Here is a 114,688-nt window from a genome sequence, read left to right on the forward strand (position 1 = left end):
ACCACGATCAATATCGTGATGAAGCTGACCCATGCCAATGGCCAGCCCGTAGCCAAGATTTCGGACTCGCCCGGCAAGACGCTGTGCAACGACGAGACCTATCTGGCCTATCTGCGCCAGGTCTTCAACATCCCTGAACCTGCTGCCAAAGCCGCCTGATTCCCTGGAGAAAACCATGCTGAAAGTCACCCTCGCCCAGCTCAACTACATGGTGGGCGACATCAGCGGCAATATCCGCCGCATGAGAGAAGCCGCAACCAGGGCCGCGGCCGAACAGGCCGACCTGGTGGTGTTTTCCGAGCTGTCGCTGTGCGGCTACTACCCCGGCGACCTGCTGGACGAGCCCAGCTTTCTGCAAAGACTGGATGCAGGTCTGCAGGAGTTGCTGCAGGCCACGTGCCAGTTCCCCGATCTGCACTGGGTCGTGGGCGCGCCGACTCGCCACGATGGCCCCGGCAAACCGCTGCACAACAGCCTGCTGGTGCTCAAGAACGGACAGATCCGCCTGCAGTACGACAAGCAACTGCTGCCCACCTACAACATCTTTGACGAGCGCCGCCACTTCGAGCCCGGGGCCGACACGGCCAAGGTGCTGCGCGTGGGCAACTGCCAGGTGGGCTTTCTGGTCTGCGAGGACGGCTGGAACGACCAGGGCGCCGACTACGCCACCAACCCGTTCGTGCGCATGGGCGATGCGGCCCCCGACCTGGTCATCAGCATCAACGCCAGCCCCAGCCACCTGGGCAAGCGCGAGCAGCGTCACGAGATCTTCACCCAGGCGGCGGCACGCCACAAGCTGGCCATCCTCTACATCAACCAGATCGGCGGCCAGGACCAGATCGTGTTCGACGGCGCATCGTTTGCCGTCGAGCCCGAGGCTGGACTGGTTTTTGAAGCCAGGCGCTTCGAGGAAGATGTCTGCACGCTGGAGCTGAATGCGCAGGGCCGGTTTCAGGCCTGCGACGGCACTGCCTTGCCTGCCGTGCCGACGCAAGGCCTGGCCACCATGGAGTTCTACCGTCAGCAGATCGTGCTGGGCCTGCGCGACTATGCTCGCCGCTGCGGCTTCAAGCAGGTGGTGGTGGGCAGCTCGGGCGGCATCGATTCGGCCTTGACGCTGGCTCTGGCCGTCGATGCCCTGGGAGCGGACAACGTGGTCGGCATCACCATGCCGTCGAGCTACTCCTCTGCGGGCTCGGTCGACGACTCCGTGCTGCTGTGCCGCAATCTGGGCATCAGACTCTACGAGCATCCCATCAAGGAGCTGGTCACCACCTATGCACGCCAGTTCGAGGCCAGCTTTGGCGAGCCGCTCAAGGGCCTGGCGCTGGAGAATCTGCAGGCCCGCGCACGCGGCACCACGCTGATGGAGTTTTCCAATGCCTTCGGCCATCTGCTGCTGACCACGGGCAACAAGTCCGAAGTCTCGGTGGGCTACTGCACCCTGTATGGCGACACCAACGGCGGTCTGGGCCTGCTCGGAGATCTGTACAAGACCGAGGTCTTCGAGCTGTCGCGCCATATCAATACGCATGCGGGCCGCGAGCTGATCCCGCAGACCATCATCGACAAGCCGCCCTCGGCCGAGCTGGCTCCCGGCCAGAAGGACGAGGACAGCCTGCCGCCCTATGCCGTGCTCGACGAGATTCTCAAATGGCATATCGAGGGCCAGCACCTGTCCAGCAAGGAATATGCGCAGGCCGCGGCCTTTGTGGACAGGCTGCGCACAGAAGCCGGCGGCCCCGAGACCATTGCCCGCGTGCAAAAGCTGGTGTTCCGCAGCGAATACAAGCGCCGCCAGGCTCCGCCCATGCTCAGAGTACGCCCACGGGCCTTTGGCACGGGCCGGCAGATGCCGATTGCGGCACACTACGAGTAGCAATGCCCGGCACCTGCTTGAGACTAGCTGGCAAAGCCTTGCAGCACCTTAGGTGCGGCCGAGCACCTGGCAGCCTGTCTCGAATGCCGACTTTGGCCGTACCGGGCCTGGTTAAACATTAAAAAGTGAGCTAATTTCGCTTACCCAGTAAACGTTTAGCGCGTTTTTATCCATATTTGCCCTTGTGGGCGCCGATTTCTGTACGGGTTTCGCTCTCATGCCTCAAGCCAGTCCCAACACCTCCAGCAAGCGTGTCATCGCCGCCGCACCCGAGACCCTGCCCACCTCCGTGCCCCTGCATACTGCCGTGCTGATCGGCCGCTTTCAGCCACTGCACAACGGCCATATGGCCTTGCTGCATGCCTCACTGGAGCGAGCTCGCCAGGTCGTGGTGGTACTGGGCAGCGCCTGGCAGGCCCCCAATCCCAAAAACCCGTTCAGCTGGCAGGAGCGCGCGCAGATGTTGCGCAATGCGTTATCGAAAGAGGATGCCGAGCGCGTGCGCTGCGTGCCCGTGCGCGACTATTACAACGAGCCGCTGTGGGTGCATGCCGTACGCGAAGCCGTGCAAGCCCATGTGCCCGAGGGCGCGAGCGTGGCCCTGGTCGGGCATTTCAAGGACTCCAGCAGCAGCTATCTGGCCCGCTTTCCGGGCTGGGAGCTGATCAGCCTGCCGCGCCTGGGCCAGTTCGACGCCACTCCGCTTCGCGAAATCTTCTTCGGTGAAGGCGGCGCCTCGCCCGAAACCATGGATGCCGCCCTGGCCAGGCTTTCCTCCCAGATGCCCGAGAGCACGCTGGACTTTCTGCGCCGCTGGGCCCAGACACCGCTGTATCTGCGCCTGCAAAAGGAATGGCATATGCTGCAGGACTACAAGCGGGCCTGGGCCAAGGCGCCTTATGCACCGGTGTTCGTCACCGTGGATGCGCTGCTGCGCTGCCGTGCCAAGGGCCAGGACCAGGTGTTGCTGATCCAGCGCGGCCATGCGCCGGGCCAGGGCCTCTGGGCGCTGCCCGGCGGCTTTCTCGAGCAGCGCGACAGCCTCTGGCAATCCTGCATGCGCGAGCTGCGTGAAGAAACCTGCTCCTCCATCAGCGAGGCCGATTTGCTGGCGGCCCTGCAGGCCGTGCAGGTCTTCGATCACCCGGACCGCAGCCTGCGCGGGCGTACCATTACCCATGTGCACTATCTGGATCTGGGCGTGCAGCCCAGCCTGCCTCCGGTACAGGGTGCGGACGACGCCGCCCTGGCCCGCTGGGTGCCGATTGCCGATCTGCCCCGCATGGAGGCCGAGTTCTTCGAGGACCATTTCCAGATCTTGTGCCAGTTCCTGCCCGTGACTCTGGCTCAGAGCGAGCCCGAGCGCCAGGTCGCCTGATACAACAAAACCATAGCTGCGAGCGCTTTACCATCAAGCTCTTGAGCCACTTTTTCCTAATATTTAATGAGCCAGCTCCATATCCGCCCCGCCACCGAGCAAGACATCGACCTGATCCTGCACTTCGTACGCGAACTCGCCATCTATGAAAAGGCCGAGCACGAAGTCAAGGCCACGCCCGACCATGTGCGTCGCACGCTGTTCTGCGCCAACCCGGCTGTCTTCGGCCTGATCTGCGAGATTGACGGCCAGGCCGTGGGCTTTGCCGTGTATTTCTTCAACTATTCCACCTGGCAGGGCCAGCATGGCCTGTATCTGGAAGATCTGTACATCACGCCTGACGCCCGCGGCCACGGCGCCGGCAAGGCCCTGCTCCAGCATCTGGCCCGGATCGCCATGGAAAAGGACTGCGGCCGCTTTGAATGGAGTTGCCTGGACTGGAACACGCCCTCCATCAAGTTCTATGACAGCCTGGGCGCCCTGCCACAGACCGAGTGGATCCGCTATCGCATGACGGGCTCGGCCCTGCAGGCCATGGCCACGGGTGACAAACAGGCTTGAGCCCCAGGCCGGATCATCCAGAGTGATGTGTGCAGCCCTTCGAAGTGATGCGCGCCCCTTTGCAGATTGAGTGTACGCAACATCAACAATGCGGCGCGTTCGCGCTTGCGCCAAAATGAATGGTTTTGCAAAACAATAACAAAGGCGGCAATCAGTGCTGACCTTTCACACTATCTCTGGAATCCAGAATGCCAAGCTATCAAGAACTCATCGCTCAGAAAAATGCGCTGGACAAGCGCATCGAAGAAGCGCGCAGCACCGAAGCCAAGGAAGCCCTGGCCACCGTCAAGCAACTGATCGCCACCTTCGGCTTTACCTCTCAGCAGGTTTTCCCCTGGAAGCCTGAAGAAAAGAAAAAGGTCGAGGCCAGGTACTACGACCCCGAAAGTGGTGCGACCTGGACCGGCCGCGGCAAGCCCCCAAAGTGGATCGAAGGCAAGGATCGCGGCCAGTACGAGATCAAGACCACGCCCAGCGTGGACTTCAGCGCGCCGCGCGACGAAAAAAACCCGTTCCCGGTTCAATAAGCAGCCCGGCCGTTCAGCCGCCAGCAGCCTGCTCCGCCGGCTGCGGTGCCTTGAGCATGCGCACCAGGGCCGCCACGTTCAGGCACTGGATGAGCAAATCGCCGTCATTGGCCCGGATCAAGCGGTCAACCAGCTGATCCGCCGCACCCGCCATTGCAGGGGCCAGTCGCAGCTGCCCGCTCTCGAATCGCGCCACCCCTTCGAGATCGCTGACCAGCACACCCAGCTTGAGCCCCCTGTGCTCCAGCACGATCACCTGGCTTTGCGCCGTCCTGGTCACGGGCTTGCCAAAAAGCAGCTCCCCCAGATCGAATACCCAGACATAGCCAGCCACAACCCCTTGGCTGCGCCGCGCCAGCGTGCCCACGCAATGCGGCAAGCGACCGGCTGAAACGGGGGCGATGGCCGAGGCACTCTGAGCCTCGAGCACGCAGGCAGCATCCACGGCGAGCACGCTGCACCCCACAAAAAAGGTCGCCATCTCCATGCCCGCGGCACTGCCCTGGCTGGCCGCCGCCAGGCTTTGCACCCTGGTGTTGCGGCGAGAGACGGCCGCCAGCGCATCGTCCTGCACGGCACCAAACGCCTGCACGGACAAGGCCAGCACCTCTTCGCTATAGCCGTCGCTGCGCTTGAACTCCCGGTAACCGCTGCCCGCCGTGATCGCCACCACGCAATACTGGCCCTGATACACCATGGCGCGGGCCATGCTCTGTCCAGATGCCAGGGCCAGCATCTGCGGCGGCAGATCCAGCTGCATGCCCGGCTGCAGCTGCACATCCGAGGAAGACATGACCAGGCCCGAGCGGTTCAGATAGGCCACCCGCCTGCCGCCTGCCGCCTGAACACCGGTCACGCCCTCAAGCATGGCCTTGAATTCACGCTGTGCATGGAACACCAGGCCGATTCCGCCCAGCACCACGCCATCGGCATTGCGTATGGCCGCGTGATAGACATAGGTCGGGCCGTCCTCCTCGTGCTGAACACAAGGGCGCCATGGCGAGACGTGATAGGCCTGGGTCCCGCCCAGCGCCAGAACCTGGTGCAGGCTGTCCGTCTCTATATAGGTGCCCAGCAGCCCACGGATCTCGGCATCGGGGCGGCCTCGCTGACTGACGGCCACGACCCTGCCGCGAACGTCATAGACCATGATTTGCTGGTAGACCGTATACAGGTCGTGAATGGCGGTGAGCAGCGCACAGGCCTCGCTCACCTGATCCGGGGCCGTCTCGCCCAAGGCCAGGTCCTCGAGCAATTCGGACAGCTGCGGCGTCAAGGCCCACCAGCGGCAGTCGTTGGCACGCTCATAGAGATTGCGATCGAGCAGATCCACCAGCAGACTGGTCAACAGGCTGTTGTCTCTCAGTGCGGTGTTGAGCACCGTGCCGTAGAGCGCATCGATGGACTGGGAGAAGACCTCGTTGGTCCGCGCCCCCGTCTCGCCAATCTGCTCCAGCACGGCCTGCAGCCGCGTGTTGTCCATCTGCTTGCCTGCTGTCATGACGCGGCCGTTCCAGACCACACGACGTATGGTGTCCGCTGCGCTGCGTATGGCATGCAGGGGTGGGCAGAAGCGATGTGCATGTGCCAGCAGGCCCTGGGCCACCGCGGCATCCAGCCCATCCAGACCTGCTTGCGATTGAAGACCGAAGGCCAGCTCCAGCGGCGTCATGATCTGCGCCCGCCAGCCCTGGGGGCCCATATAGCCTTGATAGCCTGCCGAGGCCGCCGATTGCACCAGATAGGTGCGTCCTCCATGTACATACAGCGAATCCGCACCATCACGGTGAGGCCGCACGTTCGCACCCACACCAATCCAGTGCGGATCGCTGCTGGCCAGCACCAGTCCCCGATCATCGAGCAACAGGGCGATGCTGGTCTGAGCTTCGGGCGCGCCGCTACCGTCTGTCCGGTCTCGGCCGCTCCAGATGCCTTGCATCTCGCCATCAAAGTCAAAACACAGGCACAGCACGCCAATAGGCTGGCGGTTGCCGGCGTGCAGCATGCGATGCGCATAGATCAACGCGCTGCCGTGCCCTGGCAGCAGGTCGGTGGCACCGAAACTCTGCACAAAGCCCGGGCTTTGCAGAGCGCGGGCAATCAATGTATCCCGGCATGGCTGATCTGCGGCCTGACTCCTCTCACGCGCACTCGCTCGCACCCGGCCTTCGGCATCCAGCAGCAGAATGTCCGCGTAGACCGTGTACTTGCTTCGGTAGGCACGCAGACGCTGGGTGATGGCCGCCTCGTCGCCATCCGCTGCGGCCATGAACTGGCACAGCATGGCGTCGGTCGCCAGAAACCCCACGTCGGCCGTGCGCTCGTAGAGATTGCGCACCAGGGTATCGATCAGATGCTGTGCCTGACTGGCCAGCCCCGCTGTCACCCCCGTCACCGCCTGCATCACCATGGACTGCACCAGCTCCTGCTCCAGCCGCTCGAAGCCGCCACGCGTGGCGGCCATCATGGGCAACAAGGCCTGCGCTTCCTGAGGGCAATTCATCTTGGCTGAGGACTCTATGAGCCGCCACATCAGATTCAGCTCCCTGAGCGAACTCTCGCAGCGCCCGACCTGGCGCATATGAGGAATGAAGACGTCTGTCTGCAGCAGATCCTGGGCGCGCTGCGCCGGGGCAGTCATGGTTTCTAGAGGCATGTTCTGCCAGAGCAAAAGCCAGGCCTATTTGTAAAAACACGTTACACATGACTAAGAACAAACCCTGTTTCCTCGCAGATTTGTCCTGCGAACGGCTGGGGAGAGGTCTTGAAAGCGCGAGAAATTGCCTTATTATTAGCACTCAATGGGGTTGAGTGCTAACAGCTTGACCCTAGATATTCCGAATGTCGGCCAGGATGGCTGGCAAGTCTTGTTTCAACTTTGTTGATGTATTTAGGAGTTGGTATGAACCTGCGTCCCCTGCACGATCGCGTGATCGTCAAGCGCCTCGAAAACGAAACCAAGACAGCCTCGGGCATCGTGCTCCCTGATGCTGCCACCGAGAAGCCTGACCAGGGCGAAGTGCTGGCTGTGGGTCCCGGCAAGCGCAATGACAAGGGCGAGCTGATCGCTCTGAACGTGAAGGTCGGCGACCGCGTTCTGTTCGGCAAGTACTCTGGCCAGACCGTGAAGATCCACGGCGACGAGCTGCTGGTCATGAAGGAAGACGACCTGTTCGCAGTCGTCGAGAAGTAATCCTTCCCGAACACCTCCCCCTATTCATGGCTTTCGGCGACTGATTGACAAGCGCTGGCAGCCCAATTGAACCCCATTCTTTAGGAGCCAAAAATGGCAGCAAAAGACGTAGTTTTCGGCGGTGAAGCACGTGCACGCATGGTTGAAGGCGTGAACATCCTGGCTAACGCAGTCAAGGTTACCCTGGGCCCCAAGGGCCGCAACGTGGTGCTGGAGCGCTCCTTCGGCGCCCCCACCGTGACCAAGGACGGCGTGTCCGTGGCCAAGGAAATCGAACTCAAGGACAAGCTGCAGAACATGGGCGCCCAGCTCGTGAAGGAAGTGGCCTCCAAGACCAACGACATCGCTGGTGACGGCACGACCACCGCTACCGTGCTGGCCCAAGCCATCGTGCGCGAAGGCTCCAAGTACGTGGCCGCCGGCCTGAACCCCATGGACCTGAAGCGCGGCATCGACAAGGCTGTCGCCGCCCTGGTGGAAGAGCTGAAGAAGCAATCCAAGGCCACCACCACTTCCAAGGAAATCGCTCAAGTGGGCACGATCTCCGCCAACTCCGACTCCGACGTGGGCGAAATCATCGCTCAAGCCATGGACAAGGTCGGCAAGGAAGGCGTGATCACCGTTGAAGAAGGCAAGAGCCTGGCCAACGAACTGGATGTCGTCGAAGGCATGCAATTCGACCGCGGCTACCTGTCGCCCTACTTCATCAACAACCCCGAAAAGCAAGCCGCGATTCTGGACAACCCCTTCGTGCTGCTGTTCGACAAGAAGATCAGCAACATCCGCGACCTGCTGCCCACGCTGGAAGCTGTGGCCAAGGCCGGCCGTCCCCTGCTGATCATTGCCGAAGACGTCGAAGGCGAAGCCCTGGCGACTCTGGTGGTGAACACCATCCGCGGCATCCTGAAGGTTGTGGCTGTGAAGGCTCCCGGCTTCGGTGACCGTCGCAAGGCCATGCTGGAAGACATCGCCATCCTGACTGGCGGCAAGGTCATCGCTGAAGAAGTGGGCCTGTCGCTGGATAAGGTGACTCTGGAAGATCTGGGCCAGGCTGCTCGCGTCGAAATCGGCAAGGAAAACACCACCATCATCGACGGTGCTGGCGCTGCTGACGAAATCGAAGCCCGCGTGAAGCAAATCCGCATCCAGATCGAAGAAGCCACTTCCGACTACGACCGTGAAAAGCTGCAAGAGCGCGTGGCCAAGCTGGCCGGCGGTGTTGCCGTGATCAAGGTTGGCGCTGCCACCGAAGTCGAAATGAAGGAAAAGAAGGCCCGCGTGGAAGACGCCCTGCACGCTACCCGCGCTGCTGTGGAAGAAGGCATCGTGGCCGGCGGTGGCGTGGCCCTGCTGCGCGCCAAGCAAGCCGTTGGCGCCCTGGCTACCGGCAATGCCGAACAAGACGCCGGCATCAAGCTGGTTCTGAAGGCCATTGAAGCACCTCTGCGCGAAATCGTGGCCAACGCCGGTGGCGAGCCCTCGGTGGTCGTGAACGCCGTGCTGAACGGTTCCGGCAACTACGGCTTCAACGCTGCCAACGACACCTACGGCGACATGCTGGAAATGGGTATCCTGGATCCCACCAAGGTGACTCGCACTGCTCTGCAGAACGCCGCTTCCGTGGCTTCCCTGCTGCTGACCACCGAGTGCATGATCGCCGAAGCCCCCAAGGCTGACGCAGCTCCTGCCATGCCCGATATGGGCGGCATGGGCGGCATGGGCGGCATGGGCATGTAATTGCTCTGCTGCTGACCTGGTGGTTTGCTCCACCTGGTTTGCCCACAACAAAAAGGCCGCATTTGCGGCCTTTTTCTTTTGCGCCGAGCTTCACGAGCTGCTCCGAGCATAAAAAAGCCAGCCGATATCGGGCTGGCTTTTGTATCCAGAGATTCGCCTTAGAAACGATGACGCAGACCGATGGTGATACCGGTACGCTTTTTCGCACCATTGGAATCGAGCATCACGCCCGCACCGCCCTTGGTCTTGGTGTGATCCACCGCGAAATAGGCGTCCGTGCGCTTGGAGAAGGCATAGTCAGCCACGGCAACGATAAAGTCTGCCTTGCCATTGAAGGCGCCAGTCGCCGATCCCGATTGCTTGGCATGGTAGTAATGCAGACCTGCATTGAGCTGCGGCGTGACCTGATAGCCAAAGCCAACCTTGAACATCTCACGCTTGTTGGCAAAATTTCCGGGCGCATTACCCGCGATAAAGCCACCATTGGAAGAGCCTGTCCAATATGCATTGAGCAGGCCGGCGTCAAAAATGGCACCAGCCCCCGCAGCACCGAGACTATCCTTGACCTTGTTCTGGCCGTAACCAGCCATCAGATACAGAGGCCCGGTGCGATAGGAGCCGCCCAGTGTCCAGGCATCCACATCGGTGCCGGCCGGCAAGGTGGAGCGCTGGAAAGCACCACCCACAGAAATGCCATTGGCAGAATAGCGCAGATAGCCGCCTGCGGTTTTCAATGCCAGACCACCTGGCGTCATATCAATACTGCCACCCTTCTTGGCAAAGGTATTTCCTTCGTCAAAAGAATACTGCAGCCCCGCACGAACCGGCCCGAACTCGGCAACGTACTTCAGCATATTGTTTGCACGCGCGCCGAGAGACATGCCGATTTCAGGCTTGTAGGCATCCATATAAGGCGAATATGGGAACGATGCATAGGTAGAGGTCACCAGATCAAACAGCACGTTGTATTGGCGCCCCATGGTCACCTGACCAAAACTGGTGCTGCGCAAGCCCACCCAGGACTGCGCAAAGTAAGGTTGAGCGGTGCTGGGCGTGCCCGAATCCGTCCAGAAACGATTTTCCAGATTGGCAATAGCCGACAAGCCTCCACCCAGATCTTCCTTGATATTGATACCCCAGCGGCTCTCCGACATGCCGCCACCGATCATTTTGGTCAGACCACTTTTATTCGGACCCTCATTAGTCGTGTGACGAATCGCTGCATCCACAATGCCATACAGTTGCACGCTGCTTTGTGCATAAGCAATCGTCCCCAGCGAACCCAGCACAGCCAAAGCCAATGTTTTTTTCACAAATGAAGATGTCATTGTGTTGCCTCTCTCTTAATTCAATTCGCAAACAGTTGGTGGAAAATTCATTCTAGAAATGCTTTCCTCAACCGCGCGAGCATTGGCACAAGCGCAACACAGGCCTTTCCCTCTGGGGGCAAACCTCTCAGCAAACACCCTTTCAGGTTTAACCCCAGAAATAAAAAAGGCCTGTCTTTCGACAGGCCTTTTGGCTTTTAAGCAGTTACTGGCTTACGCCAGCAATTGATTAGAAAGCGTGGCGGATACCAACTTGCACACCAGCTTGGTTCATGCCAGTGCCATTAGCCTTCATGCCAACGGTGTCGCTCACACCCTTGGCAGCCAGAGCCATGGAGGAACCGTCTTGGTTCTTCAGGTAAGCAACAGTACCGTACAGAGCAGTGCGCTTGGACAGGTTGTGCACATAGCCCAGCGACAGTTGGTGAGCCTTGGCAGGACCTTGTTGGTCGTAGTAAGCGTACTGAGCCTTCACTTCGCCCACGCCACCCACGGGAGCGGACACGCCCAGCAGGTAGTTACGGAACTTGGCGCTGGAACCAGCATCGGGCTTGTACTTGATCTGCTGTGCCAGACCTGTCACCTTGGCCACGCCGAAGTTGTAAGAAGCGCCGATGGACATTTCATCACGGTCGCCAGCAGAACCCTTCAGGTTGCCGTATGCAGCAGTCACGCTCAGGGGACCGTTGTCGTAGCCAACGTTACCACCAGCGTAGCGGCCAGACTTAGTACCAGCAACAGCCTTCTCGTCGAAAGCGTAGCTCACATTAGCTGTGAAGCCGCTGAAGTTAGGCAGAGAGTAGGACACCATGTTGTTAGCACGGATGGTGTTTGTGTCGCCAGAAGCGGCGAAACCACCAACGGTAGACCAACGGCTGTAGCCCATGTTTTGGCCGATACCGGTAGCGCCGAACAGGTCATACTTCAGACCAGCACGGAAAGTGGGGGTGGTTTCACGACCCAGGCGAACTTCACCGAAGTTGCCCGACAGACGCACGGTGGATTCGCGCTTGAAGTCGAAGCCCGAAGCATTGCCAGTGTCGCCGAAGATTTCGCCTTCCAGCCAGAAGCCAGCCTTCAGACCGCCACCCAGGTCTTCAGTGCCGCGCAGGCCCAGACGGCTGGTAGCGTTACCGCTTGTACCAACACCGTACTTTGCATCCTTGCCGTCAGCGTTGTCCACATAGGAAACGCCAGTGTCAACGATACCAAACAGGGTCACGGAAGATTGAGCCATTGCGGCGCCGGAAGCGGCCAGCACTGCCAGGGCGATCAGAGATTTTTTCATTACGAGTTACTCCAAGGTTTAGAAGGGCGCCGGTTCTATGGGAGAGAGACTTGAGCCTCGAGCTCCACCGGTTTCCCGCGCCAACCTCCTGGTGGGGAAGTTGGGTCTATTGCACCAGACCACCGAGCCCAGCGCAAAGGAATTCACCCAAAACTGCTCGATTCGGCGCGTTTTCGTTGCACTACCGCAACAAACGCCAAGCCGCACTAGCGGGCACACCCTTAGGGGTTCCTGCCTAGGATTGCCCCAGCGCAAGTTGCGGATGAGCCACTCTGGTGTACCTTATGTGCATTGACGCCAGACAGGCGCCGCACTGAGTTCTTTTTAGCCATGGACAAGTTTCTGACCGCTGCCGATGCAGCTCTTCGCACTCTGTTTGCCGACCCGGTGGCCGCAGAGCGCTCGCCTGCCGCAGGGATCGCCGAAGCCGATCTGAGCGATGAACAACGCAAGCTCTCCGCAGCCTTGATGCGCGTCAATCATGTGGGCGAGGTCTGTGCGCAGGCCCTGTACAACGCCCAGGCCATGGTGACCAAGGACATGGAGTTGCGCGAGCATCTGCTGCATGCCGCTCGCGAGGAAATGGACCATCTGGCCTGGACCCGCGAACGCCTGCATGCCCTGGGTGACAGACCCTCGTTGCTGAACCCGCTGTGGTTTGCTGGCGCTTTTGCCATTGGCACGATTGCCGCCAAATTCAGCGATGCCGCCAGTCTGGGCTTTGTGGTCGAGACAGAAAACCAGGTCTCCGCCCACCTGGCAAGCCATCTGGGTCGCCTGCCCGAGGAGGACGAGGCTTCGCGTGCCGTGGTCGAGCGCATGAAGGATGACGAAGAGCGTCATGCCGCAGCAGCGATCGACGAAGGTGCAATGCAACTGCCTCCGATTGCCCAGGTGCTGATGCGTGTGGCGGCCAAAGTCATGACGATTACAGCGCATCGCATCTGATTAGCGCCTGTTCAACAAAAACGGGCCGTTGAGGCCCGTTTTTTCGATCGAACGTCCAGTTCAGGCTTCGACGATGTCGAAACCCGTCGTGATTTCGGCCGTCTTGCCCAGCATGATGGTGGCCGAGCAGTATTTGTCGTGGCTCATGGCGATGGCGCGTTCGACGGCTCCGGCAGGCAGGTTCTTGCCGCTGACCGTGAACTGCATGTGGATCTTGGTGAACACCTTGGGGTCGGTCTCGGCGCGCTCGGAAGTCAGCTGCACGCTGCAGCCCTTCACATCGTGACGGCCACGCTTGAGGATGAGCACCACGTCGTAGGCCGTGCAGCCACCGGCGCCGGCCAGCAGCATCTCCATGGGGCGAGGAGCCTGATTGCGACCGCCATTGGCCGGGTTCTTCTCGTCCGGTGCGCCGTCCATATTGACCACATGGCCGCTGCCGGTCTCTGCCACAAAGCCCATGCCCGAGCGCGTTCCGGTGGCCGCGCCTGTCCAACTAACCGTGCATTCCATTGTTTTTCCTCTCAAAACTGTTGCAATTTTGCATCAAATACATAAAAACCCGAATCTTTTGATGCACAGAAAACACAAGCCTCATACAATACAACCCAAGCGTTACCTGTGAGGTCAAACCCGCAGGCAGACTGCAGATTACTGGTTAACACCAATCTGTATCGCACCATTTGTCTCCTCCACCTCCTCTAATGGTGGATTCAGCCCCTAGCTCCTGAGCTAGGGGCTTTTTTTCGTGCCTGCTCATCCTGCTTCTCAGAGCAGCAGCATGCACCTCTTGAGCGAGTACTGCAGCGCAGCAAGCAAGCGCCTATCATGGTCGGCTTCCATGCACCCGGCAGGCTGATTACCCTGGCTCTGGTGCTCTGCTTTCGATTTGCACCATGACTCAAGCCCTGACCCCTGCCGATTATCTGACTCGCATCCTCAATGCACGCGTCTATGACGTGGCCGTGGAGTCGGATCTGGACATTGCCAAGAACCTCAGCCGCCGCCTGCACAACAAAGTGCTTCTGAAGCGCGAGGACCAGCAGCCCGTGTTCAGCTTCAAGTTGCGCGGCGCCTATAACAAGATGGCCAATCTGACGGCCGAGCAGCTGCAAAAGGGCGTGATCTGCGCCAGCGCGGGCAACCATGCCCAGGGCACGGCCATGAGCGCCAAGAAGCTGGGCTGCCGCGCCGTGATCGTGATGCCCACCACCACGCCCCAGGTGAAGATCGATGCCGTGATCGCCCTGGGCGGCGAGGCAGTGCTGGCCGGGGAAAGTTACTCGGACGCCTACAAACACGCCGTCAAGCTGCAGAAGTCCGAGGGCCTGACCTTTGTCCACCCCTTTGACGACCCCGATGTGATTGCCGGCCAGGGCACCATCGCCATGGAGCTGCTGCGCCAGCTGCAAAAGCTGGGCAGCCAGCGTCTGGATGCCATCTTCGTGCCCATCGGCGGCGGCGGCCTGATTGCCGGCATTGCCAACTACATCAAGGCCGTGCGCCCCGAGGTGAAGGTGATCGGCGTGCACACCAAGGACTCGAACGCCATGATGCAGTCCGTGCAGGCGGGCGAGCGCGTGGAACTGGCCGATGTGGGCCTGTTCGCCGACGGCACCGCCGTGAAGCTGGTGGGAGCGGAAACCTTCCGTGTCACCCAGGGCCTGGTGGATGACTATGTGACCGTGGACACCGATGCCGTCTGCGCCGCCATCAAGGACATCTTCACCGACACCCGCTCCATCGTCGAGCCCTCGGGCGCCCTGGGCGTGGCGGCCATCAAGCAGTATGTGGCCAAGCACAAGACCAAGGGCGAAACCTACGCCGCCATACTGAGCGGCGCCAATATGAACTTCGACCGCCTGCGCTTTGTGGCCGAGCGCGCCGAAGTCGGCGAGGAGCGCGAAGCCCTGTTCGCCGTCACCATCCCCGAAGAGCGCGGCAGCTTCAAGCACTTTTGCGAGGTGGTGGGCAAGCTGCCCGGCGGCCCGCGCAACGTGACCGAGTTCAACTACCGCATCAGCCACGACAGCAAGGCCCATGTGTTCGTGGGTCTGACCACGCCGACAAAGGGCGAGTCCGAGAAGATCTGCAAGAACTTCCAGAAGAACGGCTTTGAGGCGCTGGATCTGACCTTTGACGAGATGGCCAAGGAACATCTGCGCCATATGGTGGGCGGCCACTCGCCGCTGGCACAGGACGAGCGCCTGCTGCGCTTTGTCTTCCCCGAGCGCCCCGGCGCGCTGTTCAAGTTCCTGAGCCTGATGGCGCCGACCTGGAATATCTCCCTGTTCCACTACCGCAACCAGGGCGCCGACTACGGCCGCATCCTGGTGGGCATGCAGGTGCCTGCCAAGGACCACAAGAAGTTCGACAGCTTCCTCAAAAACCTCGGCTATCCCTGGGTAGAGGAAACCAGCAATCCTGCGTACCAGTTGTTCCTGAAGTAAAAAATAAAAAAGGAGCTGCAACCACCTTCCCTGCAATGCTTTCAGATAGAAAAGACTCTGAAACATAGGAATATCAAGCGAAACCAGCTCCTTTTTTATTCATAACGCCATGCAAGCCCTGCGCCACTATCTGCTGGCCGTCCAGTTCTTCAGCCGCATCCCCGTGGCCGGACGTCTGGCGGCCTGGGTGGGCTGGAGCCCCGAGATGCAGCGTGCCAGCGCCGCGCATCTGCCCGGCGTGGGCTGGCTGGTGGGCCTGTGGGCCGCGCTGCTGCTGGCAGCCCTGCTCTGGCTGCTGCCGGCAAGCCCCTGGTCGCCGCTGGCGGCGGCGCTCATCAGCACCGCCGGCACCTTGTGGCTGACCGGCGGTTTTCATGAGGACGGTCTGGCCGACGTCGCCGACGGGCTGGGCGGCCTGGTCCCGCCCGAGCGCGCACTGGAGATCATGAAGGACTCGCGCATAGGCGCCTATGGCGTGATGGCTCTGCTCATGGCACTGCTCACCAAGGTCGTGCTGATCGCCCTGCTGCTGTCCGTCATGCAGCCGTTCTGGGGACCGGCGCCGGTACTCATCCTCGTGTGCTGCATTCATGTGCTGTCGCGCTTTGCGCCGCTGGTGCTGATGCGCAGCCTGCCCCACGTCGGCCTGGCCGCGAGCAGCAAGACCCTGCATATCGCGGGCAGGCAACTGGGCTGGCAAGGCATGCTGACCGGCGGCCTCTGGTGTCTGCCGGCACTGGGTCTGTTGGGCTGGCTCGGCGTCTGGAGCTTTGTGCCCAGCCTGCTGGCGGCCATGCTGCTCACCACCTGGCTGCTGCAGCGCTGGCTGCGCAAGCGCCTGGGCGGCATGACGGGCGACTGTCTGGGCGCCTGCCAGCAGCTCAATGAGCTGGCGCTGCTGCTGGCCAGCTGCATCTATCTGCGCCAGCTGCTATAGAACGGCCATGAAGACACTATGGCTGGTGCGCCACGCACGTCCCTTGATCGATACCGAGCGCTGTTACGGCCGCCTCGATATCGCCGCCGATGCACAAGCCACCCGGCAAGCTGCTCAGACCCTGCAGCAATCTCTGCAGCACCTGCATGGCAAGCTGCAGATCCGGCACTCGCCGCTACAAAGATGCAGGCAGTTGGCATTGGATCTGCAGGTACTGGAGCCGGATTTTGTCTCCACCCCCGACGGCAGACTGCTGGAGATGGACTTCGGCCATTGGGAAGGCCTGCGCTGGAATGACATCGGCGAAGCTGCCATCGGTGCCTGGGCGCACGATCTGGCGCGGCACGCACCCGGCGAGGGCGAATCACTGGCACAGATGCTGCAGCGCGTCCACGAGGCGCTGCAAGACGCGCTCAGCAGCGACAGCGAACATATGGTGTGGATCTGCCATGCCGGTGTGGCACGCTGTGCGCAGTGGCTGCTGCAACATGGCCGCCGGCTGCCGCAAAGCCATGAATGGACCTTGCCGGCGCCCGCCTATGGACAGTGGCTGCAGCTCGAACTCAATTGAAGCTGGCCATGGGCGGCCTGGGTAATTGCAGCACCATGCTGGCCGGCCCGTTGGCAGGGCCCAGTCGCGCTTCGCGCGCCGCCAGTGATTGCAGAATCACGCCATCCTCCACGGCTTCACCTACCCGCACGGCCTTGCTGCCCTTGCCTTCCACGGCGATCACGGCGGCACCGCCACCTGTTTCGTGCCCTGCCAGCACCCCCAGCAGCGCATAGCGGCTGGCCACTGGCGCGGCCACGGCGGCAACAGGCGCGGCGACCGCCCCCAAAGCCTTTGCCATGGCCTGGACATTGGCCTGTACCGGCTGCGCAGGCGGGACGACATGTAACTGCTCACTGCCACTGCCGACGAACCGGAGTGTCCAGAACACCACCACCGCAGCGGCAATCGCCCACAGCAGCAGGGTCGTGAGTTTGACCGGCATGGAAAGGCCCTGACCGGTATTGAAAGATTGCAGTCGCATTCGACGATTATGATGGTGCAATACTGCATTTTTCCTACAGTTTCCAATGAGCACCAACTGCCGTCATCCGATGTCTGCTATTCGCCACGCCGCATCGCGCGGCTTTACCCTGATCGAATTGATGGTGGTGCTGGTCATCATTGGCGTCCTGGCAGCTCTTATCGTGCCCAATGTGCTGGACCGTGCCGACGATGCCCGCGTAACCGCAGCCAAGACCGATATCGCCAATATCAACCAGGCGCTCAAGCTCTACCGCCTCGACAACCAGCGCTATCCAACGGCCGAACAGGGCCTGCAGGCGCTGGTAGCCAAACCCACCACTGGCCCCGCTCCGCAGAACTGGAAGCCCTACCTGGAAAAGCTGCCCAATGACCCCTGGGGCAATCCTTATCAATACCTGAACCCCGGCGTGAAGGGCCCCATCGACATCATGTCCCTGGGCGCCGACGGCAAGGCTGGCGGCGAAGGCAAGGATGCGGATATTGGCTCCTGGCAATAGCAATGAGCCCCCACGCTCCCTCACAGCGTGTGGTCGCTGCCCCCCGAGGGGGCCCTGACCGGCTGGTGCCGGGGTTTGCCTTGGGGCGGCCCGGCGGCAACCCCGCATGCATCAAATGCCTGTAAAGCCGGCGCGCTCAGCCACAGGGACAGCCAGCAAGGGCCGCCCCGCAGCACAGGCTGTCGTCCCCCGGGGGGGAAGGCGCGCAGCGCTTCAGGGGGGATTCACACTCTTGGAGTTGCTGGTGGTGATTTCCATCATGGCGCTGGCGACGGCGGGTGTGAGCCTGGCCATACGCGACAGCGGAGAGCAGCAGCTCGAACGCGAGGCCCAGCGCCTGGCCACCTTGCTCGAATCGGCCCGCGCCCAGGCCCGTACCAATGGCGCCCTGGTTATCTGGCGCCCGATGCCGCAGGGCTTCCGGTTTGAAGGCCTGTCACCCAACGTCAAGATGCCCACTCAATGGCTGCAGACTCCTGTGCTGGTGCAGCCCAATACACCCGTGGTGCTGGGGCCGGAGCCGCTGATTCCAAGACAGAGCATTACCTTGTCGCTGCCCGGCAGCAACTCGGCGCCACTGCGGCTGGCCACCGACGGGCTGCGCCCGTTCAGCATTCAAAATCTGCAGGTGACGCCATGAAGCCCGCCCTGCTGCAGCGCGGCTTCACGCTGATCGAGGTTCTGGTCGCGGTCGGTATCGTCGGCGTCACCCTGCTGGCTGGACTTCAGGCCAGCAGCGCCCTGACGCGCAATGCCCAACGCCAGTCCGACGTCATCCTGGCCCAGCTCTGCGCGCAGAACGAACTGGTGCGACTGCGCCTGTTCAATCAGATGCCTGCCGTCGGCGACACCACCATCCAGTGCCAGCAGGCCGGCAGACAGATGCAGGTACAGCTCAGCGTGCGCCCTACGCCCAACCCTAGCTTCAGACGCGTGGATGCCCAGGTGTTTTCCGAGGCGGCTGCGGTGCTGCGCGTCTCCATCATCGTCGGTCGCTACTGAATCATGAGCAGCATGCGCAACAGAAACCAAGGTTTCACGCTGATCGAGCTGCTGGTCGCCCTGGCCGCCATGGCCCTGCTGGCCATCATGAGCTGGCGCGGCATCGACGGCATGCTGAGGGCGCAGGAAGTGACACGCGAGCAAGGTGAGCAACACGCCGTCATGCAGACCGTGCTGGCCCAGTGGAATGCCGACCTCAACGCGCTGATGCCGCTGCAGGGTCGCCAGGTGCTGGACTGGGATGGCCAGGTGCTGCGCCTGACGCGCAAGACCAGTGCAGCCGTCGACAACGGGGCGCTCATCGTGGCCTGGAGCCGTCGCAATGTCGATGGCCGCTTCCAATGGGTGCGCTGGCAATCGCTGCCCGCGCGCACGGTCAGCGAATGGAACGATGCCTGGAACCAGGCGGCCCAATGGGGCCGCAATCCTTCCAGCGACCAGATGCGCCGCGAGACCGTGCTGATCCCGCTTGATCTGTGGCGCGTCTACTACTACCGCAGCAACGCCTGGACCAATCCGCAGTCCAGCGATCAGGGCAGCGATGACGGCAGCAGCGTCGGCAGCGACGGCAACCCCGTGCTGCCCGTCGTGCCCGACGGCATACGCATAGAACTGACACTGCCCCCAGGCCGCGCGCTCAATGGAGTGATGACGGTGGACTGGGTCAACCCGCTGCGCTCGAACTCCAGATCATGAAATCCCCCCTGAGTCGCTTCGCGCCTTCCCTCCAGAGGGACAACGCCATCGCTACGGGGCGGCCCATGCTCGGAGTTTCCGGCTTGGGGTGCGCCAGTTTCCGACGCGCGCGCCAGCGCGGTGCAGCACTGCTGGCAGCCATGCTGACGGTGGTGCTGGTTGCCACCCTGGCCTCGGCCGCGCTCTGGCAGCAATGGCGCGATGTGGAAATCGAGACCGCCGAACGCAATCGCGTGCAGGCCAACTGGTTGCTGCTGGGCGCGCTGGACTGGTCGCGCGTGGTGCTGCAGGAGGACTCGCGCGCCAACCGCAGCAACCCGGTCGATCATCTGGGCGAGCCCTGGGCGGTGCCGCTGAAGGAGGCTCGCCTGTCCACATTTCTGGCAGCCAAGAACAATGTCAGCCAGGTCGATGACGGTCTTGCCGACATGCAGGACGCTTTTCTCTCGGGCGAGATCGTGGATCTGCAGTCGCGCCTGAATCTGCGCAATCTGCTCAGCGGGGCCGACTCGAGCGTGAAAGAGGAGAACCTCAAGCCTTTTCTGCGCCTGTTCGAGCGCCTGGGTCTGCCCGGCAGCTCCGTCATGCAGATCGCCACGGCCTTGCAGCAAGCCATGCGCGGCAAGAGCCAGACTGCGGCGCTGATGCCGCGCACCGTCGGGCAACTGGGCTGGCTGGGCGTCGATCCGCGCATCATCGCGCGCATCGAGCCCTATGTCTCGCTGTTGCCCGAGCGCACCATGGTCAATCTCAATACGGCCAGCGCCGAGGTCATCTGGGCCAGCACCGAGGACCTGGACTGGGCCCGCGCCAACCAGCTGGTGCAGTTGCGCGACGCCTCGCCTTTCAAGTCCCTGAATGCAGCGGCTGCGGCCATAGGGCTGACCGGCGTCTTCAACAGTGCCATGCACTCCGTGACCACCAGCTATTTCGAAGCCCGCGGTCGCCTGCGCCTCGGGGACAACGTCTTGAGCCAGCGTTCACTGATTCAGCGCAAGGACATGAACGTGACTACCCTGTGGCAGGAGCACGCCGACTGGGGTATGCCCGCAGTTGCCAGACCCTGACACCCTGATGTCACACTGCCCCCATAGAATGCTGCATCTTCCCTCATGAGCACATTGCTAATACAGCTGTCGGCGAAGCACGCCAACTCCGCCACGGAATATCTCTACGTCCTCAGCGACGATGGCCAAAGCATTCAGCGCAGCGGCCAGGCTGCGGCGTCCCTGCTGCCGGCCACGGGCCGCACGGCCCAGATCACCGCCGTCATCCCGGTCGCTCAGCTGTCCTGGCATGCCGTCACCCTGCCTCCAGGACTGAATGTGCAAAGCCGGCGCCAGCAGCGTCTGCGCGCCGTGCTTGAGGGTTTGCTGGAAGAAAAGCTGCTCGATGAGCCGTCCGTCATGCACCTGGCACTGGACGCTGGCTCGGCGGCGGGTCAGACCTGCTGGGTGGCTGCCTGCGACAAGGGCTGGCTGCAATCCCATTTGCAGGCCCTGGAACAGCATGGTCATGCCGCCAGCCGTCTGGTGCCCGAACAATGGCCAAGCAGCAAGGCCCAGCTGCTTCTGTCGGGCGACAGCACCCAGCCCCAGCTGAGTGCCACCGGACTGGATGCACAAGCCTGCCTCGTCGTCCTGCCCCAGCATGCCGATGCCGGCCTGTTGCAGCCACTGCTGGCTCGCCTGCCCGAGGATCTGCCGGTGCTGGCCGAACCCCATCTGGCACGCAGCGCGGAGACACTGCAGCGCCCGGTCAGCATCTTCACCGCCGCCCAGCGGCTGCTGCAAAGCCATGGCTACGCAGGCGACCTGGCCCAGTTCGATCTGGACCTGGGCGGCAGCACCCGCGCCAAGCGCCGCCTGCTCGATGCCTGGCATGGTTTTGCCAAGGCTCCGCAATGGCGTGCTGCGCGCTGGGCTGCAGGCATTGCCGTCGTCGCCCAGCTGGTCGGACTCAACGCCTGGGCCTTCAGGGAAAACCGTGCCATCGAACTGCGCCAGCAGCAGGCCAAGCAGGTACTTCAGACCACCTTCCCTCACGTGCCCGTCATCATCGATGCTCCGGTACAGATGCAACGCGAACTGGATCTGCTGCGCAGCAACTCCGGCGCACTGTCCGCCAGCGACCTTGAAGCCCTGCTGGCCGCTAGCGCCGGCATTCAGGGCGTGCAGACTGCCAAGAGCCTGCAATACCAGGACAAGCAGTTGCGTATCTCGGGTCTGGACCTGAGTCCCGAAGCAGTGGGCGACGCACAGCAAAGCCTGCAGGCCAATGGCTATATGCTGCAACGCGAAGGAGCAGATCTGGTGCTCAGTGCAAAGGCTAGGCCATGAAACAGAAAAACGCCTTGAAAACCGCATTGGCTCCGCTGCGCCAGCGCTGGAGCGTCCTGGCCCAGCGCGAACAGAATCTGTTGCTGATCGCCGCCAGCGTCGTGCTGCTGGCCCTGCTCTGGTGGGTGGCACTGGCACCGGCCCTGCACAGCCTGCGCACGGCCCCCGCACGCCATGCGGCAGCGGAGCGCGAGCTGCAGAACATGCTGCAGATGCAGGCCCAGGCCGAGCTGCTGCGCCAGCAGCCGCAGGGCAATAGCGCTGATGCGCGCACGCAGCTGGAGCAGTCGCTCAAGACCGAACTCGGCAGCAGCGCACAGTTGCAGTGGCTGGGCAACCGTGCCCAGGTCAGCCTGAGCAATGCCGCCGCTCCCGCCCTGGCCCGCTGGCTGGCACAGGTGCGTGACAACAGCCATGCCTCGGTGGCCGAGATGAAGCTCAACCGCAATCTCGGCGAAAGCGTCGACGGCGCTGCCGTTACACGCTGGAGCGGCAATCTGCTGCTCGATTTGCCCGACAACGCAGGTGCACAGAATTAGCCGCGACCATGAGCCTGAGCACCTCACGCACCACCAGCAAAGCCTCGCGCAGACCACGTGAGCCGGGCGATCCGCGTTCGCCGCGCCGCTGGGCAGTGGGCGGTGCCTTGCTGGGTGCTCTGCTGACGGTACTGGTCCAGGCTCCGGCGGCCTGGCTGGCCGCAGGCGTGCAATCGATCACAGCCGACCAGGTACAGCTGCAGGAGCCGCGCGGCACGCTCTGGCGCGGCTCGGCCAGGCTGGTGCTCACGGGCGGCAAGGACAGCCAGGACCAGAGCAGCCTGCCCACGCGCCTGAACTGGACACTGCGACCCGGCCTGAGCGGCGCCAGCATCAGCCTGCAAAGCGATTGCTGCACCAGTACCCCGATGCTGGCGCAGCTGCAGCCGGGCTGGAACGCCATGACGGTGCGCTTCAAGGACAGCGTGCTGCAACTGCCCGCTGAGCTGCTGGCCGGCCTGGGCACGCCCTGGAACACCGTGGCCCTGCAGGGCCAGTTGCGCCTGTCCACCGTCGGGCTGACGCTGCAATATCGCGCCGGCCGGGCTACCAGCCAGGGCCTGACGCGGCTGGAAGCGCTGGCCGTATCGTCCAGGCTGTCGTCGCTCAAGCCCCTGGGCAGCTACCGCCTCGATATACAGGGCGGAGACAATGCCCAGCTGAATCTGACCACGCTGGGCGGCGACCTGCAGCTCAGCGGCCAGGGCCAATGGGTGGGCTCGCGCCTGCATTTCAGTGGCGAAGCCTCTGCCAGCCCCGAGCGCGAAGCCGCTCTGTCGAATTTGCTCAATATCTTGGGGCGCCGCCAGGGTGCGCGCTCCATCATCACCTTTGGTTGACACATGACTCAGCATTCACGCACCGCCTGGCAAAACACACTGCATTCGATAGCTGTTGCCTCGCTTGCCGTCTGCATTTCAGCACCTATTCATGCTCAAACCCAGAGCGGACAAGCGAATGCCACTCCCAGTTTGCGACCTGGCGAGCCGGTCACGCTGAACTTCACCAATGCCGATATCGAGGCCGTGTCGCGCGCCATGGCAGCCATCACCAATCGCAATGTGGTGGTGGATCCGCGCGTCAAGGGCCAGATCACGCTGCTGACCGACAAGGCCGTCTCGCCTGCCACTGCCTATCAGCAATACCTGGCGGCACTGCGCATGCAGGGCTTCACGGTGACGGAGTCGGCAGGTCTGTTCAAGGTGATTCCCGAAGCCGATGCCAAGCTGCAGTCCAGCGAGGTCTCCGTCGGCCAGGGCGGACGCGGCAGTCAGGCTGGCGGCGGACAGATCGTCACGCAGATCTTCAAGCTCAACTACGAGAACGCCAACAATCTGGTGCCCGTGCTGCGGCCGCTGATCAGCCCCAACAACACCATCAACGTCAACCCCGGCAACAACTCGCTGATCATCACCGACTACGCGGACAATCTGCAGCGCATCTCGCGCATCATCGCCAGCACCGATGTATCCAACGCCACCGATGTGGAAGTCATCGCGCTGCGCCATGCCGTTGCCGCCGATATGGTGGCCCTGGTCAACCGTTTGATGGAAGGCGGCTCTGCCACCGCAGGCGGCGTGGTCCAGGCCGGAGCCGGCGCGGCAGCAGGCCAGGCGGACACCAGCTTTCGCACCTCCATACTGGCCGAGCCGCGCAGCAACTCGGTGCTGATCCGTGCGGCCAACCCGGCCAAGCTGTCGCAGATCCGCTCGCTGATCGCGCGTCTGGACCAGCCGGCCATGACGGGCAACGGTGACGACGGCAACATCCATGTGGTGTATCTCAAGAACGCCGACGCGGTGTCCCTGGCCGCCACGCTGCGTGCCGCCATCAACGCCCAGACCAGCGCCAGCACCGCCCTGGGTGGCCAGCCGGGCATGACGGCAGCCGCCGGCTCGACCACGAATGCAGCAAGCTCCCAGCCCGTGATCTCGCGCGGCACGGACGGCAGCGCCACCGTAGGCCTGGGCGGCGGCAACAGCGGCCCCAGCTCGCGCTTCGGCACGGCTCAGCAACCCTCCACGGGCGGCATGATCCAGGCCGACCCCACGACCAACTCGCTGATCATCACCGCCCCCGGCCCGCTGTACCGCCAGTTGCGCACCGTCATCGACAAGCTCGACGGCCGCCGCGCCCAGGTACTGATCGAAGCCCTGATTGTCGAAGTCTCCGCCGACAAAGCGGCCCAGCTCGGCGTGCAATGGAGCTCGGTGATCCGCAACAACGGCCGCGTGCTGGGCGTGCTCGGCAACGGCACTTCCATCAGCGGTATCTCGAACATCTTCGGCCTGTCAGGGGCCGTGGGCAATCTGGTCAACGGCACGCCTCTCACCGACAGCCAGGCCTCGGCGATCGGCGGCATGAAGGGCATGAACCTGGGCTTCACCCAGAACGTCAACGGCAACACCAGCCTGGGCGCTCTGGTCAACCTGATGCAGGGCGACGGCGACACCAACATTCTCTCCACGCCCAATCTGATGACGCTGGACAACGAGGAGGCCAGCATCATGGTGGGCGAGAACGTGCCCTTCCCCACAGGCTCCTATACCAACACCGCCGGCACCTCGGGCTCGGTCAATCCCTTCACCACCTATGAGCGCAAGGACGTGGGTACGCTGCTCAAGATTCGTCCGCAGATCAACGAGAACGGCACCATCAAGATGGCCGTCTACCAGGAGAACTCTGCGGTCAAGCAGGGGACGGCGAATGCACAGTCCGGTGCCACCACCACCAAGCGCTCCATCGAGTCGAATGTGCTGGTCGAGGACGGCGCCATCGTGGTGCTGGGCGGCCTGATTGCCGACGAATACAGCCAGAGCCAGGAGCGCGTGCCGCTGCTGGGCGACATTCCCTTGCTGGGCAATCTGTTTCGCAACACCAGCCGCGAGCGCAAGAAAACCAATCTGATGGTGTTTCTGCGCCCCACCGTGCTGCGTGACGCCAACTCCACCAGCCAGCTCTCGCAGGACCGCTATGAGTCCATTCGCGGCATGCAGCAAACCGTGCAGCCCGACCCCAATCTGCTGATGCGCAATGTCAATGCCGCGCCCTTGCTGCCCGCATCCAGCGGTGCTGCACCGGCGAGCGTGCCCAATGTGGCCATCGTTCCCGGGGCCAAGCCCGAGATCGTGGACTTCACGCGCCCGGGTCAGCCCACGGTGAACGGCCAGCCTGTGACCGTGACGCCTGTGACGCCCGCCACCCTGCCCCCGGGCACCCTGTAAGCGAAGGCCACGCATGCGCTACCCCCTGCCCTATGGCTTTGCCCGCAGCAGCCAGCTGCTGATCGAGGATGACGGCCAGGAGCCCGTGCTCTGGCATGGTCCGCAACCCGACTGGTCGGCCATCTCCGAAGTGCAGCGCAAGCACGCGGTGCAACGCTGGCAGTTGCTGGACAGCGGCGCGCTGGCCCATCGCATCAGCGCGGCCTATGCGCAAAGCGACTCCAGCGCCGCCATGGTGGTCAGCGAGGTCGAGTCCGACGCCGATCTGACGCGCATGATGCAGGACCTGCCAGCCGTGGAGGACTTGCTGGAAACCGCCGACGACGCCCCCATTATCCGCATGCTCAACGCCCTGCTCACGCAGGCTGCGCGCGACGGTGCTTCGGACATCCACATCGAGCCCTACGAACGCCATTCCAGCGTGCGCTTTCGCGTGGACGGCGATCTGCGCGAGGTGGTTCAGCCCAATCGCGCCCTGCACGCCGCTCTGATCAGCCGCCTGAAGATCATGGCCGATCTGGACATTGCCGAGAAACGTCTGCCCCAGGACGGGCGCATCAGCCTGCGCCTGGGCACGCGAGCCATTGACGTGCGCGTCTCCACCCTGCCCAGCGCCCACGGCGAGCGTGCCGTGCTGCGCCTGCTGGACAAGAGCGAGAGCAAGCTCAGCCTGGAAGCCGTGGGCATGGGCGGCGAGACGCTCAGGCGCTTTACCCATCTCACGGCGCAGCCGCACGGCATCGTGCTGGTCACCGGCCCCACGGGCTCGGGCAAGACCACCACGCTCTACGCCGCGCTGCAGCGCATGGATGCCAGCCACAGCAACATCATGACGGTGGAAGACCCCATCGAATATGAGCTGGCCGGCGTGGGCCAGACCCAGGTCAACGCCAAAATCGAGCTTACCTTTGCCAAGGCCTTGCGCGCCCTGCTGCGCCAGGACCCTGACGTGATCATGATCGGCGAAATCCGCGACTTCGAAACCGCGCAGATCGCCATCCAGGCTTCGCTCACCGGCCACCTGGTACTGGCCACGCTCCACACCAACGACGCACCCAGCGCCGTCACCCGCCTGATCGACATGGGGGTCGAGCCCTTTTTGCTGTCCTCATCGCTGCTGGGAGTGCTGGCACAGCGCCTGGTACGCAAGGTCGACCTGAGCGAGCCCAGTGGCTACCGTGGCCGCACCGGCATCTTCGAGCTGCTGGCCGTGGACGATGCGATTCGCGCCCAGATCCATCGCGGTGCCAGCGAGGCCGAGATCCGCGAGACTGCCATGGCTGCAGGCATGCAGCTCATGCGCGAGGATGGCGAACGCCTGGTTCGCGAAGGCATCACCACGCAAGCCGAGGTGATGCGCGTCACGCGCGACTGAGGACCCGAGACTCACTCGCGCCAGCGCAGCATGGCAGGCCCCGTGAGCAGCACGCGCACGAAATCGGCCTGCCGCCCCACACCGACCTTGAGCGCCGCCGATTTGAATTGCGAACGCGCGGTATGGATGGACAGGCCCTGTCTCTCGGCGAACTCCTGCAGGGTCCAGCCATTGATCAGCGCCTGGGCCAGTTGAGCCTCTGCCAGCGTGAGCCGATAGAGATTGCGCAGCAAATCCTGCAGCGAAGGAATGCGCAGCGCCGGATCGCTGATCAGCAGCATGGCAGCACTGCGCTCGCCATAAGGGCTGCTATGTATGGGCAAGGGCGACACCATGACCTGCAACTGCTGTCCGGCCAGCCCTGTGAAGCGGCTGGCCCGCCCGTGGTGCAACGCCTTGCCCAGCCCCGTGGCAACACAGTCCCGCATGGCTTTCTGCAGCCAGCGCTGGTCTGCGGCATTGGTGGCCTGCAGGCTCTCGTCGGCCGCGCGATACATCAGCTGGCTTTGCTCCATCAGGCGCAAGGCCCGGCTGCTGGCATGCATCACGGCCGCACGTTCGTCCAGAAGAACCACGCCTACCGGCAGATCCTCCAGTACGGCCAGCGATGCATTCAGCAATGCCTGGGTACGGTACAGGCGTCGGTGAATTGCAAATGCGCTCTGCAGGTGCGGCATGAGCTGCTGCACAAGGCCCAGCTCTTCGGCGCTGTAGGCACCCACGGCATGCGGCCTGACAACGGTGATGTTGAACGATCGGTCATGCTGATTGTCGACCACGGCCGCGCAGGAATAGAACAGGTCCTGAGGTCGCAGCCAGTCGCCATACCACTCGGTACCCGGCAGGTTCCGGTCGGGAAACAGTGTGGAGGAATTCACCACCGTGCCCGGTCTATGCAGACTCTGGTCCTGCAGCCAGACATTGCACTGACAGTAGTGCGTGGCAAAGCTTTCCAGTTCGGCGGCGGCAAAGCCCTGACTGGCGCCGAAAGTGCCAAAACCCCCGTCCAGATCCACCGTCCGCTGCGCAAAGTCGTTGGCCCAGATGACGCTGGCCGGTGAACGCAGGGCCGCGCCGAACAAGGCCAGAAAGCCCTGCCAGCGCGCCGGCTCCAGTGCCGACTCGTAGATGGCCGCAATCAATGCGGGCAACCGTTCCTGCAACATCAAAGGCAGATGCGCTACCGCCATAGAGCCTCCTTCCAAGGCTCGCCACAGCAAGCACCTCATGGAGCTTCGCTGGGGATTCATTTCATTTACTCACACTTTGAAATAGCTGCAAACCCTTCACCCAATTTGGTGATGTTTTCGCGACAACAAGTGCTTACAAACAACGGCAGCCACTCTATCAACCAAAGGCTGCCATGTCACAAGCACTCACCACAACTCCATTCATCCGCCGCTCGGTGTCCCTGGGCACCCTGGTCCTGATTGCCTCCATTGCCGGCTGCGGCGGCGGCAGCGACAGCGCTTCTCCTGCTCCGTCGCCCGCCCCGGCTCCGGCCACAAAATCGATCTCCACCACCGTGATCGACGGCGCCTTGCAAAACGTCAGGGTCTGCATGGACAGAAACGACAACGGCAGCTGCGACGCAGGGGAGCCCAGTGCCGTCACCAATGCCGCCGGTCAGGCCAGCCTGGAAGTGCCAGAGGCCGATGTGGGCAAATTCCCGATTCTGGCCCTGGTCACCAAGGACTCTGTCGATGCCGACACCGGCGCCGTTCCCGTGGCTTTCATATTGCGAGCACCCGCCGATCAGCCTGGCATCGTCAGCCCGCTGAGCACCCTGGTCCAGGCGCACAGCCAGGCCACGGGCAGCAGCACCGCCGATGCGGCAGCAGCCATCCAGAGCCAGCTGGGCCTGGGCACTTCGGTGCTGGCGGATTTCACCCAGGACGGCAGCAACGCCGGCAAGCTGGCCGCCACCATGGCGCGCCTGATCGTGGTGACCACCCAGACCCAGCTCACCAACACGGCAGGCGCCACAGGCGTCGACGGCGCGCCGCTGACTTCGGTACAGCTCAACGCCGCCGTCAACAGCGTGCTGCTGCAGCAGCTGCAAACCCTGGCCACGGCCGTGCTGGACAATCCCGCCCTCAGCGACACCAGCAGCTCCATGAAGGACAAGCAATCCGCCATGGAAACCTCCGCCCAGCAGGTGGCCAGCGCTTCGGGCGTCACGGCCGGCAATGTGGGCCTGATCGCAGCCATGCAGTCGCAAACCAGCAGCCCCGAGGCCGGCGGCCCCACGGCGAGCACGCAGCTGCGCTGGCTCAGCTTTACCGACACCAGCAACTACTACATCCGGGCCTTCGAAGCCACGGCCGAGCAGAACACTCCTGATGCGAACGGCAAACGCTATTTCACGGAGTTCCGCGAGCGCGTGGTCAGCGGCCAGGAGCAGCCCTGGACAAGGCCTCAGATCTATTGGACCGGCAGCGAATGGTTTGCCTGCCCCACGGACTTCGTGCAGCAGGTCACCAGCCTCGCGAGCGGAGAGAGCGAATCCCTGTACTGCAAGAGCCTGGTCAGCAGAGCCAAGCAGAGTGTGCGAAATATCGCAGGCCTGAAGATGCGTGACATCGTCACCGAGATCCGCTCCGCCCCGTGGCAGGACTCTGCCGACGGCAGCTTTGCCAACTGGGGCCCGAGGCCCGATCAGCTTCCGGCCGAAACGACCTTCCCCAGCGGCTCCACGCTCAGCTATCGCACCGTCACCGACCTGGGCGGCAGCGACTACTACCTGAGCAACAACGCCAACCGCGCCACCATTGCCCGTGCCGACGCACCGAACAACCCTGACACCAGCACCTGGCGCAGCGCCACGCTTGCGGAATTCATCGCGTGGAATGCCGGCGACTTTGCGCCCAATGTCTCGGCCGCCGATGTGCATGGCAACAACTCGCGCGTGCTGGTCAGCCGCCGCGACTATCTCAAGCCCGATGGCAGCGCCGCCTACAAGCGCTATATGGTGGGTTTCGAGAACGGCGGCGAGCAGCGCGCGCGCTTTTATGAATGCGAGGGCGATATGAGCACCTTGCCCAACAACCGGACCCTGTTCATCAACGGCGTGTCCACCTGCAAGACGATTCTGGTCAGCAATTACAGCATCGCCACCCAGGCAAATGCCAAGGTGCTGCGCTTCGCACAGGAGCCCACCCAGCTCAATGTCAGCAACTTCCAGAACTACCGCCTGTTCGTCGAGCGCGGCGGCATCACCTATGTCGGCTATCGGGACAAGCAGATGGTCAGCAATCAGCAGCGGCTCAATGGCACTGCAGCCGATGCGCTGCTTGCCGCCCTCGGCCTGAACTGACTCCCCGCCCTAGCGCAGCACAGCCCACCTCTCGGTGGGCTTTTTCATGCATGGCCTCAGCCAGCAGCGGTCATTGAGCTTTGCCAGAATCGTTGCCATGCTTGAAAACCTTCGCACTTCCGTCCAGCCCTATGGCGGCGATCTGTTTCTGCTGCTGATCGCCCTGGCTGTCATCAGCCTCGCCGTGCTGTTCAACCTCAAGGGCCGTCTTCCCGTGGACCAGTTGCGCCGCGTGATCCGCATGGCGGCGCTGGTGGCCTTGCTGGGCTCGGTATTCGCCATGCAGGCCGGCAGCAGCTATTACGCCATGGCCGCCGTGCTGCTGGCCTGGGGTGTGCTGGTCGGCATTGTGCTTGGACGTGAGATCGGCCGCAAACGCTGACCCAGAAAACGCTGCAAGCTATCAAAACCATATAGATCAATCGCCATGAAATCCCTGAACAACGTCAAGCTGTCCATGCTGGACCTGGTCGCCGTGCGCGAAGGCGGAACGGTGGCCGATGCTCTGCAGATTGCCGTGCGCACCGCGCAGCAGGCTGAAAAGCTGGGCTTCACCCGCTACTGGCTGGCCGAGCACCACAATATGCCGGGCATTGCGAGTTCGGCCACGGCCGTGCTGATCGGCCACATCGCAGGCGCCACGCAGAGGATTCGTGTGGGCTCGGGCGGCATCATGCTGCCCAACCATGCACCGCTGGTGGTGGCCGAGGCCTTCGGCACGCTGGCCGAGCTCTACCCGGGCCGCATCGACCTGGGCCTGGGCCGCGCGCCGGGCACCGACGGTGCGACCATGCGCGCCCTGCGCCGCGACCGCGTGGAGACCGAGGAGGACTTCCCGCGCGACGTACAGGAGCTACAGCGCCTGCTGGGTGATCACCAGGACGGCGCCCGCATCATCGCCATGCCGGGCGCGGGCACGCATGTCCCGATCTGGCTGCTGGGCTCCAGTCTGTTCTCGGCCCAGCTGGCTGCACACATGGGCCTGCCCTACGCCTTTGCCTCGCACTTTGCGCCGCGCATGCTGCACCAGGCCCTGGCCCTGTATCGCCAGATGTTCAAGCCCAGTGCCACGCTGGCCAAGCCTTACGCGATTGTCGGCGTGCCCGTGATTGCAGCCCCCAGCGATGAAGAGGCGCGGTTTCTGGCCAGCAGCACCTATCAGCGCGTGCTCGGCATTCTGACCGGCAACCGCACCCGCCTCATGCCCCCGATACCGGACTTCTGGGAGCAGCTGGATGGGCGCGCCCAGGCGGCGATTGCCGATTTCCTGGCAGTGGGCGTCATCGGCGGCCCCGATACCGTGCGCCAGGGGCTGCAAAAGCTGGCCGACGAGACCCAGGCCGATGAATTCATGATCGTCAGCGATGTCTATGACGCCGAGCTGCGCCTGCGCAGCCTGGAGATCACGGCTGGCGCCATGAACTCCGCCTGAGCGGTCCTGGCAGCTCCCTCCTCTCACGCTGCATGGAAGGAGGGAGTGCAGAGAGAACGACAAACCAGCGTCCCGGCATGAGAGCATGCCAAACTCCTGCGTCGTTCACCTCTCAGATTTCGCCCATGAGCCGTTCCGCCCGTCTGCTGCAATTGCTGGATACGCTGCGCCGCGCCCGTCAGCCGCAGACCGGGCCCGAGCTGGCCCAGGCGCTGGGCATCAGCCTGCGCACGCTGTATCGCGATATTGCCACCTTGCGCACCCAGGGCGCCGACATCCTGGGCGACCCCGGCATAGGCTTCGAGATGCGGCCCGGCTTTCTGCTGCCGCCGCTGATGTTCAACGCCGACGAGCTGGAGGCCCTGCTGCTGGGCGCTCGCTGGGCCAGCCTGCAGGCCGATCCGCAACTGGCACAGGCCGCCACCGCCGCCATGGACCGCATACGCACAGCACTGCCGCTGGAGCTGCGCATCGCCGTCGATACCAGCGGCCTGCTGGTTCCCAATATGCAGACAGATCCGCCGGCCGAGCCCTGGCAGGCCGCGCTGCGCCGCGCCATCCGCGCCGAACACAAGGTCGTGCTGCATTACCGGGACCAGCATGGCGTGCCGAGCCAGCGCCGGGTCTGGCCGTTTGCCATGGCCTACTTCGAGCGCAGCCGCGTGGTCTCGGCATGGTGCGAGTTGCGCCAGGCCTTTCGTCACTTTCGCGCCGACCGCGTGGACGCGCTGGAGGATTTGGGCGAACGCTATCCGCAGCGACGCCAGGCGCTGATACAGCGCTGGCTGGACGAAACCGGCTACACGCTGGATTGAACGGCGCTGCTGACAGAAACTGTCAGCCCTCGCTCCTACATTGGCTGCATGGCGTTTTTGCCATGTCACAACAGCCCGCCAAGGAGAGCCGCAATGTCCACACCTCAGCAACCCAAGCTGCGCTTTTTCAGCAACCCCAGATCACGCGCCCGCATGGTGCGCTGGATGCTGGAGGAATGCGGTGCCGACTATGAAACCGTTGAGCTGGAATTCGGACCCGAGATGAAGTCGCCCGAGTACCTGTCCATCAACCCCATGGGCAAGGTCCCGGCGCTGCAGCATGGCGATGCCGTGGTCACCGAGACCGGAGCCATCCTCGCCTATCTGGCCGAGCTTTTTCCCGAGAAACGACTGGCCCCGGCGATGGGCAGCCCGGAACGGGCCAGCTACTTTCGCTGGCTGTTCTTTGTCGCCGGGCCGGTGGAGGCCGTCACAACCGCCCGCAACGAAGGCTGGCTGCAATCGCAAACTCATCAGCAAGCCATAAGCGCGGGCTTTGGCCGCTTTGACGATGTGCTGAACACATTGCTGCATGCGGTGGCCGGCAAACGCTATGTCTGCGGCGACCACTTCACGGCCGCCGATCTGTATCTGGCCAGCTATATCGGCTGGAGCATGATGGACGGCAGCTTGCCCAGGCGGCCCGAATTCGAGGCCTATGCCACACCGCTGCTGCAGCGTGCAGCCTCGGTGCGCGCCGACGAGATCGACGGCGATATGCAAGCCGCCGCCATGGCGCCAGTCGTTTAAGGTTTTGGCCCGCAGCGCTTGCCAGTCAAGCGCAGGGCCATCAAAGCCTATAGCAAACCGCTGCAGACCACTCAGCGCGCCAAGTAACCGCCGTCGACCGGGTAATAAGCGCCCGTCACAAACGACGCGCGGTCACTGGCCAGCCAGGCCACCAGCTCGGCAATCTCCTCGGGCTGGCCCAGCCGTCCCATGGGGTGGGCCGCCACCAGAGCCGCATGCGTGGCCGGGTCCTGCTCCAGACCGCTGATCATGGGGGTCTGGACAAAGCCCGGCCCCACGGCATTGATTCGCACGCCCCGGGCCGAATATTCGAGCGCTGCCGCCTTGGTCAGGCCCAGCACGCCATGCTTGGCCGCCGTATAGGCCGCAGAGTTGGCAAAGCCCACGGCGCCGAGTATGGACGCCATATTGATGATGGAGCCGCCACCGCCTTGCAGCATGGCGGCAATCTGGTATTTGCAGGCATAGAAGACACCCGAGAGATTGACGCGCAGCACCTGCTCCCAGGCATCGAGTGGATAGTCGGCGGTTGGCGCGCTGGCTCCGCCGATGCCGGCGTTGTTGCAGGCCGCGTCCAGCCTGCCGAAGTGGCGCATGGTCAGGGCCACCAGCGCTTCATGATCTGCTGGGCTGCCGGCGTCGGCGCGCAGATACAGTGCCTCGGCACCCAGCTCTCGCACCAGGGCCGCGCTCTCCTGACCCTGCTCCTCGTTAAGGTCGGCCAGCACCACCCGCGCGCCTTCCCTGGCCCATGTCAGCGCCACACAACGGCCTATGCCGGATGCAGCCCCCGTCACCAATGCAACCTTGTCCTTGAGCATCGAAACCTCGCATTCTTGAATCGGCAGACCATTGTGCCGACCTCAGCCGCGGCAGTCCTGACCTGCGTCAAGCCGGGTTCGCTCTCTCAAACGCCGAAGTGCTGACATCATTAGTCGCTACTATCTGCACTAACCCCTCACCCGTCAGATCGATTCGCGCATGCCCGCCTTTACCTTTGAAGCCCTGGATGCCCAGGGCCAGACCCGCAAGGGCACCCTGGAAGCCGACAACGCCCGTGCCGCGCGCAGCCAGCTGCGCAGCCAGGCCCTGGTGCCGCTGCAGGTCGAGCCCGTCGCCGCAGGCAAGGGCCAGGGCCGCACCGGCGCTTCCGGATGGTTCACGCGCCCGGTCTTCAACTCCACCAGCCTCGCGGTATGGACCCGCCAGCTCTCGGGCCTGGTCAGCTCCGGCCTGCCCATAGAACGCGCACTGGCCGCGCTGTCCGAGGAAGCCGAGGACGAACGCCAGCATCAGCTGGTCGCAGCGCTGAGGGCCGAGGTCAATGCCGGCTCCAGCTTTGCCAGGGCGCTGGAACAGCATCCACGCGAGTTTTCCGATATCTTTTGCGCCGTGATCGGCGCCGGCGAATCCAGCGGCAGCCTGGGTCCGGTGCTGGAAAACCTGGCCGACGACCTGGAGGCGCGCCAGGCCTTGCAGTCCAAGCTCATCGGCGCCTCGCTGTATCCGGCCATCGTGACGCTGGTGGCCATCGTCATCGTGATCTTTCTGGTCAGCTATGTGGTGCCGCAGGTGGCCGGCGTGTTTGCCGGCACCAAGCGTGCGCTGCCGTTTCTCACCGTGGTCATGCTCGGCATCAGCGACTTTGTGCGCCACTACGGCTGGTTCATGCTGGCCGTGCTGCTGCTGGCTGCCGTGGGCTTTCGGCTGGCGCTCAGGAACGAGGCGTTTCGCGAGCGCTTCGATGCCCAGTGGCTGCGTCTGCCGCTCATAGGCCGGCTCTCGCGCAGCTATAACGCGGCGCGCTTTGCCGGCACTCTGGCCATGCTGGCCGGAGCGGGCGTGCCCATTCTCAAGGCCTTGCAGGCTGCGGCCGAGACGCTCAACAACCGCGCGCTGCGCGCCGATGCCATGGATGCGCTGGTGCTGGTGCGCGAAGGCGCGCCGCTGGCCTCGGCCCTGGCTCAGAAGAAGCGCTTTCCGGGCCTGGTCGCCATGTTCGCCCGGCTGGGCGAGCAGACGGGCCAGCTGCCGCTGATGCTGCAGCGTGCCGCCACCCAGCTGTCCACCGAGGTCCAGCGCCGTGCCATGCACCTGGCCACGATCCTCGAGCCCCTGCTCATCGTCGTCATGGGACTGGTGGTCATGCTCATCGTGCTGGCCGTGCTCATGCCCATCATCCAGCTCAACCAGTTCGTCAAATAGGCCGGCCGCGCCAGCAACGGTGCGGAAGCGCCCACTCCAGCTTGGCGCAATTCTTGCTTTCTTTTAGTGCATTGCGGGTTTCTTCCGCAATTTCGCACCAATAAATAGCAAATTTCAGCTGGAGCGTTTTCATGCAAGCACTAAAACAGGGCGCGGATGCCCTGTTCATTCTGATGGGCGCCGTCATGGTCCTGGCCATGCACGCCGGTTTCGCCTTCCTGGAACTGGGCACCGTGCGCCGCAAGAACCAGGTCAATGCCCTGGTCAAGATCCTGGTCGACTTCTCGGTCTCCACCGTGGTCTATTTCGCTCTCGGCTATGGCGTGGCCTACGGCACGCACTTTTTCGTGGGTGCCGAGCAGCTGACGGCACTCAACGGCTATGGCCTGGTCAAGTTCTTCTTTCTGCTGACCTTTGCCGCCGCCATTCCCGCCATCATCTCGGGCGGCATTGCCGAACGCGCCAAGTTCTGGCCCCAGCTGATCGCCACGGCCATGATCGTGGGCCTGATCTACCCCTTCTTCGAGGGCATTGCCTGGAACCAGCATTTCGGCGTGCAGGCCTGGATCAAGGCGCTGACCGGCGCCGAGTTCCACGACTTTGCCGGCAGCGTGGTGGTCCATGCCGTGGGCGGCTGGATCGCTCTTGGCGCCGTGCTGCTGCTGGGTCCGCGCAGCAATCGCTACCGCCAAGGCGGAGCGATCGCCGCCACGCCCCCCTCCAGCATTCCCTTCCTGGCTCTGGGCGCCTGGATTCTGATCGTGGGCTGGTTCGGCTTCAATGTGATGAGTGCCCAGAGTCTGGACAAGATCTCCGGTCTGGTCGCCGTGAACTCGCTGATGGCCATGGTCGGCGGCACGCTGGCCGCCCTGGCGGTGGGCAAAAACGACCCGGGCTTTGTGCACAACGGCCCGCTGGCCGGTCTGGTCGCCGTCTGCGCGGGCTCGGATCTGATGCACCCTCTGGGGGCACTGGTCGTGGGGGCTGCCGCCGGCGCCATCTTTGTCTTCATGTTCACGCTGACGCAGAACAAATGGAAGATCGACGATGTGCTTGGCGTGTGGCCGCTGCACGGTCTGTGCGGCGCCTGGGGCGGCATTGCAGCCGGCATCTTCGGCACGCAAGCGCTGGGCGGGCTTGGCGGCGTGCATCCGCTGGCCCAGCTCATAGGCACGCTGATGGGCGTGGCCTGGGCAGCGCTCGGCGGCCTGCTGGTCTACGGCCTGCTCAAGAAAACCATGGGGCTGCGCCTGAGCCAGGAACAGGAATTCGACGGCGCCGATCTGTCCATACACCATATCAGTGCCACGCCCGAGCGCGAAGCCAACTGGTGAGGGCGCGGCGGCCTGCGTATCATCGGAGCTTGTCTGCACATCCGCCCAAAGCCGTACCGCCATGGCCATGACCCTGAACGACAAGCTCGTCGTCGCCATCTCCTCGCGAGCCCTGTTCGATTTCGAGGAGGAAAACCGCCTCTTCGAGGACAGCGACCCGGCGACCTATCTGCGCCTGCAGCGCGAGCGGCTGAACGTGCCTGCCGCACCGGGCGTTGCCTTCTCGCTGGTCAAGAAGCTGCTGGCCTTCAACACCGAGGCACAGCAGCATGTGGAGGTGGTGCTGCTCTCGCGCAACGACCCCGTCAGCGGCATGCGCGTCTTCCGCTCGGCCCAGGCCCACGGCCTGCACTCCATACAGCGCGGCGTATTCACCCAGGGGCGCGACCCCTTCGGTTATCTGCGCCCGCTGGGAGCCCAGCTGTTTCTCTCGGCGAATGCCGATGACGTGACCCAGGCACTGCAGCTGGGCTACCCGGCCGCCCATGTGTTCACCGACTCCATGCGCGCCAGCAGCAGCCATCCGCGCGAAGTGCGCATCGCTTTCGACGGCGATGCCGTGCTGTTTTCCGACGAGGCCGAGCGCATCTTCCAGGCCCAGGGCCTGGAGGCTTTCCAGCAGCATGAGCTGGAGAAAGCCGCCCAGCCGCTGCCTGAAGGCCCGTTCAAGCCGCTGCTGGCCGCCCTGCACCGGCTGCAGCAGGCCGATGTGGCCGGCATGCGCGTGCGCACGGCCCTGGTCACGGCGCGCAGCGCCCCGGCCCATGAGCGCGCGCTCAATACGCTGATGGACTGGAAGATCGATGTCGATGAAGCCATGTTCCTCGGCGGACTGGCCAAGGGCGGGTTTCTGCGCGAGTTCGAGCCCGATTTCTTCTTCGACGACCAGACCGGCCATGTGCGCAATGCGGCCGGGCATGTTCCTTCGGGCCATGTACGCAGCGGCATTGCCCATGACAAGGCGGCGCTGCCTACGTAAAGCTTGGCAAAGTCCGGCAAGCGAATGCAAAACTTTGAAAGTGCGGCGGGACAGTGCTTGAGAATGCCGTCATGGCCCTCATCTGTACCGCTATGTCAAAAGCCAAGAACCACCCCATCGTCGCGCGAAGCAGCTCGGTCATGAAGACCGCCATGGGCGTGCTGCTGACCAGCGCCGTGCTGCTGCTGCCCACGGTGCGCGCCGAGGAAACTGCCGGCGACAAGATGGCGGAAAGACAGGGAACCCAGCTCTCCAAGGGCGAGATCAAGGCCCAGCAGCAGTTCAAGATGCTGGACTTCAACCAGGATGGCAAGCTCAGCCGCAAGGAAGTGGCCATCATCCCCAAGCTGGCCGCCGCCTTTGACGAAACCGACACCAACAAGGACGGCTTCGTCACCTATGAGGAAGTGCGCGCCTTTGCCGTCAAATACCGTGCAGCGCGTGAAAAGGCCAAGGCCGCGGAAGCCGTGGCAGCTGCATCAGCCAAGGACGATGCTCACAAATCAGAAGCTGACAGCGCTGATCCTGAAAGCAAATAAGATATAAAAATAGCTGAAGCGCTTGAATATCAAGCGCAATCAGCTCTCAAAATAAAAGCAATCGCTTACTTGGCGTTGCCGCTGCGCTTTATCCGGGGCTCGGAATAAGTCAACGGCTCATTGCGCGCCGTCTGCTTGCTCTGCAGCAGATCTTCCGACTTGCTGGTTTCCTGCGCCTGCTCCACCGCCTGGGCACTGGCGCGCCACATGGACTGGATGAACTCGATCAGCTGCTTGGAGATCGGCTCCTTGGGTGGCTCCTCGACCTCCTCCTTTTGCTTGACCTCCTCGGCCAGCGTCCAGTCTCGGTTCTCGGTATCGGGAGCCGAGGGCTTCTCGGGCTCGCGCACCGTGCGGCCCTCGCCGATCTTGTCCACCGACTCCGTCGCATTCACCGCATTCACGGGGCGCACCGGCGCGGCGCCAGAGGCGCCTGTGGAATACAAATCCGCACCCTGGGTACGCCAGGGCGTCTGTGTCCGGTCTAGAGGTGGAATTTGCATGGCTTGGCCCTCGGCAGTAAAAAGGTGCAGGCGGAAAATCAGCTATCTCGCCCTGTTATCGGCCACGCTTGAGAAAACTGTAGGATTATTTTCAATCCTATTTTGATAGCTATTAGTCTATATATATCAAGCACCACTGCGCAATTTGATACAAAAAAGGGCCTCGCGATTATGCGAAGCCCTTGAAATAGTCGCGCTGCGCAGCTTACAGAAAGCGCTCCAGCAGCTTGCGCGAATGCCTGTCCAGCTTGCTGCTGTCGGGAATCCGATATTGCACGCCATCCTGGCCCGTGATCTGCAGTCGGGTGCGCCCGGCCAGCTTGCGGATGTCTTCCTCGGCCTTGAGCACCATCTGCGTCAGACCGCGATCCGTCTGCAGCTCCCAGGTGCTGGGGGTGGAGAAACTCGAGACCTTGAGAATGCGCTCTATGGTCGGCACAAACTCCCGCACTGCCAGGTCCTGCTCGATCAGCTGACGATGCTCGGGCTGCAGGTCTGCCATGCGGGCCACCCACAGCGCTTCCTTGCCATCGGAGGCGATCAGCGACAGCCCTTCGGCAGGCGCGGCAATCGGAAATGCACGCACGGGAACGACGGCTTCGTAGACCAGGCCGTTGCCCAGGGTCAGCACCAGACGGCCATGGGCGTTGCGCTCCAGCTGCATGCCGCTCAGATTGGATTGGGGAGCTTCGATCATTGTGTTTCCTTGGTCTGCAGCTTGAGGCCGGCCGCTTGCGCATCCTCTTCGGCACGACGTGCCTGCGCGTCGTACAGGCGGAAGTAATGGCCCTTGAGATCCATCAGCTCGTCGTGCGGGCCGACTTCGACGATCTCGCCACGATCCATGACCACCAGACGGTCGGCCTTGCGCAAGGTGGACAGGCGGTGGGCAATGGCGATCGTGGTGCGCCCCTGGACCAGATTGTCCAGCGCCTTCTGGATCTCCTTTTCGGTCTCGGTATCCACGGCCGAGGTGGCTTCGTCGAGGATCAGGATGCGCGGATCGATCAGCAGCGCACGCGCGATGGAGATACGCTGGCGCTCGCCACCCGACAGGCCCTGGCCGCGCTCGCCGACCAGGGAGTCATAGCCGTGGGGCAGGCGCAGGATGAACTCGTGGGCATGGGCGGCACGCGCCGCGGCCACGATTTCCTCGCGCGTGGCATCGGGCTTGCCGTAGGCGATGTTCTCGGCGATCGTGCCGAAGAACAGGAAGGGCTCCTGCAGCACCAGGCCGATATTGCTGCGGTAGTCGGACACGGACATGCGGCGCACGTCCACGCCGTCGAGCTGGATGGAGCCCTCGGAGACGTCATAGAAACGGCAGATCAGGTTGACCAGGGTGCTCTTGCCCGAGCCGCTGTGGCCGACCAGTCCGATCATCTCGCCGGGCTTGATCTCCAGGTTCAGATGCTTGATGACGGCACGGCTGCCGTAGCGAAAGCCCACATCCTCCATGGTGATGGCACCCTTGGCCTTGCCGGGCAGCTTCACGGGGTTGCTGGGCTCGGGCACATTGCTGACATGGTCGAGGATGTCGAAGATGCGCTTGGCACCGGCCGCCGCCTTCTGCGTGACCGAGACAATGCGGCTCATCGAATCCAGGCGGGTATAGAAACGGCCGATATAGGCGATGAAGGCGGTCAGCACACCGACCGTGATGGAGCCGCCGGCCACCAGATAGATGCCGAAGCCCCAGACCACCAGAATGCCGACCTCGGTCAGCAGCGTTACCGTGGGGGTGAACAGCGACCAGGTCTTGTTGACCTTGTCGTTGGCCTGCAGATTGATCAGATTGGCGTCGGCAAAGCGGTCGGCTTCACGCTTTTCCTGTGCGAAGGCCTTGACCACGCGGATACCGGGAATGGTGTCGGCCAGCACATTGGTCACCTCGGACCAGACGCGGTCTATCTTCTCGAAGCCCGTGCGCAGACGGTCGCGCACGGTATGGATCATCCAGGCGATGAAGGGCAGCGGCACCAGCGTGACCAGCGCCAGCCAGGGGTTGATGGAGAACAGGATGGCCGATGTCATCACGATCATCAGCACATCGGTTGCAAAATCAAGTGCGTTGAGCGACAGAAACAGATTGATGCGATCGGTTTCGGCACCGATACGCGCCATCAGATCCCCCGTGCGCTTGCTGCCGTAGTAGTCCACCGACAGGTTCAGCAAGTGGTTGTAGGTGGTGGTGCGCAGATTGGAGCCTATGCGCTCGGACACCTTGGCCAGCACGAAAGTACGTGCCCAGCCCAATGCCCAGGCCAGCAGCGCCGACAGCAGCAGCATGCCCAGATAGAAGAAAACCAGATCCCGGTCGATTTTTTCACCGTTCTGGAACGGAATCAGGATCTTGTCCATCAGCGGGATGGTCAGATAAGGCGCCACCAACTGGGCCGCCGTGGTGGCCAGGGTCAGCAAGAAGCCCAGCAGCAGCTGGCCCTGATAGGGTTTGGCAAAACGCCACAGGCGCAGCAGCACCCAGGTGGAGGTCTGGGGCGCCTGCTGGCGTGCGCAGGCCGGGCATTCCTCGGTATCGGGCGGCAGCACCGAGTGGCAGACCGGGCAATGCGGGACATCCTCATCGCTGACCGCGCTATAGGCCTCCTGACGGGCGATGCGCTCGCGCTGGCGGTCGAACTGCTGCATCAGCTGCAGCATGGAGGTCTGATGCTTCAGCGTGATCAGCCACTGTGCAAGACGCGCGCTCCTGTCATGCAGTTCCAGGTTGCCCACACCGCCATGATCCTGCAGGCGCAGGCTTTGATCTACCGCCAGGGCCCATTCACGCCACTGCTGGGTCTTGGGATCGCAGGCCAGCAGACGCTCCTGGGTCAGGGCCAGCAGGCCGCTGCCGAACTGCAAATCCGCACTCAGGTCAACCGGGACGACGGCTAATACGTTTTCATGTTCAGCGAGTCTTGCTCGCAGCTCGCCCCCCAGGGGGCCGGCAAAGACTGCCGAGGCGTCCACAGTATGGTGATGTTGCATGTTGAGTTATTTTTCTCCGCCGATGGCGGCTCCAAGAGTCATGCGGGCAACCGCATCGGCATGGTGAATATGGCTGCGCCTGACGTCCGATATATCCTGGTTAACGCGCGAACCTGCATTTAGGCTGACAAGCTTCACAATGCAGATTCTGGGCGCACAATGCCAACCTATCAGGGGCAGGAGTTTAAGAAAACCTGCTCTCCTCATTCCTATCCGCTGATCAACATGGCGAAATTCAACGACATCCAACTCTTGCGCACAACTTTCCTGCGTGGCCCCAGTGTCTGGACCTACCGCCCGGTACTGGAGGTCTGGCTGGATCTGGGAGAGCTGGAAGACTATCCGTCCAACAAGATTCCCGGCCTCAACGAGCGCCTGACCAGCTGGCTGCCCGACCTGATCGAGCACACCTGTGGCGTCGGCGAGCGCGGTGGCTTCATCCAGCGCCTGGAAGGCGGCACCTGGATGGGTCATGTGATGGAGCATGTAATCATCGAGCTGCTGAACCTGGCCGGCATGCCCGCCGAGTTCGGTCAGACCCGCGAAATTTCCAGGCGCGGCGTGTACCGCATGGTGTTCCGCTGCCCCGAAGAGGCCGTGGCCCGCGTGGCGCTGGAATATGGGCACAAGCTGCTGATGGCGGCCATCAATGACGAGCCGTTCGACCTCAAGCCCGCCGTGCATGCCATCAAGACGGCCATCAACGACCGCTACCTGGGCCCCTCGACAGGCTGCATCGTCGATGCCGCCAGCGAGCGCCGCATCCCCCATATCCGCCTCAACGACGGCAACCTGGTGCAGCTGGGTTATGGCGCGGCACAGCGCCGCATCTGGACCGCAGAGTCCGACCAGACCAGCGCCATCGCCGAAGGCATTGCCCAGGACAAGGACTTCACCAAGCGCCTGCTGGCCGCCTGCGGCGTGCCCGTGCCAGAAGGCCAGATCGTGGCATCGCCCGAAGAAGCCTGGGAAGTGGCGCAGGACATCGGCTTTCCCGTGACCGTCAAGCCCTCGGACGGCAACCATGCCCGTGGCGTGACCCTGGAGCTGTCCAAGGAAGCGGACATCAAGGCCGCGTTTGCACTGGCCCAGCCCGAAGGCTCGGACGTGATCGTCGAAAAATTCATCGACGGCGTGGAGCACCGCCTGCTGGTCGTGGGCGGCAAGGTGGTGGCAGCGACCAAGGGCGAGACGGTTTCCGTCTACGGCAATGGCAATGCCACGCTGCGCGAGCTGGTGGAAGTGCTGAACCAGGACCCGCGCCGCGGCCCCGAGCAGGAATACCCGCTGGACTGGATCAATCTGGAAGCCGGCGCCGTCAAGCTGGAACTCAATCGCCAGCATGTGACGCCCGACAGCGTGATTCCCCAGGGTCAGGGCGTGCTGCTGCAGCGCAACGGCAATATGGCCATCGACTGCCTGGACGATGTACACCCCGACGTGGCTTACTACGCCGTGCTGGCCGCCAAGATCGTTGGCCTCGACATTGCCGGCATGGACATGATCCTCAAGGATGTCTCCAAGCCCATGCAGGGCCAGGGAGCGATTCTGGAAGTCAACGCCGGCCCCGGCCTGTTGATGCACCTCAAGCCCACCAGCGGCGCACCGCGTCCTGTGGGCATGGCGATTGCCGACCATCTCTTCCCCCGCGAAGACGGTGCCGGCGCCGGTCGCATTCCCGTGGTCGGCATTGTGGGCACACGCAACAACGCCTTCATTTCGCGCCTGGTCGGCTGGCTGCTGCAGCTGTCGGGCAAGCTGACCGGCGTGGCCAGCAGCGAAGGCATGTTCCTCGCCAATCGCCATACGCAAAAGACCAATACCGCCAACTGGGCCGGAGCCCATCGTCTGCTGACCAACCGTCTGGCCGAAGCCGCCGTCATCCAGACCACGGCCCGTTCCATTCTGGAAGAAGGCCTGGCCTATGACCGCTGCCTGGTCGGCGTGGTCACCGACATGGACGGCTACGAGCAACTGGCCGATCACGATGTGCTGGAGCCCGGCCAGATGCGCCGCGTGATGCGCACCCAGATCGACGTGGTGCTGGACGAAGGCGCGGGCGTGCTCAACGCCGACCTGCCCGAAGTGGCCGATCTGGCCGAGCTCTGCGACGGCGAAGTCATTCTGTACGCCACCGGCGCCGACAATGAATTTGTCGCCGCCCACCGCGCCAACACCGAAGCCCGTCATGAAGGTGGCCGCGCCGTCTTCCTCAAGGGCAATAACGTGGTGCTGGCCACAGGCACGCAGGAGCGTGTGCTGGGCACGCTGGAAGCGCTGTCGCTGGCAGGCGGCAAACGCCCCGACACCAGCGCGCTGCTGGCTGCGATTGCCTCCGCCTGGGCGCTGGACATCACGCCCGAGCTGATCGGCGCCGGCATCAAGACCTTTGAATACCAGGCTTGATTGCCCCATAAAACGCTTCAACAGATATAGCTGCTGACGCTTTCCTCACAAGCGTCAGACCAAGAAAAAGCTTGAAATCCAGCTGAAAGAAACACTATGCAGATCACTCGCAACCGAGCCTTGCGCGGCCCCAACCTCTGGACCCGCAGCACAGCCATCGAAGCCATCGTGCACTGCGAAGACAGCGAGCTGCTGTACACCGCCATGCCCGGCTTTGAAGAAAAGCTGCGCGCGCGTTTCCCCACCATCGGTACGCTGCAGCCACATGGCGCAGACCAGCGCCTGTCGCTGGCCCATGTGCTGGAAGTTGCTGCCCTGTCGCTGCAGGCCCAGGCGGGCTGCCCCGTCACCTTCAGCCGCACCCACGAGACCGTGGAGCAAGGCACCTTCCAGGTGGTGGTCGAGTACACCGAAGAATCCGTGGGCAAGCTGGCCATGGAGCGTGCCGAAGCCCTGATTCAGGCGGCATTGAACGACACGCCCTTCGACGCCGACGCCACGATTGCCGAGCTGCGCGAGCTGGACGAGGACGACCGTATCGGCCCCTCGACCGGCGCCATCGTCGATGCCGCCGTGGCGCGCGGCATTCCCTTCCGTCGCCTGACCACCGGCTCGCTGGTGCAGCTGGGCTGGGGTTCGCGTGCGCGCCGCTTCCAGGCCGCCGAGATCGACTCCACCAGCGCCGTGGCCGAATCCATTGCGCAGGACAAGGATCTGACCAAGCGCCTGCTGCATGCAGCCGGCGTGCCCGTGCCCATGGGTCGCCCCGTCACCGACGTGGAAGACGCCTGGGCCGTGGCCCAGGAAGTGGGTCTGCCCGTGGTGGTCAAACCTCAGGACGGCAACCAGGGCAAGGGCGTGGTGGTGAACATCACCACCCGCGAAGGCCTGGAGGCCGCTTACAAGACCGCCAGCGAATTTGGCGATGAAATCCTCGTCGAGCGCTTTTTGCCCGGCCATGACTTCCGCATGCTGGTCGTCGGCGGCCAGTTGGTCGCTGCCGCCCGCCGCGAGCCTCCCCAGGTGCTGGGCGACGGCCAGCACACCATCCGCGAGCTGGTGAACATCGTCAACCAGGACCCGCGCCGCGGCTCCGGCCACGGCACGGCACTGACCAAGGTGCGGCTGGACGATATCGCCATCGCCCGCATCGCCAGTGAAGGCCTGACGCCTGACAGCGTGCCCGCCCAGGGCCAGCGCGTGGTGCTGCGCAACAACGCCAATCTGTCCACCGGCGGCAGCGCCACCGATGTGACCGATGATGTGCATCCCGAAATCGCCGCCCGAGCCATCGAGGCCGCGCAGACCATCGGTCTGCATATCTGCGGCGTGGACGTGGTCTGCGAAACCATGCTCAAGCCTCTGGAAGAGCAAAGTGGCGGCATCGTGGAAGTCAACGCCGCTCCCGGCCTGCGCATGCACCTGGCGCCCTCCTTCGGCCGTCCCCGCAATGTGGGCGTGCCCATGGTGGACGAGCTGTTCGCGCCCGGCGACGACGGCCGCATCCCCCTGGTCGCCGTCACCGGCACCAACGGCAAGACCACGACCACGCGCGTGATCGCTCACCTGTTCACCTCGCATGGCTGGCGCACTGCCATGACCAACACCGATGGCGTGTACGTCAACGGTCGCCAGATCGACAGCGGCGACTGCTCGGGCCCCAAGAGTGCGCGCAACGCCCTGGCCCACCCCGAGACCGATGCGGCTGTGCTGGAATGCGCACGCGGCGGCATCTTGCGTGAAGGCCTGGGCTTTGACCGCTGCCAGGTCGCCGTGGTCACCAATGTGGGCGAAGGCGACCACCTGGGCCTGAACTTCATCACCACCAAGGAAGATGTCAGCGTTCTCAAGCGCGTCATCGTGCAGAACGTGGCTTCCACGGGCTATGCCGTGCTCAATGCCGCCGATCCACTGGTCGCGGCCATGGCCCATGTCTGCCCCGGCAAGGTCATCTTCTTTGCCGCCGACCGCCACCACCCCGTCATGGCCACGCACCGTGCCCAGGGCAGCCGCGTGGTCTATGTCGATGGCGACGCCATCGTGGCCGCAGAAGGTTCCTGGCGCGAGAGCATCGCGCTGCGCGACATTCCGCTGACCCGTAACGGCACCATCACCTTCCAGGTAGAAAACGTCATGGCCTCCATCGGCGCCGCATGGGCCGCAGGCCTGCCCTGGCAGACCATTCGCCGTGGTCTGGCCGGCTTCCTCAACGACAGCGACAACGCCCCTGCCCGCTTCAATGTGATGGACTACAAGGGCGCCACCATCATTGCCGATTACGGCCACAACCCCGACGCCATCCGCGCGCTGTCGCAGGCCGTGGAAGCCATGCCCGCCAAGCGCCGCAGCGTGGTGATCTCGGGCGCCGGCGATCGCCGCGACCAGGACATCACCGAACAGACCCAGATCCTGGGCAAGGTGTTCGATGATGTGGTGCTCTATCAGGACGCCTGCCAACGTGGCCGCGTGGATGGTGAAGTGCTGGCCCTGCTGAAAAAGGGCCTGGAAGGCGCGCCGCGCACCAGCTACAGCACAGAGATCCATGGCGAGTTCCTCGCCATCGACCATGCCCTGGCCCGCCTGCAGCCCGGCGACCTGTGCCTGGTGCTGGTGGATCAGGTGGAAGAGGCTCTGGAGCATCTGCGCAAGCATGTGAATGGACAGTGACCCCCTGAGGCGCTGACGCGCCTTCCCCCTGAGGGGGACGACGGCCTCGCCGGGAGGCGGCGCGGCCGGCCAGGCTCTTGCTTGCCATCTCTCGCTTGAGCGAGTGCCTATATTCCAGCCCAGGAGCCGTGCATGAACCCTCGGCACCTCCATACCGACCCGGCCTTGCGCCGGGTTTTGTATTTGAAGTCACAGCACTTTGCACCTGCGGCATGGCTTGCGCGGCGGTTTTCACGCATGGTCTGAGGCGGCGGACGACGTATGATGCGGACGCATATCAGCACCGCACACCCATGACCTTGCAACAGCTTCGCCGCATTGCCACCTGCCTGCTGGGCCGGTGCGTGCTGGCATGGATGGCACTGTCCATGGGGGTGGCGGCAGCCGCGCCGCTGATCCAGTCTCAGGGGTTTGAGCTGATCTGCACCAGCACCGGCGCGGTCAAGCTGATCGTCAAGGGCGAATACGGCGGCAGTGCCCTGGGTGCGGGCCACCTCGATTGCCCCATGTGCCTGCCCCATGCAGCACCGCCTTCGCCCGCGCTGCAGCTGCCGTCGCCTACCGAGTCGCCGCTGTGGCATGCGCTGCAGCCCGTGGAGCGGGCGCGCATCGCCGCCATCACCGCCGCTCCTCTGCCTGCGCGCGGACCGCCTCCCGTTTACCTCTGAACCATTTCGGGCTCTAGCGCAGTTCCTATCTGCGCTGGCCGCAATCAGATTCATAGGGACGATCACGTCCCAAGGTAAGCATTCATGAAACAGATTTTTCTGCCGCTGGTGGTCAGTGGTATTGCATGGCCGTGCCTGGCCCAGACCTCGACCGATTCCGCCGACCTGCCTGAGCGCTCCAAGACCCTGGGCGTGGTCACCGTCAACGGCGGCCAGCCCAGCTCGCTGCCCACGCAGATTCCGACCACCATCGAAGGCATCACGCGCGAGGAGATAGAGACCCGCATCAATGCCACCGACAGCGAGGATGCCCTCAAATATCTGCCCAGCCTGCTGGTGCGCAAGCGCTATATCGGCGACTACAACCACGCCATCCTCTCTACCCGCGCTTCGGGCACGGGCAATAGCGCGCGCTCGGCCGTCTATGCCGACGGCATCTTGCTGTCCAACTATCTGGGCAATGGCATTGCCAACGGCAGCAACTATGCGCCGCGCTGGGGCCTGGTGACGCCCGAGGAGATCGAACGCGTCGATGTCATGTACGGCCCGTTCTCGGCCGCCTACCCCGGCAACTCCGCCGGTGCCGTGGTGGACTATGTGACGCGCATGCCCGACAAGCTCGAAGCCCATGTGGCCACCGGCTATGCCCACCAGAGCGCCGACGTGCTGGGCAGCAACGGCCATTACCGCAGCTGGAACACCAGCGCTTCCATCGGCAGCAGAAGCGGCGACTGGTCGTACTGGATCAATCTGAGCCGCAGCGACAGCCAGGGCCAGCCCATGACCTTCCCCACCGTGCTGCAGTCCGCCGGCGTGGCGGGCGGTGCCGGCACGCCCGTGACCGGGGCGATTGCCGGGCTGAGCACCACCAACCAGCCCTGGTACATCCTGGGTGCGGGCACGCAGTACCGCACCCGGCAGGATCACGCCAAGATCAAGCTGGCCTATGACATCACGCCCACGCTGCGCGCCAGCTACACGCTGGGCTGGTGGCAGAACAGCGCCAAGGGCAGCTCCGAGACCTATCTGCGCGGGCCGGACGGCCAGCCGGTCTACAGCGGCAACATCAATATCGACGGCAAGACCTACAAGCTGGCCGACACCGCCTTCGGACTCAGCCAGGACCGGCAGACCCACACCATGCATGGCGTCTCGCTCAAAAGTCATGCCCAGGGCGAGTTTGACTGGGAGCTCAGCGCCAGCCTCTATGACTACGGCAAGGATCAGCAGCGCGTGCCCACCATTGCCCAGCCGGCTGCCAATCTGGGCGGCAAGGGCACACTGCAGGATCAGGACGGCACGGGCTGGAACACGCTGGCCGCCAAGGGCACATGGCGACAGAACGACATACTGGGCCTGCAGGGCACACATATCGTGGACTTCGGCCTGGGCCGCGATGCCTACAAGCTCAACATCAGCAAATACAACGTGCTGGGCGACTGGCAGTCCGGCCCGGCCAACGAGCAGGCTGTCGTCAGCCAGGTCGGCGGCAGGGCCGAGACCCGCTATGCCTGGGCACAGGACAGCTGGCAGCTGGCCAGGGACTGGAAGGCCGTGCTGGGTCTGCGCTGGGAGGACTGGACGGCCAGCCAGGGCCATACCGCCACGACCAGCAGCCAGCTGAGTTACGCCCAGCGCAGCGAATCGCATTTCTCGCCCAAGGCCGCGCTGGCCTACCAGTTGGCCCGCAACACCACGCTCAAGGCCTCGCTAGGCCGTGCCGTGCGCTTTCCCACCGTGGGCGAGCTGTATGGCGCGACTTCGGGCGGCGCGCTGTCCTTCATCAACGACCCGAATCTGAAACCCGAAAAATCCTGGACGGGCGAGCTGACAGCCGAGCAAGACCTGGGTAACGGCCTGCTGCGCGCAACCTGGTTCCACGAGCGCACGCGCGATGCGCTCTACAGCCAGCTGATTCCCGGCACCACCATCTCTGCGGTGCAGAACGTGGATCAGGTTCGTACCTCGGGGCTGGAGCTGGCTTACTCGGCGCAGTCGGTGTGGATTCGGGGGCTGGACCTGGGCGGCAGCCTGGCCTGGGCCAATTCGCGCATCACGGCCAATGCCGCCAATCCGGCCAGCGTCGGCAAATGGCAGCCGCGCGTGCCACGCTGGCGCGCCACGGCCTGGGCCACCTACAAGCCCGATGAACGCTGGGCCTTCACGGTGGCGGCGCGCTACAGCGGGCGCCAGTACTCGAATCTGGACAACAGCGATGTCCATGCCGACATCTATATGGGTGCTAGCCAGTACTTCAGCGTCGATCTGCGGGCCCGCTATCAGATCGACAGACAGCTATCAGCAGCCCTCGGCATAGACAACGCCAACAATGCCAGGTACTGGAACTTCCATCCCTATCCGCAAAGAAGCTTTAGCGCCTCCCTGCGCTGGGATCTTTAGACGCCCGCGGCTCTAGGCCAGCCCGGCCACCAGGCCATGGGTCTTGCGCATCCTGAAAGTGCCCAGGCTGGCCAACAGCGCCAGGGACAGGCCCAGCACGCAGGCACCCTGCCAGCCGTCAATGCGCCAGGCGAGAGTCCCCAGCGCCGAGCCCGCCGCCGCGCCCGTGAAATAGCCCGTCATATAGACGGCATTCATGCGGCCGCGCGCTGCGGGCAGCAACTGGGCCACCGTGGCCTGGTTGGTGATGTTCAGGCATTGCAGGCCCAGATCGATCACCACCATGCCCAGCACGAACCAGCCCAGATGCGCTCCGCCCACCCATAGCAGCGGCCAGGACAGCAGCAGGGCCAGCGCCCCGATGGCACAGCTCACGCGGCCCAGGCCCTTGTCCACCAGCCGCCCCGCCTGCGTGGCCACCAGGGCACCCGCCGCGCCAGCCAGACCGATCAAGCCGATCTGGCCGTCATCCAGACCCAGGGGACCGCTGGACAACTGCAGCGCCATGGTCGAGAACAGCACGCTGACCGAGGCGAACGCCAGCGCGCTGACCAGGGTGCGCTGGCGCAGGCCCGGCTGACTGCGCAGCAGATGCCACATGCTTCTCAGCACCTGTGGATAACTGACAGGGCTGGGGTTGCGCGATGCCGGCAGCGCCCTCCACAGCCACAGCGCCACCACGGCCATCACCAGCGCAGCGCCCTGATAGACGGCTTGCCAGCCCCAGGCCTCCGAGACCATGCCGGCCACGCTGCGCGCCAGCAGAATGCCCAGCAGCAGACCGCTCATCACCCAACCGACGGCCCGCCCGCTTTGCCCAGGCTGGGCCAGCGCCGCCGCCATGGGCACCAGCACTTGGGCCGCAACCGAGAACAGACCGGCCATCAGCGTGCCCAGCAGAAACAGATCGAACTGGCCCGCCAGGCCGCACAGCGCCTGCCCCAGGGCCGCCAGCAGCATCAGGCTCACGGCCAGGCCGCGGCGCTGTAGCTTGTCGCCCAGCGGCGCCAGCAGCAAAAGACCTGCCGCATAGGCCACCTGGGCCAGCGTGACGCTGGTGGCAGCCGCCGACTCGCTGACCGAGAAATGACCGGCAATCGAGTGCAACAGCGGCTGGTTGAAATAATTGCCGCCCGCACACAGGCCGCAGGCCAGTGCCATCAACAACAGGGAGGAAGCGCTCAGACCGGGCGCGGAAACGTTCACCGACATAGATAACAGCCACATCCGGTGGATGCGGCGCTTGCATGGAGCCACCGCCCGAGGGGCCGTCGCAGATCAAAGAGGGAGTTAGCAAGTTCGGCATGCGCTGTGTCATGCCTGTGGCAGCGTCTCAGCTGCCGGCGCCCGCCAGCAGGCCGGGGCAAACCGTGATGCAATACAGAAAGCTCTGCAGCAGCCGGTATTGTCTTTAGGCTGGCTGCCAATCCCTTGTTCGGGACACAATGCCCTGTTAAAAAACAAGGGTTAACCCTTAACTCACTGTATGCGCACCACCATGAAATTGCTCTCCGCCGCTCTGGCCGTTGCAGCCGCCACCGTAGGAACCATGGCCTTTGTCGGCATGAGCCATGCCGAGCAGATCGGCGCCGTGGATACCGTCTTCAAGTGGATTGGCCCGGATCACAAGATCGTGGTCGATGCCTATGACGACCCCAAGGTGCCGGGTGTGACCTGCTATGTATCGCGTGCCAAGACCGGCGGCATCAAGGGCGGCCTGGGCCTGGCCGAGGATCGCTCGGAAGCGTCTATCGCCTGCCAGGCCACAGGCAATATCCAGTTCCCCGCGCCGCTCAGGCAGCAGGAAGAAGTGTTTACCGAGCGCACCTCGCTGCTGTTCAAGCGCCTGCGTGTGGTGCGCATGGTGGATGCCAAGCGCAATGCCCTGATCTATATGACCTACTCGGACCGGGTGATCGAGGGCTCTCCGCAGAACAGCGTCACCGCCGTGGCCTTGCCCCAGGGCACGGCTATCCCGCTGAAATGAAAATCAGAGCAGGCTGCGCTTGTGCGGCCTGCGTTTGAGGCAGTTTTAACTCAAGACCCAGGCCGCGCGAGCTACTGACTGAAGATCAGGCCGCCTGCGTCCAGCGCCGGCGGGCGCAGCAAATCCTCGTTCACGCCCATGGCCTGGCTGGCGCGCTCCACGGCCTGCCAGAGTCCGGCAGGCATCTGCAAAATGGCCTCGGGGGACTGCGCATCGTCGATCCAGTGGCTGATCTGCAGATGCTGTTCATGAGTGAGCAGGTCCAGGTGCAGCATTTCATCGATGGTTTTCATGGTGTTCCTCCCTGCTTGTGAAAGCCGGCGCCGTGCAACCCGCGCCCGACTTGTCTATCCAATATAGGGGCAAAAACCGCCGCCGCAAGCAAAATCATTGTCAAGAAAACCATAGCTGCCTGCGACTGTCATTCAAGCGCTACAGCGTGTTTGGCGCTTGGGCTGCGGACGGCTCGCCGGCCTTGCAGGCATCGACAAAGGCCTGCAGCGCGGGCGAGCGGCGCTTTCCGGCGCGCTGCACCAGAGAGAAGTTGCGCCACATGCGCGGCAAGGTGGTGGGCAGAATCTCCAGCGCACGAGCCTGCAGCTGTGACTGCACCAGCACGCGCGACAGACAGCTGATGCCCAGCCCCTGCTCGACACAGCGTGCAATGGCCTCGGAGCTGCCCAGCGTGGCAGCCGCAGGCAACTGGTGCAGATGCGGCAGCAGCGCATGCTCGACCATCTCGCGCGTGCCTGAGCCCGCCTCGCGCAGCAGCCATGCCGCCTTGCGCAGCGCCGCCACGCCCAGCGGCTTGCTGCGCGCCTGCTCGGCCAGCGGGTCCTGCGGCGATGCCACGATGACCAGTTCGTCACGCAGCCAGGGCTCGACCTCCAGCCCCTGCCAGTGGCTGCTGCCCTCGATCAGGCCCATGTCGACCTCCATGGCCAGCACGGCTTCGCCCACTTCCTGGGTATTGGCGATCTGCAGGTCCACGCGCACCAGCGGATGCGAGCGTGCCAGCCGCGCCAGCACTTCGGGCAGCGCATAGGTGCCGATGGTGGTGCTGGCCGCCACGCGCAGGCGCACCGGCATATTGGCCGCACGCGCGGAAAACGTCTGCTCTATGCCTCTTGCCTGCTCCAGCACGCTAAGGGCCTGAGGCAATAGCGCACGACCCGCATCGTTGAGCACCAGGCGCTTGCCCACGCGCTCGAACAGTTGCACGCCCAGGCCTTGCTCCAGCTGCTGCAGCGCGGCACTGGTGGCCGACTGCGAAAGCGCTACGGCCTCTGCGGCAGCCACCGTGGTCCCGCTTTGAGCCACGGCGCAGAAGATCTCGAACTGACGCAAGGTGAGGTGCAGCATGACGATGATTCGTATATTCGTATCGATGACAGCAGGCTCGCCAGGAGCCCTGGCCTACCAGCAAAAAATGGGCGGCCCGGCCCCTACGGTACCGGCTCATCCAGTCAATGATTGAGTCGAATCGCAGGCGCCAGAAAGCCCAATCTACCTGTTTTATAGGTTGATCTTACAAAAACTATTAGTTATACAAATATAACCAGGAAATCTAAAGTGAGCTCCATGCCGGCAATCAGACCTGTTGTCCTGCCTGCAGCGAAAGCTCACGATGAACACTACAACACTGAAAAACTCCGCACCCTCGCAAGGCTGGATGCACAAGACCGGCGGGATGATTCCCGGCCTGCTGCTGGCGGGCGCCATCGCTGCCGTGGCCACCTGGGCCGCGCAGTTTCCGGCCATCAGGAACAACGGCCTGAGCGCGTTGACGCTGGCCATCATCATCGGTCTGCTGATCGGCAACACCATCTATCCGGCCATCGCCAGCCAGTGTGCCAGCGGCATCGCCTTCACCAAGGCCCGCCTGCTGCGCACCGGCATCGTGCTCTACGGTCTGCGCCTGACCTTCCAGGACATAGGCCAGGTCGGCATGGCCGGCGTGGTGATCGATGCGCTGGTGCTGTCCAGCACCTTTTTGCTGGCGCAGTGGATAGGCCAGAAGCTGCTGGGCATGGACAAGCGCACCACCATGCTGGTGGGGGCCGGCGCCTCCATCTGCGGCGCTGCCGCCGTGCTGGCCACCGAACCCGTGGTCAAGGGCCGCGCAGAGGACGTGGCCGTGGCCGTGGCCACCGTGGTGGTGTTCGGCACCATCGGCACTTTTCTCTACCCGGCGCTGTTCCACTGGAATGCCGAGTACGGCTGGATAGACACCAGCATGCAGCAGTACGGCGTTTTCGTCGGCTCCACCGTGCATGAGGTGGCCCAGGTCGTGGCCGCAGGCGAAGCCATAGGCAGCCAGGCCGCCGATACGGCCGTGATCGCCAAGATGGTGCGCGTGATGATGCTGGCTCCCTTCCTGCTGGTGCTGTCCATGTGGCTGACACGCAGCGAACGGGCCCTGGGCGTGAACGACGGCCAGCCCGGCAACCGGATCACCATTCCCTGGTTTGCCGTGGGCTTCGTGGCCATGGCCGGCGTCAACTCCCTGGGCGTGCTTCCCAAGGAAGCGGTCAGCGTCGGCATTCAACTCGACAACGCGCTGCTGGCCCTGGCCATGGCCGCTCTGGGCCTGACCACCCATATCCGCGCGGTGCGTGCTGCCGGCACCCGGCCGCTGATTCTGGCCCTGGCTCTGTTCGCCTGGTTGTTGGTCGCCGGCCTGGCATTGAACCTCTGGATTCCAACACTGTTTTGATAGCGGCTTGCGCCTGACTGGATTAGAACTAGAACATCTACAGGTCTGAAACCCTTTGAAAGAGAGCGCTTGGCGCTCTCTTTTTTTATACAAGGAATACCCTTGTTATAAATGCAGATTCAATTAGTTTGAATTGCAAATTAATTGAGCAAGCATCAAAATTCAGCCATGTCTTTTGCCGATGCTCCCTCCCGCGACCGCCTGGGCTTTCTCATGGTCACCCTGACCCGCCAATGGCGGCGTTTTGTCGAAGAACAGCTGGCGGCCAGCGGCCTGACCGACGCCACCTGGACGCCGCTTCTGCATCTGCGCGCCTGGGGCGACGGCGTGACGCAAAAGGAGCTGGCCGAGCGCGTGGGCCTCGATGGCTCCAGCCTGGTGCGCCTGCTGGACATTCTCGAGGGCAAGGGCTGGGTGGAGCGCCGAGCCGATGTGGCCGACCGCCGCAGCAAGCGCATCTTTCTCACGGCCGAAGGCAATAGCGCCGTGGACCATGTCCGCGCCACCATGCTGGAGGCCGAGCTCAGCCTGCTGCAGGACCTTAAGGACTCCGAGGTCGAAGCCATGCTGGACGGCGTCAACAAGATTCGCGCCCGCATCGAGCAGATGCACGAGCAGCGCTCAGCCCAAGTCCATCCCGGTACCGAGGAGCGCGCATGAGCGTGGCTGCCTACGACCGCCTGCTGGAGCGCGCCACGTTATGGGGCTTTGACAGCGCCCGCCTGCGCCAGCATCTGCGCACGGCTTTTGCAGCCTGTCTTGCCGTGTTCGCTGCCTGGGCCCTGGGGCTGGAACATCCGCAATGGGCGGGCATGACGGTCTGGGCCGCCTCCCAGCCGCTGCGCGGCCAGTTGCTGGAGAAAAGCTTTTTCCGTACCACGGGCACGCTGGTCGGCACGGCCGCCGGCGTGGTGCTGGTGCTGGTGGCCAATGGCGATCTGCTCTGGCTGGTCACGGGGCTGGCGGTGTGGATTGGCATTTGCGCGGGCCTGGGCAATCTGCAGCGCAGCTTTGCCTCCTACGGCACCATGCTGGCCGGCTATTCGGCCTCCATGGTGGCCCTGCTGGACAACGGCAACCCCGCCCATGTCTACGCGCTGGGCTGGGATCGCCTGTTCACCGCGCTGACCGGCGTGGCTGCCGCCCTCGTCGTGGGCTGGCTGTTCACGCCCGTGGGCGCTGAAATCCCCGGCGACGGCAGGGTACGGCGACTCTGCGCCCGCCTGCTGCGCGACATCGCGGACGCCGCACAGGCCACGGCCAGCGGGCATAGCGCCCTCAGCCCCAGGGACCTGGCCGAGCGACTGGCCGTGATGGCTGCCATCGAGGAGGGGCTGGATCCGCATGCCGCGGGCTCGCAGCGTTCGCGCCGCGCCGTGCGGGCGCTGCGCCGCCTGATCAACACCCAGATTTCGGCCCTGCTCTGGCTGCGCGACAGCACGGGCAAGACCATCACCCCGGCATTCACGCCCGCGCAGGCCCAGGCCATGACGGCCGCGCTGGAGCAGGCCGCCATGCTGCTCGAAACCCAGCCCGCACCGCTGGCCGCCATCGACGCCATCGCCACGGCCCGCAGCGCCGCCGCAGGCTGGGGTCATGCCGAGGAGATTCTGGGCAATATCGGCCTGGCCCTGCAGGCTCACTTTGTGGCTGCCAGCGACCTGACTCTGCCAGCCCACCATCGCGCACGCCAGTTGCCCGTGGTCCTGCACAGCGACTGGGTGGGCGCGCGCCGGGCCATGCTGCGGGCCTTCAGCTCCATTTTTCTGGTCGGCCTGATCTGGGTGGTCACGGGCTGGCATGGCGGCGCCTATATGTTGCTGGGCCTGTCGGTGATGATCACCGTGTTCTCCTCGTTCGAGAACCCGGCCTTCACCATGCGCTTTGTGATTCTGGGCCAGGCCATGGGCGCGGGCGTGGCGCTGGTCTGCCAGTGGTTTGCCTGGCCGTTCGCCAACAGCCAGCTGCAGATGGTGCTGATGATGCTGCCCTTCATCTTCCTTGGCGCCCTGCTGCTCAGCCACCGCCGCACCACGCTGTACGGCTTTGACTGCAATATGGTGATCCTGCTGGCGCTGTCGCCGCATTTCCCCTACCAGCTCGATGTGGGCCACTCGCTGTCCATGGCCTTTGCCATCGTCACCGGCCCGCTGGCCGGCTGGGCGGCCTATCGCTTCATCCTGCCCGTCACCGCGCAAGGCAGGCTCAACGGCCTGCGCGCCATGATGGTTCATGAGTTGCAGGACATGGCCTGCGCCCCGGTGCACGCCCGAGACGTGCGCGTGTGGCGCGCCCGCCTCTATCACCGCCTGCTGCGCCTGGTGCGCGCCTCCGAAAAAGTCAGCGCCCCCGCCGTGCAGGACGCGGCCGACTGCGGTCTGGCCGCGCTGCGGGTGGGCAAGGCCGTGCTGATCCTGCACCAGCTGCAGGCGGATGTACTCCTGTCCGAAAGCACCTTGCGCGGTGTGCGCAGCGCGCTGCAGAGACTGCAACAACTGCCCAGCGCTCCTGCCAGGGCCGTGCCGCTGCTGCAAGGCCTGGCCCGGCGCATACAGCAGCGCCAGCCCGAGCAGGCACTGCAACTGCGGCTGGCTGCCCAGGACATCCGCGAGCATCCGGCCTTCTTTGCCTCCAGCGCCGCGTTGCGCTGACCACTTCAGCGGCCGCCCGATAGATGGGCGGCAATCGCCGCCTCGCTGACGTCATAGAGCTCAGCCAGCGCTGCGGGCGTGGCCACGGCGCGCGGCTCGCCCACGCCCAGCAGCCGACCATGGCCCAGCAGAGCGATCCGGCTGGCCACGCGCAAGCCGTGCTCTGGCTGGTGGGTGGACAACAGCATGGCCATGCCCTGTGCGCTCAGCGCCTCGATCTGTTCCAGCACGCGGATCTGGTTGCCGAAGTCCAGGCTGGCCGTGGGCTCGTCCATGACCAGCAGCGCCGGCTCCTGCGCCAGCGCGCGTGCAATCAGCACCAGTTGCCGCTCGCCGCCACTGAGCTCGGTGTAGCGGCGTGCGGCCAGATGGGAGATCTGCAGCCGCTCCATGCAGGCCAGTGCCATGGCCCGGTCCGCTCCGGACGGCCTGGCCAGCAGGGGCAGGCGCGCGGCGCGTCCCATGAGCACCATGTCCAGAGCCTCGAAGGCAAACACTCCGGCCTGGGCCTGGGGCACATAGCCGACGCGGCGCGCGAACTCCGCGCGCGGCCAGTGCTGTACCGGCTGGCCCTCCACCAGCACCCGGCCCGCCAGCGGCGGCAACAGGCCCAGAACCGTGCGAAACAGCGTGGTCTTGCCGCAGCCGTTGGGGCCGAGCAGACACAGCACCTCGCCCGCGTCAATCGACAGATCCACCGCTTCGCTGACCACGCTGCGGCCATGGCCGGTGCTCAGACCCTGCAAGTCCAGCACCGTCATCAGGTATCTCCTTCGCGGCGGCCCGTGCGGGCCAGCAGATAGAGAAAAAACGGTGCGCCGACCAGGGCCGTCAGAATGCCCAGCGGCAGCTCGATTCGCGCCATGCTGCGGGCCAGCGTATCGGCCGCCACCACAAAGCCCGCACCCAGCAGGGCCGAGGCCGGCAGCAGGCGCACGAAATCGGGGCCGACCAGCAGGCGTGCCACATGCGGCACCACCAGTCCGACCCAGCCGATGATGCCGGCCAGCGACACAGCAGCCGCCGTGCCCAGCGTGGCGCAGACCACCAGCACCAGGCGCAGCCGCCCGACCGGCACGCCCAGAGCCCGCGCCTCCTCATCGGGCAGGGCCAGCAGATTGATGCGCCAGCGCAGCAGCAGCAAAGGCAGCAGGGCCGCCAGCATCACGGGCGCCGTGGCGGCCACTTCCTGCAGCGTCACGGCCGACAGGCCGCCCATGAGCCAGAAGGTGATGGACGGCAGCTGGGTGTTCGGGTCGGCCAGGGTCTTGATCAGGGCAATGCCGGCCCCCAGCAGGGAGCCCAGTGCAATACCGGCCAGTACCAACACCAGCACCGGATCGTGCCTGCGCACGCAGGCGCTGATAGCCACCACGACGGCCACGGCGATCAGACCGCCACCAAAGGCCAGCCATTGCACGGCAAACATCGACAGGCCCAGATAGATGGCGATGACGGCACCCAGGCCGGCACCGGCCGAAACGCCAAGAATGTCAGGCGAGACCAGCGGGTTGCGAAACATGCCCTGGTAGGCCGCACCGGCTGCAGCCAGCATCGCGCCGACCGCCACGCCGGCTGCGATGCGCGGCAGCCTGATGTTCCAGAGCACGGTTTCGGCCGCTGGCGGCAGCGGCGAAGCCGCTCCCGTGGCCCGTGCCCATAGCGCTTCGGCCAGCTGTGCCGGCGCCAGCGCAAACTGGCCCGAACCCAGCGCCCAGAACAACACCAGAGCCAGCAGGGCCAGGGCCAGCCACCAGCCCATGCCCACACGCAGATGACTGCGCTGGCGACTATGCCCGGAGGCATTGCTTGATGCCGCGCTTTCCGGGCTTCCCGCTTCTTTCGAGCTTTGAGCGCCTTCGCTGATATCGAATGAGTTCATGCCAGCCCCATGCATTCAGCGCGCCGCCTGCAGCAGCGCTTGCAACTGCGACGGCGACAGCTGGATGCCATAGAACAGTGCATAGAACTCGCGTACCGCCTGCTCCAGGGGCTTGGCGCCATGCCGCGCGGGCCGGCCAGGATGCAACTTCTCAAGCAGCCAGCGCACGCCGATCAGCCGGTTCACGCTGGGCGGGCCGTCCAGCCAACCGAAAGGCAGCACGGGCGCACAGTGCACTCTGCCGCTGCGCACGGCGCTGATGCCGCGCCACAAGGGGTCCTGGCGCACACGCTCGGCAAAACCCGCCTCCTGGGTCAGTATGACTTCGGGGTCCCAGGCCAGGATCTGCTCCATGGAGACGCGCGTGAGTCCGCCCCTGCCGGCCTGGGCCGCCACATTGCGGCCGCCCGCATACTCGATCACCTCGACATTGATGGAGCCGGCCAGCCCGGTTTCCAGGCCGTTGGCGCCGCGCCCCAGATAGACACGCGGCCGGGCCTGCTCACCCAGCTCAGCAGTCACGGCGCGCACCAGCCTGGCCGCTTCATCGGCATGTCGGGCCAGGGTCTCGCCACGCTCGGCTGCACCCAGCAAGCTACCGACCTCGCGCAGCTGGCGCGCATGGTCGCTCAGGCTGCCCTGCACCAGCACGCATGCCAGGCCCGTCTGGCGCGCCAGACGTTCGATGGCAGAGACATGGGTGGCGTCGGAGGTCCCGGAGTCCAGCACCAGATCGGGTTGCAGCGCCAGCAGCTTTTCAAGCGGCAGCGTGCTGCCGCGCCCCGACAGGCGCCCCAGATAGGGCAATGCCTGCAGTGGCGCTCCCAGATGGGCGCGCGCCGCATCGCCGAGCTGCATGGGCCAGCCCAGCAGTTGCTGCGGCGCCAGCGCGGCCAGCAGCACGCCGGCCGGCGGACCCGAAGCGAACACGCGGCCCGGTCGTGCCGGCAGCGAGCCAAAGCGGGCTGCGATGACCGAGCCGCCATCCTGCGCCCAGGCCCCGCCCTGATACAGGCCCGAGGCCAGCGTCGCAGCTCCGGCCTGCAGCCACTGGCGCCGCGTCAGCATGCAAGGTCTTCCCTGTCTTCGCGTGCCAGCTGCTGCCGGCACCAGTGCAGCAGTGCCTGCTCGTCGACCGGCAGGCGCACGAAGGCGCCGCCGGTAAAGCTCTGCCAGCCGGCCTCGTGGCGGGCCGCCACGGCCGTGATCACAGGAATGCCGGCCTCGACAAAGGCAGCGATCTCCTGGACAAACCCGCCGCCGGCGGCTTCGAGCTGGCCGAAGCAGTTGACGACGGCCAGCTCCACACCATCGGCCAGTGCCTGACGCAGCACCACGCTGGCCCGGGCCAGGGCCTGCGGATTGAGGCTGCAGGCCTGCGAGGCCGCGCCCAGGTCCTCGGTCATCTCGAACTGCTGGCCGCTGCGCAAATCCACGAGGCGCATGCACTTGTTGCCATTGGCATAGCGACTCTGGCGATGCACCAGCCCGCCCACCTGCCGGCCCGACTGTTGCAGCCGCCGCGCCACGCCTTCGAGCAAGTCCTCGATATCGTGCCGCTCATCGGGGTAAATCAATGCCGCCAGCGGCGGCGTCATAGCGGTGCTCATGCAGCTCCTTCGCTCAAGTCTGTCCATCGGCACCGGCGCTCATGCCGGCGGGCACGCTGTCGCGCCCAAACACCCAAGGGCCGCCCGCGCCGCTGGCCGCTTCCAGCGCATGCTGGCCGGCCGCAGACAGCAGGTACTCGGCCAGCAGGCCCGCCGCCCGGCGCTGCTCCTGCGTGGCCGGATGGCGCGGGCCGGGCGTGAGCAGCACATAGGGCCTGCGCATCAGCGGATCGCCATGCAGCAGAAGTTCTATGCCAGGGGCGCCCATCTTGCCGAAGGCCAGGGGAATATGGCCGACCACGACATAGGCCTGCTCGCGCGCCGCCAGCGCCAGCACGGCCTGCGGGCGCGGGCCGGTGTCGGCGCGCAGCCAGCGCGCATCGGGTCGTATGCCGCCGCGCCGCCACAGACGCTGCACCACCGTATAGCTGCCGGGATCGCGCAGCGCGATGAAGGGCGAGCCGGTTTCGTCAATGCGCCGCAGCGCCTGCGTGCCGTCAGCGGCCGAACGCACGCCGGCGGGGTCATGAGCGGGGCCGGCAATCACATGCTCGTTCCAGCCCCAGACGCGCGCGGCGCCAGCCATGCCGCTGGCCTCCAGTGCCATGGCTTCGTCGCTGGCGTGGATCAGCAGCATCTGCGCCTCGCCGTGCGCGAAGGCGGGCACCACGCCCTCCTTGGGCGCGGCCGCCACGGTGGTGACCGGCATGGCCAGGGCCTGGCTGGCCTGCTCGGCCACACGCGGCCACACGCCGCACAGCACGAGTCCGCCCACGGCCGCCACCTGTACGCCGGTGCCCGAAGCGGGTTGTGCCCCCATCGCCAGGGCCGGGCCACCGGCCATGCCCAGGGCAGCCAGACTGCGCAGCCAGTCACGCCGTGCCAGCGATGTCCGAAGCAGGTTTTGCATGACCATCAGAACCTGTAGCCCAGGTTCACATACCAGCTGCGCCCCGGCATGGGCAAGCCGTCGGCCAGCTGATACCACTTGTCGCCCAGATTGGCCACGCCGAAGTCCAGCGTGGTGTCCGGACGCGGCAGATAGCGCGCGCGCAAATTGGCCACGCCGTAGCCGGCCATCTGATAGACCTGGGCCTGGCCGCTGGCCGACAGCGGCACCTTGCGGCCCTGTTCTGCCTCCAGCTCGGCACGCAGCTGCCACTGGGCCTGCGGGTTCCATTGCAGGGCCGCTGTCAGGCGCTGGCGCGGCGTGTCCGTCAGCGTAATGCTGCGGTCGCTGAGATTGGTGCGGCTCAGATAGGTGTAGCCCGCATGCAGAGCCCATTGGGCCGACAGTTGCTGCGCCAGCGACACCTCAAAACCGATATTGCGCGTGCGTCCCACGTTCTGCGCCTGGTTGCAGGTCTTGCCGCCGCAGGCCGTGGAGTCAACGACCATGGTCTGGATCTGGTCGCGCACCCGGCTGTAGAACAGAGCCGCCTGGCCCTTGCCACCCTGCCAGGGCTTGCCGCTCAGGCCCAGCTCCAGATGGTTGGCCACCTCGGGCTTGAGGTCTGGGTTGGCCAGGGCCGTGCCCATGCGTGCCGAATAGCGGTCCTTGATGGTCGCAAAGCGGCTCTTGTGCGAGGCAATCAGATAGACCTCGTCGCCCTGGGCCGTGAGCGCATAGCTCAGGCGTGCCAGGCCGTTGGTGGCGCTGGTCGAGCCCATGGGCCACTGGTAGACCTGCTTGGCGTCGCGCTGGTCATGGCTCAGGCCCAGCGTCAGGCGCCAGCGCTCGGCCAGGGCGATGTGATCCTCGAGCACCAGCGAGGTGGTCACATCGCGGTAGTGCTTCTGCGGGTCCTTGCCCGAGGCCGCGTCGGTGTGCTCGTCCTGCTTGTAGTGGAAGGCCGCATGCAGCTCATGACCGGAGAAGGCGTAGTTGACCCACTCCACGCTGGCCCCCTTGCTCACATCCTTGTAGCTGCTGGTCGGATCGTGGGCCGTGTAGCTGGCGTCCTTGTACATGTCGAGACCGTTTTTGTAGGTGTCGTGGTAGAGACGCGTCTTGAGCACATTGCTGCCGTTCAGACGGGTGGTGCTCAGGAAATACAGGCTGTCCTTGTCCCAATAGGGCCAGCGCCAGTAGCGCACGGCGTTCTTCTGCGTGGACTGGCCGGCGTAGACGGGATTGCCCTTCTCGCCTTCCTGGCGCACATAGCCGATGGCGTATTCGTCCGTGGCATTGGGCGTGAGTCCCAGCTTGAAGGACAGGCGCTTGTCGGTGCGGTCCGCGTTCTCGCGCTTGCTGCCGGTATCGGTGGGCTGCTTTTTGTAATCCCTGAAGCCCCGAGGCAGAGGAAAGCTGTCGGCATCCAGGTAGGAGGCACCCAGCTGGTAGTACCAGCTGCCCTGATTACCGCCCAGGTTGAAGCTCGCCCTTCGCTCGCCGCCGCTGCCCACACCCAGGCGTACATCGCCCTCGAAGGGCTTGACCGGTTTGCGCGTGACCAGATTCACGGCACCGCCCAGCGTATTGGGACCGTACAGCAGCGAGGCACCGGCCTTGGCCACATTGATCTCGGCCAGGTCGAAGGTGGTGAAGCGGCCCAGATCCACATAGCCGTCATAGGGCACATACAGCGGCACGCCATCCACAAAAATCGGCACCTGGCGCGAGTCGAAGCCGCGCAGGCTGATCATTTCCTCGTTGCGGTTGTTGCGCGACAGGCTCACGCCGGGGAGATTGCGCACGGCATCGGCCACGGTGCTGGCGTTGCTGCGCTCCATCTCGGCACTGCCCACGCGCTGCATATCGCCGGCCCCGAGCTCCTCGGCCTCGCGCCGCGCGCTGACTTCCACCGTCCCCAGCGTGAAAGTCTGGCTGGCGGCGTCGGCTGCGCCCGCAGCTGCCACCTGGGCCCAGGCCGTGCCCATGGGCACGATGGCCAGCGCGCCCCACAACCAGCTGCGGCGAAGAACAAAACTTGGAGGATGGATCTGGGAAACCGTGGAGTGCAATGGCATGGCGCGGGCTGGAATTTGTTGTCGAATGTAAAAAACCGTCGATTCTAGCTACCGCTATTCATTTATGGAATAACGATCAGCAAACAGTCTCCATAAGCCCCACGGCATACCCCTCCCATGAAAAAAGGCCACCCGAGGGTGGCCTTGCATCAGATGCCTTGCAGATTCAAACGCAGCTGATCGCCACGGCCTTGGCCACCAGGTAGGCCTCCAGTGCCTCCGGGCCGCCTTCGGAGCCGTAGCCCGAATCCTTGATGCCGCCAAAGGGCAGCTCGGCAGACGGCAGTGCCGGCTGGTTGATCCACAGCATGCCGGCTTCCACATCCTGCGACAGTTGGTGCGTCGTCTTGAGCGAGCGCGTGAAGGCATAGGCGGCCAGGCCATAGGACAGGCGATTGGCCTCCTGAATGGCATCTTCGATCCTGTCGAAGCCGCGAATCGCCGCCACGGGGCCGAAGGGCTCCTGGTTGAAGATATCGGCCGTCAAAGGCACGTCGGCCAGCACCGTGGGCGCAAAGAAGTTGCCTGCAGAGCCAAAGGATGCGCCGCCCGTCATCAGCTTGGCACCGCTTTGCTCGGCGTTCTGGATCAGCTGGGTCAGCGCCGTCACGCGGCGCGGATTGGCCAGCGGACCCATCTGCACGCCCTGCTCCAGGCCGTTGCCGACCTTCAATGCCTCGGCATGGGCCACCATGGCACGCGTGAACTCCTCGCGCACGCTGTTGTGCACCAGAAAGCGCGTGGGCGAGATGCAGACCTGGCCCGCGTTGCGGAACTTGGCCGCACCCGCGGCCTTGACGGCCAGTTGCACATCGGCATCCTCGGCCACGATCACGGGGGCATGGCCGCCGAGCTCCATGGTCGAGCGCTTCATGTGCAGGCCGGCCAGCGCCGCCAGCTGCTTGCCCACGGCCGTGGAGCCCGTGAAGGTCACCTTGCGGATTACGGGGTGGGCAATCAGATATTCGGAAATCTGTGCGGGGTTGCCATAGACCAGGCCCACAACACCGGCAGGAATGCCGGCATCGACGAAGCACTTGAGCAGGGCTGCGGGCGAGGCCGGGGTTTCCTCGGGCGCCTTGACCAGGAAGGAGCAGCCCGAAGCCAGGGCCGCGCCGATCTTGCGCACGATCTGGTTGACGGGGAAGTTCCAGGGCGTGAAGGCAGCCACGGGCCCCACGGGGTCCTTGATCACCAGTTGCTGCTGCTCGGGGCGACGCGAAGGCACGATGCGGCCATAGACACGCAGAGCCTCGTCGGCAAACCATTCGATGATGCCGGCGCCGGCAATGATTTCCACCTTGGCCTCGGCCAGCGGCTTGCCCTGCTCCTGCGTCAGCAGCGCGGCAATCTCGTCGGCACGCTCCTTGAGCAGAGCTGCGGCACGGCGCATGATGGCGCCGCGCTCATGGGCAGATACCTTGCGCCAGACCTGAAAGCCCTTGTCTGCCGCCGCCAGGGCGCGGTCCAGATCGGCGATATCCGCATGGGCCACGCGGCCAATCACTTCGCCGCTTGCCGGGTTACGCACATCAATTTTCTTGCTGCTGGCAGCGTCCTGCCACTGACCGTCGATCAAAAGCTGGGTATCAGGATATGCAGTGCTCATCGCATGACTCATAGGTGTCGGCCGCCGCTATCCCCCTGCAGACTGACGAGGCCGGGTGTGACAAATGTTCAGGGGTTACCGGACAAATTCTAGTCATGCAGGCTCGGCACTCAGACAAAAGGGAGACAGCTGTCAGCAATCGGCCTTTATGCCCCCACGGCGCGGCGCAGCTGCACCTGCTCCAGCAGACCGTCAAGGCCGGCTGCCGACGATGCGGCCAGGCCGACCACCTCGCCCACCACGAACACGCAGGGGCTGCCCAGTCCGCTGGCAGCCAGCGCCTGCGTCATCTGCCCCAGATCGGTCAGTATCTGTTGCTGTGCGGGCAGGCTGGCGTTCTGGACCAGGGCCACCGGAGTAGATGCCGGCAGTCCGCCGGCCAGCAACTGCTGCTGGATGAGGGCGGCAGTGGCAACGCCCATGTAAATCACCAGCGTCAGCCCCAGCATCCGGGCAGTGCCGGCCAGCAACTGCCAGTCGTGACCGGCACTGCCTGGCTTGGCATGACCGGTGATGAACACCACACCATGGGCATGGTCACGATGGGTCAGCGCAACGCCGAGGCTGGTGGCAGCGGCCAGCCCTGCGGTGATCCCGTTGACCACTTCCACGGCGATTCCGGCCCGGCGCAGATGCTCGACCTCCTCACCGCCACGGCCAAAGATGAAGGGATCGCCACCCTTGAGGCGCACCACCAGCTCGCCCTGGCGGGCCGCCATGATCATGAGCTTTTCGATGAACTCCTGCGAGGTGCTTTCGCGCCCGCCGCGCTTGCCCACATGGACGACGCGGGCGCTTGCGCTGGCAAGCTTCACGATGTCGGCAGACACCAGGTCGTCCGCCAGCAGCAGCGTGGCGGACTGGATCAGTCTCAGCGCCTTGAGCGTGAGCAGCTCCGGATCACCGGGGCCGGCACCGACCAGATAGCAGCGGCCCACGGGCGGCAGGGAAGTGGCATGGCTGTTTGTCATGGCTGGCCTTTCATATGCATTGCCGGACATCAAAATCTAGGAGGCAACCGGCAGGGCTGCCGACTGCGGTGCAGACGTCGCATGTACCAGTTGTTTGATTTTGGGAATACAGGAGCCGCAGCGCGTGCCGCAACCCAGAGAAGACTTGAGCTGCGCGAGCCGCTCGTCGGCGGAGCCCTCGCAGATGGCCAGCGCCGAGCTGATGCTGGCCTCATCCACATTCATGCAGGCACAGATCTGCGGCGACCGGGCCGGCATGGCGGCTGGCGGCCTGGCACCCGAGGACAGCAGCAGGCGCCCATAGCTTTGCACCGATTGTTCGTCGCGCAGTACCGGCCCCAGCCAGCGGCCGGCGCTGGCGTCACCACAGAGCAAAAAGGCATCGAGCCTGGGCTCCTCGGTCTGCCGGCCTATCGCCATGGCCCGGCTGCATTGGCGACGCGCGTCGGCATAGCGCATGGCCTGCGGGCCATCGAGCTGCAGCAGACCATGCAGCCGCGCCAGCACCTCGGCGCTGGGCTGCGCATAGGCCGCCGCGCGGAACTGCACGCCGGTGCGGCCCTGATCCGCTTTTTCCAGCGGCACGGCGCGCCCGAACAGCACGCAGCTGGCGAAGTCGAACTCGGCCATCAATTCGGTCAAAGCCTGGCGAACCGACTGCACCTGCTGTTCATCCAGCCATGCCATGCCCAGACAAGTCCAGGGCAGCTCGGTCTTGAGCAGCTTGACGGCCACATGCTTGAGCTCGGGCTGCTTGGAGCGCGGGCAGCGCTCGGGCGTGGTCAGGGCGTTGACGCCCGCAAGCCGCTGCCCCTTGGAGCCCATGCCGCTCAGGTACATGCTGCCCCAGTGCATGGGCAGATAGAGCTGTGCCGGCTGCAGCCCCGGATCTGCCTGCACGGGCAGCACGATGGCGCCATAGCGGTTGGACAGGTGGACCAGGTCGCCGTCCTTCAGTTGCAGCCGCTGCATGTCCTGAGGGCCGACCTGCAACTGCGGTTCGCTGACATGGGCAAACAGGCGCCCCAGCTGGCCGGTGCGCGTCATGCCATGCCATTGATCGCGCAGGCGGCCGGTGTTGAGGCTGAACGGATGTCGCGCATCGCGCGGCACGACCGGCGCCTGCCAGGGCTGGGCATCAAAACGTGCGCGCCCGTCATCGGTTGCAAAGACTGCGTCGCCATACAGACGCTGACGGCCCTGGCTGGCGCCTTGGGGCATGGGCCATTGCTGGGGTCCCTTGACCTCCAGCAACGGCCAGCTCAGACCCGTGATATCCAGATCGCGCCCGCGTGTGGACTCGCGATGCTCGTTCCAGATGGCTTCGGCACCCGCGTCGGCATTCGCAGTGTCATAGGGAAACAGGGTTGGCAGCGAGGGCCGCAGATGCTGCTCCAGGCGCCGCGCCAGCTCCACGCCTATCTGCCAGTCATGGCGTGCCGCCCCCGGCGCGACCACAGCAGCGCGCACCCGCGAGATGCGCCGCTCGCTGTTCGTGACCGTGCCCAGCTTCTCGCCCCAGGTGGAGGCAGGCAGCAGCCAGTCGGCATAGGCCGTGGTCTCGGTCGCTGCAAAAGCCTCCTGCACCACCACCAGCTCAGCGCGCTCCAGCGCCCTGCGCACCATGGCCTGTTCGGGCATGCTCTGCGCGGGATTGGTGCAGGCAATCCACAAGGCCTTGATCTGCCCGTCGGCGGCAGCCTCGAACATCTCCAGCGCGGACTTGCCGGGCTGCGCGGGAATCGACTCCACACCCCATAGCTGCGCCACTTCGGCCCTGTGCCCTGCGTTGGAAAGATCGCGATGCGCGCTCAGCAGATTGGACAGTCCGCCCACCTCGCGCCCGCCCATGGCATTGGGCTGGCCCGTCAACGACAGAGGCCCGGCGCCAGGCCTGCCGATCTGGCCTGTCGCCAGATGCAGATTGATCAGCGCAGCATTATTGGCCGTGCCGCTGCGGCTCTGGTTCAGGCCCTGGCAGTACAGGCTGAGCGATGGACGACGCGCGTCCGTCGGCTCCTCGGCACCACCCAGTGCCATCCAGCGCGCCGCCCGGTACAGGTCCGCCACGGGCAGGCCGCAGACGGCGGCGACCTTCTCTGGCGTGGCTTCGCGCACCAGCTCCTTGAGCTGTGCAAAGCCGCTGGTGTGCTGCGCGATGAAGGCGCTGTCCGTCCAGCCCTCCCACAGCATGATGTGCAGCAGGCCATGAAACAGCATCACATCGCTGCCCGGCTGCAGCGGCAGATAAAGATCGGCCAGCTCGGCGGTCTCGGTGCGGCGCGGATCGGCCACGATGATCCTGAGCTGCGGATTGCGGGCCCTGGCCTCCTCCACACGCCGGAACAGGATGGGATGCGCCCAAGCCATATTGCTGCCCGTGATGAACAGGCAGCCGGCCAGATCTATGTCCTCATAGCAGGCCGGTGGTGCATCGGAGCCCAGCGTGGCCTTGTAGCCAGCCACGGCGCTGCTCATGCACAGGCGCGAATTGGTGTCGAGATTGTTGGTGCCCAACAAGCCTTTGACCAGCTTGTTGAAGACGTAGTAGTCCTCGGTCAGCAACTGGCCACTGAGATAGAAGCCCAGTGCATCGGGCCCATGGGCGGCGCGAATGCCGGCAATGCGCGCCGCCAGCTCGTCCAGGGACTGATCCCAGCTCGCGACCTGCGGCGCGGATGTCCGCTCCAGCCTGCGCATGGGCTGCAGCAGACGGGCCTGCTGGGCATAGGCGGGCGCGGCCGTCAGATGCAGGGTGCTGCCCTTGGTGCACAGACGGCCCAAGTTGGCAGGATGCTCGGGATCGCCGCGCACGCCGGTAATCTGCAGGCCATCGGACTCGATGACCACGCCGCAGCCGACACCGCAATAGGGACAGGTGGACTTGGTTTCTTTCATGGCGTCACCAGAGAGAGGCTGCGGCGTTCATGTTCACTCCTACGCGGACCGCCGAAGGCGAGTCCGCAGCCGACGCCGCAATAGGGACAGGTGGATCGGGTCTCACGCATGGCAGACTTTCAGTGAAATTGCGCCGCAGCGCCCGGCTATCAAGCGCATGCTGCTACTCGATTCATAACTATCAGACGCTAGGCCGCAGCACAGCCGGACCTGGCTGCGCAATGCGCAGGACCGGCATGCGGGCGGGTCTGCTCCAGGGCACGGCTGGCCAGTTCGTCGGCGCACAGCTGCACCTCGCCGTCCTGCACACGCACGCTGAAATAAGGCGTGCAGCCCTCATCGGGCGCCGCCGCCTCGCCGGTGCTGAGCGCAATCGTCCAGTTGTGCAGCGGGCAGGCCACGCTGCGCCCGAACACAATGCCTTGCGACAGCGGTCCGCCCTTGTGCGGGCAGCGGTCCAGCAGCGCGAACACCTCGTCGTCGGCATTGCGGAACACGGCCACATCCAGACCTTTGGCCCGCGCCACGCGGCGGGCCCCCAGCACGGGGATGTCGTCCATCGTGCAGATAGAAATCCATTCGCTCATTTACATCTCCTAAGCTCCCCCTGAGCCGCTTTGCGGCTTCCCCCTCTCTCGCTTCGCGGGAGGGGGACGACGGCCTCACTACGGGGCGGCCCTTGCTCGCCGTCCCTTGGCTATGCCGCGCCAGGTTCGTAAATTGCTGAAAAATTGAAAGAGGTTCTCGGTTTCAGGCAACAACTGACACATCAGCAGGCAGAGCCTGAAACTGGCGCGTATCCACGGACGCCTTGTCGGTTTCGAACCAGGGATCGGGCTCGCCGTCCAGTGCAAACTGCAGCTGCTCCCACAGCGCTCTGCGGCCCTCGGCATCGTCAAGGATGCGGCGCTTGACATAGTCCAGACCCACGCGATTGATGTAGTGCACCGTGCGCTCCAGATACCAGCCTTCCAGCCGGTACAGCTGCATGAAGGCGCCCGTGTACTCCATCACCTCTTCGGCGGTCTTGAGCTTGGTGAAGAAATGCGCCACCTCGGTCTTGATGCCGCCGTTGCCGCCCACATACATCTCCCAGCCCGAGTCCACACCGATGATTCCCACATCCTTGATGCCGGACTCCGCGCAGTTGCGCGGGCAGCCGCTGACGGCGAACTTCACCTTGTGCGGGGCGTACATGCGCCACATGGCGCGCTCCAGATCCTTGCCCATCTGGGTGCTGTCCTGCGTGCCCATGCGGCACCATTCGCTGCCCACGCAGGTCTTGACCGTGCGCAGTGCCTTGGCATAGGCATGGCCGCAGGGCATGCCTATATCGTTCCAGACGGCCTGCAGATCCTCCTTCTTCACGCCCAGCAGATCGATGCGCTGACCGCCCGTGACCTTCACGGTAGGGATCTGGTATTTGTCCACCACATCGGCAATGCGGCGCAGCTCGGAGGCCGTGGTCTCGCCGCCCCACATGCGCGGAATCACGCTGTAGGTTCCATCTTTCTGGATGTTGGCGTGGCTGCGTTCGTTGATGAAGCGGCTTTGCGGGTCGTCCCTGGCTTCCTTGGGCCAGGTGCTTATAAGATAGTAGTTGACGGCCGGGCGGCAGGAGGCACAGCCATTGGGCGTGCGCCACTCCATGAAGCGGAACACCGCATCGGTGCTCAGCAGCTTGTGCTCAGCGATCGCGTCGCGCACGGCCTGGTGCCCGTGGTCGGTGCAGCCGCACATGGCCTTGGTCTTGGGGGCCGCCGAGTAGTCGCCGCCGGCCGTGAACATGATGATCTGCTCTACCAGTCCCGTGCAGGAGCCGCAACTGGCACTGGCCTTGGTGTGCTTTCGCACATCATCGAGCGTGAACAGGCCCTTGTCCTTGATGGCCTTGCAGATCGCGCCCTTGGTCACGCCGTTGCAGCCGCAGACCTCGTCGCCGTCGGCCATGGCCGCAGCTTTGCTCTGCCCCTGGTGGCCGGTGTCGCCGAGATTGGATTCGCCAAACATCAGCTTGTCGCGGATATCGGCCACGCTGCGGCCCTCGCGCAGCAGCTTGAAGTACCAGCTGCCGTCCACCGTGTCGCCGTACAGGCAGGCACCGACCAGCTTGTCGTCCTTGATGACCAGCTTTTTGTAGACCCCCGCATAGGGGTCGCTCATGAGAATTTCCTCGGTATCGCCGCCGCCCTGGAAATCGCCTGCAGAGAACAGATCGATGCCCGTGACCTTGAGCTTGGTCGAGGTCAGCGAACCCAGGTAGCGGCCGATGCCGAACTCCGCCAGATGGTTGGCCAGCACCTTGCCCTGCTCGAACAAGGGCGCCACCAGCCCGTAGGCAATGCCTCGGTGTGCCGCGCATTCGCCCACGGCATAGATGCGAGGATCGGTCACGGTCTGCAGCGTATCGCTGACCACGATGCCGCGGTTCACATGCAGATGCATGGACTCGGCCAGTTCGGTGCTGGGGCGAATGCCCACGGCCATCACCACCAGTTCGGCCGGGATCTCGCTGCCGTCCTTGAAACGCACGGCACGCACGCGGCCGTCTGCATCACCCAGCAGCTCCTGGGTCTGCGCCTGCATGCAGAACTGCATGCCGCGCTCGGCCAGCGATTTCTGCAGCATGCGGCCCGCCTGATCGTCGAGCTGGCGCTCCATCAGCCAGTCGCCGACATGCACCACGGTGACCTGCATGCCGCGCTTCATGAGGCCGTTGGCCGCTTCCAGTCCTAGCAGGCCACCGCCGATCACCACCGCATGCTTGAGCGTCTTGGCCGCCTCGATCATGGCCTCGGTATCGGCGATGTCGCGGTAGGCCAGCACGCCCTCCAGGTCCTTGCCGGGAATGGGCAGGATGAAGGGCTTGGAGCCTGTCGCCATGATCAGGCGGTCGTACTCGGCGCTGGCAGTCTCACCCAGGGCATTGACCGCATGTACCATGCGCCGGGCTCGGTCCACGGCCGTCACGGTATAGCCGGCGTGCAGCAGGATATGGTGGTCCTGGTACCAGGACCAGTCGTTGAGCACGATATCGCCGAGCGTCTGCTCGCCGGCGAGCACGGGCGACAGCAGAATGCGGTTGTAGTTGGGATGCGGCTCGGCGCCGAAGACCGTGATGTCGTACAGATCGGGGGCAATGGCCAGCAGCTCTTCCAGCGCGCGCACGCCCGCCATTCCGTTACCAATCATGACCAGTTTGGATTTTTTCATCTGAGTCCCCGTGGGCTTGCGAAAAAGGCCTTCCGCGCAGAACCGCTGCATTTGGCAGCAGCACCTCCAAAAAGGCGCTTGTGTCCTGAAACGGCCCGGCAACAAAAAAGACGTCTGCATGCTTCATGACTTGCATGAGCATGTAGACGTCTTTGTCTTTTGGGTTCTGGTCCAGCCTTGCACCATCACCCTGTGGCCGACCTTGGCCACGATTAAGGACATGCAATTGCCGTGCCAGCTCTGTCGTCTCGCGGAATGCGGCAGGCAAGAAAGAGATGCACCATCTTTGTGCCTGTTTGCCGCTTTGCTGTGCACCAAACAAACATGGCGCCCCAAGGCGCCATGCAGCAGACATCGAGGCCAGGACTCAGGCCGCCTTCTCCACGTGGCCCTGGCGCGTGTAGAGGAAGTCGATCACCGCCTTGCGGTAGCTTTGATACTGGGCATCCTCGGCCAGCTCCACCCGGCTGCGCGGGCGTGGCAGTGCCACATGCAGCACCTCGCCAATCGTGGCAGCGGGACCGTTGGTCATCATCACGATCTTGTCGGACAGCAGTACGGCCTCGTCCACATCGTGCGTGACCATCACCACCGTGCTCTGGGTCCGAGCCACGATCTCCAGCAACTCGTCCTGCAGCTTGGCACGCGTCAGGGCATCGAGGGCACCGAAGGGCTCGTCCATGAGCAGCACCTGGGGCTCCATGGACAGGGCACGCGCAATGCCCACGCGCTGCTTCATGCCGCCCGAGATTTCGCCGGGGCGCTTTTGCGCCGCATGGCTGAGGCCCACCATGGCCAGCGCCGCATCGGTGCGCTGCGCCAGCTGTGCCTTGCTTTCGCGCTTGCCGAAGACACGCTCCACGGCCAGGTGCACATTGCCCCAGCAGCTCAGCCAGGGCAGCAGCGAATGGTTCTGGAAGACCACCGCACGCTCGGGCCCGGGGCCCTTGATTTCCTTGTTGGCGCACAGGAGTGCACCGCCCGTGGGAATGGTCAGACCGGCAATCAGATTGAGCAGCGTCGACTTGCCGCAGCCCGAATGCCCGATGAGACTGACGAACTCGCCCTTGGCAATGTTCAGATTGATGTCACGCAGCGCGGGAAACAGGCCCTTGGCGGTCTTGAAGGTCTGCTCCACCCCGTGGATCTCGATGTACTTGGTGCTGAGAGATGTATGCATGAGGTACTCCTTGCTTTTTTCCGAGGCCGCCGTGGCGCCGGCTTTGCCGGGCCACCGGTGGTGCCCCCCTTGAGGGGGTGACGCGCCCGAAGGCGCGGCTCAGGGGTGGGTTAAGTCTTGACCTCTTCAAACGTAAAGGCCGAAGCCAGCTTGACCAGGGCCCACTCCAGCACCAGGCCCACGATGCCGATCACGAAGATGGCGATGATGATGTTCTTGACGTTGAGGTTGTTCCACTCGTCCCAGACCCAGAAACCTATGCCCACGCCGCCCGTCAGCATCTCGGCGGCCACGATCACCAGCCAGGCCGTGCCCACTGCCAGACGAACACCCGTCAACATATAGGGAAGCACGGCTGGAAACAGAATGGTGGTGGCGATCTTCCACTCCGACAGATTGAGCACGCGCGCCACATTCATATAGTCCTGGGGCACACGCTGCACGCCCACGGCGGTATTGATGACCATGGGCCAGATCGAGCAGATGAAGATGGTCCAGATGGCTGCCGGATTGGCTCCCTTGAACACCAGCAGGCCGATCGGCAGCCAGGCCAGCGGCGAGACCGGGCGCAGCAGACTGATCAAGGGATTGAACATGCGCGACAGAAAGCCGAAGCGCCCGATCACGAAGCCCAAAGGAATGCCGACCAGTGCCGCCAGACCGAAGCCCAGGGCCACACGCTGCAGCGAGGACAGCACATTCCAGCCCACGCCCTGGTCGTTGGGCCCGTTGCGGTAGAAGGGATCGCTGAACACCTGCAGGGTCTGCTCCCAGGTCTCGGCCGGGGTCGGAATGCTCTTGCCGGTGCTGCTCGATACCAGCGACCACAACCCGACCAGCAGCGCCAGCCCCAGCAGCGGCGGCAGGACCTGAGCAAATAACTGTTCAGCCCATTGGCGCAAGCGGCTGGGTGCCACCGCAACCGGAGCCGTGACCATCGCTTGGGGTTTGATATCTTTTTGCACTTCAGCCTTTACAAGTTCTGCGCCAGCAGCTATCTTTTTTGAGGTTTCGAGCAGCGCATCATTGGCCGCCTGGGCTGCCAGTTGCGGATCGTGCGGGGGATCGAGTTCGAGCGGCGCGTGAAGTACGGCACTGACCATGATGGTTCTCCTGTCGGATGGCGGCCTCAGGCCTTGATCTTGAAGCTGTCGGCGTACTGGGCAGGGTTCTTGCCGTCCCAGACCACGCCGTCGATCAGCTTGCTGGTGCGTAGCACATCCTTGGGCACGCTGACCTTGAGCTGGCTTGCCGCCTGCTGGTAGAGGTCGATGCGGTTGATCTGCTTGGCCACGGCCAGATAGTCTGGATGGGCCTTGAGCAGACCCCAGCGCTTGTGCTGGGTGAGAAACCACATGCCGTCCGACAGATACGGGAAGTTCACGGCCCCGTCGTTGAAGAACTTCATGTGGTTGGGGTCGTCCCAGGTCTTGCCCAGGCCGTTCTGGTAGCGGCCCAGAATGCGCTGGTTGATGGCGTCCACACTGGTGTTGATGTACGACTTCTGGGCCACGGTCTCGGCCATCTTCGTCTTGTTCTGCAGGCTGGCGTCAATCCAGCGGCCGGCCTCAAGAATCGCCATCATCACGGCGCGGCAGGTGTTGGGATTCTTCTGCGCGAACTCGCCCGTGGTGCCCAGCACCTTCTCGGGGTGATCCTTCCAGATGTCCTGCGTGGTGTTGGCCGTGATACCGATGCCGTCCATGATGGCGCGATGGTTCCAGGGTTCCCCCACGCAGAAGCCATCCATATTGCCCACGCGCATATTGGCCACCATCTGGGGCGGCGGCACGGTGATCAGCTTGGCCTCGGATAACGGATTGATGCCCGCAGCCGCCAGCCAGTAATGCATCCACATGGCGTGGGTACCGGTGGGGAAGGTACCGGCAAACGTGTATTCGCGCTTTTCCCTGGCCATGACCTTGGCCAGACTGGCTCCGTCGACCGCGCCCTTGTCGGCAAGGGCCTTGGACAGCGTGATCGCCTGGCCGTTGTTGTTCAGGCTCATGAGCACGGCCATGTCCTTCTTTGGCCCCCCCACACCCAGATGCAGGCCGTAGACCAGGCCGTAGAGCACATGGGCGAAGTCCAGCTCGCCGTTGACCAGCTTGTCGCGCACGCCGGCCCAGCTCGCCTCCTTGCTGGGGACGATCTTCACGCCGTATTTCTGATCGAAGCCCAGCACCGAGGCCATGACCACGCTGGCGCAATCGGTCAGCGGGATGAAGCCTATCTTGACTTCTTTCTTCTCCGGCGCATCGGAGCCTGCGGCCCAGGCGCCATGGTGACCCAGCGAGCCATAGAGGGCGGCGGCGCCAGCCACGCGCAGAAACTCACGCCGGCCACCGGCAGATACGGGCTCCGGCGTGGGAGCAGTAGACGAAGGGAGGCACTGGCTCATGAGAAAACTCCATCAAGAATCGTGGTGAAGGCGATCCGGAAAACAAAAAGGCGCCCTTCCCTCCTCGGGTGTGAGGAGAAAAGGACGCCGTTGTCCCAGGTCACTCGTAATAACGCTTTAAGCGCGACCGCCTTTGGTCTGCTTGACATCAACAGTCATGCACAAACCATGCCAGACCTTGATCAGAGACGGAGCAGGCTTTGCGCCTCCGGTTTTGGCTCATATTTGGTGCAGCGCAACAAACACCGCGCGGCCAAGGCTATGAATTGGTGCTGCCCGGCAGCAAGTCCACCGTGGCCAGAATGGCCTCGGCCACATCCAGCATGCGCCGGTTCTGGTTCATGGCCGTCTGGCGGATCAGCTTGTAGGCATCGCCCTCACTGAGCTGGCGGTAGTTCATGAGCACGCCCTTGGCCCGCTCTATAGTCTTGCGCTCCTTGAGCGTGGCGCGCGCCTTGTCGATCTCGGTCTGCATGTCCTGCAAGCGCATGGACTGCTCCTGCACCAGCAAGACAATGCTTTTCTCGAGCTGCAACCCGTACGCACCCTCCGCAGGCAAGGAGGCGGCTGACTGCGTGGCCCCCAGAAAGGCCGCAGCCGCTTCGGCACGAGTCCCAGGCTGCGGCTGCATCTCCAGCAGCGCCAGTTGCTGGCAGAGCGCTGTACGGGCCTGCTCAAGCTTGCACAGGCATTGCTCCTGCAGCTCATGGACCAGAAATGCCTCAATCTGGTGCATGGCATCGAGCCGGCTGGAACAGGCCTCGAACCACGGTGAGCTCAGGCTACGGTCCAGCAGCACGCCGTCCCCCGCCGTGCAGCCCATTCGACGCAGCCTCTCGATCACCGTCATATCGGGGCAGGCCCCGCATTGCTGCTGCCAGCGCTCCATCCCCGAGGGACTGGCGAAGTCTGCAAACACCTGAAAGCAGCGCTCCTGAGACTCGATCAGATGCAGCCAATGGCGCTGACGCTCCGACTTGCCGACCCCTGCGGTAAACGCCGCAACCCCCGTGGCACGCTCCTGGCCCGCCAGCTCCTTGCCCTGCATGAAATGAAACAGCGCCACCAGCAATTTCGCAATATCGGGATCGCAAGCGCTGTCCGCCGCCTCGAACACCACGGTCAGGCAGGCCGCAATCATGCGGATCAGCGCCTGCGTGCAATCCTCGGCACTCAGCTGCAGCGCATCGCGCCGGCGGCGCAGCAGCGGCAGGGCTTCAAAGCCTTGCAGCGCATTGGCGATCGCGTTGAACAGGCGAGCGCCATGCGCACCCGGCGCCCGCGCGCCCAGCTCTTCAAGCGCCAGGCAGACTCGCTCCATGACCCGGTCCACATGCCGGCCATGATCGAGCAGGCTCTGCTGCGCCTGTGCTCCACCGCTGACCAGAAAGATATTCGAGAGACCGCGCTCTTTCTGCAGCGCATGAACGAGCTCGGACACGCTCGCCACCAGGCTGCTGGCGCGGCTGATCTGCTCCAGCTCGGCAATCTCGCTTTGCCTTGCAGCCACCAGATAGTGCAGAGGCGTTTTCATGGGGTAGTGCTTGTCGTCATGTTGATGCCATGAACGACGAGCACGATTCATGCCATCTCAGGCAAGGCGACGCTGCCGCCTCTGCCAGAGCCGGTCCATCATGGCGCCCACACCGATGCCCACGACGTAGGCCAGCAGATCCAGGGGATCGAAGCCATTGCCCAGAACCAGATAGGCCAGCTTGTTGGCGCGCAGGGCCTGCATCCAGGGGGCCTGATAGAGCTGCAGGAACTCGATGGCAAAGGCGATGACCAGGGAACAGGCCATGAGCTTGCCGCACGTGATGGCCGGCCGCAGCCAGGCCACGCACAGCACCACCACCCAGGCCCAGAGCGCATCGCCCGGATAATTGCCCAGCACGGCGGGAAAGGGCACATAGCCCCGGCGTGAGGCCAGCCCGATGGCAATGACCGCCGCAATGAGCAGGGTCAAGCCCGCCCGTGAGCGACGCAAGGGCCCGGCAGCGGCCGGATGTATCAACAAGCTGTCGTCCCCTTCAGTCGATATGCGCGCCGGAGTCCTTGACCACCTGCTTCCAGTACGCCAGCTCGGCCGGCAGCATGGCCTTGAAGCTTTGCGGCGTGGACTCCACGCGCTCTGCGCCCAGAGTCTTGAGGCGTTCGGCCATCTCGGGCCTGGCCAGCACGGTCTTGACGGCCTGATAAAGCTTGTCCACCACCGGCTGCGGCGTACCGGCCGGTGCAAACAAGCCGTACCAGCTGGTCACGGCCAGGCCCTTGCCCAGCACGGGGATCTCGGGCGCCAGTGATGTGGGCCTGTCGGACGCCACACCCAGCACGCGCAGCTTGCCGCTGCTGACAAAAGGCATCACGCCGGGAAAGCTGCCAAAGGTCACCGGTAGCTGGCCGGCCACCACATCGGTGGCGGCGGCCGATGCCCCCTTGTAAGGCACATGCAGCAGGCTCAGGTTCTTCTGCTTTTTCAGCATCTCGCCCAGCAGATGGTTGAGCGTGCCGTTGCCGGCAGAAGCATATTCAACCTTGCCCGGATGCGCCTTGGCATAGGCCACCAGTTCGTCCAGATTCCTGGCGGGGAAGTTCGGATTCACCACCAGCAGATAAGGCGCGACGGCCAGCTGCATCACGGCAGTGAAGTCCTTGATGGGATCGAACGGCACCCTGGAATACAGCGCCGGATTGATGGTGTAGGCGCTTTGCGCCGTCACGAGAAAGGTGTAGCCGTCGGCCGCGCTGCGCGCCACCTGGCCCGTGCCCAGATTGCCGTTGGCGCCGGCGCGGTTTTCCACGATGACGGGCTGGCCCAGCGAATTCTCCAGCCCCTGCGCCACGGCACGCGCAATCACATCGTTGGCACCGCCCGGTGCCTGGGGCACGACAAAGGTAATCGGCTTGGCAGGCCAGTTGCCGCCCTGCGCCAGTGCTTGCGTCAGAGGAGCCGCCATCACCACGGCAGCCACCGCTGCCAACAGCAGCGAGCGGCGTTGGTTTGCAGAGATAAAAACAGCGTTTCGCGCCATCTCGGTGCGCGCAGCTTCTTCAAACTTCATGGCAATAACTTCCTGTGGTGGTGAACATGGATGCTGCCAGCCCTCCATGCCGGCCTGTCGCACCATGCAACAGGTCATTCTTGCATCGCTCGCAGAGCGGCCTGAACAACACTCACTGTTCGGCCATCGTCTTTGGCAGGGGCTGCCTCCTGCAAATGCCGTGACCAAAAGCCTGGCCGCAGCCGCACAGCCTCTTCACAGCAGCACCAGCCCCGGCGGCAGACTGTCGCCCAGACTGCGCCTGTGATCCTCTGCCTCCATCTGCACCACCTGCTCGACCATGGCCATCCAGCGCTCTGGCGCACCGCTGCTGCGCATCTTCTCCAGCACCTGCGCCCTGACGGCATCGGGCAGATCGCGCGCGCGGTCGCCCGTCATGCGGGCCATCTGCACGGCGGCAAACATAGCGGTTTCGTTCTTGCGCCAGTCCTGGGCCAGCGTGGCGTTCAGGAACTCCTGCGCCGCGTCGGGCGGCATCACCAGATGGGCGTTGGCGGCCAGCGATTGGCGTGCCGCCAGACGACCTATGGCCCACCAGGTCTGCACGGTTTCATCCTCGCGCCTGAGGCGCTGCAGCATCCACTGCCCCATTTCCTGGCGGTACTGCCAGGGCACGGCCTCCATGGCCGCGAACAGGCGCAGCATGTCGTCATAGCTGCCATGACTGGATTTGCCGCGCGCGTTCTGCTGCACGGCCTTGTGCATATGGCCGGCCACGTCTTCGAGCAGCTCCATCTGCCGGGCCTCGTTCAGACCCGCAGCCACGCGACGCCAGAACACCCACCACTCCGTCCAGTTGGCTGCCTCTTTGGCATGACCCAGACCCTGGCCATACAAGGCCCAGACCTGGTCTATGCGCCAGCCATCGAGCTGCGCCCCTACGCCGGGGCGCAGACACCAGCCTGCGAGATTGAGCCAGACGCGCTCATGGTCGGCCGTGCGGCGGCGGCGCCTGGAGCGGGCCAGCAGCGCATCGAACAGGGCTCGCAGCAGGCCCAGTTCCCAGTCATCGCGCGGGCCGAGGATTCTTTCGAGCGACTGGCGCAGCTGGCGCACTTCCCGGGCCGTCACTTCCTGCGCCTGCGTGCCGAAGATGCGCTCCACCAGGGCCACGGCTTCGGGCAGCCTGGCTGCCAAAGAATTAGACTGTTTTGGGCCTTCAGCGCTTTGTTCACCGGCGCTGTCAGCTATGGGTTCCGAAGCCGAAGCACCGCGTACAGCAAAGGGCAGCAGCCAGGACTGGCCCGCATCCTGCACTGCCACGCAGCGCACTTCCAGCGTGCCGACCTCGCTCATGCAGGCTTGCAGCTGCACCTCGACCTGGGCTGCGGCCCGGCCTTCGGGCGCGGGCAGCACCGTGGCCAGAGGCGGCAGCTCCACCCAGCCCTCGCCGATCAAAGGTGCAATCTGGCCGGCCTGAGCTGGCGCATGGCTCAGGCTGTTGGCCAATACATTGAAGCGCACGGCCTGGCCCAGCTTGAGCGCAAAGCGCCGGCCAGAGAGCACCATGCGCACGCCCTCCTCCGTGCCACGCGGCAGCAGGCACAGGCCTTGCGGAGCCTCGCCCTTCTTGCCCGGCAGCAGCAGCCAGTAGCTGCGTGCCGAACCGCCACCAATGCGCGGCACCATGGTCTTGATCGCTGCCGACGCCTGCCCGGCCTGTGCTTCGGGCAGGTTGGGCGTAGCAATCTGTGCCACCGCCAGCTCGGCCTGATGGCGTGCCAGCCCGTAGGCTGCCGCACCGCGCGCCACGGCCCAGTCCGGGTGCGGGTTGTGCAGCACGCGCACCGGGCTGCCGCGCCAGCGGCCAAGCAATTGCGTCAGACGCTGAACCATGGCATGGGCATGGAACACGCCGCCGTTGAGCAGCACGGTATCGGGCAGGCCCCCACTCGCATGCTGGGCGAGAAAATGTGCCAGATGACGACTGATGGCCGCATCGGCCGGATAGGGCAGGCCAAAGCCGCGCAGCGCGCCTTGCCGCCTGGCGGGCATATCGCTGATCTGCGCGACCGGCAAAAAGCCCTCGACCACCGACTGCAGCACCTGCTCACGAGTCAGCGTGACGCTTTGAGTCGCCGCCATCAGCTTGCTGCCGCCCCCGAGCAAGGTGATGCCGATCTGCTCGGGCGCGTTCTGCACCAGCAACTGCTCCTTGGCCATGCGGCAGCGCTGCACCAGCTGGGCAAAGCGCTGTGCGGACAGCCTCTGCCCCTGGTCTGGCGCCTTGTGCGCAAAAGCCGGCTCAAGCTGATGGGCCAGCGCCAGGTCCATGTTGTCGCCGCCCAGCATCAGGTGCTCGCCGACGGCCGTGCGCGTCAGCGTGGGCAGGCTGCCATCGGCCGATGCATCCACGCGAATCAGCGTCAGATCGGTAGTCCCTCCGCCCACATCCACCACCAGCACCAGTCGGCTGTCCGCCAGTTGCGCAGCCAGCTCATCGCCCTGCAGCACCAGCCAGTCGTGAAACGCGGCCTTGGGCTCCTCCAGCAGTTGCACGCGCGGCAGACCCGCCATCTGCGCAGCCTCCAGCGTCAATGCACGTGCACCTTCGTCGAACGAGGCTGGTACCGTCAGCACCACGCTTTGCTGGTGCAGTGGCGCTTCGGGACGGGCCTGGTCCCATGCCGCTTTCACATGGGCCAGATAGGAGCTTGAGGCCGCCAGCGGCGATACCTTGGCCACGTCCTCGCCAGCCCCCCATGGCAGGATGGCGGCTGTGCGATCCACGCCGGTATGCGAGAGCCAGCTTTTGGCACTGGCCACCAGCCGCCCCGGCACGGCAGCGCCCAGATCTCGCGCCCAGCGGCCGATGACGGCAGGCACCGCTTCATCCGCGCCCTGCGGCGGCCAGGGCTGGCGCCAGGCCTCGCCCAGCTCGCCCTGGGCGGCCTGGTAACGCACCGAAGGCAGCAGCGGCTGGGCCACGACCTCGCCTGCCGTGCTGCGCTGGGCAATATCGAGCAGCGCGATATCGCTTGTCGCAGCGTCCAGCGCAACGCTTGCCACGACCGTGTGACTGGTGCCCAGGTCGATGCCGACGGCGTAGGTGGGGCGAGATGAATGCATGGGCTGAGGCGGAAACACGTAAAACTCTGTCGCCGATCGTAACAAGAGCCGGATGCCCGAACCGCCTGCCGGGATGAGCGGCTGCTGCGACGACAACTGTCCAAAGCAGTGCACGGTGGCTGGCACGGGACTTGCCTTGTAACAAGCGCGCAGATTCGCGCAAGTTTCATAGCAAAGATCGAAGGCTAGTCGCTACATGCCAGTCAAAACAACAACTGTGTCTCGTGTCCTCCTCGCCGCTCTGGCCACCGCCGGAGCTTCCGTCGCGCTCGCACAAAGCAGCGTGCAGATCTATGGCCGCCTCAATACCTCGGTCGAGCATCAGAAGGTCGGAGGCAGCAGCCTGACCGGGCTCTTCAACAACAACTCGCGCTTTGGCTTTGTAGGCAGCGAAGACCTGGGCGGCGGCCTCAAGGCCGGCTTCCAGCTCGAATCCGGCTTCGAATCCGATACCGGCGCCGGTACCGGCAGCACCGGCGCCCTGGCCTTTCAGCGCCAGAGCGAAGTCAACCTCTCGGGCAGTCTGGGCAAGCTGCGTCTGGGCCGTTTTGGTGCTGCCACCTATTTCGGCATTGCCGACTATGGTGCACTGGATGAGCCCAACCACGATACCGGCTCCATCGCCGATGCGCTCTACGACTACGTGATGCGCAACACCAACAAGATCGCCTATCGCAGCCCTGTGATGGCCGGGCTGACATTGGAGGCTCAGGCATCGCTACACGAAAAGACGACAGGTGCCGTGCAGAAGAACGGCTACGACCTCTATGCCAACTGGGAACGCGGCCCCTTGGCCCTGGGCGCGGGCTTTACCCAGCTGGGCAACGACAGGCAGTTTGCCCTGCGCGGCCACTACATCTGGAATGCGCTGCAGATCGGTGCCTACTACCAGCGCTCGGACAACGGCTCGGGCTCGCTGTGCAGCAATGGCGGTGCCGGCTGCGGCACGCGTGACGCTGCGCGCGTGACTGCGGCCTACCGGGTTGGCGCTTCGGAGCTTGCCCTGGGCTACGGCTGGGCGAGCCGGTGGAGCCATGTGCCCGGCAGCAGCGCGCGCCAGTGGATTCTTGGCTACAACCACCATCTGAGCAAACGCACCAAGCTCTACGCTGCCTACACACGCATCGACAACGGATCCGGCGTGGCCTATGGCTACAACTTCAAGGGTGGCGTGGGCTATGGGCAGGATGCCAGCAGCCTGAGCGTGGGTCTGCGCCACGCGTTCTAGACCTCTGCTTGAGTGGGGCGCGAGCCATGTTGCTGATGGGCATGGTGCGCGTCCTGCTTCTCAAAAGAAGAGCTTCATGATCTTGCGCCTGGCGTGATTGGGCCTGAACCTTTCTTGTGGCATGCCTTTGTCACGGACAGAGGGCGGGTCTCGGCCGGAAGTGCAGCCGCAAACAAGAGAACAAAAGAGAGAACAAAAAAGCCCGCCAACCAATCGGCCAGCGGGCTTTCACTGTCAAGCAACTCAGCGGCCTTATTCGGCAGCCTCCGCAGAGGTTTCCGCGCGCACATCGAACTCCACCTTCCAGCGCTCGCTTCCACCCACGGGCACGGCATTGAGCTCCAGCGTGCCGATATCGGTCACACGCGCCGCCAGGGTCACGGGCACCACCTCGCCGGCAGCGCGGCCGGCGGCGGGCAGATTCAGCTCGATCTCCTGCAGCTCCACCAGCTCTTCGGGCGACCAGAAGTCCAGCATGGTGCCGACCTGGTCGGTGCGGCGCACGGACGAGCCAAAGAAGCGCAGACGCACGGGCTCGCCCACGACCAGGCCGAACTCCTCGTCAGGCAGAGCGACTTCCGTGCCCTCCTCCATGCCGAACGGTGCCAGGCACAGGGCGGACTGGGGCGGTTCCATGCCGGGGATGGCGGGCATATTGCTCTCCACACCCACGTAATAGGACTGAGCCGTGCCGCCGCGAATGCGGACGCCGCGGCCGCTGGTGGCGATATGGCCGTAATAGGCCGCACCGCGGGCCACGGCCAGATCGAGATTGGCGCCGTCCAGCAGACGCGCAGGCTCGCAGGCCTCGTCGTCCAGCCAGCCGTTGATGACTTCCAGGATGCGCTGCTCGATCTGGGGCGCCTTGAGTACGCCGCCGTTGAACAGGATGGCCGTGGGATGCAAAAAGGTGGAGCCGTCGATCTGATCGCCCCTCAGGCCCTCGATCTCGGCCAGCGCATGAACCTGGCGGCTCAGAAAGGCCGCCAGGTGGCGTGTGACGGCGGCATCTTGCGCATAGGGCAGGCCCAGTTGCGTGAGCGCGCCGCGCGCGCGGGTCTTGGGCTTGTCGCTGACGGCCACCTTGGGGAAAAAGCCTTCGACCAGCATGGCCAGCACTTCATCACGCGTGACTTCGGTACGGATGCTGCCGCCGATGAGCTTGCTGCCCCGGCTGGGCACAACCACGGGCACGGCCTGCAAATTGGCGTCGGCCAGCAATTGCTCCTTGGCTGCGCGGCAGCCATGGGCCAGCGCCCGGGTTTGCCAGGCATCGAGCTGCTTGCCTTCGGCCGCCAGCTTGCGTGCAACGCCATAGGCCAGGGCCAGGTCCATGTTGTCGCCGCCCAGCAAAATGTGTTCGCCCACGGCAATGCGCTGCAGCTCCAGATTGCCATCGCGCTCCAGCACGGCGATCAGCGAGAGGTCGGTGGTGCCACCGCCCACGTCCACGACGAGGATGATGTCGCCATGCTTGACCTGCTTGCGCCACTGGCCGCCACTGGCCTGGATCCAGCTGTAAAGCGCGGCCTGAGGTTCTTCGAGCAGTGTCAGCCTGGCAAAGCCCGCGGCCCTGCAGGCCTCGGCCGTCAACTCGCGCGCGGCGGGGTCGAACGATGCGGGGATGGTGACGGTGATGTCCTGCTGGGCAAACGGGGCCTCGGGGTGAGCCTGCTCCCAGGCGCGGCGCAGATGCTCGAGATAGCGGGTTGAAGCGGTCAGCGGCGAAATGCGGCTGACTTCCTCGGGTGCATCGGCGGGGAGAATGCCTGCGCGGCGATCGACGCCGGGGTGGCAGAGCCAGCTCTTGGCGCTGCTGACCAGACGGATGGGCGTGGCTGCGCCGCGGCTGCGGGCGAATTCGCCGGTGATGAAGTCGCCGGGTGCACCGGGCAAGCTGCGCTCGGCTTCGGTCAGCTCGCTTTCGTGCGGCAGATAGAGAAAGGACGGCAGCAGTGGCCTGGCCTCGACACTGCCGGGAGCCGTGAGCTGGGGAATGTCCAGCACGCCCTGCACCACCTTCTCGCCATCGCTGGCGTTCTTGTTCACATAGGACAGCGCGCAGTGGGTGGTGCCCAGATCGATGCCGATGCTGTAGCTAGCGCCGGCAGACGGGGCGTCGGCCTGACCTGCAGGGCTTTGTGGCTGAGCGGCGGCAGCCACGGAATCAGGAGTGCTCGCAGCTTGACTGGCCGCACCCGATGCGGCGATGGAGGCAAACATATTCATGGATCACAGCTCCACTTCGGCTTGGGCGATGACCTTGGCGGCCTGAATGTCGGTGAGCTGGGGGAGCTTGACCTGAGTCACCAGCCAGCCGCGATGGGACAGCGTGCCGGTAAACGGCGGCTGGCCGACCACATTGCCCGTCAGTCGCACGGCAGCAGCGTCAAAACCGGCCTGCAAAGTGATGCGCGAGCCTTCGGCTTCGCTGCACACGGGGGAGAGCGTGAAATGCTCGCGCAGCACCTTGCGGCAGCCCTCATGCACCACGCGCGCGGCCGCGCCGATCTCGGCATCGGTATAGGGCGTGACGTCTTCCTGGATGAAGTCCACAAAACGTGCCTCGCGCTGCATCAGGCCCAGCAGTTGCAGGGCGGCGCTGTCGGTGGCGACGAGCTTTTCCACTTCGACGGTTTTTTCGATCAGCTTCTCGACCGGAACCTCGACGCGCTTCTCAACGGTCTTTTCCACGATTTTTTCGACCGGCACTTCGACGCGAACTTCGACGATCTTCTCGACCGGCACTTCCACGCGTACTTCCCTGGGGGCGACGTCAGCGGCAAAAGCCTCACCGGCGCGCACACGACTCACGTCGGCGGCCAGGCGACCGTTACCGAGAATGGCAAAAAAACTGCCGATCGCGATGGCGATGCGGCTCAGGAATGAGGGGGGGGTATTGGCAGTCATGGAGTCTGTCTCAAAACAGGTTCACGCATGCAGAGTCATTCTGTGGCGCCCTTGCGGGCGGCGCTGCGCGAACCGAAAACGGAGCCGGACCAGGCGGCAGCGACACGGCCGGCCCTGGCGGCACAAGGCTGGACGCGCCGCAAACGATGCGCGCGGGCCTGTGCAACAGGCGCAGATATTACCCAAAAAGCCCGGTCAGCCGTCCCGCTATGGCTTTGCCGCGCCGGCTGCCGCACCTGGACACGCGCTGCCGGGTCATACGCCGCAAGCATGACCTTCTTCCGTTTCATCGTTATGAAACCTCTGCCATTTGCCGGATAGTTGATGCAGGATCTTGACAAACAGGCCGCCCCGGCAACGGGTCTTGCCGATTCATGGGCTGCAGGCAATGCGCGGCACCATGGACGAGCGCACAACAATTGCATTGCGTTTTCGATACGCCCACTTCCCGAGGAGACTTCCCCCATGCGCCTGATGACCGCGAACATAACGCTGGCATGTACCGCCCTTGTAGCCGCCATGGCCGCCTCCGGCGTCCAGGCCCAGACCGCCTCCGGCAGCACGCTGGAAAAGCTGCAAAAGACCGGCAAGGTGGTCATAGGCGTGCGCGAAAGCTCGGCCCCCATGGCCTATGCCATAGGCGCCAACCACCGCTTCACCGGCTACCACGTGGAGTTGTGCGAAAAGGTGCTGGCCCAGATCGCGCCCAGCGCCAAGATCGAATACATGGCCATCACCGCGCAGAACACCATGCCTCTGGTGCAAAACGGCACGGTGGATCTGGGCTGCGGCCCCACGACCAACAACCTCAGCCGCCAGAAGCAGGTCTCGTTTGCCGTCACCACCTATGTCAGCCAGGTGCGCATGGCCGTGCGCGCAGACTCGCCCGTGACCTCGTTCAAGCAGCAGGACGGCAAGACCGTGGCAGCTTCGGCGGGGACCACCGCCGTGCAGCTACTGCGCAAATACAGCCATGACAACAATGTGAAGCTGCCGACCCAGCTGGGCAAGGACCATTTCGAGAGTTTTCTGATGCTGGAGTCCGGCCGCGCGGATGCTTTTGTGCTTGACGACAATCTGCTGGCCGGCGTGATCGCCAACTCCAAGGACCCCAGGGGCTACAAGATCGTGGGCGAGGCGCTGGGGTCGGAGCCCATCGCGCTGCTGATGCGCAAGGACGATCCCGGCTTCAAGAAGGCCGTGGACGATGCCCTGGTGCGCATGATGAAGTCCGGCGAGGTGGCGAAGATCTACGACAAGTGGTTTATGCAGCCCATTCCGCCCAAGGAAATGCCGCTGAACCTGCCCATGAGCGAGACGCTCAAGCAGCTGCTGCAAGCGCCCAATGACAAGCCGCTGGAAGCCTACAACAGCTGAAACGACCGCAAGCCTGCGCCTGGAGTCATGCTTTATTGATAGCTGGTTGCGCTTTTTGAGCAATCATTTCAGGCATATTCATTGCTGAACTCATTGAAGGAGCTGCGCTGGCAGCTCCTTTTTTCATTACAGCGGCGCAGAAGAAGCAAACTCCTGCGCGACCTGCTTGAGCCAGCCCTGGAAGGCCTGCAACGGCGGATAGGCCGAGCGGCTGGTCGGCCAGGCCAGGTAGTAGCGCTCGGCACTTTCCACCTCGGGCAGTTGCGGCAGAGCCTGAACCAGATCGCCGGCCTGCAGCTCGCGCAGGATCAGAAACTTGGGCAGCAGCGCCACACCCACGCCGGCGATCGCGGCCTGGGCCGCCGTGGCGAACTGATCGAACAGCATGCCCTGCATATCGCCGCCCTGGCAGCCCTGGCTGCCGAACCAGCGCTGCCAGGCGTCGGGGCGCGAAGCCAGATGCAGCAGCGGCGCGCGCAGCAGGTCCTGGGGCCGGGCAAAACCATGGCGGGCCGCCACATCGGGGCTGCAGGCCGGCACCACGGTCTCACTCATGAGGAACTCCAGCTCCGCGCCCGGCCAGTTCGGCAAGCCGAAATGAATGGCCGCATCGACGGCCTCGAGCTGGAAATCGAACTGCGACAGCCGCGTTGTCAGATTGATGGTGATGCCCGGATGGGCGCTGAAGAACTGCGGCAGCCGTGGCGCCAGCCAGCGCGTGCCGAAGGTCGGCAGGATGGCCAGGTTCAGGCTGCCGCCCTGCGGATTGGTGCGAAAGCCCAGCGTGGCATTGGAGATGCGCGCCAGGGCAGCGCGTATCTCCTGCGCATAGGCCTGGCCCGCAGCGCTCAGGCGCACGGTCTGGCGCTCGCGCACGAACAGCTCGGTGCCCAGGCGCTCCTCCAGCGCGCGGATCTGGCGGCTGACGGCGCTTTGCGTCAGATGCAGCTCGGCGGCCGCCGCGGTAAAGCTCTGGTGCCGCGCCGAGGCCTCGAAGGCGCAGAGCAGGGACATGGGGGGCAGAAAGCGACGGGATAACTGCATGGCGGCAAGGATGTGGGAGGGATTCGGATGCAGGTTCATTCCGTCCGGGTATGACCTGCAGGCCGGATTATCGTTTGACCAAAGTCATGACGACGCAGAACATGCTGCATATTCCTGCGGCCCCGCCAGCGGCGCGGCCATCCCACGAACCCCTGCCCTTCTGTTTTGTCATGAGCGCCACGCCCCACGCCTCTTCCACCGCAGCCCGCTTTGTCAGCGTCGACGAGATCCGCACGCGCTTCTCGCGTGCCATGTCCGAGATGTACCGCAAGGAAGTGCCGCAGTACGGCACCCTGATCGACCTTGTGGCCGATATCAACGCCGTGGCGCTGCAGGCCGACCCCGAACTGCGCCAGCGCATGAACAGCAGCGGCGAGCTCGAGCGCCTGGATGTGGAGCGCCATGGCGCCATCCGCGTGGGAACGGCCGAGGAACTGGCCACGCTGCGCCGCCTGTTCGCCGTGATGGGCATGGAGCCCGTGGGCTATTACGACCTCTCGGTGGCCGGCGTTCCCGTGCACTCCACGGCCTTTCGCCCCGTGCATGACGAGGCGCTGCTGGCCAACCCGTTTCGCGTCTTCACCTCGCTGCTGCGCCTGGAGCTGATTGCCGATGCAGCGCTGCGCGCGCAGGCCGCCGAAATCCTCGAGCGCCGCAGCATCTTCACGCCACGCGCACTGGAGCTCATTGCCCAGGCCGAGCGTGACGGAGGCCTGGACAGCAGCGACGCCGATGCCTTTGTGCAGCAGGCCCTGGAGACCTTCCGCTGGCACAGCGACGCCACCGTGGATGCCGCCACCTACAAGGCCCTACAGCAAGCCCACCGCCTGGTGGCCGATGTGGTGTGCTTCAAGGGCCCGCACATCAACCATCTGACACCACGCACGCTGGACATAGACATGGCCCAGGCCGATATGCCCACGCGCGGCATGGATGCCAAGGACGTGGTCGAAGGCCCGCCACAGCGCGCCTGCCCCATCCTGCTGCGCCAGACCAGCTTCAAGGCACTCAAGGAGGCCGTGCGCTTTACCGATGCCGACGCCAACGCGGACAGTTCCGGCGCCCATACCGCGCGCTTTGGCGAGATCGAGCAGCGCGGTGTCGCGCTGACACGCAAGGGCCGCGCCCTGTACGACGAGCTGCTGGGCCTGGTGCGCGGCATAGACAGCGCGGGCAGCGCCGCGCCCGACTATGCACACCGCCTGCAGCAGGTCTTCACGCAGTTTCCCGATACGCACGAACAATTGCGCCGCCAGGGCCTGGCCTTCTACCGCTACCGCCTGACCGGGCAGGCTCAGGCCTCGCTTGCCCAAAGCCCTGCCGGTGCGGACCTGGAAGCACTGATCGACCGGGGTCTGGTGCAGGCCGAGCCGATTACCTATGAAGATTTTCTACCCGTGAGCGCGGCCGGCATCTTCCAGTCCAACCTCGGCGGCGAGGAGCAAAAGCAATACCAGGCCCATGCCGCGCAGCAGGTCTTCGAAAGCGCGCTGGGCGCGCGCGTGCATGATGAAATCGCTCTGTACGAGGCCTCCGAGCAGCAATCCAGGGCCCAGGTTCTCGCAATGCTGTCGGGAGCGGCAGCATGAGTCGGGACAGCGCACTGGCTCCCTTTGCCGCGGTGTTTGCCGAGCCTGCGGGATCGCCGATACGCGAGCTGTTTCCCTATCTCTCGCGCCCCGGCATGATCTCGCTGGCCGGCGGCTATCCATCGCCCAGCCTCTTCGATGCCGAGGGCCTGGCACAGGCCGCCCAGCAGGCCATGGCCCAGGGCCCGGGCGCGCTGCAGTATGGCGCCACCGAAGGCCTGGGCGAGTTGCGCGAGGCCCTGGCGCAGCAGGCGCGCGAGCGCGGCATGCATGCGACGGCCGCCGACATCCTCGTGACCACCGGATCACAGCAGGCCTTTGACCTGCTGGTGCGCGTGCTCGTCGAGCCCGGCGACACGGTGCTGGTCGAGGTGCCGGCCTATCCCGCCACGCTGCAGGCCCTGCGTCTGGCCCAGGCGCGCATCCTGCCCATTCCCATGGACGAACAAGGCCTGCAGACCGAGGCCCTGGCCGATTTGCTGGCCGCACTGCCCGCAGACCAGCGCCCCAAGCTGCTCTACACCGTGCCGAATTTCTCCAACCCGCGCGGCACGCTGCTGGCGGCCGAGCGCCGCGAGGCTCTGGTGCAACTGGCCCGGCAACACGGTTTCTGGGTGGTCGAGGACGATCCCTATGGCGAGCTGCGCTTCGACGAGTCCAGCGGCATCCACCAAGCCATGCCGGGCACCGTGCGCGCCGCGGGAGAGCGGCTGGCCGAGCCCGGCTCCAACCCCGTCATCTATCTGTCCAGCCTGTCCAAGACCGTGGCCCCCGCGCTGCGCGTGGGCTGGATGCTGGCCGACGCACCGCTGCTGCGCCGCTGCACAGTGGCCAAGCAGACGGCCGATCTGTGCACCTCGCCGCTGACGCAGTCGGTCGCTGCCTGCTATCTGGCCAGCGGCCGCTACCCGGCCACCGTGCAGCGCGCGCGCCAGGAATACCAGCGCCGCATGCAGGCCCTGGTCCAGGGCCTGGACGCGGCGCCCGACAGCGGCATACGCTGCTCGCGCCCCGCGGGCGGCATGTTCGTCTGGGCCGAGCTGGACCGCAGCATAGATCCGCAAAAGCTCTTCGACGCCGCCGTGGCCCGGGGCGTGATCTATGTGCCTGGCAAGGCCTTCTATCCTGCCGATCCCGACCTGCACACGCTGCGTATGTCGTTTGCCGCGCCCGAGGTGCCGCAGATCGCGCAGGCCGTAGAGCGCTTGTGCCAGGCCGCCGCGCAAAGCCGCTGAGATAAAGCACCCTCTGTGCCGCTTCGCGTCTTCCCCCTCTCTGGCTTCGCCGGAGGGGACGGCACCGACGCTGCGGGGCGGCCCTTGCGCGGCGCCCGGCCATGCACAGCGCCATGAAACAACGGACAAGCAGGGGTCATCTGCACCGGCCCGGGCCGCGCGGCATAATCGGGGCTCAGACATCTTCTTAGCCATGGCCTGCCTGCACCTGTCCACCGCTGCCCGCCTGCGCCGCTCTGCCTTTGCCGCAGAGCTGCCCGCGCGTGCCTGCGTGCTGCGTGCGCTGCACACACGCCGCCATGGCATTCCCACCGCATTCGTGAGCCTGAGCGGTGTCACGGCCATGCTTTCCGCCGCCGTGCGGATGGCTTGAAGCACACAGCTCACATCCTCCGCACGGCCTTCCCAAACAGCATTTCCCTGGTGCATGGGAGAGGTACGTCCACGTCTAAGGCGTCCGTACTGTCACGCGCACCGCATCTTGCTCAAAGGACGATCCGGAGGTCAGCCATGGACATGGAACTCACTCAAAATTTCTTGCGCGGCAAAAACCCATGTGCCATGGGCTACCGCTGGTTTGTGCGCAACAACCTGGCCGGCGGGGACTACCAGGCCGCCATGGACACCCAGGTGGCCGCCGGCCGCGTGGAAGATGCACGCTGGCTGCTGGAGAACTTCGGCTCCACCAACAGCGTGCTGGAGCTCGAGCATCTGGAGGCCGACAACTTCGTCTATGCCGGCACGCTGATCGTGCACGGCGATGTGCGCGTCACCGGCCAGTTGCTGGTAGGCCGCAGCCTGCAGGCGGGCGGCGGCATACGCGCGGGCAAGCTGGAAGCAGGCGAAGAGATTCAATGCGGCGGCGCCATCTTTGCTGGTGAACTGCTACAGGCCGGCGGCAGCATCAAGGCGGCCTGGAGCGTGGAGGTGCAAGGCGAGGTGCGCGCCGAAGACCTGCGCTGCGGCTGGGAGCTGCGCGGCGGCGGCCATGTAAAGCTCAAAGGCAATGCCCATATCGGCCAGGAGGTGCAGGTGCAAGGCGATATGCACTGCGGCAAGGGCCTGAAAGCAGGCGGCGCCATCGATGTGCAGGGCCTGCTCGATGTAGGCCACGGCATTGCCGGCAACGACGGCATTCTTTGCGGCAACCATATTCAGGCCGGCTGGGGCATCAAGGCACAGGGTGATATCCGCGCGGCCTGCAGCATCCGCAGCGGCGAGACCCTGCAGGCCGATGGAGAGATCGCGGCCGGCCCGGGCTATGGCGTGTTTGCCGGCATGAACGTACAGATGCAGGCCTGGCCCGACTGCGCCTGGGTGCGTGCGCTCAAAAAGCCCGAGGCGCTGATCAGCGGCTTCTGGGAAGGCCGGCCGACCTTCGCCTAGACGCTGGCCGGGTTACCGGGCAAACAGGCAAAATAGCTTTTTTGACCCAAGGCCGGCGCCCGGCGCCCGCCTGTTGATAAGAGAGTCTGCCCCGTGTTTACCGGCATCATTCAGGCCGTGGCAAAGATTGCCGCGCTGCGCGACCAGGACGGCCTGCGCACCTTCATCATGGAGTTCCCCGAAGGCTTCTGCCAGGATCTGGCCATTGGCGCCAGCGTCTCGCACGACGGCGTCTGCCTGACGGTGACCGAAAACCTCTCGCCCACCAGCGCCAGCTTTGATGTGATGCTGCAAAGCCTGAACATCACCACGCTGGGCAGCTACAAGGCCGGCGACACGCTCAACGTGGAGCGCGCCGCCAGGGATGGCGCCGAGATTGGCGGCCACCCCCTGTCGGGCCATGTGGACTTCACGGCGCCGCTGCTGGAGCTGATGCAGACCGAGACCAACCACAAGATCCGCTTCGGCATTCCCGAGGCTTTTCGCCCCTATGTGTTTGCCAAGGGCTATATCGCCGTCAACGGCGCCAGCCTGACGGTGGCCGAGGTGAATCGCAAGGAGGGCTGGTTCGAGGTCTGGCTGATTCCCGAAACCCTGCGCATGACGGTGTTCGGCGACAAAAAGGTCGGCGATCTGGTCAATATCGAGATCGAGCGCAGCACCCAGGTGGTGGTCGATACCGTGCGCGAAACCGTGGAAGCCAGCCTGGGCCGGCTCAAGCCCGTGCTCGAAGCCCTGCTGCAGGAAAAAGGCCTGAGCCTCGACGATTTTGTGGATGTGCCGCAACTGCCCAAGCAATAGCCCCGGGTCAGGGGCAAACGTCAGAACATCTTCCGGCGCCCACCTCATGCCCTCTTTTCAGAGAGCCGGTTTGAAGCGCTTGAGCCGCAGCGCGTTGGAGAGCACGAATACGCTCGAAAGCGCCATGGCTCCGGCCGCAAACACCGGCGACAGCAACATGCCGTTGAACGGATAGAGCAGACCTGCCGCCACCGGTATCAGCGCCACGTTGTAGGCAAAGGCCCAGAACAGGTTCTCGCCGATGTTCTTCATGGTGGCCTTGGACAGCGCAATCGCATTCGGCACGCCCGAAAGATCGCCCGACATCAGCACCACATCGGCCGCCTCGATCGCGATATCGGTGCCCGTGCCTATGGCGATGCCCACATCGGCCTCGGCCAGGGCCGGTGCATCGTTGATGCCGTCGCCCACATAGGCCAGCGTGCCATGCTCGGCCTTGAGGCGCTTCACGCTCTCGACCTTGCCGCCTGGCAAGACCTCGGCCACCACCTCGTCAATGCCCAGTTGCCTGGCAATCGCCTCGGCCGTGTGGCGGTTGTCGCCAGTGATCATGGCCACCTTCAGGCCCAGTGCGTGCAGGGCATCGATCGCGGGCTTGGTGCTGGGCTTGATCGGATCGGCCACGGCAATCATGGCTGCCACCTTGCCGCCGATGGCCGCATACAGCGGCGTCTTGCCTTCGCTGCCCAGGCGCTGGGCCTCGGCTGCAAAACCGTCAACGCTCAGACCGAGCTCGCGCATGAAGCGGTCGGCACCGATCTCCACCTGATCGCCCAGCACCACGGCACGCACGCCGAAACCGGTCACCGATGCGAAGTCGCTGATGGCCGGAACCTCCAGCCCCTCGGCCTTGGCCGCATCGACAATGGCGCGCGCAATCGGATGCTCGCTGCGATCTTCCACGGCAGCCACCCGCGCCAGAACGGCGGCACGTTCAAAGCCATCGGCCAGCACCAGGTCGGTCAGCTCGGGACGGCCACGGGTCAGCGTGCCGGTCTTGTCCACCGCCACCACCCTGGCATCCTTGAGCTGCTGCAGTGCCTCGCCCTTGCGCAGCAACACTCCCATTTGCGCGGCACGCCCGGTTCCCACCATGATGGAAGTCGGCGTGGCCAGCCCCATGGCACAGGGGCAGGCAATGATGAGCACGGCCACGGCATTGACCAGGGCAAAGCTCAGCGCGGGATCGGGACCCCAGACCAGCCAGATCACAAAAGTCAGCAGGGCCGCGGCCATGACGGCCGGCACAAACCACATGGTGATCTTGTCCACCAGCGCCTGAATCGGCAGCTTGCTGCCCTGGGCCTGCTCCACCATGCGGATGATCTGCGCCAGCAGCGTATCGGCGCCCACCTTGGTGGCTCTGAAAGCCAACGCGCCATTCTGATTGACCGTGCCGCCCACCACTTCGGCGCCTTCCGCCTTCTCGACCGGAACGGGCTCGCCGCTGATCATGGATTCGTCGACAAAGCTGCGGCCTTCGATGACCTCGCCATCGACGGGAATACGCTCGCCGGGGCGCACTTCGATCACATCGCCGGCACGCACCTGGGCGATATCGACTTCCTGGACCAGGCCGCCCTTGCGCACGCGCGCCGTCTTGGCCTGCAACTGCACCAGGCGGCGAATGGCCTCCGAGGTATTGCCCTTGGCACGCGCCTCCAGAAAGCGGCCCAGCAGGATCAGCGCCACGATAACGGCCGCGGCTTCGAAGTACACATTCACGGTGCCTGCAGGCAGCCATTGCGGCACAAAGGTCGCGACCACCGAATAGGCAAACGCCGCCGAGGTGCCCACGGCGACCAGCGAATTCATGTCGGGCGCAGCGCGCAGCAGGGCGGGCACGCCTTTATCGAAGAAGCGCCGACCCGGCCCGAACAGCACCACGGCCGTCAGCGCAAACTGGATATACCAGCTGTTCTGCGTGCCGATACTGCCCGCAATCCAGTGGTGGAATGCGGGCACCATGTGACCGCCCATTTCCAGCAGAAACACGGGCAGTGCGAACACGGTCGCAAAGATCAGCGAGCGCTTGAGCGACTCGCGCTCCTGCGCCTGGCGCTGGGCTGCGGCGTCCTCCCCGGTTGCGGCAACGTTGTGCAGCACGGGTTGGGCTTCATAGCCGGCCTTTTCTATCGCTGCAATCAAGCTGCTCACATCCACGCTGCCCTGCAGCTGCACGCTGGCACGCTCGGTCGCAAGATTCACCACCGCATCCTGCACTCCGGGCACCTTCTTGAGCGCCCGCTCCACGCGGCCCACACAGGACGCGCAGGTCATGCCGCCCACCTGCAAGTCCACGCTTTGCGCGGGTACTGTATAACCTGCTTTTTCAATCGCCGCCACGGCCTGCGGCAGGATGGCCGCAGCCTGCGCCGGATCAGCCACGGTGAGGCTGGCTTTTTCCGTGGCCAGATTGACCACGGCCTCCTGCACACCGGGCACTTTCCTGAGCGCCCGCTCCACCCGGCCCACGCAGGATGCGCAGGTCATTCCCTCGACAGACAGCTCAAAGGCTCCGCTTTTGGTCAGTGCATTCATCGCGTTCTCCATTCACGTTGAAGGCCACTGTAGAGATTGACATCATGTAAAGGTCAACCCCCCGGCAAAAACCTCTGCAGCAAGGGTGCAAACATGCGGCGGTTCAATCTGTGATTTCGGGCAGTCCGAAGTGCTTGAGCAGGTACGACTCGGCCTGCGCAAGCATGGCCTTCAGGCCATGCCGTGTGGAACTTGCCATGTGCGGCGTCAGCACCGTATTGGGCAGATTCATCAAGGCTTCGGGAACTTGCGGCTCATGCACGAACACATCGAGCGCCGCAGCCGCAATCGTGCGTTCCTGCAGAGCCTGCCGAAGCGCCTTTTCATCCACGATGGAGCCACGCCCCACATTCACCAGCACGCCTTGCGGGCCCAGGGCCTGCAGCACTTCGGCATCGATCAGCCCCCGGGTTGCAGGCCCGCCGCTGGCGCAGAGCACGAGAAAATCCACATCTGCGGCCAGCTCCAGCACACTGCCGCACCAGCGGTACGGCACATCGTTCTTGGGAGCACGCCCCGTATAGGCAATCGACATATCAAAGGCCTGCGACCGCCTGGCCACAGCACGGCCGATGCGCCCCAGGCCAACGATGCCCATGCGCTGCCCCGAAAAACGCAAGGTGGGTGGATACCGTCCCCGCAACCAGCGACCGTGCCGCACAAACTCATTGGCCTGCACAATCTCGCGCGTGGCAGCCAGCAGCAAAGCCAGCGTGTGATCGGCGATATCTTCGGCAGAGATAGCTGGCGTGTTGCGCACCTGGATGCCCATCTGCTCTGCGGCGTCGAGATCGATGCCGTCCATGCCCACGCCAATGACCACGATCAGCTCCAGTGCAGGCCACTGCAGCAACTGCTCGCTGCCGATGACGGACTGCGCATTGCACAGCATTGCGCGCACCTGGCCAGACAGCGAGCTGCTGCGGGAGCTATCAAGCGCAGCCGCGTCAAGCAGCTCGAACTGCAGCTGCAGTCTCTCGCGCATGGCTGGCGTCAGCGCCGTGTGCAGCAGCAGCCGGGGACGCTGCGGGAGCGGTGATTCATGAATGGACATAAGAGAGCTTTCGGCAGATCGATGCAGTCCTGGCTTCCCACTCTCAGCGAGCGGGAAGCCAGAGCGGGCTTAGTCCAGCACGCGGGGGTCTCGGCGGATTTCCTCGCGGCACATGGCTTCCCAGAGGAAGGGAAAGCCGTTGAGGTCGGTGCGCGCTCCGGTCGCCTGGATCACGGCATCGCTCAAGGGGGTGCCGCCACCGAGCGCCTGCACCCGCCAGGCCAGGCGGCAGCGCCACTCCAGCGTGATGGCACGCAGATGCGCCTGTCGAATGCTCTCGCCCACCACCAGCGCACCATGATTGGCCAGCAGCGCCCATTTACTCTGGCCCAGTGCGCTGGCCACGGCATTGCCCAGCTCACGCTGCTCCACCGTGCCCCGGTATTCGTCATAGACCACGGGGTCGGTATCGACCAGGGCCGAGGTCTGGTCATACACCGGCGGCACCTTGCCCGTGGCCGACCAGACCAAGCTCCATTCGGGATGGTTGTGGATGACCACGCGCACATCGTGGCGCTTTTCATGCACGTCCATGTGCAGCCGGATGGCCGGAGTGATGTTCCAGTCGCCCTCGATCACCTGGCCTTGTGCATCCAGCCGCAGGATGTCCGATGCCGTCAGCTCGCTCCAGGTCAGCTCCCAGGGATTGGCCAGATAGCTGCCGTCATCCAGGCGCAGCGTGATGTGGCCCGCGATATGGTCGTTATAGCCTTCGCGCGAGAGCACGCGGCACAGCAGCGCAAGCTGCTGGCGATCACCGAGCGAGGGCAGCAGCGGCTTGCGGCCCGGGCGCGGCGCGTATCTGGACAGCAGTTCCCGGTTCAGTCCGTCGTGGCGCATGCTGCCTCCTGTTCGTTGTGCTTCTGGGCGGCAGCGCCCTGGCGTGCAAACACCGATGCACGGTGCATGCGACGCTGGTGCGGCGCATAGTCCATGATGGCGTTGTGCACCACGCTGCGGTTGTCCCAGATCACCATATCGCCCAGCGCCCAGCGGTGCTTGAACAGGAACTCCACCTGCATGCAGTGCGCATGCAGATAGGCCAGGATGGCACGGCTTTCAGCCTGTGGCAGACCATCTATATGCGTGACATAGGTGGGGCTGACGTAGAGCGCCTTGCGCCCCGTGAGCGGATGCACTCTCACCATGGGGTGCAACTGGCGACGGTTTTGCGCGACCACTTCCACATAGCGCTCATGCGTGCAGATTCCATGCTGCAGCGCCGCCGTCATGGGGCTGTTCATGTCATGCCAGGCACTCAGACCATCGAGGTACTGCTTCATCTGCGGCGACAGCGCATCGTAGGCACTGGTCATGCTGATCCAGCAGGTATCTCCACCCGTGGGCGGCAGGATGCGCGCATGGGTCATGGTGACGATGGGCGGACTGGGCAGAAAGCTCTCGTCGTGGTGCCACATATCGGCACGGTCGCCGAGCTTGGAGTCTATGACTGTGATCTGCTCATGGCCCTGGCCCAGATTGGGATAGAAGGTATGGACTTCGGCCTCGCCAAAATGCCGGGCAATCGCCAGATGCTGGTCGGGCGTCATATCGGGCACATGCAGCACCAGTGCTTCATGTCTGAGCAGGGCGGCTTCCAACTCCTGCAAGGTTTGCGCAGACAACGGGTCTGCCAGGTCCAGCTTCAGCACTTCGGCACCGATGCGCGGGCCGAGAATCCGAACCGAGATGGGGAATGACATGGGCTTTCTCCTCTATGCAATGTCTTGCCCGAGTGCAGTGCTTCTGTCTCCTCCACAGCGTCTGCCTCAGGCTCTGTCGGGCCGCTCCTTAGCGCTAGGATGGTGAGCTGCCTGGTACAAAGTCTAGGCAGAGGAGTGCGTTTTTCCACTCGCATTCCAGCCCCCTCAAAGACATCGCAAGTCATTGATGGAAAAAGAAAAAATCAGCGCCAACAGATAAACCTAAGACAGGACTTGCATTTCATGGAAGCGCCCGCCACCCCACGCCCCAAGGACCAGTTGCCGCAACCGCGCAAACAGCCTGTGCAGGCACGCTCCAGAGCGCTGGTCGATGCCATTACCGAAGCCTGTCTGCGTCTTCTCGAAAAAGAGGGCGAGGACGCTCTCACGGTCAATCGCATTGCAGAAGTATCGGGTGCTGCCGTGGGCTCCATCTACCAATATTTTCCCAACAAGGAATCCATGATTGCGGCAGTGTATGAACGCCTGCTCGATCAGGAATCCGAGCAGCTTTTCCAGATGCGCGAGCAGTTGCAGGGCCTGTCGCTCGAAGCCATATTGCGCCAGATCTTTGCGAACATGATTCGGGTCGAGCAGCGCCTGCATCAGCTCAGCCATGCTTTCCACACACGCTATCGCACGGCCTTGCATCTGGGCCTGTGGCATGCACCGCAGGCCAGCCGGGAGGAATTCATCAACACCACCTGGCTGCCACTGCTGCAGATGCATGGCTCGCAGGTACAGACCGACAACCTGCCACTGGCTGCCTATCTGCTGGGCCAGGGCCTGCGCGAGATCATTCACAGTGCCGTGCACGATGTGCCGCAGCAGGCCCGCTCACCCGAGTTTCTCGACGCACTGGTGGCCATGGCCATGAGCTGCGTGAAGCGAGGCTAGAAAAACAAAGCGCGACACAGAGGTCGCGCTTCGAGCGGGGCTGGCTATGCCTATCGGATATGCGCGATCACGGCGCCCAAGGTCTGTGCAGAGCCTGCCTGCGCGGCCAATGTGACACGACCGCTCTTGTGGGCCGAGACCTGCATTTCCATTTTCATGGCTTCCATCACGGCGATCACATCGCCTTCCTTGACCTCGTCGCCATCGGCGACCTTCCAGGCATGCAGATTGCCGGCAATCGGCGAGATGACCGCCTCAGGGTCCACGCTTTGCTGCGCGGCTGCCTGAGACACGCCAGTCGTCGGCGCGGACAGACCTTGCAGCAGCATGGCGGGCAGGCCCAGCTGCACGCGGCGGCCGTCGATCTCGATGGCCGTGCGCAGCAGGCTGGTATCAGCCACAGGTTCGGCGCGAGCAGCCGCTGCCAGCGGCTCGGCAAACTCGGTCTCGATCCAGCGGGTGTGGACATTGAAGCCCGCAGTCCCCACAAAGTCGGCCTGATTCAGCACGGCCTTGTGGAAAGGCAGCACCGAAGCCACGCCCTCGATGCGGAACTCGGCCAGCGCACGTCGAGCACGGGCCAGGGCCTGCTCACGCGTGGCCCCGGTGACGATGAGCTTGGCCATCATGGAGTCGAACGTGCCGGGGATCACCGAGCCGGTTTCGACGCCCGACTCGAGTCGCACGCCCGGCCCCGAAGGAGGGGCAAAGCGCGTGATCAGACCCGGTGTGGGCAGAAAGCCGCGCCCCACATCTTCGGCATTGATGCGGAACTCGATGGAATGGGCCCGTGGTGCCGGAGTCTGCGTGAAAGACAGCGGCAAGCCGTCGGCCACACGCAGCTGTTCTTGCACCAGATCGATGCCCGTGGTTTCCTCGGTCACGGTGTGCTCGACCTGCAAGCGGGTATTGACCTCAAGGAAGGAGATGGCGCCATTGCCGCTGAGCAGGAATTCCACGGTTCCGGCGCTGATATAGCCTGCCTGCGCACAGATGGCTCTGGCTGCGCTGTGAATGCGTTCACGTTGCGCCTCGGTGATGAAGGGTGCGGGCGCTTCTTCCACCAGCTTCTGGTTGCGGCGCTGCAGCGAACAGTCGCGCGTGCCCAGCACCACCACATTGCCATGCGTGTCGGCAATCACCTGCGCCTCGATATGGCGCGGCTTGTCGAGGAACTGCTCCACAAAGCATTCGCCACGGCCGAAAGCCGTCACGGCCTCGCGCACGGCAGAGGCATACAGCTCGGCCACTTCGTCCATGCGCCAGGCGATCTTCATGCCACGGCCACCGCCACCAAAAGCAGCCTTGATGATGATGGGCAGGCCATGCTGCTGGGCAAAGGCCAGCACTTCGTCGGCATCCTTGACGGGATCCGGCGTGCCAGCCACCAGCGGCGCTCCGACCTGCAGCGCAATCTTGCGCGCCTCGACCTTGTCGCCCAGCTTGGCAATGGTGTCGGGGCGCGGGCCGATCCAGATCAGACCCGCATCCAGCACGGCCTGGGCAAAGGCTTCGCTCTCGGACAGAAAGCCATAGCCGGGATGGACGGCGTCGGCGCCCGAGCGCCTGGCGATCGCAATCAGCTTGGCGATGTTCAGATAGGTGTCGGCGGGCTTGTCGCCGTCGAGGCCGTAGGCTTCATCGGCGCGGCGCACATGCAGGGCATCGATATCGGCATCGGCATAGACGGCGACGGACTTCACTCCGTAATCCGCGCAGGCTCGCGCGATGCGCACGGCGATCTCGCCACGGTTGGCAATCAGAACTTTTTTCATCAACTCACTCCTCATTGCGCGCTTGCAGGCACCAGCTCTGCAAAGGCGCGGATGGGGTTAAAACGAATCCAGGCACCTACGGGAATCTGCCCCGCAAGATCCAGATGATGGGGTGCCACGCAACCGATGACGGGATAGCCGCCGGTCAAGGGGTGGTCGGCCAGAAACAGCACGGGCTGGCCGCTGGCGGGAACCTGGATGGCCCCCAGCGGCGTGCCTTCGCTGGGCAGCTCGCTGGTCACGGCGCGCGTCAGCGCCTGTTCGCCGGCAAGGCGCAAGCCCACGCGATTGGACTGGGGCGTGACCTGCCAGCGCTGGGCGGCCAGCAAGGCCACGGCCTCGGGCGTGAACCAGTCGGTGCGCGGACCCAGCTCCACATCCAGCACCACCTCGCCGTCTGGGGCCGGCAACTCCTGCTCCGGCAGGGCCAGCTCGGCCACCACGGCATGGCGTGCCGGCTGCACCGCCAGCAACTGGCCACTGTGCAGAGCAGGCGGGCCGACATGGGCCAGGGTGTCCGTCGAAGCGCTGCCCAGCACGGGCGCCACCTCATAGCCGCCGCGCACCGCCACATAGCAGCGGGCACCGGCGACGGGTTGGGCAAGGCTCAGCGTGTCGCCATCGGCCAGTGCAATCGCGGCATGGCGTGGCGCAGACCAGCGGCGTCCGTCGGCCGTGGTGATGCTGATGGGCGCATCCGCGCCCGTCACTGCAACGACGTTCTCGCCCACGCTTTGCAGCGACAGGCCGCCACCTACTGTCTCCAGCACCGGCAGCTGGCTGGCATTGCCGACCAGCCGGTTGGCCATCTTGAACGCGGCCTGATCCATGGCACCGGAGGCAGAAACGCCCTGCCCGGCCTGGCCGTGGCGACCCATGTCCTGGAACAGCGTGAGCAGACCCGTGGCGCGCACACGCAAGGCGCAGCCATTGAAACTCGTAGCTGCTTGCGCCTGCTCGCTCTTGATCTCAGATACTTTTCCATCTGAAATCGAACCAGAGAAATCGCCAGCAGCTACTTTTTGAGTAGCAGCATCGACAAACTGCACGCGGTAGCCGGGCTGCAGCAAAGCCGGCAGATCGCGCGCCAGATCCCACATCGCGGCATCGGTGACGCCAATGATCTGCCAACCGCCCGGGCTGGCCTGTGGATAGACTGCGCTGAAGCTGCCGGCCAGCGCCACCGCACCGGCCGGAACCTTGGTTCGCGGCGTGGCACGGCGTGGCACGTTGAAGACGGGGTCACCGCCGCTCAGATAGGCAAAGCCCGGCGCGAAGCCGGTAAAGGCCACCGACCATTCGCTGCCGGTGTGGCGGCGCACCACTTCCTCGGCCGTGATGCCCAGTATCTGCGCGACTTCGGCCAGATCTTCGCCGTCATAGCGCACGGGAATCTGCACCAGCACATCCGAGCGCTGCACGCTGCCGCTGAGATCGCAGTCGGCAATGCGCCTCACCAGTTGCGCCGCGCCGATGATATGGGGCGCAAACTGCACAAGAATGGTACGCGCGGCAGGCACCAGCTCCTGCACGCCTTCTATGGGCTGGGCCTGCAAGGCACCCAGCAGCACCAGCGTCTGCTGCAGGTCGGCCAGCTCCACCAGAATGGCCTGGCGGTTGACGGGCAAAAAGCGCATGGAACTCATGGTGCTGTTTCCACAAAGGAAGCGATCTGCACACCCTCCTGCTCGAAACGCTGGCGGATGTTGCGCGCAATGGCCACGGCACCGGGACTGTCGCCGTGCACACAGATGGAGTCTGCCTCCACGCGCACCAGGCTGCCGTCCACGGCCTCAATCACGCCCTCGCGCACCAGGGTCAGCATGCGCTGGGCGATCAGGTTTTCGTCGTGCAGCACGGCACCGGGTTCGCGGCGCGAGACCAGGGCGCCGTCGGGCGTATAGCCGCGATCGGCAAAGGCTTCGGCCACCACGCAGAGGCCCGCATCGCGGGCCCAGGCTATCAGGGGCGCACCTGCCAAAGCCATCAGCACCAGCTTGGGATTGATGGCCTTGATGGCATTGATCACATCCATGGCCTGGCGCTTGTCCTGGGCAATGGTGTTGTAGAGCGCGCCGTGCGGCTTGACATACTGGACGCTGGTGCCGGCCGCCTGCGCCAGACCTTGCAGGGCGCCGATCTGGTAGATCACGTCGGCCACCAGATCGCCGCTGGCCACATCCATGTTGCGACGCCCGAAACCCGACAGGTCGCGGTAGGCCACATGTGCGCCGACGACCACGCCGCGCGCCTTGGCAGCCCTGAGCGTGGCCAGCATCCCGGCCGGGTCGCCGGCATGAAAGCCGCAAGCCACATTGGCGCTGCTGACGATGTCCAGCATGGCTGCATCGTCGCCCATGCGCCAGGCGCCAAAGCTCTCGCCCAGATCGCTGTTCAAATCCATTTTCATCATTCGTCTCCCGGTCAGCCTCAATGCAGCTGACCTGCGTGTTCCTGCAAATCCTGCTGCACCGTCATGGACGTATGAATGGCTGTGCGTATGCCCTGAATCTGCGTTTCCAGCGCCATGCTGGCCATGCCGGGCTGGCGTGCCGCCTGCTGCGGCAGCGCGGGTATGTGAATAAAGCCGCCGCGCACGCCGGGGCCCGCACGGCGAGACAGCCTGTGCATCAGGGCATAGAACACATGGTTGCAGACAAAAGTACCCGCCGTGTTCGATACCGAAGCCGGAATGCCCGCATCGCGCAGATGGCGCACCATGGCCTTGATGGGCAGGGTCGAGAAGTAGGCCGCGGGCGCATCGCGCACCACGGACTGATCGACGGGCTGATGGCCCGCGTTGTCGGGAATGCGGGCATCGTCGATATTGATGGCCACGCGCTCCGGCGTGATTTCGCTGCGCCCGCCAGCCAGCCCCAGGCTGATGATGAGCGAGGGCTGCAGCCGGGCCAGCGCCTCGTCGAGCACCACCATGGCCGCGCCGAACACGCAGGGCAGTTGCACGGCATGCACCACACCGTCCGCAATCAGCTCGCCGTCCAGCGCGCGCGCCACTTCCCACGAGGGGTTGACGCTGTCTTTGTCGAAGGGCTCGAAGCCGGTCAGCAGGATTCGGTGGGCAGCCTCAGTCATGGCAACTCTCTCTTAACGGAACATCAGGAAGTTAAGCAGGAACACATTCACGATCAGCAAGGTGATGGCCGTGGGAACCTGCGCACGGATGACGGCATTTTTGTCAATTTCCAGCAGTGCTGCGGGCACCAGGTTGAAGTTGGCCGCCATGGGCGTGAGCAAGGTGCCGCAGTAGCCCGACAGCATGCCGACTGCCGCCATCACGGCCGGGTCACCATGGTAGACGCCAACCAGCACGGGCACGCCCACACCGCCCGTCATCACCGGAAAGGCTGCAAAGCCATTGCCCATGATGACCGTGAACAGCGCCATGCCGATCACGTACACTGCCACGGCCACAAAGCGCACATCCATGTTGATGTAGGTGGTGGTCACATAGGCCACTGCCTTGCCCACGCCGGCATCCGAGAACACCAGACCCAGCATGCCCAGCATCTGGGGCAGCACCAGGGCCCAGCCCAGTGCGTCGATCAGGCGGTGCGACTCGCGCAGGCCCTGCACGGGAGTCTCGCGTGTCATCTTGCAGGCCAGCACCAGCGCAATCACGCAGCCTATGCCCAGACTGACCAGCGTGCTGTTCTTGGGGTCGATGAAGGGAGTGCCGCCAAAGACCAGATGCTTGGCCGACAGCGTGCCCACCATGGTGATCAGCGGAATGGCCAGCGCCGGCACGAACAGCCTGTTGCCCAGGCGCTTGGCACTTTCCAGGTATTGCGCATCGGTGCGTGGCTGATGCTTGCCGCCCATCACGCCGCCGAAGCCCGCAATCAGGGCCATGACGACCGCGACCGCTCCCACCCATACGGGCGGCAGCAGATCACCGACGAGGAACACCAGCGCATACAGCGCCCAGAACAGGCCCGCCGAGAAACGGCGCGGGTTGCTGCCGTCGCGCAGCGTCATCACGGCCGTCACCGCCAGCACCAGGCCGACGAGGTAGTACAGGTATTGAATGGTGATGGTCATGCCGACTCTCCCTGGGCAACTTTCTTTTCCGCAGCAATTTCACGCGCCAGTTGCTTGTCCAGGCGATGCAGGCGGAAGGCATGGATGGCAAAGGCCGAGATGGCCGTGGGAATGCCCCACAGCGCGACATGAATCGGCTCGACCTCGATACCCGCCTCCTTCAGGAAGGTGGTCATCAGCACGATCGCACCGAAGGCCACAAAGATGTCTTCACCAAAGAACAGGCCCACGTTGTCCGTGGCAGCCGACATGGCGCGCAGCTTCTCGCGCACCTTGCCCGACAGCTTGCCGTAGCGGTTTTCCGTCGCGCCTTCGGCCATGGGAGCCAGCAGCGGACGCACCATCTGGGGATGCCCGCCGAGGCTGGTCAGGCCGATGGCTGCCGTGAGCTGACGCGCGGCCAGGTAGACGATCAGCAGGCGGCCGGCTGTGGCCGACTTGATGGAGCTGATCCAGTTCTGTGCGTGCTGACGCAGGCCATGGCGCTCCAGCAGGCCGATCACGGCCAGCGGCAGCAAGATGATGAGCGGCAGGTTGCGGGTCTTGATGAAGCCGGTCCCGATGGCGGCCAGAACCTTGTCCAGCGGAAAGCCCGCCGCAAAGGCTGTGCCGATGGCGGTCACGATGACCACCAGCATGGGATTAAAGCGCAGCGCGAAGCCAGCAATGATGATGAGCACGCCGATCAGCGGCCACAGGTTTACGTCTACAGGCATGGAAGCCTCCGGAAATCACGCCCTGATCCGCTGCGCGGCGGGCTCTACCAAAGACGGGAACGCTATCGGCAACCCCGCCCAGCTCTTTTGAAGAAGGCTGATCAGCTCTGTTTCAGATCTGCTTCATTCCTCAAATTGTTGAACAATCTATTTAGATTGATTCCACAAATGAAATTGTTTGCAGAACAAATAGACTTTGTAATAGAGCAAACCCTAGGTCGCACCACTCTTTTGGACTTCTCTGAGTCAACAGAACGATGGCTACACTCTGGCGACAGCCAAAAGGGAACGCCATGAAAGTCGCAGCAGAGGTCCAGAACCTGACCGAACGCATCGCCGAGGAAATACGCAGCCAGCTGGTCAAGGGCGTGCTGAGCCCGGGCCAGCGACTGTCCGAAGCGGCACTCAGCGAAGCGCTGGATATTTCGCGCAACACCTTGCGCGAGGTGTTCCGCATGCTGACCAAGGAAGGTCTGCTGGTACACGAGCCCAACAAGGGCGTATCGGTGGCCGTGCCCAGCATGGCGTCCATCATCGACATCTATCGCGTGCGGCGCATGATCGAGTGCCAGGCCCTTGCACAGGCTTACCCCATGCACCCTGCACTGACGCGGATGCGCGAGGCCGTGGAAAGCGGCCAGCGACACAGCGAGGCGGAGGACTGGTCCGAGGTGGGCACAGCCAATATGGCGTTTCACAAAGCCATCGTGGCCCTGGCCGACAGCGAACGCCTCAACGAGATGTTCTCGCATCTGCTGGCGGAGCTGCGTCTGGCCTTCGGCCTGCTGCGCGACCCGCATTTTCTGCATGCACCCTATGTGGGCATGAACCTGAAGATTCTGCAGATCTTCGAAGCCGGCAGGCCTGCGGAGGCGGCACAGGAGCTCAGTGCCTACCTGGTGCATTCCGAGCGCATCATTCTGGCCGCCTATGCCCGGCGTCTGGCAGAGGCAGGGATCAAGGCCCCTTGAGGGATCTTGTTCAACAAAATGCCATTTTCAATAGAAACAAAGCAATAAAACACCCTACGTTTCTTTGAAACTCGTTGAAATCCCTCATGGATGTTTGTTGAGACAAATGCTACTTTGGCACAACTCTTGCCTGAGTTCATTCGTCCGCATCTCTTATCCGAGGAGTTTTCATGAAGCGTCGCATTTTCTGCGCCACAGCAACCTTGCTCGCCGGCATCGGCATTGCCGGTCATGCCATGGCACAAACCAAGTGGGATTTCGCCACCGCATACGGGCCTGGAAACTTTCACTCCAAGAACAACGAACTGTTCGTGAAGGATGTGGATGCCGCCACGGGCGGCAAGCTCAAGATCACGCCGCACTTTGGTGCGTCGCTGTTCAAAATGCCCGAAATCAAGCGTGCCGTGCAGACCGGCAATGCACAGATGGGCGAATTCTTTCTGGTGAGCTTTCAGAATGAGTCGCAGATCTTCGGCGCCGACGGACTTCCGTTCCTCGTGAGCAACTATGACGAGGCCTACAGGCTCTATCAGGCTCAGAAACCCGCGCTGCAGAAGCTGCTGGACAAGCAGGGACAGGTGCTGCTGTATTCCGTGGCCTGGCCTCCCCAGGGGATCTACACCAAAAAGCCCGTCAATTCCGCGGCCGACCTCAAGGGCATGAAGTGGCGCGTGTACTCCCCCACTACCGCCCGCATTGGCGAACTGATTGGCGCCCAGCCCGTGACCGTGCAGGAGGCCGAGCTGTCCCAGGCTCTGGCGACCGGCGTGGTGGATGGCCTGATCACCTCCAGCGCAACCGGTGCCGACAACAAGCTGTTTGAAAGCCTGAAGTACTACTACAACGTGCAGGCCTGGATTCCCAAGAATGCCGTGACCGTGAGCAAGAAGGCCTTTGGCGCACTGGACAAGAGCACGCAGGAGGCCGTGCTCAAGGCCGCCGCCGCTGCCGAGCAGCGCGGCTGGAAAGAGTCCAGGGAAGTGGATGCACGCTCGATTGCCGCCCTCAAGCAAGGCGGCATGCAGGTCGAGCAGCCCTCCGCTCAGCTCAAGGCAGACCTGGGCAAGATCGGCGCGACCGTGATCAAGGAATGGACGGACAAGGCCGGCGCCGACGGCCAGGCCATTCTCGACGGCTACAAGGCTGGCAAGTAAGGCGCAGATTGCATCGGCGCGCCCGACCCCGTCATCCGGGGTGGGCGGCCGATGACCTCATCCTCTCAGGAAGACAAGCATGCGCAAGTTACTCAACGGCCTCTATGACGGCAGTGCCTGGCTTGCCGGCATCGCCATGATCGGCGTGCTGGCGATGGTGCTGCTGACCATCACCAGCAGACTCTTTGGCTTCAGCGCCCCGGGCACCGATGCCTACGCAGGCTACGCCATGGCGGGTGCCGGCTTCATGGCCCTGGCCAGCACCTTGAAGAAAGGTGAACATATCCGCGTCACCCTGCTGCTGGGTGCGCTCAAGGGCAGGGCCTACAAGGCGCTGGAACTGACCGCCCTGGGCATCGCCACCATTCTTTCGGCCTTTCTGGCTTTCTATTCCACGCGCCTGGTCTGGCAGTCCTGGGAGATCGAAGACATCTCCGTGGGCATAGACGCCACACCGCTGTGGATTCCTCAGATCTTCATGGCTCTGGGCACGATTGTTTTCTTCATCGCGTTCTGCGACGAGCTGGTGCTGGAGCTGCTGGGCAAACGCAAGGCGGTAGAGAAGGAGGGAACCCCTCATGAATGAAATCACCGCAAGCATTGCACTGATCGTGGTGCTGCTGGTCCTGCTTGGCGGCGGCGTCTGGGTCGGTCTGACGCTGGCAGGCGTTGCCTGGTTCGGCATGGAATTCTTCACCGCGCGCGCAGCAGGCGATGCCATGGCCATGACCATCTGGGGCTCTGCCAGCAGCTGGACCTTGACGGCCTTGCCCCTGTTTGTCTGGATGGGCGAGATTCTCTACCGCACCAATCTGTCCGAGAGCATGTTTCGTGGTCTGGCGCCCTGGGTCAATGCGCTGCCGGGCCGCCTGCTGCACACCAATGTCATAGGCTGCACGATTTTTGCGGCAGTGTCCGGCTCCTCGGCCGCCACCTGCGCCACCGTGGGCAAGATGAATGTGCCCGAGCTGCGCAAACGCGGCTATCCCGAGAACATGGTGATCGGCTCGCTGGGCGGCCCCGCCACACTGGGCCTCCTGATCCCGCCCTCCATCATCTTGATCGTCTACGGCGTATCTGCCGAGCTGTCGATTTCCAAGCTCTTCATGGCAGGCGTGCTGCCAGGCATCATGCTGGCACTGATGTTCAGCGGCTGGATCGTGGTCTGGGCCCTGATGAACCCGGACAAGGTGCCCAAGGCCGACAGCACCATGAGCTTCAAGCAGAAAGTCTACGAGTCGCGCCACCTGATCCCCGTCGTGCTGCTGATCTCGGGCGTGATTGCCAGCATCTACAGCGGCATTGCCACGGCGACCGAAGCTGCCGGCATAGGCGTGATGGGAGCGCTGATTCTGTCGGCCCTGCAAGGTGCACTGAGCTGGAAGAACTTCAAGGAATCGCTGTTCGGAGCCACCCGGCTTTACTGCATGATTGCGCTGATCCTCGCCGGTGCAGCCTTCATGACCTTGTCCATGGGCTATATCGGACTGCCACGCCAGCTGGCTGAATACGTGGGCAGCCTGAACCTGTCGCCCGCCATGCTGATTGCGGTACTGGGCCTGTTCTACATTCTCATCGGCTGCTTTCTGGACGGCATCTCCACCATTGTGCTGACCTCCGGCGTGGTTCTGCCCATCATCCAGGCCGCAGGCATAGACCCCCTGTGGTTCGGCATCTTCCTCGTGATCACGGTGGAGACCGCTCAGATCACGCCACCGGTGGGCTTCAACCTGTTCGTGCTGCAGGGCATGACGGGCAAGCAGATCACCTATCTGGCCCGCGTCTGCGCACCGTACTTCCTGCTGATGGTGCTGGCACTGGTCATACTGTGGTTCTTCCCGCAGATCGTGACCGTGCTGCCCAATAATATGTAAGCAAAATCGCTCTGCTCGAACGCCCCGCAAGGGGCGTTTTTCATAGGCGAGCCAAGATGGCTACATGCATGCCAAGACATGCGGGCTTCAACGCCGGGATGTTGATGCCGTATCCATCTGACAGGGTGTTACGAAAAATGCTCACTACACTGTTAGATTAGTTGGGTTAGCCATCCAGACACATCGCAATGAAAGAAAAAATCAACTTCATTGAGAGGGAGCGCCTCTACCGACATGAACTCAAACGCCGCCGCGTGAAGTTTCTGCCCATGCAGGTACTGCGCCGGGTCTTCAAAGCGGCAGGAGTCTAGCCAGCGCTGAAGCCAGCCATCCACCTGCCATGCCCAAACGAAAAAGCGCTCCCATGGGAGCGCTTTTTCGTGGCACGAAGCAACCGGCTTATTCCACCGTGACCGACTTGGCCAGGTTGCGCGGCTTGTCCACATCGGTGCCGCGTGCCACCGCCGTGTGATAGGCCAGCAGCTGCAGCGGCACCACGTGCAGGATGGGGCTCAGGGCACCATAGTTCTCGGGCATGCGAATCACATGCATGCCTTCGCTGCTTTCGATATTGGTCTTGGCATCGGCCAGCACATAAAGAACGCCGCCGCGCGCACGCACTTCCTGCATATTGCTCTTGAGCTTTTCCAGCAGTTCGTCGTTGGGCGCCACGGTGACCACAGGCATCTGGCTGTCCACCAGTGCCAGCGGGCCATGCTTGAGCTCGCCGGCGGGATAGGCCTCTGCGTGGATGTAGCTGATTTCCTTGAGCTTGAGTGCACCTTCCAGTGCGATGGGGTAGTGAATGCCGCGACCCAGGAACAGTGCGTTTTCCTTCTTCGCAAAGTCTTCAGCCCAGCTGATGATTTGCGGCTCCAGCGCCAGCACGGATTGCAGGGCCACGGGAAGGTGGCGCATGGCCGTCAGATACTGCTGCTCCTTCTCTTCCGTCAGGCGTCCCTTGGACTGAGCCAGCGCCAGCGTCAGCAGGAACAGACCTGCAAGCTGCGTCGTGAAGGCCTTGGTCGATGCCACGCCGATTTCCACGCCGGCGCGCGTGATATAGGCCAGCTCGCACTCGCGCACCATGGCACTGGTGGCCACATTGCAGATGGTCAGGCTGTGCTTCATGCCCAGGCTCTGGGCATGGCGCAGGGCCGCCAATGTATCGGCCGTCTCGCCCGACTGGCTGATGGTCACAATCAGTGTCTTGGGATCGGACACACTGGTGCGATAGCGGTACTCGCTGGCCACCTCCACATTGCAGGGGATGCCGGCAATCGCCTCTATCCAGTACTTAGCCGTGCAGCCGCTGTAATAGCTGGTGCCGCAGGCCAGGATCAGGACCCGGTCGATCTCCTTGAATACTCGCCAGGCCGCCGCGCCGGTCTTGCCTTCCGAAGTGACCCCGTCAAACAACTCGGGGGCAATGTTCTTCAGGCCTTCCAGCGTATCGCCCAAAGCGCGCGGCTGCTCGAAGATTTCCTTTTGCATGTAATGGCGATAAGGGCCCAGTTCGGCTGCGCCGCTGTGCGCCATCACGGTTTTGACCGGGCGCTGCTGCTCTGTCAGGCGCTCACCGCTCTTGCTGATGACCCAGTAGCGTCCCGGCTGCAGATCGATCAGATCGCCCTCTTCCAGGTACACGATCTGGTCGGTCACACCCGCCAGCGCCATTGCATCGCTGGCCAGGAAATGTTCCGCGCCGTCCTTGCCCACACCCAGAATCAGCGGCGAGCCGGCACGAGCGCCCACCACACGGCGAGGTTCATCCCGGTGCATCACGCCAATCGCGTAGGCGCCATGCAGGCGAGCCGTCGCGGCTTGCACGGCCTCGAAAAGATCGCCGTTGTAGAGGCTGTCCACCAGGTGAGCAATAACCTCGGTGTCGGTCTGGCTGGCAAATACATAGCCCTTGGCCTGCAGCTCGGCACGCAGGGCTTCGTAGTTCTCGATGATGCCGTTGTGCACCAGGGCCACGCGGGCCGGCGCATCGGCATCGGCCACGGGCGAGATGCCGGGACCATGGCTGAAGTGGGGATGGGCATTGCGTACGGCAGGCTCGCCGTGGGTGGCCCAGCGGGTATGGGCAATGCCGGTGAAACCTTCCACATGCTCGGTCTTGACCTGCTCCATCAGCTCGGCCACGCGGGCTGTAGAGCGCGCACGCTGCAATCCCAGGCTCAAGCCGCTGGCATCCGCTGCCTGTACAGCCACACCACAGGAGTCATAGCCGCGATACTCCAGTCGCTGCAGACCCTGGACCAGAACCGGAACGATATTGCGATGAGACACCGCAGCAACAATGCCACACATAGAGGTACACCTTAGGTTGTTTGAGCGAGCATGCTAACGGTTGCAATAAAAAATTTTCAATCAATAAAAACAACTAAATGACTGAAAATTTCATCGAATCGGAATATTGATTATTTATTCAATAAAATTCATATAAATGAATGAAAATTCCATCAATCTGGATGACACCGACTTGCAACTGCTGCAGCAATTGCAGCTGGATGCCAGCCTGAGCAACCAGGCCCTGGCCCGGCATCTCGAGCTATCTGCCCCTACCTGCCTGCGTCGTGTCAAACGCCTGCAGGAGCTGGGTCTGATCGAGAAACAAGTCGCCATCCTGAGCAGCGAACACATCGCCCGCCTCACAGGCCATGGCCTGCAGGCCATTGTGGAAGTCTCGCTGGACCGGCAGGACAGCAGCTCACTACTGCAATTCGAGCACAAAGCCGTGGCCGAACCCGGCGTGCAGCAATGCTGGCGCGTCTCTCCCGGCCCCGACTTCATCCTCGTCATTGCCACCATCGATATGCCTGCCTACCTGGCATTGAGCCAGAAGCTGTTCACTCAGGATGCCAATGTGCGCAATGTCAAAGCCTTCTTCAGCATCAAGCGCGCCAAATTCAGTACCGAACTGCCCTTGCCAGCCCCCAATCATTAGGGACTTGCACGCCTTTATTTTTGAACCGCCATGTGTGGTGCGGATGCCGCGCAAGCCCCTCAATATTTGATACAAATTGTATTAATTAGATTATTCTCGCAACCTTGACTTAAGCCAACTCCACCAGATGCCCTTGCATCGAGATATTCACCGCCGGACCTACCCTCTGCGCGCCTCTTATATGGCACTGGGCGGAGCGGTGGTGGCTGCGAGCCTGTCATATCTCCCGACCAATCTCGCCTGGTGGGCATTCACGACGGTCAGTGCACTGGTATGGCCGCATATTGCTTTTTTGCATTCAAGCCGGCAACAGGATCAGTTCCATGCGGAGTATTTCAATTCTCTGATAGATGCGCTGATCGTCGGCTGCTGGATTTCTCTGATGCACTGGAGCCTGCTGCCCAGCATCTGCATTCTGGCCATCGGCGTGGCCGACCGCTTCTATACCGGTTTGAAGCGCCGCTGGCTGCCCTCCCTGATCGCGCTGCTGTGCGGCATGCTTTTCATGAGCATCGCCATAACGCCCACCCCGCAATGGGGCGCGCCACTGGCGGTACAGCTCAGCCTGCTGCCGCTGATCATCCTGCACAGCGCCTATGCAAGCTGGTCCAACAGCCGAATGCTCAAGACTCTGGCCAGGCAGAACCTGCAGCTCAAGTTACTGGGACGCATTGATCCTCTGACCACGGTATACAGCCGCGATTACTGGTGGAAAAAAGCCCGTGCCGCGCTGCATCAGCACCGCACCGTCAAGGAGCAGACCTGCCTGCTGGTGATTGACATTGACCGTTTCAAAAGCGTGAATGATCTGTACGGCCATATTGTGGGCGACGATGTTTTGAAAATGATCGGGCTGGCGATTAGAAACAGCCTGCGCAGCAACGATATTGCTGGGCGCTACGGCGGCGATGAATTCACCGTGCTTTGCAAGCACACCACGGCCAAGGAGGCATATTCGGTCGCCATGCGTATTTGCGAAAAAATTGCTCAGATACGCATTCGCGAATATCCACAGCTGCACATCAGTGCGAGTATCGGCGTTGCTGCAGCCGATGAAGGTTTTGGCTCGGTGTCCGAATGGATAAAAGCGGCCGACATTGCGCTTTACAGCGCCAAGAGCGGCGGGCGCGACCAGGTGATGGATGCCACGCAGCAACCCGAGCGACAGCACAGTCCATCGACCATGCCCATGCGACCGGAATCCACGCGAATCAGCCCGGCGAGTGCCGAGCAGGAAAGCCTGGACCGCAACGTGGTCTGAGC

The 114,688-nt window shown here is 64.0% G+C and carries 99 protein-coding genes (1 of these 99 only partly in view); 52 read left to right on the forward strand and 47 right to left on the reverse strand.

All coding sequences use genetic code 11. From position 1 onward, the window contains the following. The 5 genes from pncB to Cth01_RS02835 all read left to right on the forward strand — a co-directional run. Positions 1-159, forward strand: the end of a protein-coding gene (pncB, locus tag Cth01_RS02815) for a nicotinate phosphoribosyltransferase (RefSeq protein ID WP_034357386.1). 1,047 nt of this gene lie to the left of the window's left edge; the window shows 159 of its 1,206 coding nt (coding positions 1,048-1,206); its start codon lies beyond the left edge, outside the window; its stop codon occupies positions 157-159. Positions 160-175: 16 nt separating this feature from the next. Continuing rightward, positions 176-1,879, forward strand: a complete 1,704-nt coding sequence (locus tag Cth01_RS02820) for an NAD+ synthase (RefSeq protein WP_045838468.1) — start codon at positions 176-178, stop codon at positions 1,877-1,879. A gap of 217 nt (positions 1,880-2,096) precedes the next feature. Next, a complete protein-coding gene (locus Cth01_RS02825; RefSeq protein WP_045838469.1) occupies positions 2,097-3,257 on the forward strand; it encodes a bifunctional nicotinamide-nucleotide adenylyltransferase/Nudix hydroxylase in 1,161 nt (386 codons plus the stop codon). A 66-nt stretch (positions 3,258-3,323) separates the two neighbouring features. Further along, positions 3,324-3,818: a GNAT family N-acetyltransferase gene (locus tag Cth01_RS02830; protein WP_034357384.1), complete on the forward strand. Its 495-nt coding sequence runs from the start codon at positions 3,324-3,326 to the stop codon at positions 3,816-3,818. 188 nt (positions 3,819-4,006) lie between these two features. After that, a complete protein-coding gene (locus tag Cth01_RS02835) occupies positions 4,007-4,345 on the forward strand; it encodes an H-NS histone family protein (RefSeq protein WP_034357382.1) in 339 nt (112 codons plus the stop codon). 13 nt (positions 4,346-4,358) lie between these two features. Here Cth01_RS02835 and Cth01_RS02840 read toward each other — a convergent pair whose 3' ends face one another. Next, positions 4,359-7,001: a chemotaxis protein CheW gene (locus tag Cth01_RS02840; RefSeq protein ID WP_233425100.1), complete on the reverse strand. Its 2,643-nt coding sequence runs from the start codon at positions 6,999-7,001 to the stop codon at positions 4,359-4,361. 246 nt (positions 7,002-7,247) lie between these two features. Here Cth01_RS02840 and groES point away from each other — a divergent pair, with 246 nt between their 5' ends. Together groES and groL are read left to right on the forward strand one after the other, a co-directional pair. Continuing rightward, positions 7,248-7,538, forward strand: coding sequence for a co-chaperone GroES (gene groES / locus Cth01_RS02845; protein WP_003058782.1), 291 nt, complete (start codon positions 7,248-7,250; stop codon positions 7,536-7,538). A gap of 93 nt (positions 7,539-7,631) precedes the next feature. After that, the gene (gene groL, locus Cth01_RS02850; protein ID WP_003061955.1) at positions 7,632-9,275 is read left to right on the forward strand and encodes a chaperonin GroEL; all 1,644 of its coding nucleotides are present in this window, start codon (positions 7,632-7,634) and stop codon (positions 9,273-9,275) included. 158 nt (positions 9,276-9,433) lie between these two features. On the opposite strand, the gene Cth01_RS02855 is transcribed toward groL, so the two are convergent. Together Cth01_RS02855 and Cth01_RS02860 are read right to left on the reverse strand one after the other, a co-directional pair. After that, positions 9,434-10,603: a porin gene (locus Cth01_RS02855; RefSeq protein ID WP_045838470.1), complete on the reverse strand. Its 1,170-nt coding sequence runs from the start codon at positions 10,601-10,603 to the stop codon at positions 9,434-9,436. A 229-nt stretch (positions 10,604-10,832) separates the two neighbouring features. Next, entirely contained in the window at positions 10,833-11,891 is a 1,059-nt protein-coding gene (locus Cth01_RS02860; protein WP_034357376.1) for a porin, read from the reverse strand. 330 nt (positions 11,892-12,221) lie between these two features. Between Cth01_RS02860 and coq7 the strand changes: the two genes are divergently transcribed. Next, positions 12,222-12,839, forward strand: a complete 618-nt coding sequence (coq7, locus tag Cth01_RS02865) for a 2-polyprenyl-3-methyl-6-methoxy-1,4-benzoquinone monooxygenase (protein WP_045838471.1) — start codon at positions 12,222-12,224, stop codon at positions 12,837-12,839. 60 nt (positions 12,840-12,899) lie between these two features. On the opposite strand, the gene Cth01_RS02870 is transcribed toward coq7, so the two are convergent. Then, positions 12,900-13,352 carry an OsmC family protein gene (locus Cth01_RS02870; protein ID WP_012837016.1) on the reverse strand — a complete coding sequence of 151 codons (453 nt, stop codon included), beginning with the start codon at positions 13,350-13,352 and terminating at the stop codon, positions 12,900-12,902. Positions 13,353-13,735: 383 nt separating this feature from the next. On the opposite strand from Cth01_RS02870, the gene ilvA reads away from it, so the two are divergent. From ilvA to Cth01_RS02885, 3 genes are all read left to right on the forward strand, one after another. After that, a complete protein-coding gene (ilvA, locus tag Cth01_RS02875) occupies positions 13,736-15,289 on the forward strand; it encodes a threonine ammonia-lyase, biosynthetic (protein WP_045838472.1) in 1,554 nt (517 codons plus the stop codon). 109 nt (positions 15,290-15,398) lie between these two features. Further along, on the forward strand, positions 15,399-16,226 hold the full coding sequence (locus Cth01_RS02880) for an adenosylcobinamide-GDP ribazoletransferase (protein ID WP_045838473.1): 828 nt from the start codon (positions 15,399-15,401) through the stop codon (positions 16,224-16,226). 7 nt (positions 16,227-16,233) lie between these two features. Further along, a complete protein-coding gene (locus tag Cth01_RS02885; protein ID WP_045838474.1) occupies positions 16,234-16,797 on the forward strand; it encodes a histidine phosphatase family protein in 564 nt (187 codons plus the stop codon). Here the strand turns inward: Cth01_RS02885 and Cth01_RS02890 are convergent. After that, the gene (locus tag Cth01_RS02890) at positions 16,790-17,260 is read right to left on the reverse strand and encodes a general secretion pathway protein GspC (protein ID WP_045838475.1); all 471 of its coding nucleotides are present in this window, start codon (positions 17,258-17,260) and stop codon (positions 16,790-16,792) included. The genes Cth01_RS02885 and Cth01_RS02890 overlap by 8 nt on opposite strands. 70 nt (positions 17,261-17,330) lie before the next feature. Here Cth01_RS02890 and gspG point away from each other — a divergent pair, with 70 nt between their 5' ends. The 10 genes from gspG (at position 17,331) to Cth01_RS02940 (ending at position 26,934) form a co-directional block, all read left to right on the forward strand. Then, positions 17,331-17,759: a type II secretion system major pseudopilin GspG gene (gene gspG, locus Cth01_RS02895; RefSeq protein WP_003058806.1), complete on the forward strand. Its 429-nt coding sequence runs from the start codon at positions 17,331-17,333 to the stop codon at positions 17,757-17,759. Positions 17,760-17,991: 232 nt separating this feature from the next. Next, positions 17,992-18,399, forward strand: a complete 408-nt coding sequence (locus Cth01_RS02900; protein WP_045838476.1) for a type II secretion system protein GspH — start codon at positions 17,992-17,994, stop codon at positions 18,397-18,399. After that, complete coding sequence (gspI, locus tag Cth01_RS02905) at positions 18,396-18,761, forward strand: type II secretion system minor pseudopilin GspI (RefSeq protein ID WP_045838477.1); 366 nt, start codon at positions 18,396-18,398, stop codon at positions 18,759-18,761. Before Cth01_RS02900 ends, gspI begins: the two co-directional genes overlap by 4 nt. Positions 18,762-18,764: 3 nt before the next feature. Beyond that, entirely contained in the window at positions 18,765-19,457 is a 693-nt protein-coding gene (locus tag Cth01_RS02910) for a PulJ/GspJ family protein (protein WP_080944425.1), read from the forward strand. Positions 19,458-19,522: 65 nt separating this feature from the next. Further along, positions 19,523-20,524 (forward strand): type II secretion system minor pseudopilin GspK, encoded by a 1,002-nt coding sequence (gene gspK, locus Cth01_RS02915; protein ID WP_045838478.1) that lies wholly within the window; start codon positions 19,523-19,525, stop codon positions 20,522-20,524. 45 nt (positions 20,525-20,569) lie between these two features. Next, positions 20,570-21,796 (forward strand): type II secretion system protein GspL, encoded by a 1,227-nt coding sequence (gene gspL, locus Cth01_RS02920; protein ID WP_045838479.1) that lies wholly within the window; start codon positions 20,570-20,572, stop codon positions 21,794-21,796. After that, positions 21,793-22,335, forward strand: a complete 543-nt coding sequence (locus Cth01_RS02925; RefSeq protein WP_034381482.1) for a type II secretion system protein M — start codon at positions 21,793-21,795, stop codon at positions 22,333-22,335. Before gspL ends, Cth01_RS02925 begins: the two co-directional genes overlap by 4 nt. Positions 22,336-22,343: 8 nt before the next feature. After that, the gene (gspN, locus tag Cth01_RS02930; protein ID WP_045838480.1) at positions 22,344-23,174 is read left to right on the forward strand and encodes a type II secretion system protein N; all 831 of its coding nucleotides are present in this window, start codon (positions 22,344-22,346) and stop codon (positions 23,172-23,174) included. A 3-nt stretch (positions 23,175-23,177) separates the two neighbouring features. Further along, on the forward strand, positions 23,178-25,559 hold the full coding sequence (gspD, locus tag Cth01_RS02935) for a type II secretion system secretin GspD (RefSeq protein WP_034381477.1): 2,382 nt from the start codon (positions 23,178-23,180) through the stop codon (positions 25,557-25,559). 13 nt (positions 25,560-25,572) lie between these two features. Continuing rightward, complete coding sequence (locus tag Cth01_RS02940) at positions 25,573-26,934, forward strand: GspE/PulE family protein (protein ID WP_034357344.1); 1,362 nt, start codon at positions 25,573-25,575, stop codon at positions 26,932-26,934. An 11-nt stretch (positions 26,935-26,945) separates the two neighbouring features. Here Cth01_RS02940 and Cth01_RS02945 read toward each other — a convergent pair whose 3' ends face one another. After that, complete coding sequence (locus Cth01_RS02945; protein ID WP_034357343.1) at positions 26,946-28,124, reverse strand: helix-turn-helix transcriptional regulator; 1,179 nt, start codon at positions 28,122-28,124, stop codon at positions 26,946-26,948. Between the two features lie 173 nt (positions 28,125-28,297). On the opposite strand from Cth01_RS02945, the gene Cth01_RS02950 reads away from it, so the two are divergent. The 5 genes from Cth01_RS02950 (at position 28,298) to Cth01_RS02970 (ending at position 33,247) form a co-directional block, all read left to right on the forward strand. Then, entirely contained in the window at positions 28,298-30,250 is a 1,953-nt protein-coding gene (locus tag Cth01_RS02950) for a hypothetical protein (RefSeq protein ID WP_045838481.1), read from the forward strand. 97 nt (positions 30,251-30,347) lie between these two features. Further along, positions 30,348-30,632, forward strand: a complete 285-nt coding sequence (locus Cth01_RS02955) for a hypothetical protein (RefSeq protein WP_034390961.1) — start codon at positions 30,348-30,350, stop codon at positions 30,630-30,632. Between the two features lie 45 nt (positions 30,633-30,677). Then, positions 30,678-31,682, forward strand: coding sequence for an LLM class flavin-dependent oxidoreductase (locus Cth01_RS02960; protein WP_045838482.1), 1,005 nt, complete (start codon positions 30,678-30,680; stop codon positions 31,680-31,682). A gap of 125 nt (positions 31,683-31,807) precedes the next feature. Continuing rightward, positions 31,808-32,497 (forward strand): helix-turn-helix transcriptional regulator, encoded by a 690-nt coding sequence (locus Cth01_RS02965; protein ID WP_034381465.1) that lies wholly within the window; start codon positions 31,808-31,810, stop codon positions 32,495-32,497. 93 nt (positions 32,498-32,590) lie between these two features. Beyond that, positions 32,591-33,247: a glutathione S-transferase family protein gene (locus Cth01_RS02970; protein ID WP_043003597.1), complete on the forward strand. Its 657-nt coding sequence runs from the start codon at positions 32,591-32,593 to the stop codon at positions 33,245-33,247. 71 nt (positions 33,248-33,318) lie between these two features. Here Cth01_RS02970 and Cth01_RS02975 read toward each other — a convergent pair whose 3' ends face one another. Next, entirely contained in the window at positions 33,319-34,068 is a 750-nt protein-coding gene (locus Cth01_RS02975) for an SDR family NAD(P)-dependent oxidoreductase (protein ID WP_034381460.1), read from the reverse strand. 160 nt (positions 34,069-34,228) lie between these two features. Between Cth01_RS02975 and gspF the strand changes: the two genes are divergently transcribed. The 4 genes from gspF to Cth01_RS02995 all read left to right on the forward strand — a co-directional run bounded on the left by gspF (position 34,229) and on the right by Cth01_RS02995 (position 38,304). Then, positions 34,229-35,452: a type II secretion system inner membrane protein GspF gene (gene gspF / locus Cth01_RS02980; RefSeq protein WP_045838483.1), complete on the forward strand. Its 1,224-nt coding sequence runs from the start codon at positions 34,229-34,231 to the stop codon at positions 35,450-35,452. 131 nt (positions 35,453-35,583) lie between these two features. Then, on the forward strand, positions 35,584-36,786 hold the full coding sequence (locus Cth01_RS02985) for an ammonium transporter (protein ID WP_034381457.1): 1,203 nt from the start codon (positions 35,584-35,586) through the stop codon (positions 36,784-36,786). A gap of 61 nt (positions 36,787-36,847) precedes the next feature. After that, positions 36,848-37,765, forward strand: coding sequence for a 5'-nucleotidase (locus Cth01_RS02990; RefSeq protein ID WP_003061895.1), 918 nt, complete (start codon positions 36,848-36,850; stop codon positions 37,763-37,765). Between the two features lie 71 nt (positions 37,766-37,836). Further along, positions 37,837-38,304 (forward strand): EF-hand domain-containing protein, encoded by a 468-nt coding sequence (locus tag Cth01_RS02995; RefSeq protein WP_034381455.1) that lies wholly within the window; start codon positions 37,837-37,839, stop codon positions 38,302-38,304. Between the two features lie 65 nt (positions 38,305-38,369). Here the strand turns inward: Cth01_RS02995 and Cth01_RS03000 are convergent, their stop codons facing one another. The 3 genes from Cth01_RS03000 to Cth01_RS03010 form a co-directional block, all read right to left on the reverse strand. Continuing rightward, positions 38,370-38,807, reverse strand: a complete 438-nt coding sequence (locus Cth01_RS03000; protein ID WP_034357327.1) for a hypothetical protein — start codon at positions 38,805-38,807, stop codon at positions 38,370-38,372. A 205-nt stretch (positions 38,808-39,012) separates the two neighbouring features. After that, positions 39,013-39,504 carry a cyanophycin metabolism-associated DUF1854 family protein gene (locus tag Cth01_RS03005; RefSeq protein WP_034357325.1) on the reverse strand — a complete coding sequence of 164 codons (492 nt, stop codon included), beginning with the start codon at positions 39,502-39,504 and terminating at the stop codon, positions 39,013-39,015. Continuing rightward, positions 39,501-41,798 (reverse strand): cyanophycin metabolism-associated ABC transporter, encoded by a 2,298-nt coding sequence (locus Cth01_RS03010; protein WP_034361307.1) that lies wholly within the window; start codon positions 41,796-41,798, stop codon positions 39,501-39,503. The genes Cth01_RS03005 and Cth01_RS03010 overlap by 4 nt, the downstream gene beginning before the upstream one ends. A 225-nt stretch (positions 41,799-42,023) precedes the next feature. Here Cth01_RS03010 and Cth01_RS03015 point away from each other — a divergent pair, with 225 nt between their 5' ends. From Cth01_RS03015 to Cth01_RS03030, 4 genes are all read left to right on the forward strand, one after another. Then, on the forward strand, positions 42,024-44,204 hold the full coding sequence (locus Cth01_RS03015) for a cyanophycin synthetase (RefSeq protein ID WP_034409253.1): 2,181 nt from the start codon (positions 42,024-42,026) through the stop codon (positions 44,202-44,204). Between the two features lie 96 nt (positions 44,205-44,300). Next, positions 44,301-46,871 (forward strand): cyanophycin synthetase, encoded by a 2,571-nt coding sequence (gene cphA / locus Cth01_RS03020; protein ID WP_034390920.1) that lies wholly within the window; start codon positions 44,301-44,303, stop codon positions 46,869-46,871. A gap of 293 nt (positions 46,872-47,164) precedes the next feature. Then, on the forward strand, positions 47,165-47,539 hold the full coding sequence (locus Cth01_RS03025; protein WP_045838484.1) for a hypothetical protein: 375 nt from the start codon (positions 47,165-47,167) through the stop codon (positions 47,537-47,539). Positions 47,540-47,623: 84 nt separating this feature from the next. Next, positions 47,624-49,939, forward strand: a complete 2,316-nt coding sequence (locus tag Cth01_RS03030) for a TonB-dependent receptor (RefSeq protein ID WP_045838485.1) — start codon at positions 47,624-47,626, stop codon at positions 49,937-49,939. Between the two features lie 12 nt (positions 49,940-49,951). Here the strand turns inward: Cth01_RS03030 and Cth01_RS03035 are convergent, their stop codons facing one another. Then, on the reverse strand, positions 49,952-51,151 hold the full coding sequence (locus tag Cth01_RS03035; protein ID WP_045838486.1) for an MFS transporter: 1,200 nt from the start codon (positions 51,149-51,151) through the stop codon (positions 49,952-49,954). Positions 51,152-51,425: 274 nt separating this feature from the next. Here Cth01_RS03035 and Cth01_RS03040 point away from each other — a divergent pair, with 274 nt between their 5' ends. Beyond that, positions 51,426-51,926, forward strand: a complete 501-nt coding sequence (locus Cth01_RS03040) for a CreA family protein (RefSeq protein WP_045838487.1) — start codon at positions 51,426-51,428, stop codon at positions 51,924-51,926. A gap of 71 nt (positions 51,927-51,997) precedes the next feature. Here Cth01_RS03040 and Cth01_RS03045 read toward each other — a convergent pair whose 3' ends face one another. Further along, positions 51,998-52,219, reverse strand: coding sequence for a hypothetical protein (locus tag Cth01_RS03045; protein WP_034357313.1), 222 nt, complete (start codon positions 52,217-52,219; stop codon positions 51,998-52,000). Between the two features lie 139 nt (positions 52,220-52,358). Then, positions 52,359-53,288, reverse strand: coding sequence for a LysR family transcriptional regulator (locus Cth01_RS03050; RefSeq protein ID WP_041744424.1), 930 nt, complete (start codon positions 53,286-53,288; stop codon positions 52,359-52,361). A gap of 265 nt (positions 53,289-53,553) precedes the next feature. Between Cth01_RS03050 and Cth01_RS03055 the strand changes: the two genes are divergently transcribed. The 3 genes from Cth01_RS03055 to Cth01_RS03065 all read left to right on the forward strand — a co-directional run bounded on the left by Cth01_RS03055 (position 53,554) and on the right by Cth01_RS03065 (position 57,293). After that, positions 53,554-54,642: a YeiH family protein gene (locus Cth01_RS03055; RefSeq protein ID WP_045838488.1), complete on the forward strand. Its 1,089-nt coding sequence runs from the start codon at positions 53,554-53,556 to the stop codon at positions 54,640-54,642. A 168-nt stretch (positions 54,643-54,810) separates the two neighbouring features. Next, a complete protein-coding gene (locus tag Cth01_RS03060; protein ID WP_034357685.1) occupies positions 54,811-55,302 on the forward strand; it encodes a MarR family winged helix-turn-helix transcriptional regulator in 492 nt (163 codons plus the stop codon). After that, on the forward strand, positions 55,299-57,293 hold the full coding sequence (locus Cth01_RS03065) for an FUSC family protein (RefSeq protein ID WP_034357306.1): 1,995 nt from the start codon (positions 55,299-55,301) through the stop codon (positions 57,291-57,293). Before Cth01_RS03060 ends, Cth01_RS03065 begins: the two co-directional genes overlap by 4 nt. 5 nt (positions 57,294-57,298) lie before the next feature. Here Cth01_RS03065 and Cth01_RS03070 read toward each other — a convergent pair whose 3' ends face one another. The 20 genes from Cth01_RS03070 to Cth01_RS03165 all read right to left on the reverse strand — a co-directional run bounded on the left by Cth01_RS03070 (position 57,299) and on the right by Cth01_RS03165 (position 82,158). Continuing rightward, positions 57,299-58,054 carry an ABC transporter ATP-binding protein gene (locus Cth01_RS03070; RefSeq protein ID WP_045838489.1) on the reverse strand — a complete coding sequence of 252 codons (756 nt, stop codon included), beginning with the start codon at positions 58,052-58,054 and terminating at the stop codon, positions 57,299-57,301. Then, positions 58,054-59,055 carry a FecCD family ABC transporter permease gene (locus Cth01_RS03075; RefSeq protein WP_082085629.1) on the reverse strand — a complete coding sequence of 334 codons (1,002 nt, stop codon included), beginning with the start codon at positions 59,053-59,055 and terminating at the stop codon, positions 58,054-58,056. The genes Cth01_RS03070 and Cth01_RS03075 overlap by 1 nt, the downstream gene beginning before the upstream one ends. Before the next feature lie 135 nt (positions 59,056-59,190). Further along, a complete protein-coding gene (locus Cth01_RS03080; RefSeq protein WP_045838490.1) occupies positions 59,191-60,243 on the reverse strand; it encodes an iron ABC transporter substrate-binding protein in 1,053 nt (350 codons plus the stop codon). After that, positions 60,237-60,785, reverse strand: coding sequence for a DUF2478 domain-containing protein (locus tag Cth01_RS03085; RefSeq protein WP_034381432.1), 549 nt, complete (start codon positions 60,783-60,785; stop codon positions 60,237-60,239). Before Cth01_RS03085 ends, Cth01_RS03080 begins: the two co-directional genes overlap by 7 nt. Positions 60,786-60,798: 13 nt before the next feature. Then, complete coding sequence (locus Cth01_RS03090) at positions 60,799-61,695, reverse strand: substrate-binding domain-containing protein (protein WP_045838555.1); 897 nt, start codon at positions 61,693-61,695, stop codon at positions 60,799-60,801. A 5-nt stretch (positions 61,696-61,700) separates the two neighbouring features. Beyond that, positions 61,701-63,755 carry a TonB-dependent receptor plug domain-containing protein gene (locus Cth01_RS03095; RefSeq protein ID WP_428839329.1) on the reverse strand — a complete coding sequence of 685 codons (2,055 nt, stop codon included), beginning with the start codon at positions 63,753-63,755 and terminating at the stop codon, positions 61,701-61,703. Between the two features lie 166 nt (positions 63,756-63,921). Beyond that, positions 63,922-65,364 (reverse strand): NAD-dependent succinate-semialdehyde dehydrogenase, encoded by a 1,443-nt coding sequence (locus Cth01_RS03100; RefSeq protein WP_045838491.1) that lies wholly within the window; start codon positions 65,362-65,364, stop codon positions 63,922-63,924. 146 nt (positions 65,365-65,510) lie between these two features. Then, positions 65,511-66,335, reverse strand: a complete 825-nt coding sequence (gene cobA / locus Cth01_RS03105; protein WP_045838492.1) for a uroporphyrinogen-III C-methyltransferase — start codon at positions 66,333-66,335, stop codon at positions 65,511-65,513. Between the two features lie 36 nt (positions 66,336-66,371). After that, positions 66,372-69,233, reverse strand: coding sequence for a nitrate reductase (locus Cth01_RS03110; protein ID WP_045838493.1), 2,862 nt, complete (start codon positions 69,231-69,233; stop codon positions 66,372-66,374). After that, a complete protein-coding gene (locus tag Cth01_RS24485; RefSeq protein ID WP_080746941.1) occupies positions 69,230-69,343 on the reverse strand; it encodes a hypothetical protein in 114 nt (37 codons plus the stop codon). Before Cth01_RS24485 ends, Cth01_RS03110 begins: the two co-directional genes overlap by 4 nt. Positions 69,344-69,421: 78 nt before the next feature. Beyond that, positions 69,422-69,820 (reverse strand): nitrite reductase small subunit NirD, encoded by a 399-nt coding sequence (gene nirD / locus Cth01_RS03120; protein ID WP_034390897.1) that lies wholly within the window; start codon positions 69,818-69,820, stop codon positions 69,422-69,424. A 163-nt stretch (positions 69,821-69,983) separates the two neighbouring features. Continuing rightward, positions 69,984-72,446 carry a nitrite reductase large subunit NirB gene (gene nirB, locus Cth01_RS03125; protein WP_055477374.1) on the reverse strand — a complete coding sequence of 821 codons (2,463 nt, stop codon included), beginning with the start codon at positions 72,444-72,446 and terminating at the stop codon, positions 69,984-69,986. Continuing rightward, complete coding sequence (locus Cth01_RS03130) at positions 72,415-72,801, reverse strand: hypothetical protein (protein WP_139032043.1); 387 nt, start codon at positions 72,799-72,801, stop codon at positions 72,415-72,417. The genes nirB and Cth01_RS03130 overlap by 32 nt, the downstream gene beginning before the upstream one ends. Before the next feature lie 12 nt (positions 72,802-72,813). Beyond that, positions 72,814-73,626: an ABC transporter ATP-binding protein gene (locus tag Cth01_RS03135; RefSeq protein WP_012836969.1), complete on the reverse strand. Its 813-nt coding sequence runs from the start codon at positions 73,624-73,626 to the stop codon at positions 72,814-72,816. Positions 73,627-73,736: 110 nt separating this feature from the next. Further along, the gene (gene ntrB, locus Cth01_RS03140) at positions 73,737-74,729 is read right to left on the reverse strand and encodes a nitrate ABC transporter permease (RefSeq protein ID WP_045838495.1); all 993 of its coding nucleotides are present in this window, start codon (positions 74,727-74,729) and stop codon (positions 73,737-73,739) included. Between the two features lie 26 nt (positions 74,730-74,755). After that, entirely contained in the window at positions 74,756-76,027 is a 1,272-nt protein-coding gene (locus tag Cth01_RS03145) for a CmpA/NrtA family ABC transporter substrate-binding protein (protein ID WP_034381418.1), read from the reverse strand. 259 nt (positions 76,028-76,286) lie between these two features. Continuing rightward, entirely contained in the window at positions 76,287-77,612 is a 1,326-nt protein-coding gene (locus Cth01_RS03150; protein ID WP_428839328.1) for a nitrate- and nitrite sensing domain-containing protein, read from the reverse strand. Between the two features lie 6 nt (positions 77,613-77,618). Next, complete coding sequence (locus Cth01_RS03155; RefSeq protein WP_174447005.1) at positions 77,619-77,993, reverse strand: ribosomal maturation YjgA family protein; 375 nt, start codon at positions 77,991-77,993, stop codon at positions 77,619-77,621. Positions 77,994-78,057: 64 nt separating this feature from the next. Further along, entirely contained in the window at positions 78,058-79,089 is a 1,032-nt protein-coding gene (locus tag Cth01_RS03160; protein WP_045838497.1) for a Bug family tripartite tricarboxylate transporter substrate binding protein, read from the reverse strand. A gap of 195 nt (positions 79,090-79,284) precedes the next feature. Further along, entirely contained in the window at positions 79,285-82,158 is a 2,874-nt protein-coding gene (locus Cth01_RS03165; RefSeq protein WP_045838498.1) for an Hsp70 family protein, read from the reverse strand. Positions 82,159-82,354: 196 nt separating this feature from the next. Here Cth01_RS03165 and Cth01_RS03170 point away from each other — a divergent pair, with 196 nt between their 5' ends. After that, positions 82,355-83,386 carry a porin gene (locus tag Cth01_RS03170; protein WP_045838499.1) on the forward strand — a complete coding sequence of 344 codons (1,032 nt, stop codon included), beginning with the start codon at positions 82,355-82,357 and terminating at the stop codon, positions 83,384-83,386. Between the two features lie 252 nt (positions 83,387-83,638). Here the strand turns inward: Cth01_RS03170 and Cth01_RS03175 are convergent, their stop codons facing one another. After that, positions 83,639-85,615, reverse strand: coding sequence for an Hsp70 family protein (locus Cth01_RS03175; RefSeq protein WP_045838500.1), 1,977 nt, complete (start codon positions 85,613-85,615; stop codon positions 83,639-83,641). A 3-nt stretch (positions 85,616-85,618) separates the two neighbouring features. Next, positions 85,619-86,296, reverse strand: a complete 678-nt coding sequence (locus Cth01_RS03180; RefSeq protein ID WP_034381397.1) for a DUF2760 domain-containing protein — start codon at positions 86,294-86,296, stop codon at positions 85,619-85,621. Between the two features lie 465 nt (positions 86,297-86,761). On the opposite strand from Cth01_RS03180, the gene Cth01_RS03185 reads away from it, so the two are divergent. After that, entirely contained in the window at positions 86,762-87,673 is a 912-nt protein-coding gene (locus Cth01_RS03185) for a transporter substrate-binding domain-containing protein (protein WP_045838501.1), read from the forward strand. A 126-nt stretch (positions 87,674-87,799) separates the two neighbouring features. Here the strand turns inward: Cth01_RS03185 and Cth01_RS03190 are convergent, their stop codons facing one another. Beyond that, positions 87,800-88,717 carry a LysR family transcriptional regulator gene (locus tag Cth01_RS03190; protein WP_045838557.1) on the reverse strand — a complete coding sequence of 306 codons (918 nt, stop codon included), beginning with the start codon at positions 88,715-88,717 and terminating at the stop codon, positions 87,800-87,802. Between the two features lie 170 nt (positions 88,718-88,887). Between Cth01_RS03190 and hglS the strand changes: the two genes are divergently transcribed. The 5 genes from hglS to Cth01_RS03215 all read left to right on the forward strand — a co-directional run bounded on the left by hglS (position 88,888) and on the right by Cth01_RS03215 (position 93,728). Continuing rightward, complete coding sequence (hglS, locus tag Cth01_RS03195; RefSeq protein ID WP_045838558.1) at positions 88,888-90,306, forward strand: 2-oxoadipate dioxygenase/decarboxylase HglS; 1,419 nt, start codon at positions 88,888-88,890, stop codon at positions 90,304-90,306. Continuing rightward, positions 90,303-91,541, forward strand: coding sequence for an aminotransferase-like domain-containing protein (locus Cth01_RS03200; protein ID WP_045838502.1), 1,239 nt, complete (start codon positions 90,303-90,305; stop codon positions 91,539-91,541). The genes hglS and Cth01_RS03200 overlap by 4 nt, the downstream gene beginning before the upstream one ends. A gap of 193 nt (positions 91,542-91,734) precedes the next feature. After that, positions 91,735-91,914 (forward strand): hypothetical protein, encoded by a 180-nt coding sequence (locus Cth01_RS03205; RefSeq protein ID WP_045838503.1) that lies wholly within the window; start codon positions 91,735-91,737, stop codon positions 91,912-91,914. Between the two features lie 143 nt (positions 91,915-92,057). After that, positions 92,058-92,927, forward strand: a complete 870-nt coding sequence (locus Cth01_RS03210) for a hypothetical protein (protein ID WP_045838559.1) — start codon at positions 92,058-92,060, stop codon at positions 92,925-92,927. A gap of 93 nt (positions 92,928-93,020) precedes the next feature. Further along, positions 93,021-93,728 carry a riboflavin synthase gene (locus Cth01_RS03215; RefSeq protein WP_003061796.1) on the forward strand — a complete coding sequence of 236 codons (708 nt, stop codon included), beginning with the start codon at positions 93,021-93,023 and terminating at the stop codon, positions 93,726-93,728. Between the two features lie 57 nt (positions 93,729-93,785). Here the strand turns inward: Cth01_RS03215 and Cth01_RS03220 are convergent, their stop codons facing one another. From Cth01_RS03220 to Cth01_RS03235, 4 genes are all read right to left on the reverse strand, one after another. Beyond that, positions 93,786-96,269: a heavy metal translocating P-type ATPase gene (locus Cth01_RS03220; RefSeq protein ID WP_045838504.1), complete on the reverse strand. Its 2,484-nt coding sequence runs from the start codon at positions 96,267-96,269 to the stop codon at positions 93,786-93,788. 103 nt (positions 96,270-96,372) lie between these two features. Further along, positions 96,373-97,323: a 2-hydroxyacid dehydrogenase gene (locus Cth01_RS03225; RefSeq protein WP_052703255.1), complete on the reverse strand. Its 951-nt coding sequence runs from the start codon at positions 97,321-97,323 to the stop codon at positions 96,373-96,375. Positions 97,324-97,392: 69 nt separating this feature from the next. Further along, on the reverse strand, positions 97,393-98,163 hold the full coding sequence (locus tag Cth01_RS03230) for a class II aldolase/adducin family protein (protein ID WP_045838505.1): 771 nt from the start codon (positions 98,161-98,163) through the stop codon (positions 97,393-97,395). Continuing rightward, the gene (locus Cth01_RS03235) at positions 98,145-99,026 is read right to left on the reverse strand and encodes a TauD/TfdA dioxygenase family protein (RefSeq protein WP_045838506.1); all 882 of its coding nucleotides are present in this window, start codon (positions 99,024-99,026) and stop codon (positions 98,145-98,147) included. The genes Cth01_RS03230 and Cth01_RS03235 overlap by 19 nt, the downstream gene beginning before the upstream one ends. 243 nt (positions 99,027-99,269) lie before the next feature. Between Cth01_RS03235 and Cth01_RS03240 the strand changes: the two genes are divergently transcribed. Then, a complete protein-coding gene (locus tag Cth01_RS03240) occupies positions 99,270-99,923 on the forward strand; it encodes a TetR/AcrR family transcriptional regulator (protein WP_045838507.1) in 654 nt (217 codons plus the stop codon). 50 nt (positions 99,924-99,973) lie between these two features. On the opposite strand, the gene Cth01_RS03245 is transcribed toward Cth01_RS03240, so the two are convergent. Genes Cth01_RS03245 through Cth01_RS03270 form a run of 6 tightly spaced genes read right to left on the reverse strand, consistent with a single transcriptional unit; the run spans position 99,974 to position 106,473 of the window. After that, complete coding sequence (locus tag Cth01_RS03245) at positions 99,974-101,698, reverse strand: acetyl/propionyl/methylcrotonyl-CoA carboxylase subunit alpha (protein ID WP_045838508.1); 1,725 nt, start codon at positions 101,696-101,698, stop codon at positions 99,974-99,976. A gap of 11 nt (positions 101,699-101,709) precedes the next feature. After that, a complete protein-coding gene (locus tag Cth01_RS03250; protein WP_034409243.1) occupies positions 101,710-103,335 on the reverse strand; it encodes a 5-oxoprolinase subunit B/C family protein in 1,626 nt (541 codons plus the stop codon). Positions 103,336-103,340: 5 nt separating this feature from the next. After that, entirely contained in the window at positions 103,341-104,108 is a 768-nt protein-coding gene (locus Cth01_RS03255) for a LamB/YcsF family protein (RefSeq protein WP_034357668.1), read from the reverse strand. Between the two features lie 20 nt (positions 104,109-104,128). Further along, the gene (pcp, locus tag Cth01_RS03260) at positions 104,129-104,791 is read right to left on the reverse strand and encodes a pyroglutamyl-peptidase I (RefSeq protein ID WP_034357242.1); all 663 of its coding nucleotides are present in this window, start codon (positions 104,789-104,791) and stop codon (positions 104,129-104,131) included. Positions 104,792-104,803: 12 nt separating this feature from the next. Then, positions 104,804-105,757, reverse strand: a complete 954-nt coding sequence (locus Cth01_RS03265; protein WP_045838509.1) for a DUF979 domain-containing protein — start codon at positions 105,755-105,757, stop codon at positions 104,804-104,806. Next, entirely contained in the window at positions 105,754-106,473 is a 720-nt protein-coding gene (locus Cth01_RS03270; RefSeq protein ID WP_034364184.1) for a DUF969 domain-containing protein, read from the reverse strand. Before Cth01_RS03270 ends, Cth01_RS03265 begins: the two co-directional genes overlap by 4 nt. Positions 106,474-106,766: 293 nt before the next feature. Here Cth01_RS03270 and Cth01_RS03275 point away from each other — a divergent pair, with 293 nt between their 5' ends. The 4 genes from Cth01_RS03275 (at position 106,767) to Cth01_RS03290 (ending at position 110,472) form a co-directional block, all read left to right on the forward strand. Next, positions 106,767-107,444 (forward strand): GntR family transcriptional regulator, encoded by a 678-nt coding sequence (locus Cth01_RS03275; protein ID WP_003074324.1) that lies wholly within the window; start codon positions 106,767-106,769, stop codon positions 107,442-107,444. 170 nt (positions 107,445-107,614) lie between these two features. Next, the gene (locus tag Cth01_RS03280; RefSeq protein WP_034381371.1) at positions 107,615-108,598 is read left to right on the forward strand and encodes a TRAP transporter substrate-binding protein; all 984 of its coding nucleotides are present in this window, start codon (positions 107,615-107,617) and stop codon (positions 108,596-108,598) included. 79 nt (positions 108,599-108,677) lie between these two features. Beyond that, positions 108,678-109,184, forward strand: coding sequence for a TRAP transporter small permease (locus tag Cth01_RS03285; protein WP_012836942.1), 507 nt, complete (start codon positions 108,678-108,680; stop codon positions 109,182-109,184). Next, entirely contained in the window at positions 109,177-110,472 is a 1,296-nt protein-coding gene (locus Cth01_RS03290) for a TRAP transporter large permease (RefSeq protein WP_003061766.1), read from the forward strand. The genes Cth01_RS03285 and Cth01_RS03290 overlap by 8 nt, the downstream gene beginning before the upstream one ends. Before the next feature lie 399 nt (positions 110,473-110,871). Here Cth01_RS03290 and glmS read toward each other — a convergent pair whose 3' ends face one another. Then, entirely contained in the window at positions 110,872-112,788 is a 1,917-nt protein-coding gene (gene glmS / locus Cth01_RS03295; protein WP_045838510.1) for a glutamine--fructose-6-phosphate transaminase (isomerizing), read from the reverse strand. 136 nt (positions 112,789-112,924) lie between these two features. Between glmS and Cth01_RS03300 the strand changes: the two genes are divergently transcribed. Then, positions 112,925-113,425, forward strand: coding sequence for an Lrp/AsnC family transcriptional regulator (locus tag Cth01_RS03300; protein WP_045838511.1), 501 nt, complete (start codon positions 112,925-112,927; stop codon positions 113,423-113,425). A gap of 127 nt (positions 113,426-113,552) precedes the next feature. Next, a complete protein-coding gene (locus Cth01_RS03305; protein ID WP_045838512.1) occupies positions 113,553-114,686 on the forward strand; it encodes a sensor domain-containing diguanylate cyclase in 1,134 nt (377 codons plus the stop codon). Positions 114,687-114,688: the final 2 nt, after the last annotated feature.

Source organism: Comamonas thiooxydans (assembly GCF_000964545.1).
In the GTDB taxonomy this organism is placed as follows: Bacteria; Pseudomonadota; Gammaproteobacteria; order Burkholderiales; family Burkholderiaceae_C; genus Comamonas; species Comamonas thiooxydans.

Excerpts from the sequence above, each read along its gene's own strand:
- Cth01_RS03220 (WP_045838504.1), bottom strand. The coding sequence starts at position 96,269 with ATGAATGCACTGACCAAAAGCGGAGCCTTTGAGCTGTCTGTCGAGGGA.
- Cth01_RS02910 (WP_080944425.1), top strand. The coding sequence starts at position 18,765 with ATGAGCAGCATGCGCAACAGAAACCAAGGTTTCACGCTGATCGAGCTG.
- Cth01_RS24485 (WP_080746941.1), bottom strand. The coding sequence starts at position 69,343 with ATGCGTGAGACCCGATCCACCTGTCCCTATTGCGGCGTCGGCTGCGGA.
- Cth01_RS03050 (WP_041744424.1), bottom strand. The coding sequence starts at position 53,288 with ATGCTGCACCTCACCTTGCGTCAGTTCGAGATCTTCTGCGCCGTGGCT.
- Cth01_RS02840 (WP_233425100.1), bottom strand. The coding sequence starts at position 7,001 with ATGCCTCTAGAAACCATGACTGCCCCGGCGCAGCGCGCCCAGGATCTG.
- Cth01_RS03065 (WP_034357306.1), top strand. The coding sequence starts at position 55,299 with ATGAGCGTGGCTGCCTACGACCGCCTGCTGGAGCGCGCCACGTTATGG.
- Cth01_RS03285 (WP_012836942.1), top strand. The coding sequence starts at position 108,678 with ATGCGCAAGTTACTCAACGGCCTCTATGACGGCAGTGCCTGGCTTGCC.
- Cth01_RS02960 (WP_045838482.1), top strand. The coding sequence starts at position 30,678 with ATGAAATCCCTGAACAACGTCAAGCTGTCCATGCTGGACCTGGTCGCC.
- Cth01_RS03130 (WP_139032043.1), bottom strand. The coding sequence starts at position 72,801 with ATGTCTGCTGCATGGCGCCTTGGGGCGCCATGTTTGTTTGGTGCACAG.
- Cth01_RS03040 (WP_045838487.1), top strand. The coding sequence starts at position 51,426 with ATGCGCACCACCATGAAATTGCTCTCCGCCGCTCTGGCCGTTGCAGCC.
- Cth01_RS02870 (WP_012837016.1), bottom strand. The coding sequence starts at position 13,352 with ATGGAATGCACGGTTAGTTGGACAGGCGCGGCCACCGGAACGCGCTCG.
- Cth01_RS03165 (WP_045838498.1), bottom strand. The coding sequence starts at position 82,158 with ATGCATTCATCTCGCCCCACCTACGCCGTCGGCATCGACCTGGGCACC.
- Cth01_RS03265 (WP_045838509.1), bottom strand. The coding sequence starts at position 105,757 with ATGACCATCACCATTCAATACCTGTACTACCTCGTCGGCCTGGTGCTG.
- pcp (WP_034357242.1), bottom strand. The coding sequence starts at position 104,791 with ATGACTGAGGCTGCCCACCGAATCCTGCTGACCGGCTTCGAGCCCTTC.
- Cth01_RS03230 (WP_045838505.1), bottom strand. The coding sequence starts at position 98,163 with ATGCGCCACGACGGACTGAACCGGGAACTGCTGTCCAGATACGCGCCG.
- Cth01_RS03275 (WP_003074324.1), top strand. The coding sequence starts at position 106,767 with ATGAAAGTCGCAGCAGAGGTCCAGAACCTGACCGAACGCATCGCCGAG.
- Cth01_RS02820 (WP_045838468.1), top strand. The coding sequence starts at position 176 with ATGCTGAAAGTCACCCTCGCCCAGCTCAACTACATGGTGGGCGACATC.
- Cth01_RS03095 (WP_428839329.1), bottom strand. The coding sequence starts at position 63,755 with ATGCCATTGCACTCCACGGTTTCCCAGATCCATCCTCCAAGTTTTGTT.
- Cth01_RS03240 (WP_045838507.1), top strand. The coding sequence starts at position 99,270 with ATGGAAGCGCCCGCCACCCCACGCCCCAAGGACCAGTTGCCGCAACCG.
- Cth01_RS03190 (WP_045838557.1), bottom strand. The coding sequence starts at position 88,717 with ATGCAGTTATCCCGTCGCTTTCTGCCCCCCATGTCCCTGCTCTGCGCC.
- gspN (WP_045838480.1), top strand. The coding sequence starts at position 22,344 with ATGAGCCTGAGCACCTCACGCACCACCAGCAAAGCCTCGCGCAGACCA.
- Cth01_RS02925 (WP_034381482.1), top strand. The coding sequence starts at position 21,793 with ATGAAACAGAAAAACGCCTTGAAAACCGCATTGGCTCCGCTGCGCCAG.
- Cth01_RS03000 (WP_034357327.1), bottom strand. The coding sequence starts at position 38,807 with ATGCAAATTCCACCTCTAGACCGGACACAGACGCCCTGGCGTACCCAG.
- Cth01_RS03225 (WP_052703255.1), bottom strand. The coding sequence starts at position 97,323 with ATGTCCATTCATGAATCACCGCTCCCGCAGCGTCCCCGGCTGCTGCTG.
- Cth01_RS02975 (WP_034381460.1), bottom strand. The coding sequence starts at position 34,068 with ATGCTCAAGGACAAGGTTGCATTGGTGACGGGGGCTGCATCCGGCATA.
- Cth01_RS03160 (WP_045838497.1), bottom strand. The coding sequence starts at position 79,089 with ATGAAGTTTGAAGAAGCTGCGCGCACCGAGATGGCGCGAAACGCTGTT.
- gspL (WP_045838479.1), top strand. The coding sequence starts at position 20,570 with ATGAGCACATTGCTAATACAGCTGTCGGCGAAGCACGCCAACTCCGCC.
- Cth01_RS03100 (WP_045838491.1), bottom strand. The coding sequence starts at position 65,364 with ATGAGCACTGCATATCCTGATACCCAGCTTTTGATCGACGGTCAGTGG.
- Cth01_RS03045 (WP_034357313.1), bottom strand. The coding sequence starts at position 52,219 with ATGAAAACCATCGATGAAATGCTGCACCTGGACCTGCTCACTCATGAA.
- Cth01_RS03205 (WP_045838503.1), top strand. The coding sequence starts at position 91,735 with ATGGCCTGCCTGCACCTGTCCACCGCTGCCCGCCTGCGCCGCTCTGCC.
- gspI (WP_045838477.1), top strand. The coding sequence starts at position 18,396 with ATGAAGCCCGCCCTGCTGCAGCGCGGCTTCACGCTGATCGAGGTTCTG.
- Cth01_RS03010 (WP_034361307.1), bottom strand. The coding sequence starts at position 41,798 with ATGCAACATCACCATACTGTGGACGCCTCGGCAGTCTTTGCCGGCCCC.
- Cth01_RS03075 (WP_082085629.1), bottom strand. The coding sequence starts at position 59,055 with ATGGGCTGGTGGCTGGCCCTGGCCCTGCTGGCTCTGGTGTTGTTCTGG.
- Cth01_RS02855 (WP_045838470.1), bottom strand. The coding sequence starts at position 10,603 with ATGACATCTTCATTTGTGAAAAAAACATTGGCTTTGGCTGTGCTGGGT.
- Cth01_RS02830 (WP_034357384.1), top strand. The coding sequence starts at position 3,324 with ATGAGCCAGCTCCATATCCGCCCCGCCACCGAGCAAGACATCGACCTG.
- Cth01_RS03085 (WP_034381432.1), bottom strand. The coding sequence starts at position 60,785 with ATGAGCACCGCTATGACGCCGCCGCTGGCGGCATTGATTTACCCCGAT.
- groES (WP_003058782.1), top strand. The coding sequence starts at position 7,248 with ATGAACCTGCGTCCCCTGCACGATCGCGTGATCGTCAAGCGCCTCGAA.
- nirD (WP_034390897.1), bottom strand. The coding sequence starts at position 69,820 with ATGAGCGAATGGATTTCTATCTGCACGATGGACGACATCCCCGTGCTG.
- Cth01_RS02890 (WP_045838475.1), bottom strand. The coding sequence starts at position 17,260 with ATGCGACTGCAATCTTTCAATACCGGTCAGGGCCTTTCCATGCCGGTC.
- gspK (WP_045838478.1), top strand. The coding sequence starts at position 19,523 with ATGCTCGGAGTTTCCGGCTTGGGGTGCGCCAGTTTCCGACGCGCGCGC.
- gspD (WP_034381477.1), top strand. The coding sequence starts at position 23,178 with ATGACTCAGCATTCACGCACCGCCTGGCAAAACACACTGCATTCGATA.
- Cth01_RS02955 (WP_034390961.1), top strand. The coding sequence starts at position 30,348 with ATGCTTGAAAACCTTCGCACTTCCGTCCAGCCCTATGGCGGCGATCTG.
- Cth01_RS02965 (WP_034381465.1), top strand. The coding sequence starts at position 31,808 with ATGAGCCGTTCCGCCCGTCTGCTGCAATTGCTGGATACGCTGCGCCGC.
- gspG (WP_003058806.1), top strand. The coding sequence starts at position 17,331 with ATGTCTGCTATTCGCCACGCCGCATCGCGCGGCTTTACCCTGATCGAA.
- Cth01_RS03270 (WP_034364184.1), bottom strand. The coding sequence starts at position 106,473 with ATGCCTGTAGACGTAAACCTGTGGCCGCTGATCGGCGTGCTCATCATC.
- Cth01_RS02950 (WP_045838481.1), top strand. The coding sequence starts at position 28,298 with ATGTCACAAGCACTCACCACAACTCCATTCATCCGCCGCTCGGTGTCC.
- cphA (WP_034390920.1), top strand. The coding sequence starts at position 44,301 with ATGCAGATCACTCGCAACCGAGCCTTGCGCGGCCCCAACCTCTGGACC.
- Cth01_RS03090 (WP_045838555.1), bottom strand. The coding sequence starts at position 61,695 with ATGCAAAACCTGCTTCGGACATCGCTGGCACGGCGTGACTGGCTGCGC.
- Cth01_RS03245 (WP_045838508.1), bottom strand. The coding sequence starts at position 101,698 with ATGAAAAAAGTTCTGATTGCCAACCGTGGCGAGATCGCCGTGCGCATC.
- Cth01_RS03300 (WP_045838511.1), top strand. The coding sequence starts at position 112,925 with ATGAATGAAAATTCCATCAATCTGGATGACACCGACTTGCAACTGCTG.
- Cth01_RS03210 (WP_045838559.1), top strand. The coding sequence starts at position 92,058 with ATGGAACTCACTCAAAATTTCTTGCGCGGCAAAAACCCATGTGCCATG.
- Cth01_RS02880 (WP_045838473.1), top strand. The coding sequence starts at position 15,399 with ATGCAAGCCCTGCGCCACTATCTGCTGGCCGTCCAGTTCTTCAGCCGC.
- Cth01_RS03135 (WP_012836969.1), bottom strand. The coding sequence starts at position 73,626 with ATGCATACATCTCTCAGCACCAAGTACATCGAGATCCACGGGGTGGAG.
- Cth01_RS02970 (WP_043003597.1), top strand. The coding sequence starts at position 32,591 with ATGTCCACACCTCAGCAACCCAAGCTGCGCTTTTTCAGCAACCCCAGA.
- Cth01_RS03170 (WP_045838499.1), top strand. The coding sequence starts at position 82,355 with ATGCCAGTCAAAACAACAACTGTGTCTCGTGTCCTCCTCGCCGCTCTG.
- ilvA (WP_045838472.1), top strand. The coding sequence starts at position 13,736 with ATGACTCAAGCCCTGACCCCTGCCGATTATCTGACTCGCATCCTCAAT.
- Cth01_RS03030 (WP_045838485.1), top strand. The coding sequence starts at position 47,624 with ATGAAACAGATTTTTCTGCCGCTGGTGGTCAGTGGTATTGCATGGCCG.
- Cth01_RS03175 (WP_045838500.1), bottom strand. The coding sequence starts at position 85,615 with ATGAATATGTTTGCCTCCATCGCCGCATCGGGTGCGGCCAGTCAAGCT.
- gspF (WP_045838483.1), top strand. The coding sequence starts at position 34,229 with ATGCCCGCCTTTACCTTTGAAGCCCTGGATGCCCAGGGCCAGACCCGC.
- Cth01_RS03025 (WP_045838484.1), top strand. The coding sequence starts at position 47,165 with ATGACCTTGCAACAGCTTCGCCGCATTGCCACCTGCCTGCTGGGCCGG.
- Cth01_RS03060 (WP_034357685.1), top strand. The coding sequence starts at position 54,811 with ATGTCTTTTGCCGATGCTCCCTCCCGCGACCGCCTGGGCTTTCTCATG.
- Cth01_RS03200 (WP_045838502.1), top strand. The coding sequence starts at position 90,303 with ATGAGTCGGGACAGCGCACTGGCTCCCTTTGCCGCGGTGTTTGCCGAG.
- Cth01_RS03080 (WP_045838490.1), bottom strand. The coding sequence starts at position 60,243 with ATGCTGACGCGGCGCCAGTGGCTGCAGGCCGGAGCTGCGACGCTGGCC.
- Cth01_RS03255 (WP_034357668.1), bottom strand. The coding sequence starts at position 104,108 with ATGAAAATGGATTTGAACAGCGATCTGGGCGAGAGCTTTGGCGCCTGG.
- Cth01_RS03035 (WP_045838486.1), bottom strand. The coding sequence starts at position 51,151 with ATGTCGGTGAACGTTTCCGCGCCCGGTCTGAGCGCTTCCTCCCTGTTG.
- Cth01_RS02825 (WP_045838469.1), top strand. The coding sequence starts at position 2,097 with ATGCCTCAAGCCAGTCCCAACACCTCCAGCAAGCGTGTCATCGCCGCC.
- Cth01_RS03005 (WP_034357325.1), bottom strand. The coding sequence starts at position 39,504 with ATGATCGAAGCTCCCCAATCCAATCTGAGCGGCATGCAGCTGGAGCGC.
- Cth01_RS03185 (WP_045838501.1), top strand. The coding sequence starts at position 86,762 with ATGCGCCTGATGACCGCGAACATAACGCTGGCATGTACCGCCCTTGTA.
- Cth01_RS03055 (WP_045838488.1), top strand. The coding sequence starts at position 53,554 with ATGAACACTACAACACTGAAAAACTCCGCACCCTCGCAAGGCTGGATG.
- Cth01_RS03280 (WP_034381371.1), top strand. The coding sequence starts at position 107,615 with ATGAAGCGTCGCATTTTCTGCGCCACAGCAACCTTGCTCGCCGGCATC.
- Cth01_RS03305 (WP_045838512.1), top strand. The coding sequence starts at position 113,553 with ATGCCCTTGCATCGAGATATTCACCGCCGGACCTACCCTCTGCGCGCC.
- Cth01_RS02885 (WP_045838474.1), top strand. The coding sequence starts at position 16,234 with ATGAAGACACTATGGCTGGTGCGCCACGCACGTCCCTTGATCGATACC.
- Cth01_RS03145 (WP_034381418.1), bottom strand. The coding sequence starts at position 76,027 with ATGAGCCAGTGCCTCCCTTCGTCTACTGCTCCCACGCCGGAGCCCGTA.
- Cth01_RS02985 (WP_034381457.1), top strand. The coding sequence starts at position 35,584 with ATGCAAGCACTAAAACAGGGCGCGGATGCCCTGTTCATTCTGATGGGC.
- Cth01_RS03150 (WP_428839328.1), bottom strand. The coding sequence starts at position 77,612 with ATGAATCGTGCTCGTCGTTCATGGCATCAACATGACGACAAGCACTAC.
- Cth01_RS03180 (WP_034381397.1), bottom strand. The coding sequence starts at position 86,296 with ATGACTGCCAATACCCCCCCCTCATTCCTGAGCCGCATCGCCATCGCG.
- Cth01_RS02860 (WP_034357376.1), bottom strand. The coding sequence starts at position 11,891 with ATGAAAAAATCTCTGATCGCCCTGGCAGTGCTGGCCGCTTCCGGCGCC.
- cobA (WP_045838492.1), bottom strand. The coding sequence starts at position 66,335 with ATGACAAACAGCCATGCCACTTCCCTGCCGCCCGTGGGCCGCTGCTAT.
- Cth01_RS02995 (WP_034381455.1), top strand. The coding sequence starts at position 37,837 with ATGGCCCTCATCTGTACCGCTATGTCAAAAGCCAAGAACCACCCCATC.
- ntrB (WP_045838495.1), bottom strand. The coding sequence starts at position 74,729 with ATGGTCAGTGCCGTACTTCACGCGCCGCTCGAACTCGATCCCCCGCAC.
- Cth01_RS03235 (WP_045838506.1), bottom strand. The coding sequence starts at position 99,026 with ATGTCATTCCCCATCTCGGTTCGGATTCTCGGCCCGCGCATCGGTGCC.
- groL (WP_003061955.1), top strand. The coding sequence starts at position 7,632 with ATGGCAGCAAAAGACGTAGTTTTCGGCGGTGAAGCACGTGCACGCATG.
- Cth01_RS03070 (WP_045838489.1), bottom strand. The coding sequence starts at position 58,054 with ATGACGGTGCTGGACTTGCAGGGTCTGAGCACCGGCCATGGCCGCAGC.
- Cth01_RS02945 (WP_034357343.1), bottom strand. The coding sequence starts at position 28,124 with ATGGCGGTAGCGCATCTGCCTTTGATGTTGCAGGAACGGTTGCCCGCA.
- hglS (WP_045838558.1), top strand. The coding sequence starts at position 88,888 with ATGAGCGCCACGCCCCACGCCTCTTCCACCGCAGCCCGCTTTGTCAGC.
- Cth01_RS03110 (WP_045838493.1), bottom strand. The coding sequence starts at position 69,233 with ATGAAAGAAACCAAGTCCACCTGTCCCTATTGCGGTGTCGGCTGCGGC.
- Cth01_RS03290 (WP_003061766.1), top strand. The coding sequence starts at position 109,177 with ATGAATGAAATCACCGCAAGCATTGCACTGATCGTGGTGCTGCTGGTC.
- Cth01_RS03015 (WP_034409253.1), top strand. The coding sequence starts at position 42,024 with ATGGCGAAATTCAACGACATCCAACTCTTGCGCACAACTTTCCTGCGT.
- nirB (WP_055477374.1), bottom strand. The coding sequence starts at position 72,446 with ATGAAAAAATCCAAACTGGTCATGATTGGTAACGGAATGGCGGGCGTG.
- Cth01_RS02990 (WP_003061895.1), top strand. The coding sequence starts at position 36,848 with ATGGCCATGACCCTGAACGACAAGCTCGTCGTCGCCATCTCCTCGCGA.
- Cth01_RS02940 (WP_034357344.1), top strand. The coding sequence starts at position 25,573 with ATGCGCTACCCCCTGCCCTATGGCTTTGCCCGCAGCAGCCAGCTGCTG.
- glmS (WP_045838510.1), bottom strand. The coding sequence starts at position 112,788 with ATGTGTGGCATTGTTGCTGCGGTGTCTCATCGCAATATCGTTCCGGTT.
- Cth01_RS03250 (WP_034409243.1), bottom strand. The coding sequence starts at position 103,335 with ATGCGCTTTTTGCCCGTCAACCGCCAGGCCATTCTGGTGGAGCTGGCC.
- coq7 (WP_045838471.1), top strand. The coding sequence starts at position 12,222 with ATGGACAAGTTTCTGACCGCTGCCGATGCAGCTCTTCGCACTCTGTTT.
- Cth01_RS02835 (WP_034357382.1), top strand. The coding sequence starts at position 4,007 with ATGCCAAGCTATCAAGAACTCATCGCTCAGAAAAATGCGCTGGACAAG.